107 protein-coding genes and 1 tRNA gene (2 of these 108 running past the window's edge) are annotated in these 112,987 nt (G+C 64.6%); 39 read left to right on the forward strand and 69 right to left on the reverse strand.

What is annotated here, in order from left to right; all coding sequences use genetic code 11:
- The 3 genes in view from GPA25_RS01465 to GPA25_RS01475 are tightly spaced (at most 46 nt apart) and all read right to left on the reverse strand, a layout consistent with a single transcriptional unit that may run on beyond the window.
- Positions 1-200, reverse strand: partial view of an aromatic/alkene monooxygenase hydroxylase subunit beta gene (locus GPA25_RS01465; protein ID WP_169258575.1) — the 5' portion only. 793 nt of this gene lie to the left of the window's left edge; only the first 200 of its 993 coding nucleotides appear in the window; the start codon lies at positions 198-200; its stop codon lies off the left edge, out of view.
- Between the two features lie 46 nt (positions 201-246).
- A complete protein-coding gene (locus tag GPA25_RS01470; protein ID WP_169258576.1) occupies positions 247-540 on the reverse strand; it encodes a phenol hydroxylase subunit in 294 nt (97 codons plus the stop codon).
- A gap of 14 nt (positions 541-554) precedes the next feature.
- Positions 555-1,487: a catechol 2,3-dioxygenase gene (locus tag GPA25_RS01475; RefSeq protein ID WP_169258577.1), complete on the reverse strand. Its 933-nt coding sequence runs from the start codon at positions 1,485-1,487 to the stop codon at positions 555-557.
- Between the two features lie 400 nt (positions 1,488-1,887).
- Between GPA25_RS01475 and GPA25_RS01480 the strand changes: the two genes are divergently transcribed.
- The 8 genes from GPA25_RS01480 (at position 1,888) to GPA25_RS01515 (ending at position 11,924) form a co-directional block, all read left to right on the forward strand.
- Complete coding sequence (locus GPA25_RS01480) at positions 1,888-2,121, forward strand: TA system antitoxin ParD family protein (RefSeq protein WP_169258578.1); 234 nt, start codon at positions 1,888-1,890, stop codon at positions 2,119-2,121.
- Positions 2,121-2,948, forward strand: a complete 828-nt coding sequence (map, locus tag GPA25_RS01485) for a type I methionyl aminopeptidase (protein ID WP_169258579.1) — start codon at positions 2,121-2,123, stop codon at positions 2,946-2,948. The genes GPA25_RS01480 and map overlap by 1 nt, the downstream gene beginning before the upstream one ends.
- Before the next feature lie 489 nt (positions 2,949-3,437).
- Positions 3,438-6,923, forward strand: a complete 3,486-nt coding sequence (hsdR, locus tag GPA25_RS01490) for a type I restriction-modification system endonuclease (RefSeq protein ID WP_169258580.1) — start codon at positions 3,438-3,440, stop codon at positions 6,921-6,923.
- Positions 6,924-6,991: 68 nt separating this feature from the next.
- Positions 6,992-7,345, forward strand: coding sequence for a type II toxin-antitoxin system RelE/ParE family toxin (locus GPA25_RS01495; protein ID WP_169258581.1), 354 nt, complete (start codon positions 6,992-6,994; stop codon positions 7,343-7,345).
- The gene (locus GPA25_RS01500) at positions 7,342-7,665 is read left to right on the forward strand and encodes a helix-turn-helix domain-containing transcriptional regulator (RefSeq protein WP_169258582.1); all 324 of its coding nucleotides are present in this window, start codon (positions 7,342-7,344) and stop codon (positions 7,663-7,665) included. The genes GPA25_RS01495 and GPA25_RS01500 overlap by 4 nt, the downstream gene beginning before the upstream one ends.
- Positions 7,666-7,780: 115 nt before the next feature.
- A complete protein-coding gene (locus GPA25_RS01505; protein ID WP_169258583.1) occupies positions 7,781-9,235 on the forward strand; it encodes a class I SAM-dependent DNA methyltransferase in 1,455 nt (484 codons plus the stop codon).
- A complete protein-coding gene (locus GPA25_RS01510) occupies positions 9,235-10,617 on the forward strand; it encodes a restriction endonuclease subunit S (protein WP_281357673.1) in 1,383 nt (460 codons plus the stop codon). Before GPA25_RS01505 ends, GPA25_RS01510 begins: the two co-directional genes overlap by 1 nt.
- 302 nt (positions 10,618-10,919) lie before the next feature.
- On the forward strand, positions 10,920-11,924 hold the full coding sequence (locus tag GPA25_RS01515) for a DUF6236 family protein (protein WP_169258585.1): 1,005 nt from the start codon (positions 10,920-10,922) through the stop codon (positions 11,922-11,924).
- A 98-nt stretch (positions 11,925-12,022) separates the two neighbouring features.
- On the opposite strand, the gene GPA25_RS01520 is transcribed toward GPA25_RS01515, so the two are convergent.
- Complete coding sequence (locus tag GPA25_RS01520; protein WP_343034795.1) at positions 12,023-12,691, reverse strand: exopolysaccharide biosynthesis protein; 669 nt, start codon at positions 12,689-12,691, stop codon at positions 12,023-12,025.
- A 220-nt stretch (positions 12,692-12,911) separates the two neighbouring features.
- Between GPA25_RS01520 and GPA25_RS01525 the strand changes: the two genes are divergently transcribed.
- From GPA25_RS01525 to GPA25_RS01535, 3 genes are all read left to right on the forward strand, one after another.
- A complete protein-coding gene (locus GPA25_RS01525) occupies positions 12,912-14,000 on the forward strand; it encodes a DUF3616 domain-containing protein (RefSeq protein WP_169258586.1) in 1,089 nt (362 codons plus the stop codon).
- A gap of 91 nt (positions 14,001-14,091) precedes the next feature.
- A complete protein-coding gene (locus GPA25_RS01530) occupies positions 14,092-15,033 on the forward strand; it encodes a diacylglycerol/lipid kinase family protein (RefSeq protein WP_343034796.1) in 942 nt (313 codons plus the stop codon).
- On the forward strand, positions 15,030-15,821 hold the full coding sequence (locus GPA25_RS01535) for a metallophosphoesterase family protein (protein WP_169258587.1): 792 nt from the start codon (positions 15,030-15,032) through the stop codon (positions 15,819-15,821). Before GPA25_RS01530 ends, GPA25_RS01535 begins: the two co-directional genes overlap by 4 nt.
- 42 nt (positions 15,822-15,863) lie before the next feature.
- Here the strand turns inward: GPA25_RS01535 and GPA25_RS01540 are convergent, their stop codons facing one another.
- The 6 genes from GPA25_RS01540 to GPA25_RS01565 form a co-directional block, all read right to left on the reverse strand.
- Positions 15,864-17,546, reverse strand: coding sequence for a sigma-54-dependent Fis family transcriptional regulator (locus GPA25_RS01540; protein WP_169258588.1), 1,683 nt, complete (start codon positions 17,544-17,546; stop codon positions 15,864-15,866).
- A 73-nt stretch (positions 17,547-17,619) separates the two neighbouring features.
- On the reverse strand, positions 17,620-18,651 hold the full coding sequence (locus GPA25_RS01545; protein ID WP_169258589.1) for a universal stress protein: 1,032 nt from the start codon (positions 18,649-18,651) through the stop codon (positions 17,620-17,622).
- Between the two features lie 24 nt (positions 18,652-18,675).
- Positions 18,676-21,075, reverse strand: a complete 2,400-nt coding sequence (locus tag GPA25_RS01550) for an efflux RND transporter permease subunit (protein ID WP_169258590.1) — start codon at positions 21,073-21,075, stop codon at positions 18,676-18,678.
- A complete protein-coding gene (locus GPA25_RS01555; protein ID WP_169258591.1) occupies positions 21,072-22,217 on the reverse strand; it encodes a WD40/YVTN/BNR-like repeat-containing protein in 1,146 nt (381 codons plus the stop codon). Before GPA25_RS01555 ends, GPA25_RS01550 begins: the two co-directional genes overlap by 4 nt.
- Positions 22,218-22,397: 180 nt before the next feature.
- On the reverse strand, positions 22,398-23,750 hold the full coding sequence (locus GPA25_RS01560) for a DUF1329 domain-containing protein (protein WP_169258592.1): 1,353 nt from the start codon (positions 23,748-23,750) through the stop codon (positions 22,398-22,400).
- Between the two features lie 31 nt (positions 23,751-23,781).
- A complete protein-coding gene (locus GPA25_RS01565) occupies positions 23,782-25,473 on the reverse strand; it encodes a DUF1302 domain-containing protein (RefSeq protein WP_246265194.1) in 1,692 nt (563 codons plus the stop codon).
- Between the two features lie 186 nt (positions 25,474-25,659).
- On the opposite strand from GPA25_RS01565, the gene GPA25_RS01570 reads away from it, so the two are divergent.
- The 3 genes from GPA25_RS01570 to GPA25_RS01580 all read left to right on the forward strand — a co-directional run bounded on the left by GPA25_RS01570 (position 25,660) and on the right by GPA25_RS01580 (position 28,729).
- The gene (locus GPA25_RS01570; RefSeq protein ID WP_169258593.1) at positions 25,660-26,610 is read left to right on the forward strand and encodes a LysR family transcriptional regulator; all 951 of its coding nucleotides are present in this window, start codon (positions 25,660-25,662) and stop codon (positions 26,608-26,610) included.
- Between the two features lie 184 nt (positions 26,611-26,794).
- A complete protein-coding gene (locus tag GPA25_RS01575) occupies positions 26,795-27,892 on the forward strand; it encodes an ADP-ribosylglycohydrolase family protein (RefSeq protein WP_169258594.1) in 1,098 nt (365 codons plus the stop codon).
- A 66-nt stretch (positions 27,893-27,958) separates the two neighbouring features.
- Entirely contained in the window at positions 27,959-28,729 is a 771-nt protein-coding gene (locus GPA25_RS01580) for a TIGR01458 family HAD-type hydrolase (RefSeq protein WP_169258595.1), read from the forward strand.
- Positions 28,730-28,820: 91 nt separating this feature from the next.
- Here GPA25_RS01580 and GPA25_RS01585 read toward each other — a convergent pair whose 3' ends face one another.
- The 4 genes from GPA25_RS01585 to GPA25_RS01600 all read right to left on the reverse strand — a co-directional run bounded on the left by GPA25_RS01585 (position 28,821) and on the right by GPA25_RS01600 (position 34,862).
- The gene (locus tag GPA25_RS01585) at positions 28,821-29,999 is read right to left on the reverse strand and encodes an alpha-hydroxy acid oxidase (protein WP_211162891.1); all 1,179 of its coding nucleotides are present in this window, start codon (positions 29,997-29,999) and stop codon (positions 28,821-28,823) included.
- Positions 30,000-30,166: 167 nt separating this feature from the next.
- The gene (locus GPA25_RS01590) at positions 30,167-31,222 is read right to left on the reverse strand and encodes a 2-oxoacid:ferredoxin oxidoreductase subunit beta (RefSeq protein ID WP_169258596.1); all 1,056 of its coding nucleotides are present in this window, start codon (positions 31,220-31,222) and stop codon (positions 30,167-30,169) included.
- Positions 31,219-33,078, reverse strand: coding sequence for a 2-oxoacid:acceptor oxidoreductase subunit alpha (locus GPA25_RS01595; protein ID WP_169258597.1), 1,860 nt, complete (start codon positions 33,076-33,078; stop codon positions 31,219-31,221). The genes GPA25_RS01590 and GPA25_RS01595 overlap by 4 nt, the downstream gene beginning before the upstream one ends.
- Positions 33,075-34,862: an FAD-dependent oxidoreductase gene (locus GPA25_RS01600; protein ID WP_169258598.1), complete on the reverse strand. Its 1,788-nt coding sequence runs from the start codon at positions 34,860-34,862 to the stop codon at positions 33,075-33,077. The genes GPA25_RS01595 and GPA25_RS01600 overlap by 4 nt, the downstream gene beginning before the upstream one ends.
- 332 nt (positions 34,863-35,194) lie before the next feature.
- On the opposite strand from GPA25_RS01600, the gene GPA25_RS01605 reads away from it, so the two are divergent.
- Positions 35,195-35,476, forward strand: a complete 282-nt coding sequence (locus GPA25_RS01605; RefSeq protein ID WP_169258599.1) for a PepSY domain-containing protein — start codon at positions 35,195-35,197, stop codon at positions 35,474-35,476.
- A 62-nt stretch (positions 35,477-35,538) separates the two neighbouring features.
- On the opposite strand, the gene GPA25_RS01610 is transcribed toward GPA25_RS01605, so the two are convergent.
- Entirely contained in the window at positions 35,539-36,612 is a 1,074-nt protein-coding gene (locus GPA25_RS01610) for a rhodanese-like domain-containing protein (protein WP_211162892.1), read from the reverse strand.
- A 98-nt stretch (positions 36,613-36,710) separates the two neighbouring features.
- A complete protein-coding gene (locus GPA25_RS01615; protein ID WP_211162893.1) occupies positions 36,711-37,208 on the reverse strand; it encodes a hypothetical protein in 498 nt (165 codons plus the stop codon).
- 375 nt (positions 37,209-37,583) lie between these two features.
- On the opposite strand from GPA25_RS01615, the gene GPA25_RS01620 reads away from it, so the two are divergent.
- Entirely contained in the window at positions 37,584-37,958 is a 375-nt protein-coding gene (locus GPA25_RS01620) for a CBS domain-containing protein (protein ID WP_246265204.1), read from the forward strand.
- 80 nt (positions 37,959-38,038) lie between these two features.
- Here GPA25_RS01620 and GPA25_RS01625 read toward each other — a convergent pair whose 3' ends face one another.
- The 11 genes from GPA25_RS01625 to GPA25_RS01675 form a co-directional block, all read right to left on the reverse strand.
- Positions 38,039-38,482 (reverse strand): CBS domain-containing protein, encoded by a 444-nt coding sequence (locus GPA25_RS01625; RefSeq protein WP_169258601.1) that lies wholly within the window; start codon positions 38,480-38,482, stop codon positions 38,039-38,041.
- Between the two features lie 108 nt (positions 38,483-38,590).
- Positions 38,591-39,175 carry a hemerythrin domain-containing protein gene (locus GPA25_RS01630; protein WP_169258602.1) on the reverse strand — a complete coding sequence of 195 codons (585 nt, stop codon included), beginning with the start codon at positions 39,173-39,175 and terminating at the stop codon, positions 38,591-38,593.
- Positions 39,176-39,190: 15 nt separating this feature from the next.
- Positions 39,191-39,910, reverse strand: a complete 720-nt coding sequence (locus GPA25_RS01635; RefSeq protein ID WP_169258603.1) for an ATP-binding cassette domain-containing protein — start codon at positions 39,908-39,910, stop codon at positions 39,191-39,193.
- Entirely contained in the window at positions 39,903-40,655 is a 753-nt protein-coding gene (locus tag GPA25_RS01640) for an ABC transporter ATP-binding protein (protein WP_169258604.1), read from the reverse strand. The genes GPA25_RS01635 and GPA25_RS01640 overlap by 8 nt, the downstream gene beginning before the upstream one ends.
- A complete protein-coding gene (locus tag GPA25_RS01645) occupies positions 40,655-41,653 on the reverse strand; it encodes a branched-chain amino acid ABC transporter permease (protein WP_169258605.1) in 999 nt (332 codons plus the stop codon). The genes GPA25_RS01640 and GPA25_RS01645 overlap by 1 nt, the downstream gene beginning before the upstream one ends.
- Before the next feature lie 9 nt (positions 41,654-41,662).
- A complete protein-coding gene (locus tag GPA25_RS01650; protein WP_169258606.1) occupies positions 41,663-42,520 on the reverse strand; it encodes a branched-chain amino acid ABC transporter permease in 858 nt (285 codons plus the stop codon).
- A gap of 72 nt (positions 42,521-42,592) precedes the next feature.
- Positions 42,593-43,771: an ABC transporter substrate-binding protein gene (locus GPA25_RS01655; protein WP_246265205.1), complete on the reverse strand. Its 1,179-nt coding sequence runs from the start codon at positions 43,769-43,771 to the stop codon at positions 42,593-42,595.
- 84 nt (positions 43,772-43,855) lie between these two features.
- Entirely contained in the window at positions 43,856-44,500 is a 645-nt protein-coding gene (maiA, locus tag GPA25_RS01660) for a maleylacetoacetate isomerase (protein ID WP_169258608.1), read from the reverse strand.
- A gap of 15 nt (positions 44,501-44,515) precedes the next feature.
- Complete coding sequence (locus GPA25_RS01665; RefSeq protein WP_169258609.1) at positions 44,516-45,709, reverse strand: 3-hydroxybenzoate 6-monooxygenase; 1,194 nt, start codon at positions 45,707-45,709, stop codon at positions 44,516-44,518.
- A 60-nt stretch (positions 45,710-45,769) separates the two neighbouring features.
- A complete protein-coding gene (locus GPA25_RS01670) occupies positions 45,770-46,480 on the reverse strand; it encodes a fumarylacetoacetate hydrolase family protein (protein ID WP_169258610.1) in 711 nt (236 codons plus the stop codon).
- Positions 46,481-46,511: 31 nt separating this feature from the next.
- A complete protein-coding gene (locus GPA25_RS01675) occupies positions 46,512-47,549 on the reverse strand; it encodes a cupin domain-containing protein (RefSeq protein WP_169258611.1) in 1,038 nt (345 codons plus the stop codon).
- A 173-nt stretch (positions 47,550-47,722) separates the two neighbouring features.
- Here GPA25_RS01675 and GPA25_RS01680 point away from each other — a divergent pair, with 173 nt between their 5' ends.
- The 5 genes from GPA25_RS01680 to GPA25_RS01700 all read left to right on the forward strand — a co-directional run bounded on the left by GPA25_RS01680 (position 47,723) and on the right by GPA25_RS01700 (position 53,835).
- Entirely contained in the window at positions 47,723-48,640 is a 918-nt protein-coding gene (locus tag GPA25_RS01680) for a LysR family transcriptional regulator (protein ID WP_169258612.1), read from the forward strand.
- A gap of 99 nt (positions 48,641-48,739) precedes the next feature.
- Positions 48,740-49,984: a cystathionine gamma-synthase family protein gene (locus GPA25_RS01685; RefSeq protein ID WP_169258613.1), complete on the forward strand. Its 1,245-nt coding sequence runs from the start codon at positions 48,740-48,742 to the stop codon at positions 49,982-49,984.
- Positions 49,985-50,052: 68 nt separating this feature from the next.
- Positions 50,053-50,688: a thiopurine S-methyltransferase gene (gene tmpT, locus GPA25_RS01690; RefSeq protein ID WP_169258614.1), complete on the forward strand. Its 636-nt coding sequence runs from the start codon at positions 50,053-50,055 to the stop codon at positions 50,686-50,688.
- A gap of 88 nt (positions 50,689-50,776) precedes the next feature.
- Positions 50,777-51,262: an adenosine-specific kinase gene (locus tag GPA25_RS01695; protein WP_169258615.1), complete on the forward strand. Its 486-nt coding sequence runs from the start codon at positions 50,777-50,779 to the stop codon at positions 51,260-51,262.
- A 122-nt stretch (positions 51,263-51,384) separates the two neighbouring features.
- The gene (locus GPA25_RS01700) at positions 51,385-53,835 is read left to right on the forward strand and encodes a bifunctional diguanylate cyclase/phosphodiesterase (RefSeq protein ID WP_169258616.1); all 2,451 of its coding nucleotides are present in this window, start codon (positions 51,385-51,387) and stop codon (positions 53,833-53,835) included.
- Positions 53,836-53,879: 44 nt separating this feature from the next.
- On the opposite strand, the gene GPA25_RS24165 is transcribed toward GPA25_RS01700, so the two are convergent.
- On the reverse strand, positions 53,880-54,011 hold the full coding sequence (locus GPA25_RS24165; RefSeq protein ID WP_281357674.1) for a hypothetical protein: 132 nt from the start codon (positions 54,009-54,011) through the stop codon (positions 53,880-53,882).
- Positions 54,012-54,139: 128 nt separating this feature from the next.
- Here GPA25_RS24165 and GPA25_RS01705 point away from each other — a divergent pair, with 128 nt between their 5' ends.
- The gene (locus GPA25_RS01705) at positions 54,140-55,669 is read left to right on the forward strand and encodes a diguanylate cyclase domain-containing protein (protein ID WP_169258617.1); all 1,530 of its coding nucleotides are present in this window, start codon (positions 54,140-54,142) and stop codon (positions 55,667-55,669) included.
- Positions 55,670-55,732: 63 nt separating this feature from the next.
- On the opposite strand, the gene GPA25_RS01710 is transcribed toward GPA25_RS01705, so the two are convergent.
- The 3 genes from GPA25_RS01710 to GPA25_RS01720 form a co-directional block, all read right to left on the reverse strand.
- Positions 55,733-56,488, reverse strand: a complete 756-nt coding sequence (locus GPA25_RS01710) for a cytochrome c family protein (RefSeq protein ID WP_169258618.1) — start codon at positions 56,486-56,488, stop codon at positions 55,733-55,735.
- Positions 56,489-56,697: 209 nt separating this feature from the next.
- Positions 56,698-57,249 (reverse strand): hypothetical protein, encoded by a 552-nt coding sequence (locus GPA25_RS01715; protein WP_169258619.1) that lies wholly within the window; start codon positions 57,247-57,249, stop codon positions 56,698-56,700.
- 325 nt (positions 57,250-57,574) lie between these two features.
- On the reverse strand, positions 57,575-59,278 hold the full coding sequence (locus GPA25_RS01720) for a PAS domain S-box protein (protein ID WP_246265208.1): 1,704 nt from the start codon (positions 59,276-59,278) through the stop codon (positions 57,575-57,577).
- A gap of 411 nt (positions 59,279-59,689) precedes the next feature.
- On the opposite strand from GPA25_RS01720, the gene GPA25_RS01725 reads away from it, so the two are divergent.
- On the forward strand, positions 59,690-60,106 hold the full coding sequence (locus GPA25_RS01725; RefSeq protein ID WP_169258620.1) for a CopG family transcriptional regulator: 417 nt from the start codon (positions 59,690-59,692) through the stop codon (positions 60,104-60,106).
- Positions 60,107-60,137: 31 nt separating this feature from the next.
- Complete coding sequence (locus tag GPA25_RS01730; RefSeq protein WP_169258621.1) at positions 60,138-61,469, forward strand: extracellular catalytic domain type 1 short-chain-length polyhydroxyalkanoate depolymerase; 1,332 nt, start codon at positions 60,138-60,140, stop codon at positions 61,467-61,469.
- A gap of 53 nt (positions 61,470-61,522) precedes the next feature.
- Here GPA25_RS01730 and GPA25_RS01735 read toward each other — a convergent pair whose 3' ends face one another.
- From GPA25_RS01735 to GPA25_RS01750, 4 genes are all read right to left on the reverse strand, one after another.
- Positions 61,523-62,011 (reverse strand): RES family NAD+ phosphorylase, encoded by a 489-nt coding sequence (locus tag GPA25_RS01735; protein ID WP_169258622.1) that lies wholly within the window; start codon positions 62,009-62,011, stop codon positions 61,523-61,525.
- On the reverse strand, positions 62,011-62,466 hold the full coding sequence (parS, locus tag GPA25_RS01740; RefSeq protein WP_169258623.1) for a type II RES/Xre toxin-antitoxin system antitoxin: 456 nt from the start codon (positions 62,464-62,466) through the stop codon (positions 62,011-62,013). The genes GPA25_RS01735 and parS overlap by 1 nt, the downstream gene beginning before the upstream one ends.
- A 121-nt stretch (positions 62,467-62,587) precedes the next feature.
- The gene (locus GPA25_RS01745) at positions 62,588-63,493 is read right to left on the reverse strand and encodes a YihY/virulence factor BrkB family protein (RefSeq protein ID WP_169258624.1); all 906 of its coding nucleotides are present in this window, start codon (positions 63,491-63,493) and stop codon (positions 62,588-62,590) included.
- Positions 63,494-63,649: 156 nt separating this feature from the next.
- Positions 63,650-64,162 carry an inorganic diphosphatase gene (locus GPA25_RS01750; RefSeq protein WP_169258625.1) on the reverse strand — a complete coding sequence of 171 codons (513 nt, stop codon included), beginning with the start codon at positions 64,160-64,162 and terminating at the stop codon, positions 63,650-63,652.
- Between the two features lie 100 nt (positions 64,163-64,262).
- On the opposite strand from GPA25_RS01750, the gene GPA25_RS01755 reads away from it, so the two are divergent.
- The gene (locus GPA25_RS01755) at positions 64,263-65,654 is read left to right on the forward strand and encodes an ethanolamine ammonia-lyase subunit EutB (protein WP_169258626.1); all 1,392 of its coding nucleotides are present in this window, start codon (positions 64,263-64,265) and stop codon (positions 65,652-65,654) included.
- A gap of 86 nt (positions 65,655-65,740) precedes the next feature.
- On the forward strand, positions 65,741-66,496 hold the full coding sequence (eutC, locus tag GPA25_RS01760; RefSeq protein WP_169258627.1) for an ethanolamine ammonia-lyase subunit EutC: 756 nt from the start codon (positions 65,741-65,743) through the stop codon (positions 66,494-66,496).
- Between the two features lie 15 nt (positions 66,497-66,511).
- Here eutC and GPA25_RS01765 read toward each other — a convergent pair whose 3' ends face one another.
- The 16 genes from GPA25_RS01765 to GPA25_RS01840 all read right to left on the reverse strand — a co-directional run bounded on the left by GPA25_RS01765 (position 66,512) and on the right by GPA25_RS01840 (position 83,117).
- Complete coding sequence (locus GPA25_RS01765) at positions 66,512-67,519, reverse strand: nucleoid-associated protein (RefSeq protein ID WP_169258628.1); 1,008 nt, start codon at positions 67,517-67,519, stop codon at positions 66,512-66,514.
- A 55-nt stretch (positions 67,520-67,574) separates the two neighbouring features.
- Entirely contained in the window at positions 67,575-68,891 is a 1,317-nt protein-coding gene (locus GPA25_RS01770) for an OprD family outer membrane porin (RefSeq protein ID WP_169258629.1), read from the reverse strand.
- Positions 68,892-69,139: 248 nt separating this feature from the next.
- Positions 69,140-70,237, reverse strand: a complete 1,098-nt coding sequence (locus tag GPA25_RS01775; protein WP_169258630.1) for a 4-oxalomesaconate tautomerase — start codon at positions 70,235-70,237, stop codon at positions 69,140-69,142.
- A 102-nt stretch (positions 70,238-70,339) separates the two neighbouring features.
- Complete coding sequence (locus GPA25_RS01780; protein ID WP_246265212.1) at positions 70,340-70,570, reverse strand: NAD(P)-dependent oxidoreductase; 231 nt, start codon at positions 70,568-70,570, stop codon at positions 70,340-70,342.
- A gap of 99 nt (positions 70,571-70,669) precedes the next feature.
- Positions 70,670-71,833 carry a tricarballylate utilization 4Fe-4S protein TcuB gene (gene tcuB / locus GPA25_RS01785; protein ID WP_169258631.1) on the reverse strand — a complete coding sequence of 388 codons (1,164 nt, stop codon included), beginning with the start codon at positions 71,831-71,833 and terminating at the stop codon, positions 70,670-70,672.
- Positions 71,820-73,247 (reverse strand): FAD-dependent tricarballylate dehydrogenase TcuA, encoded by a 1,428-nt coding sequence (gene tcuA / locus GPA25_RS01790; protein ID WP_169258632.1) that lies wholly within the window; start codon positions 73,245-73,247, stop codon positions 71,820-71,822. Before tcuA ends, tcuB begins: the two co-directional genes overlap by 14 nt.
- A gap of 126 nt (positions 73,248-73,373) precedes the next feature.
- On the reverse strand, positions 73,374-74,303 hold the full coding sequence (locus GPA25_RS01795; protein ID WP_169258633.1) for a LysR family transcriptional regulator: 930 nt from the start codon (positions 74,301-74,303) through the stop codon (positions 73,374-73,376).
- Between the two features lie 61 nt (positions 74,304-74,364).
- Positions 74,365-74,505: a hypothetical protein gene (locus GPA25_RS01800; protein ID WP_169258634.1), complete on the reverse strand. Its 141-nt coding sequence runs from the start codon at positions 74,503-74,505 to the stop codon at positions 74,365-74,367.
- A complete protein-coding gene (locus GPA25_RS01805) occupies positions 74,502-75,860 on the reverse strand; it encodes a class-II fumarase/aspartase family protein (RefSeq protein WP_169258635.1) in 1,359 nt (452 codons plus the stop codon). The genes GPA25_RS01800 and GPA25_RS01805 overlap by 4 nt, the downstream gene beginning before the upstream one ends.
- 59 nt (positions 75,861-75,919) lie before the next feature.
- On the reverse strand, positions 75,920-76,738 hold the full coding sequence (locus GPA25_RS01810) for an HpcH/HpaI aldolase/citrate lyase family protein (protein WP_169258636.1): 819 nt from the start codon (positions 76,736-76,738) through the stop codon (positions 75,920-75,922).
- A gap of 22 nt (positions 76,739-76,760) precedes the next feature.
- On the reverse strand, positions 76,761-77,942 hold the full coding sequence (locus tag GPA25_RS01815) for a CaiB/BaiF CoA transferase family protein (protein WP_169258637.1): 1,182 nt from the start codon (positions 77,940-77,942) through the stop codon (positions 76,761-76,763).
- A 10-nt stretch (positions 77,943-77,952) separates the two neighbouring features.
- Positions 77,953-78,798 carry an HTD2 family dehydratase gene (locus GPA25_RS01820; RefSeq protein ID WP_169258638.1) on the reverse strand — a complete coding sequence of 282 codons (846 nt, stop codon included), beginning with the start codon at positions 78,796-78,798 and terminating at the stop codon, positions 77,953-77,955.
- Positions 78,799-78,872: 74 nt separating this feature from the next.
- Positions 78,873-80,156 (reverse strand): TRAP transporter large permease, encoded by a 1,284-nt coding sequence (locus GPA25_RS01825; protein WP_169258639.1) that lies wholly within the window; start codon positions 80,154-80,156, stop codon positions 78,873-78,875.
- Positions 80,153-80,860 carry a TRAP transporter small permease gene (locus GPA25_RS01830; protein WP_169258640.1) on the reverse strand — a complete coding sequence of 236 codons (708 nt, stop codon included), beginning with the start codon at positions 80,858-80,860 and terminating at the stop codon, positions 80,153-80,155. Before GPA25_RS01830 ends, GPA25_RS01825 begins: the two co-directional genes overlap by 4 nt.
- A gap of 88 nt (positions 80,861-80,948) precedes the next feature.
- Complete coding sequence (locus tag GPA25_RS01835) at positions 80,949-81,950, reverse strand: DctP family TRAP transporter solute-binding subunit (protein ID WP_169258641.1); 1,002 nt, start codon at positions 81,948-81,950, stop codon at positions 80,949-80,951.
- An 87-nt stretch (positions 81,951-82,037) separates the two neighbouring features.
- Positions 82,038-83,117, reverse strand: a complete 1,080-nt coding sequence (locus GPA25_RS01840) for a 4-oxalomesaconate tautomerase (protein ID WP_169258642.1) — start codon at positions 83,115-83,117, stop codon at positions 82,038-82,040.
- Between the two features lie 150 nt (positions 83,118-83,267).
- Between GPA25_RS01840 and GPA25_RS01845 the strand changes: the two genes are divergently transcribed.
- The gene (locus tag GPA25_RS01845; protein ID WP_169258643.1) at positions 83,268-84,173 is read left to right on the forward strand and encodes a LysR family transcriptional regulator; all 906 of its coding nucleotides are present in this window, start codon (positions 83,268-83,270) and stop codon (positions 84,171-84,173) included.
- 46 nt (positions 84,174-84,219) lie between these two features.
- Here the strand turns inward: GPA25_RS01845 and GPA25_RS01850 are convergent, their stop codons facing one another.
- Positions 84,220-86,844, reverse strand: coding sequence for a chemotaxis protein CheB (locus GPA25_RS01850; RefSeq protein WP_211162894.1), 2,625 nt, complete (start codon positions 86,842-86,844; stop codon positions 84,220-84,222).
- A 335-nt stretch (positions 86,845-87,179) separates the two neighbouring features.
- Here GPA25_RS01850 and GPA25_RS01855 point away from each other — a divergent pair, with 335 nt between their 5' ends.
- The gene (locus GPA25_RS01855; protein ID WP_169258645.1) at positions 87,180-87,908 is read left to right on the forward strand and encodes an alpha/beta fold hydrolase; all 729 of its coding nucleotides are present in this window, start codon (positions 87,180-87,182) and stop codon (positions 87,906-87,908) included.
- A 21-nt stretch (positions 87,909-87,929) separates the two neighbouring features.
- A complete protein-coding gene (locus tag GPA25_RS01860; RefSeq protein ID WP_169258646.1) occupies positions 87,930-88,484 on the forward strand; it encodes an NADPH-dependent FMN reductase in 555 nt (184 codons plus the stop codon).
- A 58-nt stretch (positions 88,485-88,542) separates the two neighbouring features.
- Here the strand turns inward: GPA25_RS01860 and GPA25_RS01865 are convergent, their stop codons facing one another.
- The 5 genes from GPA25_RS01865 to GPA25_RS01885 all read right to left on the reverse strand — a co-directional run bounded on the left by GPA25_RS01865 (position 88,543) and on the right by GPA25_RS01885 (position 92,463).
- A complete protein-coding gene (locus GPA25_RS01865) occupies positions 88,543-89,244 on the reverse strand; it encodes a VIT1/CCC1 transporter family protein (protein WP_169258647.1) in 702 nt (233 codons plus the stop codon).
- Between the two features lie 54 nt (positions 89,245-89,298).
- A complete protein-coding gene (locus GPA25_RS01870; RefSeq protein WP_169258648.1) occupies positions 89,299-90,633 on the reverse strand; it encodes a helix-turn-helix domain-containing protein in 1,335 nt (444 codons plus the stop codon).
- 121 nt (positions 90,634-90,754) lie between these two features.
- Complete coding sequence (locus GPA25_RS01875) at positions 90,755-90,904, reverse strand: lmo0937 family membrane protein (RefSeq protein WP_169258649.1); 150 nt, start codon at positions 90,902-90,904, stop codon at positions 90,755-90,757.
- A gap of 386 nt (positions 90,905-91,290) precedes the next feature.
- Positions 91,291-91,367, reverse strand: a tRNA-Met gene (locus tag GPA25_RS01880).
- Between the two features lie 178 nt (positions 91,368-91,545).
- Positions 91,546-92,463: a LysR substrate-binding domain-containing protein gene (locus tag GPA25_RS01885; RefSeq protein ID WP_169258650.1), complete on the reverse strand. Its 918-nt coding sequence runs from the start codon at positions 92,461-92,463 to the stop codon at positions 91,546-91,548.
- 248 nt (positions 92,464-92,711) lie between these two features.
- Between GPA25_RS01885 and GPA25_RS01890 the strand changes: the two genes are divergently transcribed.
- Positions 92,712-93,875 (forward strand): MFS transporter, encoded by a 1,164-nt coding sequence (locus tag GPA25_RS01890; protein ID WP_169258719.1) that lies wholly within the window; start codon positions 92,712-92,714, stop codon positions 93,873-93,875.
- A 73-nt stretch (positions 93,876-93,948) separates the two neighbouring features.
- On the opposite strand, the gene GPA25_RS01895 is transcribed toward GPA25_RS01890, so the two are convergent.
- Complete coding sequence (locus GPA25_RS01895; RefSeq protein WP_343034797.1) at positions 93,949-95,088, reverse strand: HPP family protein; 1,140 nt, start codon at positions 95,086-95,088, stop codon at positions 93,949-93,951.
- Between the two features lie 327 nt (positions 95,089-95,415).
- Entirely contained in the window at positions 95,416-95,853 is a 438-nt protein-coding gene (locus GPA25_RS01900; protein WP_169258652.1) for an Rrf2 family transcriptional regulator, read from the reverse strand.
- 199 nt (positions 95,854-96,052) lie between these two features.
- Between GPA25_RS01900 and GPA25_RS01905 the strand changes: the two genes are divergently transcribed.
- Genes GPA25_RS01905 through GPA25_RS01915 form a run of 3 tightly spaced genes read left to right on the forward strand, consistent with a single transcriptional unit; the run spans position 96,053 to position 98,302 of the window.
- Positions 96,053-96,292 carry a hypothetical protein gene (locus GPA25_RS01905; protein WP_169258653.1) on the forward strand — a complete coding sequence of 80 codons (240 nt, stop codon included), beginning with the start codon at positions 96,053-96,055 and terminating at the stop codon, positions 96,290-96,292.
- Between the two features lie 6 nt (positions 96,293-96,298).
- A complete protein-coding gene (locus GPA25_RS01910) occupies positions 96,299-97,498 on the forward strand; it encodes an NnrS family protein (protein ID WP_169258654.1) in 1,200 nt (399 codons plus the stop codon).
- A gap of 27 nt (positions 97,499-97,525) precedes the next feature.
- Positions 97,526-98,302, forward strand: a complete 777-nt coding sequence (locus GPA25_RS01915) for a ferredoxin--NADP reductase (protein ID WP_169258655.1) — start codon at positions 97,526-97,528, stop codon at positions 98,300-98,302.
- Between the two features lie 59 nt (positions 98,303-98,361).
- On the opposite strand, the gene lptG is transcribed toward GPA25_RS01915, so the two are convergent.
- Both lptG and lptF read right to left on the reverse strand, forming a co-directional pair.
- The gene (gene lptG, locus GPA25_RS01920; RefSeq protein ID WP_169258656.1) at positions 98,362-99,441 is read right to left on the reverse strand and encodes an LPS export ABC transporter permease LptG; all 1,080 of its coding nucleotides are present in this window, start codon (positions 99,439-99,441) and stop codon (positions 98,362-98,364) included.
- On the reverse strand, positions 99,438-100,517 hold the full coding sequence (gene lptF / locus GPA25_RS01925; protein WP_169258657.1) for an LPS export ABC transporter permease LptF: 1,080 nt from the start codon (positions 100,515-100,517) through the stop codon (positions 99,438-99,440). The genes lptG and lptF overlap by 4 nt, the downstream gene beginning before the upstream one ends.
- A gap of 109 nt (positions 100,518-100,626) precedes the next feature.
- Between lptF and GPA25_RS01930 the strand changes: the two genes are divergently transcribed.
- The 4 genes from GPA25_RS01930 (at position 100,627) to GPA25_RS01945 (ending at position 106,034) form a co-directional block, all read left to right on the forward strand.
- Positions 100,627-102,126, forward strand: a complete 1,500-nt coding sequence (locus tag GPA25_RS01930; protein WP_169258658.1) for a leucyl aminopeptidase — start codon at positions 100,627-100,629, stop codon at positions 102,124-102,126.
- 17 nt (positions 102,127-102,143) lie between these two features.
- Positions 102,144-102,581 carry a DNA polymerase III subunit chi gene (locus GPA25_RS01935; RefSeq protein ID WP_169258659.1) on the forward strand — a complete coding sequence of 146 codons (438 nt, stop codon included), beginning with the start codon at positions 102,144-102,146 and terminating at the stop codon, positions 102,579-102,581.
- The gene (locus GPA25_RS01940) at positions 102,578-103,072 is read left to right on the forward strand and encodes a hypothetical protein (RefSeq protein WP_169258660.1); all 495 of its coding nucleotides are present in this window, start codon (positions 102,578-102,580) and stop codon (positions 103,070-103,072) included. Before GPA25_RS01935 ends, GPA25_RS01940 begins: the two co-directional genes overlap by 4 nt.
- Positions 103,073-103,187: 115 nt before the next feature.
- Entirely contained in the window at positions 103,188-106,034 is a 2,847-nt protein-coding gene (locus GPA25_RS01945; protein ID WP_169258661.1) for a valine--tRNA ligase, read from the forward strand.
- A gap of 75 nt (positions 106,035-106,109) precedes the next feature.
- Here the strand turns inward: GPA25_RS01945 and GPA25_RS01950 are convergent, their stop codons facing one another.
- Positions 106,110-106,340 (reverse strand): sulfurtransferase TusA family protein, encoded by a 231-nt coding sequence (locus GPA25_RS01950; protein WP_169258720.1) that lies wholly within the window; start codon positions 106,338-106,340, stop codon positions 106,110-106,112.
- A 73-nt stretch (positions 106,341-106,413) separates the two neighbouring features.
- Positions 106,414-107,862, reverse strand: a complete 1,449-nt coding sequence (locus GPA25_RS01955) for a beta-barrel assembly-enhancing protease (RefSeq protein WP_169258662.1) — start codon at positions 107,860-107,862, stop codon at positions 106,414-106,416.
- 80 nt (positions 107,863-107,942) lie between these two features.
- Between GPA25_RS01955 and moaC the strand changes: the two genes are divergently transcribed.
- Positions 107,943-108,440, forward strand: coding sequence for a cyclic pyranopterin monophosphate synthase MoaC (gene moaC / locus GPA25_RS01960; protein ID WP_169258663.1), 498 nt, complete (start codon positions 107,943-107,945; stop codon positions 108,438-108,440).
- A gap of 126 nt (positions 108,441-108,566) precedes the next feature.
- On the opposite strand, the gene GPA25_RS01965 is transcribed toward moaC, so the two are convergent.
- From GPA25_RS01965 to GPA25_RS01990, 6 genes are all read right to left on the reverse strand, one after another.
- Positions 108,567-109,016, reverse strand: coding sequence for a hypothetical protein (locus tag GPA25_RS01965; protein ID WP_169258664.1), 450 nt, complete (start codon positions 109,014-109,016; stop codon positions 108,567-108,569).
- A gap of 507 nt (positions 109,017-109,523) precedes the next feature.
- On the reverse strand, positions 109,524-109,769 hold the full coding sequence (locus tag GPA25_RS01970; RefSeq protein WP_169258665.1) for a CDGSH iron-sulfur domain-containing protein: 246 nt from the start codon (positions 109,767-109,769) through the stop codon (positions 109,524-109,526).
- Between the two features lie 91 nt (positions 109,770-109,860).
- Positions 109,861-110,442 carry a YceI family protein gene (locus tag GPA25_RS01975; protein ID WP_169258666.1) on the reverse strand — a complete coding sequence of 194 codons (582 nt, stop codon included), beginning with the start codon at positions 110,440-110,442 and terminating at the stop codon, positions 109,861-109,863.
- A 56-nt stretch (positions 110,443-110,498) separates the two neighbouring features.
- A complete protein-coding gene (locus GPA25_RS01980) occupies positions 110,499-111,095 on the reverse strand; it encodes a YceI family protein (protein WP_169258667.1) in 597 nt (198 codons plus the stop codon).
- Between the two features lie 19 nt (positions 111,096-111,114).
- A complete protein-coding gene (locus tag GPA25_RS01985; RefSeq protein ID WP_169258668.1) occupies positions 111,115-111,663 on the reverse strand; it encodes a cytochrome b in 549 nt (182 codons plus the stop codon).
- Between the two features lie 33 nt (positions 111,664-111,696).
- On the reverse strand, positions 111,697-112,569 hold the full coding sequence (locus GPA25_RS01990; protein WP_169258669.1) for an SDR family oxidoreductase: 873 nt from the start codon (positions 112,567-112,569) through the stop codon (positions 111,697-111,699).
- Between the two features lie 105 nt (positions 112,570-112,674).
- On the opposite strand from GPA25_RS01990, the gene GPA25_RS01995 reads away from it, so the two are divergent.
- Positions 112,675-112,987: the 5' end (the start) of a LysR family transcriptional regulator gene (locus GPA25_RS01995; protein WP_169258670.1), read on the forward strand. The gene runs 605 nt beyond the window's last position; the window shows 313 of its 918 coding nt (coding positions 1-313); it begins with the start codon at positions 112,675-112,677; its stop codon lies beyond the right edge, outside the window.

The raw sequence follows: 112,987 nt of genomic DNA on the forward strand, positions 1-112,987 counted from the left end.
ATCACGATCTTGGTGATCTTGGCGTCGTAGAGCTCCTGGTCGGGATCCCAGGTCGGCTTGTAGTGCAGGTTCTCGGCGGCCTGGATGTCGTAGCTGCCTTCCTGGTAGCGCGACGCCGGCTTGTCGCCGAAGCGGCGGGCCAGGTGGTCGAAAGTCTGGCGCAGCGGCTGGATGCTCACCGTGCGGAGGTCGATCTGCATGTATGTCTCCTGAAGCGCGCTCCACGGCGGGAGCGCGGTTGTCCGTTTATCTGAAGCGGGTGCGGGTTGCGTCGGCGAGCCGCCAGTCCCAGTCGCTCGGCTCTTTCGAGTCGTCGGTCGAGGCGTCCGTCGAGTCGGCTTCGGCCACCGGGGGAAGGATCTCGACCGCGTTGCGTTCGCAGAACTCGGCGAAGGCCTCGCGGGGCAGGATCATTTCGACGGCGAGCTCGGGCTCGCCGACAGCGAAATCGAATTCGACGAAGCCGCTGGACCGTTCTCCGGTGACGCGCACGAAGCGGCGCGTGGTATCGAAGCCGGCGGGAGCCCTAAGGTCGCTCATCGCTCGCACTCCGCTCAGGTCACGACGGTGAGGAAGGTTTCGTGGAGCTTGCGCTGCGGGTAGTCGAGACCCTGGCCGAAGTTGTCGAAGGTCCAGGTCAGCGGCTCGGTGTTGTCCGGATAGGGCTGGTAGCCGCCCATGAAGGTCTCGAAGCGGTTGCCGGACGGATCCCACGCGTAGATCGTGCATCCCCGCGTAACGCCGTGACGGGTCGGGCCGATGTCCACCGCGACCTTGTTCATCGACATGATGTCGCCCGCGCGCAGCACCTGCTCCCACGTCTCCATCAGGAAGGAGCAGTGGTGCAGCTTGCCCTTCTCCGGATACTCGGCGAAAGCGATGTCATGCACCTTGTGCGAGCACGACAGCCAGATCGCCGCGTTGTTTTCGCCGTCCGGCGTCAGCACGCGCTCGACGAGGTAGAAGCCCAACACCTCGGTGAAGATCTTCTGCACCTCGGCCACGTTCGGACCGTACAGCAGCGCATGGTCGAGGCGCACCGGACCGATGCCGTGCTCGCGCTGGGGGCCCCACGGCGCCGGATTGACGACGCCCAGCCCGTTGCCGACGGCGGTCTTTTCCGCGTACAGCTCCATCACGTGACCCGACGGCAGCTCGAAGCGCACGCGCTCGCCCGTCGCCAGCATCTCACCCGCGGGGATGCGCTCGGTCTTCAGGCCGTACGCCTGCAGGTCGGCGTCGAGCTTGTCCAGCGTGGCCTTGTCGAGCACCTTGAAGGCGAAGAAGTCGAGGCCGGCACTATCGGCCTCGCGGATCACATAGCTGGCGTGATCGCGCTCGTCCCAGCATTTGAAATACACCCGACCCTGCACGTCACGGCCAGTCTCGACCAGCCCGAGCACGTCGCGGTAGAAACGTACGCTCTCTTCCAGATTCAGTACCCGAACCTGCGCGTGACCGGGGCGAAGTACACCTGTCATTGCCATGTCTCTTGTCTCCTTTATGGGTGGGACTCTGACTCGCCTGCCCTTGCGTCTCGGGGTCGTTTCTCGCCACTGGACGGGGGCTGACGTTTTCGTCACTTGGGGCGATCAATCAAACTCTTTTATGCCGCCCTCAGGCCTACTAATGCACCCGCCGTGCCATACGCCGTAAGTCGTTGTTTTTGTGGCGTTGGGTAAAATTTCGCACCAATTGGGTGAAATTCCCCACTGACACTTTTGTCCATCGACGGGTTTCGCCTTACAAAAGCGTCACGGTGCGGTGCACAAATTTTCATGACCGCGAATCACTTCACGCGTCCTGACCGGCGGGGAAAGGGTCTGGAGCCAGCCCCAGGCGGTGTTAATATACGGACCGTATACAAACCGTACATAGGGCAGCGTTGTGGGAATCGTCAAAATCTCTGAACAGATGCATGAAGCACTGCGGCATACCAGCGGGGCGCTGAGCCGGTCCATCAACGCCCAGGCCGAACATTGGCTTCGGGTCGGCATGCTCGCCGAACTGAATCCAAGCCTCAGCTACAGCCAGATCTGCCACCTGCTGATCCAGGATGAGGGCATTCAGGCCGCCATCGGCACCCCGGCTCCGGTTACCAGTTTGAGCAAGGTGGCCTGATGGGAAAGAAAGATCAGGTCGCGATCCGGTCACAGGCCGAGATCGCCATGGCCCGGCGTGCCGGCGGCTTGGCGGCCGATGTGCTCCACATGATTGCGGAACACGTCCGGCCGGGCGTGACGACAGACGAGCTGGACCGGCTCTGCCACGACTACATCGTCAACGTGCAGCAGGCGATTCCCGCCAACATCGGCTATCACGGTTACCCGAAGACGATTTGCGCCTCGGCCAACCACGTCGTCTGCCATGGCATCCCTTCCTCGAAGCGGCTGAACAGCGGAGACATCCTCAACATCGACGTCGCAGTGATCAAGGATGGCTGGTTCGGCGACAGTAGCCGCATGTACTTCGTCGGCAAGCCGGGCATCCTCGCGAAGCGACTCGTCCGCACGACCTACGAAGCGATGCGCGCCGGCATCCTGGCCGTCCGGCCCGGGGCGACACTCGGTGACGTCGGCTACGCCATCCAGACCGTAGCCCAGCGGGAAGGCTTCGGCGTCGTGCGCGAATATTGCGGCCATGGAATCGGCGACGTGTACCACGACGCGCCGCAGGTGCTTCACTACGGCCGCCCCGGGGCCGGGCTCACCCTCGAGCCGGGCATGGTCTTCACCATCGAGCCCATGATCAACGCGGGGCGACCGGAAACCAGGGAACTGCCCGATGGCTGGACCGTGGTCACCAAAGATCGTTCGCTGTCAGCTCAGTGGGAGCACATGGTGGTAGTGACCGAGGACGGATTCGAGATTCTTACCCCTTGGCCGGATGGTTACGGGGAATATCCACCTATCCAGGCAAGCAGCTCCCAGCCCGCGCTCGCGCTGTGAGCGGCCTCTAGCAGCAGAAGCAGTTCTTTGGCTTTGGGACATCCGAGCGTACCGAGTTCGGATGTCACCTGCGGGAACGGGCGCAGAGGCGAACTCCAGCGGCACGAACGCGGGCGATGACTTTTCCGGCGACGCCGGCGCCGGTGATGCGATCACCGCTTGACCGGTGCCCTCGTACTCGACCACCCAGCGACGAACGAGATTGGCGTTCAGTCCGTTGGCCTATGCCACCGGGGCGATCGACACGCCAGGCTGTCCGCACACCGTCGCAATCTGTGCCTTGAATTCCGCGCTATGGCGTCGCCGCGTGCGCCCGACGGGAAAACCGAGCCTGGCCCCTTTTATTGATTCGCGGCCTTGGCACGGCGACAACCGGGCACCAGAAATCTGCCGCAAAGATTGTTATGTGACGCCGCTCCAGGGCTTCTTTTGGGTTACATTCCGATCGATGCCATAAGCAAGTCGTGCATCGAAAACACGACCCCCAGAATGCATTCGTCGAGCAACTTCTCCTTCCTTGCCGAGCACGATCCCGTCTTCCTGCAATTGGCCAACACGGCTGAGCAGGTCTTTGCTGCTGACCCGAATACAACCCTGATCAAACTGCGGCAGCTGGGCGAGGCCATCGCTCAGGACATTGCGGCCCGCATCGGCATCGAGCTCACCGTCGAAACCAAGCAGGCCGACCTGCTCTTCAAGCTCGGCCGCGAAATCAACCTCGACCCGACCATCCGCGGGCTCTTCCATACCCTGCGCATTCAGGGCAACAAGGCCACGCACCAGTTCCGCACCCTGCACAAGGAAGCCATGGACGGCCTCCGGGTGGCCCGTGCGCTGGCGATCTGGTTTCATCAAAGCTTTGGCAGGGCGGGCAACAGCTTCAAACCCGGCCCTTTCGTGCCGCCGGCAGACCCTAGCGTCCACCTGCGAGCACTTCAGGCCGAGATCGCTTGCCTGCGCGCCGACCTCGCAGGCAAGAGCCAGTCGCTCGACAGCAACCAGCAGCTCGCCGAACTGATGCGGCAGGAGACCGCGCAGTACGCGGCGCTGGCGAAGCAGATGGAGGCCGACGTGGCCGCCTCGCTTGCCCTGGCTGAAGAGCAAAGCGCCCTGGTCGACACGCTCAGGGCAGGATTCGAAGCACGCATCAAGGAACTGCAAGCGCAACTGGAAGACAGTCAAAAAGCCGCCCAGCAGATCGCCCAAAGCACCCAGAGCGCGGCCAGGAAGCTCGTACTCTCCGAAGAACTCACCCGCATCCTGATCGATCAGCAGCTGATCGATGCCGCTTGGGAGGCCGATACTCAGCGCCTCGCATACGCCAAGGGCGCGCGCCCCGCCAAAGGCAAGAACCGCGCGATCGCCGAATGGCCAACAGCGGGCAAACAAGCCGCCGATTACGTACTTTTTGCCGGCCTGGTGCCGATTGCCGTGGTTGAAGCCAAGCGCGAAAACGAAAACGTCGCCGGCAAGATTCCGCAGGCCGAGCGTTATGCCGCCGGATTCAGGCAACTCGCCGACTTCGAGCCGGCCTGGAAGCTGGAAGGCCGCGCTGCCGGCTGGCCCGATGCGCAAGGCCAGACCTTCGAAGTCCCCTTCGTGTATTCCGGCAACAGCCGCCCCTACCTGCCCCAGCTCGCGGAGCAGAGCGGCATCTGGTTCCGCGACGTGCGCAGCCCGGCCAACCTCGCCCGCCCGCTGATGGACTTCCACACCCCGGCCGGACTGCTCGACCAGCTCACGCGCAGCAAGACCGCCGCCGAAGCCTTGCTCAAGGAAGAAGGCTTCGCCTACCTGGGTTTGCGCAAGTATCAGGAGCTCGCCATCCAGGCCGTCGAAAGTGCGCTGGCCGCCGGGCAATCGCGCTGCCTGATTGCCATGGCCACCGGCACCGGCAAGACGCGCGTCGTGATCGGTCTGATGTACCGCCTGCTCAAGGCCGAGCGCTTCCGCCGCATTCTCTTTCTGGTCGACCGAACCGCGCTGGGGGACCAGGCGCTGGAAAACTTCGACGAGGCCTTGCTGGAACAGAATCAGCCGCTCTCGAAAATCTACAACGTCGCCACGCTCGGCGACATGGCCGTCGAAGCCGAGACCCGCGTGCAGGTGGCGACCGTGCAGGCCATGGTCAAGCGCATTTTTCAGTCTGATGAATTGACCCAGCGGGCGCCCGGCATCGACGACTTCGACTGCATCATCATCGACGAAGCGCACCGGGGCTACACCCTCGATCAGGACATGACCGAAGGCGAGATGGTCGTGCGCGATCAGGCGCAGTACCTCTCCACCTACCGCCGCGTGCTGGACTACTTCGACGCCGTGAAAATCGGCCTCACCGCGACCCCGGCCAAGCAGACCACCGAGATCTTCGGCAAACCGGTCTACACCTACTCCTACCGCGAAGCCGTGGCCGACGACTGGCTGATCGACCACGAGCCGCCGATTCGTTATGAAACCCTGCTCACGCAAAAGGGCATCAGGTTCGAAAAAGGCGAAACGGTCAGCGCGATCAACCTCGGCACCGGCGAAATCGAACAGTCCGAACTCGACGACGAACTCAACTTCGAGGTCGAAGCCTTCAACCGCCGCGTCATCAACGAAGACTTCAACCGCGTCATCTGCGAACAGCTGGCACAGGAGCTCGACCCTTTCGGCGAAGAAAAGACCATGATCTTCTGCGCCACCGACCTCCACGCCGACATGGTCAAGCGCCTGCTCGACACCGCCTTCAAGGCGCTGCATGGCGACAGCTACGCCGAGGCGGCGGTACGCAAGATCACCGGCAAGTCGGACAAGGTCCGCGATCTGATCAAGCGCTACAAGAACGAGCGTTATCCGAACATCGCCATCACCGTCGATCTGCTGACCACCGGCATCGATGTGCCGAAAATCGGCCACCTCGTTTTCCTGCGCAAGGTCCGCTCGCGCATCCTCTACGAGCAGATGATCGGCCGCGCCACGCGCCGCTGCGACGAGATCGGCAAGACCGTGTTCAGGATCTACGACCCGGTCGACCTCTACAAGGATCTGCAGGACGTCAGCAGCATGAAGCCGCTGGTGAAAGATCCGAATGTCACGCTGCAACAACTGGTCGGGGAGCTCGCCGACCCGGCCAGCTTCGAAGCCCAAGGCACCCGCATGGGCACCAGCCACGCCCACGACGTGCTCGACGCCATCAGCCAGAAACTCATGCGCGTGCTGCGCGATGCCACGCACCAGGCCGAAAAGAAGCCGGCCCTGAAAACCCGCCTCGCCGAGCTCGAACAACACTGGAACGTTCCCCCGGCCGAGTTGCACCGGCACCTGCGGCAGCTCGGCCCCCAGGCCGCCGCTGAATTCATTCGCCAGCAGGCGGGACTGCTGCAGCAAATCGACGAAGTGAAGGCGCTCGTCGGCAGCGCCTACATGCCGGTAATCTCGACGCACAAAGACGAATTCAAGGTGCGCGAGCAGAACTACGGCAACTACAACAAACCCGAGGACTACCTCGACAGCTTCAACCGATTCATCCGCGAGCAGCTTAACCAGTCGGTCGCGCTCGGCGTGGTGGTCAATCGCCCGCGCGACCTCTCGCGCCAGCAGCTCAAGGAAGTGCGCCTGCTGCTCGACCAGCACGGCTACGCCGAAGCCAGGCTGCAAACGGCGTGGCGCAACAAGACCAACCACGAAATCGCCGCCAGCATCGTCGGCTATATCCGCCAGGCCGCGCTCGGCGAAGCGCTCATCCCCTTCGAGCAGCGCGTCGCCCAGGCCATGGAGCGCATTTATGCGCTGACCCCGTGGACGCCCATGCAGCGCAAGTGGCTGGATCGCCTCGCCAAACAGCTCGGCCACGAAGTCGTGATCGACACCGATTTCGTCAACCGCGCCTTCGCCCCCGACGGCGGCGCCAAACAGCTCGACGTGCGCCTTGGCGGCAAGCTCGACGCGGTACTCGACACGCTGGCCGAGGCCTTGTGGCCGCAAGCGGCCTGAAGGTGGCATTTGGCACCCGAGCAACATCCGGCGCTTGCCAATAAGTAACCTATACGTTACCTTTCAACATGAGCATCAAGCTTCAGGAATACATTCGCGAAGACGGCAGCAATCCGTACCAGAAGTGGTTCGACAGCCTCGATGCCCAAGCCGCCGCCAAGATCACCGTCGCCAAGGTACGGCTGGAGCTGGGCAACACCTCAAGTATCAAGTGGTTTCGCGGCATCGGCGAATGCGTCATCGACTGGGGTCCGGGCTATCGCATCTATCTGGCAAATGACGGCGACGCATTGATCATCCTGTTTGGCGGCAGCACCAAACGCGACCAGCAGAAAGCCATCGAGCAGTCGATCGCGCTGCATGAAGAATACAAGGCGAGGAAGAAAGCCCTTGCCGCCGGCCGGAAAGGAAAGAAGCCATGACGCTGACCCGCAACTTCAAACAAACCGTGGTCGATCGCGTCCATCGCGATCCGGAGTTTGCCAAGGCCCTGCTCGACGAAGCGGCGACGCTGTTTCTGAGCGGCGAACCCGACGCCGCCCGGCTCGTCCTGCGCGATCTGGTCAACGCCACCATCGGCTTCGAGGAACTCGCCCAACTCACGCACAAACCCAGCAAGAGCCTGCATCGCATGCTGTCGCCGAAGGGCAATCCGAGCATGGACAACCTCGCCGCCATTTTTTCGGCGGTCCGCAACGGGCTCAAGGTCAGCTTCGACGTGCGCGTTGTCGAAACCGCCTGAGCCGTAAAGCGCAGGTTCCACCCCGACTTATAACCAACCGTATCGATGTATAGCGGTGTCTAGCGAGTTTTCGATAGACATGGATATGCATGGGTAGAAATCGAAAGACACCCCCATGAGCAACAACGAAATCGTCCAGAAACTCTGGAACCTCTGCGACGTGCTGCGCGACGACGGCATCAACTATTCCGACTACGTTACCGAACTGGTCCTGCTGCTGTTCATCAAGATGGAGCACGAAAACGCCCAGAGCGGTGTCATGTCCGGTCACAAACTGCCCGAGGGCGCGCGCTGGCCGGACATCGCCCGACTCAGCGGCATCAACCTGCTCAACCACTACCGCAGCACGCTACTCGAACTCTCCAAGAGCACCGACCCGCTGCTCGCCGCGATCTATGCCGACGCGCAGACCCGGCTCAAGGAACCGCGCCACCTCGAACAGCTAATCAAGAGCATCGACGGTATCGACTGGTTTTCGGCACAGCGCGACGGCCTCGGCGACCTCTACGAAGGCCTGCTCGAAAAGAACGCCACTGAAACCAAGTCCGGCGCCGGCCAGTACTTCACCCCGCGTCCGCTAATCGACAGCATCGTCACGCTGATCCAGCCCCAACCCGGCGAAACCGTGCAGGACCCGGCGGCCGGCACAGCCGGCTTTCTGATCGCCGCCGACGCCTACATCAAGGCGCGCACCGACAATCTCTACGACCTCAAGGAAAAGCAACGCAGATTCCAGCGCAACCACGCCTTCCTCGGTATGGAGCTGGTGCCGGGCACGCGCCGGCTGGCGCTGATGAACTGCCTGCTGCACGGCATGGAGGGTGACGATGCCGGCGTCGTGCATCTCGGCAACACGCTCGGCAGCGCCGGCAGCAGCCTGCCGAAGAGCGACATCATCCTCAGCAATCCGCCCTTCGGCACCGCCAAGGGCGGCGGCGGGCCAACCCGCGACGACCTCACGCACAGCACCAGCAACAAGCAGCTCGCCTTCCTGCAGCATATCGTCCGCCACCTCAAGGACGGCGGCCGCGCCGCCGTGGTGCTGCCCGACAACGTGCTGTTCGAAGCCGGCGTGGGCGCCGACATCCGCCGCGCGCTGATGGACAAATGCAAGCTGCACACCCTGCTGCGCCTGCCGACCGGCATCTTCTATGCGCAGGGCGTCAAGACCAACGTCCTCTTCCTGCAAAAAATTTCCGAGAACGCCACCGCCAGCACCCGGAACGTCTGGGTCTACGACCTGCGCGCCAACATGCCGCGCTTCGGCAAACGCACGCCCTTCACCCGCGCCCACTTCGCCGACTTCGAAGCCGCCTACGGCAGCGACCCGCTCGGCCAGTCGCCGCGCACCGATATGGGCGAAGCCGGCCGCTTCCGCTGCTTCAGCCGCGACTGGATTCGCGAACGCGCCGACAGCCTGGACATCGCCTGGCTCAAGGACGATAGCGCCGAAGACGCCGCCGACCTGCCCGAACCGGCGGTGCTGGCGCAGGAAGCGATGGGCGAACTGGAAGGCGCGCTGGCGGAATTGCAGGCGATTTTGAAGGAGTTGGGAGAGGTGGCCGCCTAATGTCTGCTGTGCATGGATGGAGTTTTCTTAAATTGCGCGACATCGCCTCGCTAAAGACAGGGCCTTTTGGTAGCGCGTTGCATAAATCTGATTACATCGTCGGCGGCATACCACTCATCAATCCCACGCACATCAAAGGCGGACGGCTCGTTCCATCGACCGACGTCAGCGTACCGCACTCAATTGCTGCCGGTCTTGCCGAATACCGGCTAAATGAAGGCGATATTGTCATGGGGCGCCGAGGCGAGATGGGCCGATGTGCGGTTGTTCCGGGCCACGCTCAAGATTGGATATGTGGTACTGGCTCCGTAGTCGTGAAATGCTCGCCGGCTGCAATGCCTGCCTACCTGCAACGCTTTTTGACAGCACCTGCAACCGTGGCAGCGTTGATCGGTGACTCTGTCGGTTCGACCATGATTAACCTCAACCAAGGTGTTTTACTTGACCTTGATATTCCGCTGGCGCCACTCCCCGAACAAAAACGCATCGCCGACAAACTCGACAGCGTGCTGGCGCGGGTGGATGCCTGCCGCGACCGCCTCGACCGCCTCCCGGCCCTACTCAAACGCTTCCGCCGATCCGTTCTTGCGGCCGCAACGTCTGGGCGGTTGACTAAAGACTGGAGAGAGGCGACATCGAATTGCATGCCCTCTTGCGACGAGCCCATCGGTTGGACCGTCTGCAAAATAAAGGACGCAGGAAAAGTGCAGCTTGGGAGGCAGCGCTCACCGAAGTTTCACTCCGGCGAGAGCATGCGCCCATACTTGCGGGTCCAGAACGTCTTTGAGGACCGCCTCGACTTTTCAGACGTAATGACCATGGATTTCCCCGGCGAAGACTTTGAACGGTATCAACTCCACCCCGGTGACATTCTGCTAAACGAGGGGCAAAGCCCTGAGTATCTCGGGCGCCCAGCTATGTATCGTGGAGAGCTACCCGGGGCATGTTTCACAAACACACTAATCAGGTTTCAGGCGTATTCGCACGTGAAGCCCGATTACGCCTTGATGGTTTTTCGGAATCACATGCACTCGGGTCGTTACATAACAGAGGGCACTATTACTACTAACATCGCCCATCTGGGTGCAGGAAGATTTAGCGAAGTGGAATTTCCCTTGCCTCCCATGCAAGAACAACACGAAATCGTCCGCCGCGTCGACGTCCTGTTCGCTTTCGCCGACCGCCTTGAAGCGCGCCTCGCCACCGCCCGCAAGCAGGTCGAGCAACTGACCCCGGCTCTGCTCGCCAAGGCCTTCCGCGGCGAACTGGTGCCGCAGGACCCCGCCGACGAACCCGCAGCCGAACTGCTCAAACGCCTCGCGACCAAGCGCGCCACCGCCCCGCAGACCAGACGGGGCAGGAAAGCAGTGCCATCAAACTGATCAGTCTGGCGTTAATCGGCGAATACAAGGGCCTGCGAAGCCAGACTTTCGACTTCTCCGACTCGAACGACGGCGTCATTGCACTGATCGGCCTCAATGGTTCGGGTAAGTCACAGCTACTTGAACTACTGGCCGAAGCCTTTGCCTACATTGAGCGCACGGCTCGCAAAGGACGAGAAAACCGAGCCCGGCCCCTTTTTCTTCCTTTTCTTCGATGAACCTGCCGGTAACATCCTCAGGTGCTATGTGCGACTAGTCGTTGTTTTGCTGTCGCAACTCAACCTCCTCCCAGAGGCGCGAACATGCAGCCAATAGACTCACGATTCGCGTTGCCGCCAGGGCAGCGCGGGCTGGTAATCAGCACCCCTGCGCGGCAACAAGAGAACGGATCATGGCGGATCGGCAAATACCTTGATCCGCAAAATTTGCGATGTGCGTTGCTGTTTTGGGACCGGCTCGCGTGGCCAAGCCCACATGTGATGACACAAATGAATGAAGAGGAATCCACGACGGTTGACTACTTGGAGTCGAGCGGCGTTTTGGTAAGGCCCGGCTACCCCGGCGCGGTGCGAGTTCAACCGGAACCACGCCCCTTTTCAGGCCCTCAAGGTTCTGGCATCTACTCCGATCTTGCCACGGAAGGTTTGCGCCAGAGAGTAAACGCCCTGGGAGGACGTATCCCGGAGAAAAACGGTCTTCCTTCTCCCTTGCTTGGTATCGCCATCAGGCACTTGCTGACATACATGGAAGCTGATGCGGTAGAGCCAGGCGCATGGGCGCTTGCCAATGATGTGTCATCGATGCTTGAGGGGACCGCAGAAAGCGATACGACCGCTCGCGGCCTGCTCGTCAGCCTTTTCAATTGCATTCCGATTCCAGAAGTCAGTGTCCCCTTAGCGGAAATCCTGAAATTCAAGTGCCGAAGATACGACGAGCTAATCGCCCTGCGTACTGAAATCGAACAGTTGTACCTGCGGGCGCAGGGCGACACAGATCTGGCGTTACGCAGCGCTAAAGAGCGGATCGATCGTGCCTGCGCCGATGCGATCAAAGTAGCCCGCGAGGCACACTTTCCGTTTCGGCTATCCGGAATCAAAGCCGGCTTCGCGTTGCCCGTTGGCACGATCATCGGAGAGGCGCTTATCGGAGGATGGATGGACAAGCCCTTCGCTATGCCTACGACAGAAGCGTTACTGGTAGGCGCCTTCAGCACGCTGGCGCTGGCCTGGGACATCGTTCCCCGTGTGGTCCAGCCGAGCAACATGCCATATCGATACATTACAGGGTTGCACAGTGAAATGCTGTGACCGTTGGAGAAAACCGAACCTGGCCCTGAGCCTGGCCCCTTTTCTCACTCCCGGTTGATGACTTTCCGACGACGCCGGAGCGGCTAAAGTACCTGCAATTACCGACTGGAAGTGAGTCCCGCCAGCGAGAGTAATTCGGTAGCGGCAAGGGTGCCTCCCCACCAGAGCAACATGACCGACGCGACAGCCGCCAGAGTGACCAGATAGCCGACCAACAGCATCAGGCCGTCTCGGAGACGCAGACCCCAGGAGATCAAGACGATGGCCAGCGCAGGCAGTACATTGTCAAAGCTGATGATGGGGACCGGAATCATCATCGACAGTCCTGCGGCGGAAAGCATTAACCCGTTCAGCACTCGGGCCGGCTTGTTGCTCAAGGGGAGCATGCGGGGTCGTCCCAACGACGCGATGATATTGATGCCCCGGTTAATCATGCCTTTCAGCAGCATCCTGGCGCGACCATTCACCTCCCGGTTGGCGAGCCAACCCGGCAAGGGCACCGGCTGACCGATACACAGCCCGGAAGCGATCAACAGGCAAAAAGCACCAACCACGGAGGCCATGCCGGGTAGTGCGATCGGAAAAAGCAGCGGCATTGCCAGTAAACCCAACCAGACCAGCCGTTGCCGATTGCTCTGGCCAACGGCGTCAGCCATCGTACCGCCCATCGACGCCAGGCGCGCCGCGGCAATCCGTTCCACGGTAGCCCGTCGTTTGTCCTTCAGGAATTCTGACTTGGTCAGTGCTTGGGGGTTCTTGTTTGCCACGATTGTCCAGAGAAACGAGTTACTAAAATTAGACCAAATGGCGGAATTTTGATCTGTTGGGACGCACTGAAAAAACAGCGGTTTGAGAACGCCTACATCTGAAAAAACTGAACACACGACAAGGCATCGGTCGCAAACTTCCGTTCTTTGCGGCTGCGGCTCGCATACTCTCCAATCCGCAGACCTCCTAGAGCGCTGCATCTTCCGGAGAACATATTCTATGCCCAACACCCGAAACCCAAACGCCGTTCGTCTGGAGTTCGCGCCCGGGTCCCTGATTCAAAACAACTTATCGGGTGCGGCCTTCACCGGCGACTGGCTCTGGGTGGCAGGCGACGAAGCCTGTGGCCTGGACCGCCTGCGCCGGCTCGACGCCGTGGGCCGCGAGGCCTTGCGTTTTGGCGAAGCCCGCGACTTCCCGCTGGCCGACCTGCTGGACCTGCCCGGTGCGGCCGACGAAGAGGCCGACCTGGAAGGCATGGCGGTGGCCGATGGTTACCTGTGGGTGGTCGGTTCGCATGGCCTCAAGCGCAAGAACGCCAAACCGGACCGGGACCACGCCGACAACGCCAAGCGGCTGGCGAAGGTGGCGCTCGACAGTAACCGCCGCCTGCTGGCGTGTCTGCCCATCGAACCCGACGCCCAGGGCGAGCCCTGCCTGGTGCACCAGGCTCAGGACGGCCGGCGGGCATTGCGGCTGAAGGGCGATTCGCAGGCGAACCTGCTCACCCGCGCGTTAGCCGACGACCCCCACTTCGGGCCCTACATGGCGATCCCGGGCAAGGACAACGGCTTCGACATCGAAGGCCTGGCGGTGGATGGACGCCGGCTGCTGCTCGGCCTGCGTGGCCCGGTGCTGCGCGGCTGGTCGGCGTTGCTCGAGATCGAGGTCGAGGCGCGCGACGATCAACTGCGCCTGGTACCCCTGGACGACAGCGGCACGCTGCTGCGCAAGCATTTCCTGCAACTCGACGGCCTAGGCGTCCGCGACCTGCACTTCTCTGGCGATGATCTCTATATCCTCGCCGGTCCGACGATGGTGCTCAACGGCGATATCCGTGTCTTCAAGTGGCCGCTCGCCCGACCCACAATGAAAGCCAACCGGGAACCGGTGCGTTTCGAAACGGCGCTGACAGAGTCGGTTTCGCTGCCCCATGGGCGCGGCACGAACCGCGCCGAGGCGATCTGTGACCTGCCGCCCGAAATCGCCGGTGGCAAGCCCCGCTGGCTGGTGCTCTACGACGCGCCTGGCGCCGATCGCCGGGACGGCGAGCACATTGTCTTCGGCGATCTGCTGCATCATGAATGATGGTTCCCAGCCTGAGTCGTCAGGGACCGACAGCGCGCAGCGCTCCGCGATGTCGGTCCCGCGCCTCGATCCTGCGTCGGCTCTCCTATTCGTGATCAACGACGCTGCGGGAGCCCTCGACGTTGATGCCAAGCGTGCCGTGATCCAATCGGCCCTCGCGGCGAAAGGGCGCAAGGGCGAACTGTTGACTTGCCGGCCTGCCGAGCTGGCGTGTGTGGCCACCGAGGCCGCAGCGGCGGCGGTGGCGCGCGGTACGGCTGTGGTCGCCGTCGGCGGCGATGGCAGCCTCAACACGGTGGCCCAGGCCGCACACGCAGCCGGTTGCGCAATGGGCGTCATCCCGTACGGCACCTTCAATTACTTTGCCAGGACGCACGGCATACCCACCGAACCAGCCGCTGCGGCGCAGCAGCTGTTGGAAGCGCGCCCGATGCCGGTGCAGGTGGGGGCCATCAACGACCGGGTCTTTCTGGTCAACGCCAGCCTGGGCGTCTACCCCGAACTGTTGCAGGACCGCGAGGCCTACAAGGCCCGCTTTGGCCGCAGCCGCTGGGTGGCGTTCGTAGCGGCCTGTGCAACGCTGCTGCGCGCGCAGCGCCGGCTGCGCCTGCACATCGAGACGGGTTCCACGGTTCGCGACGTGCAGACCTTGACGCTCTTCGTGGGCAACAACCGGCTGCAGCTGCAACAGTTCGGTGCGGAGCCGGAAGACACCCTGCCCGGTACGCCCGGCGACGGCAGCATGGCCGCGCTGATGCTACGGCCCATCGGCACGCTGTCGATGATCGGGCTGATGCTGCACGGGGCGATGGGCAGGCTGGGGGAAGCCGCCGGCGTGGAAGGCTTCGAGTTCCACCACATGGTGGTGAAGCCCACGCTGGCACCCGGCCGCAAGAAGGTCATGGTGGCGTTCGACGGTGAGGTGGCACGCATGCGCGCGCCCATCGACATTCGTGTGCTGGACAAGCCCTTGTACCTGCTCCAGGCCACTGGCGCAGCAGGCACGGCAAACGCGCCACAGGCTGCGGCATGAGTGTCCTGCTGCAGATCTCCGACACCCATTTCGGCACCGAACAGCCGCGCGTGGTCGAGGCCCTGATCGCCCTGGCAGCTCAGCAGCGGCCGGATGTGGTGGTGCTGTCGGGTGACATCACGCAGCGTGCGCGGCCCGCCCAGTTTCGCGCGGCGAAGGCCTTCGTGGACCGACTGGGGGCACCGGTTCTGGCCGTGCCGGGCAACCACGACATCGCGCTGTTCGACCTGTGGGCGCGGCTGACCCGCCCGTACGCGCGCTACGCAAAGGTGTTCGGAGCTGATCTCGAGCCCGTGCACGCGTCGCAGGATCTGCTGGTCATTGGCGTCAACACCACGCGCGCATGGCGGCACAAGAACGGGGAGGTGTCCACGGAGCAGATCGATCGCGTGGCAAACCTGCTGACCGCCGCCAGCCCGCAGCAGTTGCGCGTGGTGGTGGTGCACCAGCCGGCGGCCGTGACCCAGCCTGAGGACCGCTGCAACCTGTTGCGCGGCCACCATGCCGCCCTGCGGGCCTGGTCGGCCGCCGGGGCCGACCTCGTGTTGGGCGGGCACATTCATCTGCCCTACACGCTGGCGCCGCACGGTTTGGCGCGGCGACTGTGGGTGCTCCAAGCCGGAACCGCCGTCTCGTCGCGCATACGCCACGAAGCGCCCAATTCGGTGAACATCCTGCGATGGGGCGACGCGGGGGACTACTGCCTGATCGAGCAGTGGGACTTTGCGCGCCACGATCAAGCCTTCGTACGCACGGCGGTCACACCCGTACAGCCGGAACGCGCCTGATCGCAGGACCGGCAGCCCACTTTCCGTCAGAACGGTGGAGAACTATTCAGACGCGTTGGCGTCCTGTTTCAGGCGGTAGGCAAGCTGACGTCGCGTAACGCCGAGCAGCCGCGCCGCGTGGGTCAGATTGCCCTTCGCGCGGCGCACTGCCAGTTCCACAAGCCGGCGCTCGTGGGCCTCGAGATCGAAGCCTTCGTTGAGCAGCGCGTCGTAGAGCCTGCCGCGGTTCGCTTCCACGGCATCACCAATGAAGCCCTCGCGGCCGATCTCGACGCCGTTCTGCGGTTCGGGAGCACCGGCCGCGAACAGGTGTTCCAGCTCGATCTGACCGCCCGGTTGCGCGAGCAGCACGCCGCGTTCGATGAGGTTTTCCAGTTCGCGCACGTTGCCGGGCCAGTCTTGCGCGAGCAGCGCCTGCATCGCGCGGTCGGTGATGCCGTCGACCTTCTTGTGATAGGTCGGTGCGTATTTCTCGACCAGGGCCGCGGCCAGCAGGGGGATGTCGGCCTTGCGCTCGCGTAGCGGCGGGATCGTGACGGGATAGGTTGCGAGCCGGTAATAGAGGTCGGCGCGGAACCGTCCTTCGGCGATGGCCTGTTGCAGGTTCACGTTGGTCGCGGCGACGAGGCGCACATTCACCTTGCGCGTCTGGTCGTCGCCCAGCCGTTCGATCTCGCCGGTCTGCAGCACGCGCAGCAGCTTCACCTGTGCGGCGGGCGACAGGTCGCCCACTTCGTCGAGGAACAATGTGCCGCCGTTGGCGCGCTCGAATCGCCCTTGGCGCGAATGCTGCGCGCCCGTGTAGGCGCCCTTCTGCACGCCGAAGAGTTCCGATTCGATGAGGTCGTGCGGGATCGCGGCGCAGTTGATCGCGACGAAGGGCTGGTCCGCGCGGTCGCTGTGCTCGTGCAGCCAGCGCGCGAACATCTCCTTGCCGACGCCGGTCTCCCCGAGCAACAGCACGCTGATCGGGCTCTTCGCGGCCTTGCTGACGAGATCGAACGCGGTGCGGAATCCCGGCGCGCTGCCGACGAGCCGGCCGGTAGGGGCCTGCTGCGCGGACAGGGTGGCCTTCAGCTGCTTGACGTCGTCCTGCAACTGGCGGAGCTTGCATTCGACGTTGTCGGGCTGGAAGTAGTCGAGATAATCGTCGTCGAACTTCCACGCCTCGGCGGGCTTGCCGACGATGAAACAACGCGGGTCGCCGCGCCCGGTGCATTCCATCTCGCGAAACACGATGAAGCGCTTGAGGAAATAGCTGGTGTAGCCGGAGGCATAGCCGACGAGGCTCCAGCACGCGACGTCTTCGCCGACGCCGAAGTGCTGGACGTGCGACTCGGCTTCCCACGAGTTCTGCCATTCGACCTCGCCGAAGAAGGTGCCGGCCTCCCAGTCGATCTTCGCGTCGACGATGGTCGCTTTCACCAGACCTTCAAAGGCGTGGAGCTCCGGGCCGATCTGGAACGCCTCGTAGGGGTTGAGCTGATTCGAGAGCTTGTAGGCGAGCTCCGCGTCATGGCGGCCGGAGGCGAAGCCCATGCGCAGCAGCACGCCCTTCGCCCGCTTGGCGCCGAGCGAGTCGAACAGTTCCTTGCGCAGCGCACCGAAGGCCTGCGCGTGGAACATCAGCATGCGGTTCTCGCCAAGCCAGATGTGCCCGCTCTCGAGGTTGAAGCGCAGCCGCGAGCGCAGGTTGAACTGCTCGATCAGCTTCTCGTGTTGCATCCGGACGTCTCTCCTCGCCGTGTGGGGGCGTCGTTCAAGCGCTGCCCTCTCGTTGGTATTGATCATTTTCAAGCTACTGCCAATTATCCCCCGCTGCAGTGACATTCATCAGCTTCGCGAAGCGCTTTTTGAAACCTTCGTCGTATTCGCCGCCGACGCGGGAGTCGCCGTTTTCACGGAAGGCCTGCTCCACTTCCCGCCAGTCCTCGTCGCTGAGGTGCTCCAGCGCCGCAGGCAGGATGATCTCTTCCTCGGTGTTGAGGTGGCGCCACTGCGATTCGATGAAGGCATCGACCGCCAGGGCGAGCGTGGCAAGGCCGGAACGATCGCTGCGGCAGCGCTCCACGGCGGCCTCGACATCGGCGACGATCGCGCCGCCCTCCTCGTGCTCGCGGCGCAGCACCGCGAGGGTCTCGTCCGCGTCGCGGGTGCGTGCCGCGAGCTTGCTGAACAGAAACCGCTCTTCCTTCGGATGGTGCAGCACCTCGGGAAAAACCTTGATGTAGTGCAGCAGGGCGGCGATGAAATCGAGGTCCGGCAGGGTGTCGCGCTCGCGCGCCTCGCGCATCGCTGCGCGCAGCCCGGCGAGCACGGACGCGATCGAGCGATGCTCGTCCTGGATGATGCCGATTGCCGCCCGCGCCGCGCCCGCAGGCGCGTTGCGCTCGACGGTCGCGACCAGCACCGGCAGGCGCGCGTGGGCCAGCACTTTCTGCGTCTGCGAACCGGGAACGAACGCCTGCAGCCCGCGCCGGCCATGCGAGGCCATGAAGATCAGGTCGCAGCCGCGCTCTTCCGCGACCTGCAGGATCAGCTCCCACGGCCGCGCCCCGGTACGCACGACGGTGTCGCACCGCAGTTCCACCTGCCCCGCGGCGGCCTTGGCCTTGGCGAGGATGGCGTAGGCGTCGCCCGCGGCCTCATCAATATAGTCCTGCGGCGCCAGCGTGCGCTGCAACGCGCCCTCGCCGCTCGCGCCGAAATCCTCGCGGGCGGTAAAGAAGGTGATGCGCGCGCCCAGCGTCCGGGCGAACTCGACCGACTGGGTGACGAGATTCGTTGCCAGCTCGGAACCATCGAGCGGCACCAGCAAATGACGGTACATGTTCAGTCTCCCTGGGGCTCAGTGTCAGATGGCGACGGTTTTCTTCGGACGCAGCAGGAAATGGCCCAGTGCCGGCAGCAGGATCAGGGCGCCGAGCATGTTCCACACGAACATGAAGGCGAGCAGGATGCCCATGTCGGCCTGGAACTTGATCGGCGAGAACGTCCAGGTCGCGACCGCGATGCCCAGCGTGATTCCGGTCAGCACGACGACCTTGCCGGTGAAGAGCAGCGCCTTGTAGTACGCCTCCGACAGGCTCATGCCGTGCTTGAGTTGCGCGAGCGTGACCGTCATGACATACAGCGCGTAGTCGACGCCGATGCCGACGCCGAGTGCGATCACCGGCAGGGTCGCGACCTTGACGCCGATGTTGAGCCACACCATCAGCGCCTCGCACAGCACCGAGGTCAGCATCAGCGGCAGCACGGCGCAGATCACCGCGCGCCACGAACGGAAGGTGATGAACGCGAGGATGATCACGGCCGCATAGACGAGGAACAGCATCTCGACGTTGGCCTTGCGCACGACGATGTTGGTCGCGGCCTCGATGCCGGCGTTGCCGGCAGCATTGAGGAAGCGGATCTCGTCGCTGCCGTGCTGCGCGGCGAAGGCCTCGACCGTGTTCACGACGCTCGTCAGCGTGTCGGCCTTGTGATCCTTCAGGTAGACATACACCGTCGTCAGGTCGCAGTTCTGGTTGAAGAGTTCGCGCGGGGCGCGGGTGATGATCGCGTTCAGCATGTCCTGCGAGCGCGGGATCTCGAACCACTTCAGGCTGCCTTCGTTCATGCCGGCGTGCGACACCTTCGCGAGGCCGGCGAGCGAGCTTGTCGCCTCGACGCCCGGCAGCTGCTGCAGCTCGCGTTCGAGCGCGTCGACCGACATCAGCGTGTCGTAATGCGCGCAGGCGTACTGCGGCGTCTTCACCATGACGATGTACACGTCGCTGCTCGCCGCATAGTTGGCCACCATGAAGGCGTTGTCGCGGTTGTAGCGCGAATCGGCGCGCAGTTCGGGGGCGCCCGGGTCGGTGTCGCCGATCTTGAGCTGGAAGCTGGTGGCCAGGCCCACGACGCCCATCACGACACCCGCAGCGACGGCGATGGTCGCCCATTTGCGCTGGGTGAAAAGGTCGAGGAAGGCCCAGAACGCGTGCTTGCCGTGCCCCGAGTCGTTCGCTTCCATCGTCTCGGCACGCAGGCTGCGCTCGGCGGCGACCGGACTCACGCCGGTGTAGGACAGCAGGATCGGCAGCAGCACGAGGTTGGTGAAGATCAGCACCGCGACGCCGATGCTCGCGGTGACGGCCAGATCCTGGATGACCTGGATGTCGATCACCATCAGCACCGCGAAACCCACCGCGTCGGCGAGCAGCGCGGTCATCCCGGCGAGGAACAGCCGCCGGAAGGTGTAGCGCGCGGCGACGAGCTTGTGCGTGCCGCGGCCGATGTCCTGCATGATGCCATTCATCTTCTGCGCGCCGTGACTCATGCCGATCGCGAAGACCAGGAAGGGCACCAGCACCGAATAGGGATCGAGCTCGTAGCCCAGCGTGGGCAGCAGCCCGAGCAGCCACACCACCGCGATCATCGAACACAGCACCACGAGCAGCGTGCTGCGCAGGCAGCGCGTGTACCAGTACAGCACCGCGGTGCAGATGGCGATGGCGATCGCGAAGAAGACCATCACCTGCTGCAGGCCGGCAAGGAGATCGCCGACGACCTTGGCGAAGCCGGTGACATGAATGCTGACGCGGTCGTTCTCATACTTCGCGCGCAGTTCCTCGATGCGCTCGGAGAGCTGCGCGTAGTCGATGCGCGCCCCGGTTTCGGCGATCTTTTCCTGCAGCGGCACGAGCACGATGCTGGACTTGTAGTTGGCGGCGACGAGCTGGCCGATCTCGCCCGAGCGTTCGACGTTGAGTCGCACCTGCTCGAGGCTGTCGGGCGAGCCGTCGTAGTCATCCGGCACCACCGGGCCGCCGTCGAGGCCGTCCTCGGTCACGCCGGTCCAGCGCACCGCCGGCGTCCACAGCGATTTCATGTAGGGGCGATCGACGCCAGGCAGCAGGAAGAGCTCGTCGTTGATCTTGCGCACCGTGTCGAGATAGTCGGCGTCGAAGATCGTCCCTTCCTTCGCTTCCACCGCGATGCGCAGCGTGTTGCCCATCCCGGCGAGCTGGCTGCGGTTCTCGAGGAAGTTCGCGATGTACGGATGCCCGGTGGGGATCATCTTCTCGAACGCCGCGTTCAGCGACAGCCCGAGCGATTGATAGCCGAGCGCGAGCGTCGTGATCAGGCACAGCACGACGATCACGAGGCGGTTGTTGAACAGCAGCCGTTCGCCGAGCGAACCGGAGCGTGAGTCGAAGGCCGCGAGGTCGCCGATGACGACGCCTGCGGGCATGGCGTGAGCGTGGCTCATTTTTTTACTTCCGCAACGAGGAATTCCGGCTCGATGCGCGTGAGTCCGCGCGGTCCGGAAAGAATCAGGGCGCCGTCGGCGGCCTGCACGAGACCGGTGAGACCGGAGGTGGGTGCAACGGTCAGCGCGACGAGGCTGCGTCCGCCGTCCGTGCTGCGCAGCAGACGCCCGCTCGCGTCACCGAGGATGATCGAGTCGTCGGCCAGCGTGCGGCCCGCGGCGAGCGTCACCGGCTGTCCGGCGTCGATGCGCTCCCAGCTCGCCCCGCCGTCGGCACTGCGCCAGGCGTTGCCACGCAGGCCGAATGCGAGGAGCGTGTCGCTGCGCGTGCGCAGCGCGCCGAACCAGGTGCCGGCATACGGGGTCGCGAGCGCGCTGAAGGCGCTGCCGCCATCGGTCGAGCGGAACAGCGCGCCCTGCTCGCCCGCGACGAGGAGCGCATTCGCATCGCCACGCACCTGATACAGGTGCTTGCCGCGCGGATTGGGGATCGTCCCCATCAACGAGGTCCAGCTCTTGCCGCCATCCTTCGTGGCCAGCGCGAGGCCGTAGGCACCGACCACCCAGCCGCGCTCGGCGTCCGCGAAATGTACGCCGAGGAAAGGCTTGTCCGGGCCGTCGGCGACCAGTCCCTCGGCCTCGCGCAGCCGGCGCGCGGCGGCATCGCGATTGCCGGCGTCGAGATTGCCGCCCTCGCTCTCGCCGGCGCGCTTCCGCGCATCCTCCACAACCACCTGGGCCGCGAGCTTGCCGTCGAGCTGACGCGCCCAGGTTTCACCGCCGTCCGCGCTGTGCAGCACGACCCCGCTGTGCCCCACCGCCCACCCGAGTTGCGCGGTGGGGAAATGCACGTCGGTCAGCGCGACGCTCACCGGCACGCGGCGCGCTTGGCGCCAGTTGCGGCCATGGTCGTCGGACAACAGCACGTTGCCATGCTCGCCGACCGCGACCAGGCGATCACCGGCACGCGTGACCGCGAGCTGGAGCGAGCGCACTGCACGCGCATTGACCGGGGCAGGCAGGTCGAGGAGATCGGAAATGGGGGCCGCCAGCGCGCCGCCGACACCGCCCAGGCAGGCGATGGCCAGGATTGCGGCGGTGAGCGCGGTGCGTCGGGTGCTGGGAAGATTTGGGCGCATCATCGGTACTCGGTTCGACAACGATCCCGCGCGTCGCCATACGGCGACGGGCGAAGGATCGGACATGCAGGAGAGCGGAATCCGGCCCCGGGAGGAAAAAAGGGGACGAAATCAGGGCCGGATCCGCAAGCGGGAGAGGACGTAACAGCGTGGCGTAACAGCGTGGCGTAACAGCGAGGCGTATCAGCGCACGCCTTCGGCAGCGACGGCATCACCGGTGAAGAAGGTTTCCTGCTTGCGCGGCACGACCTTGAAGTCCTCGCCGTTGAGCGCCTGGATCACACTCATCGTGCCGGCCTGCAGGTTGAACACGGTCGCGGTCTTCATCAGCGTCGCCGGGATCGAGGGGACGAGGAAAGGCGTGACCTGGGTGGTGCGCCACAGCTTGCCTTCGGCGTCATAACCATCGACCAGCGCGATCAGCCAGGTGTCCTCGTCGATGTAGTAGCGACGCTTCGGCACCGCATGACGCTTGCCCGACGCGACGCTCGCCTCGACCACCCAGACGCGGTGGCGCTCCCAGCGCACATGGTCCGGATTGAGGTGGAACTTGGCAAGCGCGTCGTCCAGCTTCGCACCGATCAGCCCGTTGTTGTTGTACGGGATCAGCATTTCCTGCTTGCCGATCAGCTTCCACTGGAAGCGGTCGAGCGAGCCGAAGAAGCCCTGCACCTCGTCGAAGTAGTTCGCCCCGGAGGCAACAAAGTCCGGCGTGTCGTACGAGACGGTCGGCGCACGACGCACACGACGCTGGCCGACCAGGTACTGCCACGCCTGGCGCGCGTTCTTCTGGTCGACGCTGTCGCGGATCACCAGCGACTCGCCGGCCTTGAACGGGGGCTCCAGCGTGTTGAAGCGGAACATGGCGTACTCGCCCGACCAGCTCTCCGGGGTCGCATCCTCGTAGTACTGCGGGTACTGGAACGAGATCTCGTTGCGCGTCGCCAGGGTATGTGAGCCATCCGCGTTGCCGACGATGTTCTTGAAGCGGTACTCGATCGACGGCGCCTCGACGCGCATCAGGTAGTTCCACATCACCTCGACGCCTTCCTTCGGGATCGGGAAAGGCGTGCCGCCGATACAACCCTCGATCGAGTAGCCGCCGTCCTTCAGCTTGCAGCGGGTCGCGTTCTTCGCGACGCTGTCATAGACCTTCTGGGGCGCGGCAGCGGTGCGGTGGGTCGGGTAGACGTCAAGCCGGAACGACTCGGGATACTTCTGCAGCAGCGCCTTGGTCCCTTCCGACAACAGCGCGTCGTACTGCGCGATGTTCTTGGCGTTGACCTGGAGCACGGGTTTTTCGTTGGCGAAGATCTCGGTCGGGATGTCGCCCATCTTCTTGCCGGGCAGCGGCTTGGTGACACCGCCGTCCCATGCCGGGATGCTGTTGTCCTTGTTGCCGGCTTTCTCGCCACCCAGGGGGGTCAGCGTCGTCTTGAGCTTGGCGGCCTCGTCGGCGCCGACCGCGGCGTGCGCGACCTGCGCGCCGCTCAACATGGCGGCAATCGCCGCCGACAGAATCAGATGCTTGTGCATTCTCGTCTCCTCGATTTATGGATGTCTGAAATCAGAACGTGCGCTGGACCGACAGCGAGATGAAGTCGCGGTCGCCGTGGAAGTTGTCGTACGAGAGTTGCGGCACCGCGGTGTTGTAGCGGATGACCGAACCGGGCGAGCCGATGTAGTGGGTGTAGGTGATGCCGGCCTGCCAGGTTTTCTGGTACTCGGCCTTCACGCCCACGCTGAGGTTGCCGCCATGCTCCGACGGGAACAGCGCGCCGTTCACCGACGACCGACCGGTGAGGCCGTAGCTCACGCCGATCGGCACCTGCAGGTCGAGGCCGGGCAGCACCTGGAAGTACTCGGGCTGGAAGATGAACTGGATCGCGCTCGCATCGCGCGTCGCGCGCGGGTCGAGCTGTTTGGCGTTGTCGGTGATCTTCAGGCGGCGGTTGTAGGCAAATTCGCCAATGAAGGAGGCACCTTCCCACAGTTCGTTCGCGGACAGCACACTGATCGCCGACAGGTTGAGGTGCAGCGTGCGACCGACCGGGAAGGCGGCATTGCTGTCGCCGTCGGCCGTCGTGTTGCCCGGCAGGATCACGGTGTTGCCGCTCGCCACCAGCGGCATGTTGTCGCGGAAGGAGATCTCGCCGCCGACGTTGGTCTCGCCGATCAGCGTGCTGAAGCTCGCGCCGACGGTACGGATGTTTTCCGCGAAGACCTGGACGTAGTCGCCGATGCTGCCGTTGCCCGGGTTCACGCCGGGACGCAGGTAGAACTGCGGCATCTTGTCGTGGTATTGCGCGGCATACACGCCGTATTCGGTATCGCCCGCCTTGAATTTCAGCTGCAGGCCGCCCTGCCCCGAATCCTTCGCCTCGATGTCCTTGCCGCGGTGCACGAAGGCGCCCGGCCCGAGGATGACGGTCTCGCCGCCCTCGTCGACGAAGTCCGCGAAGCTGAAGTACGAACCCGCGGCCGGCAGGCGCGTCTTGCGCCATTCGGCCTGATAGTACGCGCCGATCGAGAAGGTCGGGCTGACCTGCAGTTGCGCCGACACCTGCCCCACCGGGCGCAGGATCTCCTTGAACTGCGAGTTCGGCACCGACAGCGCCTTGATCAGGTCGAGCGAGGTCTGGGCGGCGGCGATACCGTTGCTGCCGAAGAACAGGCTCTCACCATAAATCTGCGTAAAGCGGCCGGCCTTCAGGTTGACGTTCATGTCGCCCGGCGCGAGGTTCGTCCACACGAAGGCATCCAGGAACTCCGCCTTGCGCCCGTGCAGGTCGCGGGTGTCGTCGGTGAATTCGTTGTAAGCAGCCGAACGCGAATTCACCAGCGCGCCACCGAGCGCGCCCGGATTGTCGTTGCGACGGTTGTACACGTCGTCGTACCACGCCGCGCCGCTGACGCGGAAGCCGAAGTTGCGCTTGTAGCGGAAATCGAATTCCGACAGGAGATCGAGGCGATTCGAGATGAGCCCCCGGTCGAAGTTCAGGTCGCCGTCGTTGGTGTTTGCCTGCACGCCGATCGAATTGTCCGCGACATTCGAATCGGCACTGCGGGTGCGCCACGCGGCGCTGTACTTGACGGTGTTGTCCCACGTCATCCGGATGTCCGGATTGCCCGCGTCGATCTGGAACGCGAACGCGGCCGGCGCGGCGGAAAGCGCTGCCAGCGCGCCCAGCACCGCATTCACGGCCTTCCTCCGACGAATCTGCGGCGTAGCGCGATACGCCAACTTCCTGGTCCCCATGTCTTCCTCCTGGAGCAATGACTTTGTGGTTCTTGTGGCGGCGCCTTGCGGATGAGCGATGGGCCGTCTGTGCAGGGAGGAAGTTATCGGGGTCGAGGATTACCGTCCAATACCATTAATTGGCAACGTCAATACCTTCAGGGTATGGTGTCGGACACACGCTCCCTCATCGCATCCGGGCAAGATATGGACCTCAGACACCTTCGTTACTTCATCGCCGTGGCCGAGGAAGAGAACATCGGCCGTGCCGCCGCGCGCCTGCATATCTCGCAACCGCCGCTCACGCGCCAGATCCAGCAACTGGAGGACGAACTGGGCGTGCGCCTGTTCACGCGCACGCCGAAGGGTATGGAACTGACCCAGGCCGGCGAGCTGTTCCTCGCCGAGGCGCGCAACATTCGGGCGGTCGTCGAACAGGCCACCGAGCGGGCGCAGCGCGCCGGCCAGGGCAAGCTTGGACGCCTGGATGTCGCGATTTTCGGCTCGGCCATCCTCGACGCCATCCCCAAGCTGCTCCTGACCTTCCGCAAGGCCTATCCGGACGTCAAGATCGTGCTGCACACGATGACGAAAGCCGAGCAGATCGAGGCCTTGCGCCAGCGGCGCATTACCGTCGGCTTCAACCGCATGCTCGCGCCGCAGCCCGATCTCGCCACCGAGCTCGTCGCGACCGAACCCCTGCTGCTTGCGATCAACGAGAATCATCCGCTGGCACGCGAGACGAACATCCCTTTCCGGATGCTCGCCGAGCATCCGATGGTGCTGTTTCCGACCGGAGCACGGCCGAGCTTCATCGACAAGGTCATGGGCCTGTGCCAGGAAGCGGGCTTTGTGCCGAAGGTCTCGCAAGAAGTCGGCGATGCCGTGACCGGCGTCGCGCTCGTCGCCAGCGGCTTCGGCATCTGTCTCGTGCCGGAGTCGGTGACCACGCTGACCCTGCCAGGCGTCGTTTTCCGCCCGCTTCAGGACGCCCCCGCCCAAGCGTGGGTCGATCTCAGCTGCATCTACCGCGCCGACGATCAGTCTCCGATCCTTGCCGCATTTCTCGAAACCGCGCGCCTATTCCGTCAGCACAAGCAAAACGAAGACGGTGCAATCATCGCGACTGGCACCGAGAGCTGGGTGGCCGACATTTGAAGCGCTCCGCAACGGCCCTCGGCAATTCTCAGATTCCTCCCGCCAGTTTGGCGTTGCGCATGAGCGCCTGCTACAACGCATAGGCACGGTCACCTCCCGATGTGCCCGGCCCTGACTCGCGGCGCAGCCGCGACATGATCGCTTCGCGCGCTTGCATCGAGCCCCATCAACGACCGAGACCCACATGCCCACGTCCTTCGAAGATCGCGCCGCCGGAGCGCTGCTGGGTGCCTTCATTGGCGACGCCCTCGGCCTCGGCCCCCACTGGTATTACAAACTCGCGGACTTGCGCCGCGACTACGGGCCGTGGATCACCGACTACACGGATCCCAAACCCGGCCGATACCACGCGGGGCTCAAGGCAGGGCAGCTTTCCCAGGCCGGCCTGATCCTGCAGCTCCTGCTCCGCTCCGTCGTGGATTGCGGTGGCTATGACGAAGCGGACTTCTGTCGCCGTCTGGACGACGATCTCTTTCCGCAACTCGACGGCACCCCGATGCACGGCCCGGGCGGCTACACCAGCCAGTCGATCCGCGAGGCGTGGCGCCGCCGGGTGCAGCAAGGCCTGCCGTGGTCGCAAGCGGGCGGACACGCGGACACCACTGAAGCCATCGAGCGCACCCTGGCGCTGGCGGTCCGCTATGCGCTCCAGCCGCATCGACTCGCCGACGCGGTCGCCGGCAACACCCGCCTCACCCAGACCGACGACACCGTGGTCGCGATGACTGTCGCCTACGCTGCGGTCCTCGGGCTGCTGGTGCAGGGAGAAAGGCTCGACACCGGCCTGTCGGGCAAGCTCGTCGCCCTCTCGAAGTCCGGCGCGCTGCCCTTCCACACGGTGACGAGCGGTCAGCTGGATGTCCCGCACTCCGGCGAAGCCGAACCCTCGCGCGCTGGCAAGTTCGCCTCGCCCGACGCGCTGCTCACGCCGTCCTATATGGCCGCGGCGGCCGCCGATCCGGACATTCGCATCGAGCCGGCGTGGAAGGTATCCATCGTCTACGGCATGCCATGCGCCATCTACCACCTGCTGCCGGCCGTCTATTACCTCGCCGCGCGCTTCCATGACGATTTCGAGTCGGCCGTACTTCACGCGATCAATGGCGGCGGGCAGAATCAGGCACGCGCCATCCTCACCGGCGCGCTCGTCGGCGCGCAATGCGGCCTTGCAGGCATACCCCGGCGCTTCGTCGATGGGCTGGAGAATTCCGCGCAACTGGAGGCCCTCGCGATCAAGCTCGCGTCACAGATCGGTGAGAGCAAACCGCTCCGCGAGGCTTGAGCGGCTTCCTGGCGCGACAGGTCGGCCAGGATAAAATCCGGCGGCCCACTCGATTGGAGGTCAACCATGCAGCTACCGGCAGCACCAGGGGCGGTTCTCATTGATCTCGCGGGCGTTCTGCACGTCGGCAGTGATGCGGTTCCGGGCGCGGTCGAGGCCCTGACGCGGCTGCGCGCAACCGGCGTGCCGCTGCGCTTCCTGACCAACACCACGCGCTCGCCGCGTCAGGCGATCGTCGCCCTGCTCCACGAACTCGGCTTCGAAATCGCCGCGGCCGAAATCCATACCGCGGTGCACGCGACGCGGCAGCTCGTGGACGAGCGCGGCCTGCGGCCGCATTACCTGATCCATCCGGACATCGCCGACGAGATGGGGCCGAGCCACACCGAGCCGAGCGCGGTGGTGATCGGCGACGCCGGTCCGCATTTCACCTTCGACGGGCTCAACCAGGCGTTCCGGCTGCTGATGCAGGGCCTGCCGCTGATCGCAATGGCGCGCAACCGCTACTTCAAGGAAACGGACGGGCTGAGCCTCGATCTCGGCGCCTTCGTGGCCGCGCTGGAATACGCCGCAGGTATCGAAGCGGAAGTGGTCGGCAAACCAGCGCTGCCCTTCTTCCACGGCGCGCTGCACGAGCTCGGCGTCGAGCCGGCCGCCGCAGTGCTGATCGGGGACGACCTGCACGACGACATCGGCGGCGCGCAGCGCGCGGGCATTGCGGGCATCCTCGTGCGTACCGGCAAGTTCCGCGCGGCGGACGAAAGCGACGAGGAAGTCCATCCCGTGCTTGTCGTCGACGACTTCGCGGCCGCGGTGAGAGCGATTCTCGGCGGCTGAGGGCTCACCGGACACGCCAGCTCCGGGGCCGTCGGATTTCGCTGCGGGCCGTGATGATGAACGGCGATGCCTCGCGAAACCGTCGCTGCATTCACCCCTTCGGAATGCGAACATGCTCCCGGTTGAGTTCGGCCAGCACCGGACACCCGAGCAAGCCCAGGGTGCGGTCGATTTCCGTGCGGAGGATCTCGAGAGCACGAGCGGCACCGGGTTTTCCACCGGCGGCCAGGCCATACAGGGTGGCGCGTCCGGACATTGCTGCGTCGGCGCCGAGCGCGCGCGCCTTGACGAAGTCGCTGCCGCGACGCAATCCGCTATCCACGATCAGCGTCATTTCCGGCCCCACCGCGTCGCGAATGTCGGGCAGGACTTCGATCGGCGCGGTGCAGCCATCCAGTTGCCGCCCGCCATGGTTGGTGATGACCAGCCCATCGACGCCCAGGGACTTTGCGCGAAGCGCGTCTTCGGCCGACAGGATGCCCTTGATGATCAGCTTGCGCGGCCACAAGTCGCGCAGCCATTGAACATCGCGCCAGTTCAGCGACGGGTCCATCTGCGTCGATAGAAAGGTGGCGGCATTCCGCGCGCTGTCCTGCCCCGGCGGCAGAAAACCGCCCAGATTCTTGAAGCGCGGCATGCCATGCGGGACGAGCACATCCCACACCCACCGCGGACGCATGGCAACGTCGATCAGGCTGTCGAGGTTGAGCTTCATCGGCGCACGGTAGTTGCGCCGGTCCCATTCGCGGTTGCCGAACAGCGGAACATCGGTGGTCAGGACGATGGCTTCTGAACCCGCCTGCTCGGCGCGCCTGACCACGCCGGCAAGATTGTCGCGGTCCTTGAACGGGTAGATCTGCATCCAGTGGCGCACCCCGGTTGCGGTGATCTGTTCCAGCGAAACCGTCGACACCATGCTCTGGCACATCGGAATGCCGGCATCGCGGGCCGCTTCGGCGAGCATCAGGTCGCCCTGGTGCGACAACAGGCCGTTGAAACCCGTCGGTGCGATGACGACCGGCATGTCGACGCGCGAGCCGAACAGCGGGCAACTCAGGTCGCGCACGGACACGTCGATCAGCGTGCGCGGCAGGAAGCTGATCGCGTCGTAACTGCTGCGGTTGCGTTGCAGGCTCAGTTCGTCGTCGGCCCCGCCCTCGAGGTACTCGAAGCAGAAGTTCGGCACCCGCGCCGCCGCCATGGCGCGCAATTCAGCAATGTTCTGGGCGCGACGCAGGTCGCGGCCACGGTAGAGTCTGCGCCTGGTCATTCCCGCTGCCGAGTCCGTGTCTGGTACGTCAGCCGTTTCAAGGCACGGCAGACATGGGTTGATAGCCGGACATCATTACATGGCGGAAACCGTTTGCACAGGACGGCGCGCCCTTGCCGCCGCGGGCCGCCCTGTGCGCGCGGAACGCCGCGCCGTCCCCGCGCTAACTAGCGCAGCAAGGCATTGAGCGCATCGAGCGCCTTGCTGCCGGGGCACAGGTAGGCGTCGCCGAGCTGATTGAGCGGCTTCTCGACGGTGTTCAGGTGGGCGTGCATGTCCTGCACACTGCTGTTGACGTACAGCAGGCCGGTGACGATCTCGCCCAGCGCCTGACGCTCCTGCAGGTGATTGATCGCGCCGATGCGGTCGGACGGGTCGTAGTCCACGCCCAGCTTGCGCAAATGCAGGATCGAGCCGTCGTGCTGCACGACGCGGCGCAGCGAGCCCGGCGGGTAGGAGGTTTCGATCTGCGCTTTCGGCAGGATCACGTCGACGCGGTTGACCGCGGCATTGTGCTCGCGCACGTAGTCGTAGCTCTTGGTCGAGCCGCTGTGGTTGTTGAAGGTCACACAGGGGCTGATGACGTCGATGAAGGCCGGGCCACCGTGGCACAGCGCGCCCTTGATCAGCGGGATGAGCTGTTCCTTGTCGCCCGAAAAACTGCGCGCGACGTAGGTCGCCCCGAGTTGCAGCGCGAGTGCGGCAAGGTCGATCGGGCTGTCGCTGTTGATGACGCCCTTCTTGCTCTTCGAGCCCTTGTCGGCGGTCGCCGAGAACTGCCCCTTGGTGAGGCCGTACACGCCGTTGTTCTCGACAATGTAGGTCATATTCACGCCGCGGCGCATCGCGTGCGCAAACTGGCCGATGCCGATCGACGCGGAATCGCCGTCGCCGGACACCCCCAGGTAGGTCAGGTTGCGGTTGGCGAGTGCGGCACCGGTCAGCACCGACGGCATGCGCCCATGCACGCTGTTGAAGCCGTGCGAGTTGCCGAGGAAGTAATCGGGGGTCTTCGACGAGCAGCCGATGCCCGAGAGCTTGGCGACCTTGTGCGGTTCGATGTCGAGGTCGAAGCAGGCTTGCACCACCGCGGCGCTGATCGAGTCGTGGCCACAGCCGGCGCACAGCGTCGAGATCGCACCTTCATAGTCGCGGCGCGTGTAGCCGAGCGCGTTCCTCGGAGCATCGGCGCTGAGGAGTTTGGGTTTGGCGAGATAGGTCATGGCGCCACCTTGCGCAGCGGGGTTGTGATCGGGCTGACTTTGCGGTCCGACAATGCATTGGCAATCTTGCCGGCAATGAAGCGCGCAGTGATCGGCGAGCCGTCGTAGTGCAGCACACGCACCAGTTTCTTCGGATCGATCTCGCCTTCGTTGATCAGCAGCGAGCGCAACTGCCCGCTCTCGTTCTGTTCCACGACGAAGACGCATTCGTGCTCTGCGATGAAGCGCATGACCTCGTCGCTGAACGGGAAGGCACGCACCCGCAGGGTGTCGACATGCACGTCGTCGGCTTCGAGCAGCACGCTGGCTTCGGCCATCGCCGGCCCCGTCGAGCCGAAGTGGATCGCGCCGTAACGCGTGGGCTGCGCTGCATTGCGCAGGACCGGTGCCGGGACGAGCGTCTTCGCGGTGTCGAACTTGCGCCGCAGCCGCTCCATGTTATAGACGTAGTCGGCGCCGAGCTCGCTGTACTTGGCGTAGGCGTTGCGCGTGGTGCCGCGCGTGAAGTACGCCCCGCGCGTCGGATGGGTGCCGGGGATCGTGCGGTAGGGAATGCCGTCGCCATCGACGTCGAGATAGCGGCCGAAGGTCTTGCCGGCTTCGAGTTCGTCGTACGTCATCAGCTTGCCGCGGTCGTAGCGGCGGCTGTCATCCCAGTCGAAGGGCGCACACAGGCGTTCGTTCATGCCGATGTCGAGATCGGAGAGCACGAACACCGGAGTTTGCAGGCGGTCGGCGAGATCGAAGGCCTGCGCGCCCAAGGTGAAGCATTCGTGCGGATCTTCGGGGAACAGCAGCACGTGCCGGGTGTCGCCGTGCGAGGCGTAGGCGCAGGAAATCAGGTCGGATTGCTGCGTGCGCGTGGGCATGCCGGTGGAGGGGCTGCCGCGCTGCACGTCGAAGATCACCGCCGGCACTTCGGCGAAATACGCGAGACCGAAGAATTCCTGCATCAGCGAAATGCCCGGCCCGGAGGTCGCGGTGAAGGCGCGCGCGCCGTTCCACGCCGCGCCGAGAACCATGCCAATCGACGCCAGTTCGTCCTCGGCCTGCACGATCGCATAGCGCGCGCGGCCGTTGTCGGGGTCGGTGCGGTACTTGCGGCAGTAGCTCGAGAAGGCTTCGATCACCGAGGTCGACGGGGTGATCGGGTACCAGCCGGCGACCGTTGCGCCACCATACACGGCACCCAGGCCGCAGGCACTGTTGCCGTCGATCAGGATGCGGTCGCCGACCGCGTCCGCGCGCTTGACGCGCAAGCCGATCGGGCATGGCAGGTTGGCCTTCGCGTGGTCGTAGCCGAGCCGCAATGCATTGACGTTGGCCTTGATCAACTGGTCCTTGCCGCGATAGCGGTCGACGATCAGCTTCTCGGCCGCGGCGAATTCCATGTCGAGCAGCGCGAGCAGTGCGCCGACGTACATGATGTTCTTGAACAGCTGGCGCTGGCGCGGGTCTTCGTATTCGCGATTGCAGATGTCCGTCAGCGGCACCCCCAGCACGGTAATGTCGTCGCGGAACTTTGACTGCGGCAACGGCTTCGTCGAGTCGTAGAGCAAGTAGCCGCCGGGGTCGATCGCAGCAACGTCACGGTCCCAGGTCTGCGGGTTCATCGCGACCATCATGTCGCAGCCACCGCGCGCGCCGAGCCAGCCGGCTTCGGACACGCGCACCTCGTACCAGGTCGGCAGCCCCTGGATGTTGGACGGAAAGATGTTGCGTGGCGCGACCGGCACGCCCATGCGAATGACCGCGCGCGCGAACAGTTCGTTGGCCGAGGAGGAACCCGAGCCGTTGACGTTGGCGAACTTGATGACGAAGTCGTTGCAGTTCTGGATGGCTTGTACGCGTGTCATGATCTTTGCGCCTCCGCGCCGGCATGGGCGATGTTCAACAGGAATTTCTGCATGTCCCAGGCGCCGGTTGGACAGCGCTCGGCGCACATGCCGCAGTGCAGACAGACGTTCTCGTCCTTGACCATCACACGCCCGGTCTTGAGCCCTTCTGCCAGGTACAGCGCCTGATCGGGGTTATGCGCCGGCACCTTCAGCCGGGCGCGCAACTCGCCCTCTTCACCGTTCGCGGTAAAGGTGATGCACTCGGTCGGGCAGATGTCGACGCAGGCATCGCATTCGATGCACAGCTTGGGCTTGAATACGGTGGCGACGTCGCAGTTCAGGCAGCGCTCGGTCTCGGCGCACGCGAGCGCCAGGTCGAAACCCAGTTCGAACTCGAGCTTGATGTCCTTCAGGGTGTCTTCAAGCTTCTTCACCGGCACCTTGCGGCGCGCCTCTTCCGAGATCCGGTTGTCGTAGCTCCACTCGTGGATGCCCATCTTCTGGCTGATGAACCTGCCCGTAGAGGGCGGGCGCTGCGTCAGCGCCACGCCGCGGCAGAACAGGTCGATCGAAATTGCGGCCTCGTGGCCCTGTGCGACCGCGGTGATGATGTTCTTCGGCCCGAGCGCCGCATCGCCGCCGAAGAACACGCGCGGCAGCGTCGATTGCAGTGTCTGTGCATCGAGCACCGGCATGCCGTGGCGGTCGAAATCGAGGCCGATGTCGCGCTCGATCCACGGGAAGGCGTTTTCCTGCCCGATCGCGAGCAGCACCTCGTCGCATTCCATATGCACGTCCGGCTCGCCCGTCGGCACCAGCGAACGGCGGCCGGTGTCGTCGTATTCGGCGCGCACCTTTTCGAACATCACGCCGGTGAGGCGCCCGTTGTCATGCGTGAAGGCCTTCTGCACGAGGTAGTTGTGGATGGGGATGCCTTCATGGATCGCATCCTCCTTTTCCCACGGCGATGCCTTCATCTCGTCGAAGCCGCTACGCACGACGACATGCACTTCTTCGCCGCCGAGGCGCCGCGCCGAGCGACAGCAGTCCATGGCGGTGTTGCCGCCCCCGAGCACGATCACGCGTCGGGCGATCTTCGTGATGTGACCGAAGGCGACGCTCGACAGCCAGTCGATACCGACGTGGATGTGCGCCGCGGCCTCCTTGCGTCCCGGCAGATCGGTGTCGCGGCCGCGCGGTGCGCCGGTGCCGACGAAGACGGCGTCCCAGCTGTCGGCCAGCACCTCGCGCAGGCTGCCGATCCACTGATCCTGGCGCAACTCGACATCGAGCCCGGCGATGTAGCCGCATTCCTCGTCGATGACGCTGTCGGGCAGGCGGAACTTCGGGATCTGGCTGCGCATCATGCCGCCGGCGGACTTTCCGCCGTCGAACACGGTGATCTGGTAACCCAGCACGGCGAGATCGCGCGCCACCGTCAGCGACGCGGGACCGGCCCCGACGCAGGCGATGCGCTTGCCGTTCTTCTGCGTCGGCGGCTGCGGCAACTGGTCGTGGATATCGTCCTTGAAGTCGGCCGCCACGCGTTTCAGGCGACAGATCGCGACCGGCTCCTTGTCGACGCGCCCGCGCCGGCACGCCGGCTCACAGGGGCGGTCGCACACGCGACCGAGAATCCCGGGGAATACGTTCGAGCGCCAGTTGGTCATGTAGGCGCCGGCGAAATCTCCGGCGGCAATCTGGCGAATGTATTCGGGAACGTTGGTATGGGCCGGGCAGGCCCACTGGCAATCCACGACCTTGTGAAGATAGTCGGGGGCGTTGATATCAGTCGGTTTCACGTGCGTCCTTCCTGTCTCGGAAAACTCAAACGTCCGAACATCTGCTACGGCTTCATGCATCATTGTGCACTAAATGCATTAAAACGCACGCCGCACTGCAGCAAATCGTCAACAACGGCTGTCGTTCGCCCACCGAACGCAGCTGCAAGGGTGTCGGCAACTTGCTCGACGCGACCACCTGCACGTCACGTGATGCCCGGCCACAGGCTCCACACGCGAATTGCAGCATCTTAATACCGACTTGGGCGCGTTCAGCATTGATTCAGATTAAGGCGCAGACAATGTGTTCCATGCCACCCCGGCATAGATACAAGAAAGAAAGGAGAGCAGCCATGAACATCCGTCACCTCACCGTCGCCGCCGTCGCTTTGCTGATCGGTACCAGTGCCTTCGCGGACGACCCGAAGTGCACCGCCGCGGCGCCGCAGAACACCCAGCCCGCAGCGTCCTCGCTGCGCACACTGGTCGACGCCGGCTTCATGTTCGAACGCGCCAAGGTCACCAAGGGCAATTGCTACGAGCTGAAAGGTACCGACAAGGTCGGGAACAAGGTCGAGATCTACCTTAACCCGCTCGACGGCACCAACGTGAAAACGGAAACGAAGAAGATCTGATGGGTTCGGGGTTGCGGCCGTGCTCGAAGAGCGAGCGCGGCCGGGCGCCCGGCGCAGCAGCGTCACGCGGCGCCGCCTTCGACCGAACAGCCCTCGGCACGCCAGCGCAGCATCCCGCCGGCCAGATTGGCGAGATCCTGAAAACCGTCTTTCTGCAGCATCACCACCGCCTGCGCCGAACGCGCGCCCGATCGGCAGACAGTCACCACCGGCCTGGTCCGGTCGATTTCTTCCACGCGTCGATGCAACTGATCGAGCGGAATGAGCTTCGCTCCACGGATGTGGCCGAGCGCTCCGGAGAATTCGTCCGGCTGGCGGACGTCGATGATCTGCACCCTCTCCCCCGCTTCTTCCAGTGCCTGCGGCTGGAGTTCCCAGATACCGCCAAAAGTGAAGGTCAGACGCGCCCACTGCGGGTCGCCCGCGGTCGCCTGGCCGACGTCGGGCTGGCCGCACTTCAGATTGGCCGGCACTGCGACATCGAGTTTCTTCGGATGCGGCAAGCCGAGGTTGTTCATGTATCCGGTGAAATCCTCGACGCTGATGTCACCGCCAAGGCGCGGGTTATAGCTGCGTTCCTCGTCGACGCTGGTCACGGTCAGACCGTGGTAGTCGTGGGCCGGGTACAAGAGGCAGGTCGTCGGTAGCGTGAAGATCCGCTCGTGCACCGAGCGATACATCGCGGCGGGATTTCCCTGCTGGAAATCCGTTCTGCCGCTACCCCGGATCAGCAGGCAGTCGCCGGTGAAAGCCATCGACTCGTCGTCGAGCACGTAAGTCAAGCAGCCGCTGGTGTGGCCGGGCGTGGCCCGCGCTTCGATGTAACGCTTGCCGAAGGAAATCCGGTCGCCATGCTCGAGGAGGCGGTCTGCACCGCTCGCGCCACTGGCCGCCGACAGCGCAATGGCGCTTCCGGCGCGCTGTTTCAGCAGCCAGGCGCCGGTGACATGGTCGGCGTGGACATGGGTATCAAGCGTCCACAGCAAGCGCAAGCGCAGTTCATGCACGAGCGCGGCATCGCGGCGTACCTGTTCGAACACCGGGTCGATCAGTACCGCGTCGCCGCTGTGGCGATCGCCGAGCAGATAGGTGTAGGTCGAGGACGACGAATCGAACAATTGGCGGAATACCAGCATGTTTGGCCTCCTCGCCAATCATGCCACTGCGCGCGCCAGCCGTCAGCACCCGTGCCGCGCCACGGCTGCCCGGCGGCGCGCACGCGTGGCCTCTATCCTCAGTGCTTCGGACTGACCGGCTTCCAGCCGGGGTGGTCAAAATAGCTGCCGTAGTTGTTCAGCCCATTGACCATGTGCACGACGCCATTGCTCCGCTCTCCCGCGGCTTTCTTGCCGGTGACCACCTCGACACCGTCCGACATTTCGGCGATCACGCCATGCAGCACGGCATCTGCCGCGGGCTCGAGCTTGCAATTGCCAACGATATAGGCAAGTTGCGCCTCCACCGCCTTGCCGAGCGCAGCGTACTGAGCGTCGGCGAACTTGCCGGCATGGATCGCAGGCAGCTTCTGCTCGACATCTGCCCGAATCTTCAGCATTCCTTCCCGCAGGGGCGCATCCGTGCGCCACTTGCTACCCGCATTGAGCTTCAACACCGGGGTCGCGGCACCGTGGTCATGCGCGTCCGCCGCAAGCGCATGGTGCGTGCCGGCAAGTCCCGCCATGGCGGCGAGGGTGTACGCGATGAGTAATCCTCTTGCAGATTTTCCGTTCATTCAATTGTCCTCAGTGACTTTCAATGGAAAGAACCGCACTCGACAAGTGCTTCCATGTGTATGTCGATACGGCTCGGTCTCGCGGCGTTCAGCGTGCCGACAATTCGGCGCCATTCGCCGCGCTTCGCCATGTGCCGCCCGCCTCATCAGATCGGGGCAAGGTCGGCCATCTCGATGAGCGCTTACGCTACGCCCCCGTTGATGAACCCAAACTGAACGGAATGAATGCTCCCAACAGCGTCACGGCGACAGTCGACCGAATATTTCTTCCAGCACCTGCTAGATTGAAATTGAACCGTCTTTCCATCGCAAACGCGGGGGTGTGCCATGACCAATCGTTGCATTTCAGCCATCGTCAAGGGGCAGGAACCTCTGATGCTCACGGCCGACACGTCGGTGCAGGTCGCTTGCCAGCACATGTACGAGCGACATGTCGGCGCGGTGCTGGTCGTCGATCACGCAAAGCATCTGAAGGGCATTTTCACCGGCCGCGACGCCGTACACACGTTGGGAGAAGGCCGCGATCCGGCGCGAACCCGGCTGGACGCGGTAATGACACGTGCTCCGGCCACGATTTCGCCCGATCAGCACGCTATCGACGCCTTGCGCGCGATGAATGACGGCGGTTACCGCCACCTGCCGGTCGTCGAGGGCAAGAAGGTCGTCGCCATCGTGGCGCGCGCGGACTTCGAGGGCCTGGAGCTCGATCGTCTGGAAGAAGAAACGTCGCTGTGGGAGCGCGTCGGCTGAAAGTCGCGAGGCAGCGCCGACATTCCGGCGGCAGGTCGGGATCCTGTGCCTGCCGCATCCGTGCGAGGGATGGCAGCCCTTCAGACGCCGCGATCCCCGGCGATGTAATGCTCGAGCTGCTCGATGATGAATTCCTGCTCGGAGACGATGCTCTTCACCAGGTCGCCGATCGAGATCAGGCCAACGAGCTTGCCGCGGTCCATGACCGGAAGGTGACGCAAGTGCCTTTCGGTCATCAAGGTCATGCATTCTTCGTCGGTCTGATCGAGGCGTACGTGCGCAACCGGCGACGACATGACCATGCGCACCGGCGTCTCCCTCGATGAGCGTGCCATCAGGACGACTTTCCGCGCGTAGTCGCGTTCGGTAATGATGCCGACAACACGCTCGCCTTCCATGACCAGCAACGCGCCGATATTGCACTCTGCCATCAGCTTGACGGCATCGAACACCGAGGCATCGGGACCGATGCCATGAACGGTCGGGTCGGACTTCGACTTCAGAACGCGGGCAACGGTTTTCACGATCTTCTCTCCGGTGACACGATCACTTTTGATCGTAGTCCCGGACGGTTCGGACTGCCAGTCGCGCGGGCCGCTGCGAGTCGTTCGCAGACGGCCCGGCGACCGTTCTCAGGCGCCGGGTACGCCGGCGTCGCCAACCCCATAGGGCGCAGGCACCATGTTCACGATGCGCGAGAACAGCGCGCGGAACTCGCCGGTCGGGCCTGACCAGGGATCCTTGTTGGCCTCGAAGGCGGCGTCGATGCCGGCCCAGTCTTCGGGCGTCAGCGATTGCCGGGCGAGCGGCAGGAGTTCCGTTTCCTCCTTGGTGACATGCTTCCACGAGGCGTCGAGGTAGGTGCCGGCGATCGCGTCGAACCCGGCGAAACCCGACGCGCCCATGCCCTGGTAATGCACCAGCGCGCCGCGCAAGGCCGCCGTGCGGCGTGCTCCTTCGGCGTGATCGGCTTCGAGCTGGTCGAGGAGCCCCGCCGCGGCCGGAATGCGCGCGCGCATCCTGACGAACAGGTAGTCGTCCTCCTTCGGGTGATGCAGCTTGTCCGGCACCTGCGTGATGTACTCGATCATCGCGGCCAGCAGCTGGAAATCCGGTTCGAAGCGACCATCGCGGATGCCGTCGAGCACGAAACGGAAGGCCTGCAGCACGGCGCCGAGCGCGCGATGTTCGGCGTGGATGATGTCGATTGCTTTCATGCTTTTTTCCTTCGTTCAGTGCGCCGCCGGTGTCGTGCCGCATGCGAGCCAGCTGTCGAGCAGTTCGCGGTCGTCGCGCAGGGTGGCGCTCTCGCCCAGATAGACGGCACGCCCGCGTTCGAGAACGAGCGCCTGGCGCGTCAGCGGCAGAATCTGGCGCGCGTGCTGTTCGACGAGGATCACGGCCATGCCGCTTTCCTCGGTGAGCTGCTGGATGATAGCCAGCAGTTCCTGCACGATCAGCGGCGCGAGGCCTTCGAGCGGCTCGTCGAGCAGCAGCAGCTTCGGGTTGAGCATCAGCGCGCGGCCCATCGCCAGCATCTGCTGCTCGCCGCCGGAGAGCTGGTTGCCCATGTTGGCGCGGCGTTCGTTGAGGCGCGGGAACATCTCGTACACGCGCTGCAGGTTCCAGTGCCCGGGGCGCGACACCACCGTGAGGTTTTCCTCGACCGTCAGCGACGGGAAGATGTCGCGCTCCTGCGGCACCCAGCCGAGCCCGAGGTGGGCGCGCCCATGCGCCGGCACCACGGCGAGATCCTGGCCGCTGAAGTGCAGCGCGCCGGAGTGGTGGCGCGCGGCTCCCATCAGGGTGGAGAGCAGCGTCGTCTTGCCCATGCCGTTGCGGCCCAGCAGCGCGAGGCTGTCGCCCTCCTCCATGCTGAAGGAAATCCCTTCCAACACCACCGCTTCGCCATATCCGGCGAACACGTTTTCGAGTCGCAGTAGTTCAGACACTGATCGCCTCTCCCAGATAGACTTCCTTGACCTTCGGATTGTTGGCGATGAACTCGGGCGTGCCCTCGGTGAGCACCGCCCCGCTCACCAGCACCGAAATCTGGTCGGCAAAACGGAACACCAGATCCATGTCGTGCTCGATCAGCAGGATCGTCACGTCGCGCGGCAGGTTCGCGATGCTCTCGAACAGCTCGCGGCTCTCGCTGGTCGGCACGCCGGCCGCCGGTTCGTCGAGCAGCAGCACACTCGGCTTGGCCGCCAGTGCCAGCGCGATTTCGATCAGGCGCTGCTTGCCGTAGGCGAGGTTGCGCGTCTTTTCGTGCGCGACGTCGAGCAGGCGCAGGGTCGCGAGCAGGTGTGCGGCCTCGTCGACCGCTTCGGCGTAGGATGCGACCGGCTTCCAGAAACGCGCGCCGAGACCGAGGCGCTCATTCACCGCCATCGTCACCGAGTCGAGCACGGTGAGGTCGGCGAACAGCCGGTTGATCTGGAAAGTGCGCGCCAGCCCGCGCTTGACTCGCTGGTGCTGCGCGAGCTGCGTGACATTCGTGCCGTTGAGGATCACCTCACCGCTGGTGGGCTCGAGAAAGCCCGTCAGCAGGTTGATCAGCGTCGTCTTGCCGGCGCCGTTCGGGCCGATCAGCGCGTGACGCGCGCCGGCTTCGACGTTGAGGCTGACGTCATTGGTGGCGACGAAACCGCCGAATTTCTTGACCAGATTGCGGGTCTGCAGTGCGTAGTTCATCACTTGGTCCCCCCGTTGGCGCCGAAGCGTGCCCCGATGCGGCGCAGCCCGCCCATGACGCCGTCGCGCGCGAACAGCACGATGACGACGAGCAGCGCGCCGAGCCAGAATTGCCAGTACTGCGGGTTCAACTCCGAAAGCAGGTGGTGCGCGGACATGAAAACGATGGTGCCGATCAGCGCGCCGTACAGCGATCCCGAACCGCCGAGCACCAGGATCAGCAGCAGCTCGGCGGAGCGGTTGAACGACAGCACGTCGAGCGCGACGAACTGGGTCGTCTGCGCGAGCAGCGCACCGGCGATGCCGGCATACGCGGCGCCGAGCGTATAGACGGCGGCAAGGCGCGCATTGACCGGCGTGCCCAGCGCCGGCATGCGGCCGACGTTGAGGCGGATGCCCTTCAGGCTCAGGCCGAAGGGGCTATGCACGATGCGCCGCGCGACCCAGAACAGCACGAACAGCACCGCGAGCGCGTACCAGAAGGCGGTCTTGCCATAGAGGTCGAACTCGAAGGGGCCGAGCAGCGGCAGCACTTCGATGCCCTGCAGGCCATCGACGCCGCCGGTGATCGGGGTCAGCTTGTTCGCGAGCTCGTACAGCATCATCGCGACGCCCAGCGTGACCATCAGCCGCGTGAGGTCCGCGCCGCGCAGCACCAGCAGGCTGGTGACGAAGCCGAGCGCGGCGGCGACGACTGCAGCGACGCCGAGCCCGAGCAACGGATCGCCGAAACCATGCGCCGCGAGGAGGCCCGCCGCGTACGCGCCGAGGCCGAAGAACGCGGCGTGGCCCAGCGACACGATGCCGGCGTAGCCGAGGATCAGGTCGAGCGACAGGCAGAACAGCGCGGTGATCGCGATCTGCGTCAGCAGCACGAGGTTGTCGGGGAAAATGAAATACGCCGCGACCGGCAGCAGCCAGAACACGAGTTCGGCCGGACGCCAGTGGTCGGCGCGGCGGACGGGCGCGAGGCCCGCTTGAAGTGCCAGAGTAGTCATGGGGAATCCTTAACGGGACGCGGCGCGGCCGAACAGGCCTTGCGGGCGGAAGATCAGCATCGCCACCATCACCGCGTAGATGACGAAGGCACCGATTTCGGGCACGTAATACTTGCCGGCGACATCGAAGATGCCGAGGATCAGCGAGGCGACGAGCGAGCCCTTGATGTTGCCGCTGCCACCGACCGCGACGACGATCAGGAAGTACACGATGTACTTCACCGCGAAGGTCGGATCGAGGCCCAGCATTTCGACGCCGAGAGCGCCACCGAGGCCGGCGAGCGCGGTGCCGAGCGCGAAGGTCAGGGTGAAGATGCGCTCGACGTTGATGCCCATGCCGCGCGCGGCGCGGGGGTTATCGACCGATGCGCGCAGCTGCGCGCCGAAACGCGTGCCGCTGACCATGCGCTGCAGGCCGATCGCGATCGCAAGGCCGAGGATCACCAGGAACAGCCGATAGATGCCGATGTCGAGCCCGGGCAGATTGATCTGGCCTTGCAGGAAGTCCGGCAGCGTCAGCGGCTGTTGCTGCGCGCCGAAGAAGTAATGCGCCGTCGAGATCGACATGAACACGAGGCCGATCGAGAACAGCACCTGGTCGAGATGGGTCGCGCCGTAGAGGCGGCGGTACAGCGTGCGCTCGAACAGCACGCCGACCAGCGCCGTCGCGACCGCCGCCAACGGCAGCGCCGCGAGGAAAGGCACGCCGGCGTGGTTCAGCAGCGTCACGCCGATATAGCCACCCAGCATCGCGAACGCGCCGTGCGCGAGATTGACGAAATTCATCAGGCCGAGCGTGACGGACAGGCCGACGCTGATGAGGAACAGCAGCATCCCCGAGGCGATGCCGTCGAAAATGACAGTCATGGAAGTCTCCAGTTGCGGGGTCGAGAGTCCGGCCGGCCGGGCGGCACGGGGGCGCTGCCCGGCCCCTGCGGCTTACTGCTTGCCCGGATCCTTGAAGTTCGCAATCTGGTCGAACTCGACGTTCTGCAGCTTGCCGCCGACCTTTTCGACCTTGCGGACGTAGATCGTCTGGACGATGTCGCGCGTTTCTGCATCGATGCTGATCGCACCGCGCGGGCTCACCCAGGCCATGCCCTTCGCCGCCGCCATGAACTTCGCGCCGTTGGCGTCGCCGCCGGTCTTCTCCAGCGTCTTCGCGATCAGCTGCATGCCGTCATAGCCACTGACCGACATGTAGTTCGGCCGGTCCTTCGGGTAGGCCTTGTAGTACGCCGCGGTGTAAGCCTTGTTCTCCGGCGAATTGTGCACCTCGGAGTACTGCAGCGAATTGATGATGCCCAAGGCGTTGTCGCCCATCGCGTCGAGTTGATCCTCTTCGGTCAGGTCGCCGGTGGCGATGATGCGGATGCCGGCCTTGGCCAGGCCGCGCTCGGCGAAGCCCTTGATGAAGCCCACCGTCTGCTCGCCCGGCGGCAGGAACAGAAAGACCGCGTCCGGTTTCACGTCCTTGATCTTCTGCAGGAACGGCGCCAGATCGGGACTCTTCACCGGCGTGCGAACCTCGCCGACGATCTCTCCGCCACCCGCGGTGAAGGTCTTCTTGAACTGCGTTTCGGCGTCGTGGCCGGGACCGTAGTCCGCGACCAGCGTAAAGACCTTCTTGATATTGTTCTTGAGCGCCCAGCTCGCGATCGGCGCGGTGATCTGCGGCAGCGTGTGCGATACGCGCAGCACGTAGTCCGACTTCGTGGTGATCGACGAACTCGCCGCATTCATCACGACCATCGGCGTCTTCGCCTGCGTCGCCAGCGGCGCGACCGCGAACGCGGACGGCGTCAGGCCGAAGCCGGCAAGGATCTCCACCTTGTCCTTGACCACCAGTTCCTGTGCGGCGCGCTTGCTGATCTCGGGCGCGACGCCGGTGTCGTCCTTGACGATCAGCTCGACCTTGCGACCGGCGAAGGTGTTGTTGTGCTCCTGGAGGTAGAGGCGCGCACCGTGTTCGATCTGCTTGCCGTAGGACGCGAACGGCCCGGACATCGGCAGGATCATGCCGATCTTGAGCGGCTCGACGGCAGCCACCGACAACGACACGACCGACGCGCCGAGCGCCACCGCCAGCAAGGCGAAATGCTTTCTGAATTCCATCATGTGTCTCCTCATCTCTCTCATCAGGGTTCGGGGGGCGAACTGGATGGCAACCCAGCCCCCCGATTTCTTGTAAATGCTTGTGCGTTACTTGCCCGGTGCGTCTGGCTGCATGGCCGGTGCCGCGCGTCGGAAGGCGTCGAGTTCGCCGCAGGCGCGGTCCACCTCAACGATGTTCGGATAGGCACTCAGATCGACGTTGAAGCGGCGCGCACTCTCGACCTGCGGCACCAGATACACGTCGGCGAGCGTCGGCCCATCGCCGAAGCAGAACGCACCGCGGTTCTTGTCCGCAGCCAGCAAGGCTTCCAGCGCGTCGAACCCGGCGGTGATCCAGGTTGCGCACCACGCCAGCACCGCGTCCTCGTTGCACCCGAGGGTCTTCCTCAGGTATTCGAGGACACGGCGGTTGTTGATCGGGTGGATGTCGCAGCCGACGATCGCCGCCAGCGCGCGTACCCGCGCGCGCTCGTCCGCGTCGGCCGGCAGCAGCGCCGGCGCCGGGTAGCGCTCTTCCAGCCACTCGATGATCGCCGGCGACTGGATCAGCGTCAGGTCGCCCGACACCAGCGCCGGCACCAGCGCCTGCGGATTCACCGCCTTGAACGCGGCACCGAGGTGCTCCTCGGTGCGCAGGTCGACCGGCACGTAGTCGTACGCAATCGCCTTCAGGTTCAGCGCGATGCGCAGGCGGTGCGAAGTGCCGCTGCGGAAGAAGTTGTGCAGCTTCATCGGCGCGCCCACGGTTCAGCCCTTCGCCAGGCAGTTATCGACGTTCCAGCCGTACAGCCACTCCATCGCGTCATAGAAACGCTCGGGCGTGCGGCCCTTCCACAGGTCGTTGCGCACCAGGCGCTCGACACCCTTGGCGTGGTAGATGCGTCCCATCTCGCGCGAGGACAGCACGATGCGTGCGGTGCGGGCGACGCGCGAACGCTGATACAGGTCGAAGGCCTTCGCGAAGTCGTTGCCATTGACGCGCAGCGCCTCGCCCAGCGTCACCGCATCTTCGAGGGCCATGCACGCGCCCTGCGCCATGTATTGCGTCGTCGGATGCGCGGCATCGCCCAGCAGCGTGACACGGCCGAAAGACCACTGGCCGATCGGCTCGCGGTCGGCGGTCGCCCAGCGCTTCCAGCTCTTCGGCAGGTCGATCAGCTGGCGCGCCTTCGGGCAGATGCCCTGGAAGTAGCTCTGCACCTCCTCCGCGCTGCCCTCGGTGACGCCCCACTCTTCCTTGTTGCGGCTGTGGAAGGTCACGACGACGTTGTACTGCTCGCCGCCGCGCAGCGGGTAATGCACCAGATGGCAGTTCGGGCCGACCCAGATGCTCGCGGCGTTCCACTGCAAGTCCTCGGGAAAGTCCTTCTTGTCGATCACGGCGCGATAGACGACGTGGCCGGTGACGCGCGCCGGGTCATTGACGTACTGCGCCCGCACCACCGACTTCACGCCGTCGGCGCCGATCAGCGCGATGCCGCGATGGGCCGTGCCGTGCTGGTCATATACGGTGACGCTGTCGGCGTCCTGCTCGACGCGATCGACGCGGGTCGAGGTCAGGAATTCGACGCGGCCGGTTTCCTGCGCGCCTTCGAGCAGAGACAGATGCACGTCGACCCGGTGAATCACCGCATATGGGTTGCCGAAGCGCTTGCGGAAGGCTTCGTCGGTCGGGATGCGGCCGACCAGCGCGCCGTCGATCGCGTCGTGCATCACCATCTCGTCGGTAAACACCGAACGGGCACGCGCCTTGTCGCCGACGCCGAGCGCGTCGAAAGCGTGGAAAGCGTTGGGGCCGAGCTGGATGCCGGCGCCGATTTCACCGATCTCGGGCGCCTGTTCCAGCACCTTCACCGAAAAACCCTGACGCACCAGCGCCAGCGCGGCTGCCAGACCACCAATACCGCCCCCTGCGACGATTACCGGAAGTTGCTGAGTCATGTTGTCTCCTCCAAAGCATTCAATCGGCTGCGGTCAGTAACCTGCCGCTGCCGTCGGGGTTCACTCGGCGGCGCCGATGGTCAGTTCGATGTCGCCAACGTTGTCGATGTGGCCGACGAGTTTGTCGCCGGACTTCACCGCGCCGACGCCTTCCGGCGTGCCGGTGTAGATCAGGTCGCCCGGCTGCAGGTGGTAGAACTTAGACAGGTCGGCGATCAGTTCCGGAATGCTCCAGATCAGCTGCGACAGGTCGGCCGACTGGCGCGTCTGGCCATTCACGGCGAGGTTGATCGCGCCCTTCTCCAGCACACCCAGGTTGCCGACCGGCACGATCTCGGCGCAGATCGCCGACAGCTCGAAGTCCTTGCCCAGATCCCACGGACGGCCCTGTTCGCGGGCAACCAGCTGCAGATCGCGGCGCGTCATGTCGAGGCCGGCGGCGTAGCCATAGATCAGGCTTGCAGCGTCGGCTTCGGCGACACGGAAGCCCGGTGCGCCGATCGCGACGACGAGTTCCATCTCGTAGTGGTAGTTCGAGGTGCCGGTCGGATACGGCACGGTGGCACCGGATTCGACCAGCGTCGCAACGCCCTTGGTGAAATAGAAGGGCTGCGCATTGGCCTTGTCGACCGGCACGCCCATCTCCACCGCATGCGCGTGGTAGTTGCGGCCGACACAGAAGATGCGGTTGACCGGGTAACGAGCCTCGATGCCGCGCACCGGCAGTGAATACACGGGCGGCGGGTTCCACAGATAATTGGCTTGAGTCATGTGCTTTCTCTCTTGATCGTTGAAGTTGGGGTCAGGCGCGGACTTCATAAACGCCGAGCTTCTTGTGCAGCGGCGTTTCGTCGGCGATGAACACGAATGCCGGCTTGTCGGCGGAACGATTCTTCAGCGTCACCGGCGTGTAGCCGGGCGCGCAGCAGGTGTCGGCTTCGGCCAGCGTGAACACGCTGTCGTCGACGCTGATCTCGCTGCCGCCTTCGATCTGGTGGAACACCATCGCCGGCGAACGCGCGGGCAGCCGCAGCGTCTCGCCCGGACGCAGCATCAGCGCCGAGAAGCCGAGGATGGCCTGGCAATCGGCACCGTTTTCCGGATTGACGTAGGCGACCTGCACCGCCTCGATGCCGGGCTGGGCCGCAGCCAGCGCCAGCAGCGCGGCACGCACATCGGCCCACGGATAACGCAGCATCGGGAAGCGCTTGTCGGCGCGCGCAAAGATCGGCGAAGGCACCACACCGCCGCGCTGGTAGGCGCGCTCGGTGGCCTCGGCGATGACCGTCTGGGCCTTGCCCTCGGTAACGTAGGACGCTTCCATGTAATACACGAGCGGCAGATCGAGCACGTCGAGCCACACTACCGGCTGCGTGCCGTCATGACCATGTTCGTGCCACAGGCCGGTCGGCGTCAGGATCAGGTCGCCGCGGCTCATCGGGCACTTCTCGCCATCGACCGTCGTGTAGGCGCCCTCACCTTCGACGATCATGCGCACCGCGTTCGGCGTGTGCTTGTGCGCCGGCGCCCATTCGCCCGGCAGCAACAGCTGCATGCCGAGGTAGATCGACGAACTCGCCTGCATCTTCTCCAGACCGTGGCCCGGGTTCGCCAGCACCAGCACGCGACGCTCGGCCTTTTCGATCGGGGTCAGCTCACCCGCCTGGATCAGCAGCGGACGCAGGCCTTCGTACGACCAGTGAATGGGGCGCGTGCGTTGGGCGGGCTTTCCGGGCGGCAGCACCGAGCGCAGGCTGGGCCACAGCGGCACGAGATTCCGTGCGGTGAGTGCTTCCCGGTACGCTACGGGTAAGTCGTCGAGTCGACCTAGTTCCTGCATTTTGTCTATTCCTCCATCCGGTGCATCGCCGCCCCGCTTAAGCACTGAAACCTTGTTCCAGATCAAAGCAAGCGGCGATTTGTTGTGGTGGACGCAATTTATCGATCGATAAGTATTCCGTCGAGACGATGCATGAAATACTATTTATTCGAATTTCGAATAGAGAGATCGCGATGAGCACACCCGACCTGCGCCTGCTGATGGTGTTCGACGCGATCTACAAGACACGCAGCGTCAGCCGCGCCGCCGAAGCGCTGGACCTCGGCCAGCCGGCCGTCAGCATTGCGCTGGCGAAGCTGCGCGAACACTTCTCCGATCCGCTGTTCGTGCGCACCTCGGCCGGCATGGACCCGACCGCCCTCGCCGAGGAACTCGTCAGCCCGATCCGGCATGCGCTCGATTCCATCAACGAAGTGCTCGGCCACCGCAGCGTCTTCGACCCCGCCTCGTCGGACCGCACTTTCCGCGTGTGCATGACCGACATCACGCACCTGGTGCTGCTACCGAAGCTGTGGCGGCAACTGCGCGCCACCGCACCCGGCATCCGCATCGCGATCGAGCCACTTTCCGCCGACACCGGGCGGATGCTCGAATCGGGCGAAGCGGATCTCGCGGTCGGCTTCATCCCCGACCTCGAAGCCGGCTTCTACCAGCAGGCCCTTTTCCGCCAGCATTACGTCTGCCTCGCCAGTGCGGACCATCCCCGCATCCACAACGGCCTCAGCCTCGAGCAGTTCGAAGCCGAAGATCACGCCGTCTTCAGCACTTCGGGAACCGGGCACCAGGTCATCAATCACGAAATCGCCCGCCAGGGCATCAAGCGGCGGATCGTCCTGAACATCCCGAACTTCCTCGGCGCCGCCTTCGTCGTCGAACACACCGACCTGCTGATGACAATCCCGCGCCGCCTCGGCGAACTCCTGCGAGGGCGCGGCGAATTCAGCATCTTCCCGGTCCCGTTCCCGCTACCGGACTACACCATCAAGCAACACTGGCACGCGCGCTTTCACCACGATCCGGCCAATCGCTGGCTGCGCGGGGTGATTGCGGGATTGATGTCGGAGATGGGCTCCGATACGGTGGCACCGTGAGCGGGACGGGCACGGGCATACCGATACCAACGCACGTATTGCCCTGCCCTGCTAACTGATCTGGGCGCCGATCGGGTCAAGCTGATATATCCTTCAAAGATGCATTTATCAGCCGACAATCGTGCGCTCAGCACAGACAATGTCCATTCTGATCGCCGCTTCGGTGTCGAACACGGAGGGATCCACAAGCCGATTCACACCTCGGTGCAGTACGGTTTCGACCGCGTCGAGGACCTGATCGGCGCTTTTCAGGGCACCTACAAGGGTGGCTACCAATACGCGCGTCAAGGCACGCCGACCACGGCCGCCCTCGAAGCCAAGATCACCGCGCTGGAGGACGGCGTGGGAACGGTGTGCTTCGCGACCGGCATGGGCGCGATCGCGGCGACTTTGCTCACGCTCCTGCGTGCAGGCGACCACCTTGTCGCAAGCCGGTACGTCTTCGGCAACACGAACAGCCTCTTCGGCACCGTTGAGGGCCTGGGGATCGCCGTCGACAAGGTCGACGCCTGTTCCGTCGAGGCCGTCGCCGCGGCGATCCGCCCGGAAACGCGCATGGTCTTCGTCGAGACCATCGCCAATCCGCGAACGCAGGTCGCGGATCTCGCGGGCATCGGCCAGTTGTGTCGCGAGCGCGGGCTCATCTACGTGGTCGACAACACGATCACCTCGCCGGCACTGTTCCGGCCGCGCGCAGTCGGTGCGAGCCTGGTGATCAACTCGCTGACCAAGACGATCGCCGGCCACGGCGAGGCGCTGGGTGGGGCCGTGACGGACACCGGGCTGTTCGACTGGCCCCCCTACCCGAACATCTTCCCGTCCTATCGCAACGGTGACCCCATCGGCTGGGGGCTGCTGCAGATCCGCAAGAAAGGCCTGCGCGACATGGGCGGCACGCTGTCGTCGGACCAGGCCCATCGCATCAGCATCGGCAGCGAGACCCTGGCGCTGCGCGTGAAGCAGAGCAGCAGCACGGCGCTCGCGCTGGCGCGGTGGCTCGAACGACATCCGAAAGTCGATGCGGTCCACTACCCATTTCTGCCGTCACACGCCGAACACGAGCGCGCCACGAATCTCTTTGCTGCCGGTTCTTGGTTGCTGAGCTTCGAACTGCGCGACCCGTCGTCGATGGTCGACGTCCTCAACCGCCTCACCCTGCCGATCAAGGCCACAGGCCTCGGCGACACGCGCACCTTGATCATTCCGGTCGCGCCCACCATCTTCTGGGAAGCGGGTCCGGAGGCACGCGCAGCGATGGGGATTGCCGAGGGCCTGATCCGCGTCTCCGTGGGTCTCGAAGACGAAGCCGACCTGATCGCCGACTTCGACCGCGCCCTCCAGTAAAACCGCTCGCCCCACCATCGCTTCGGGCTCGTCGAGATCTTCAACACCTTTCTTCATGGTCAAAGAACATGGACGCAGATTTCTGGCATCGCAAGTGGGCGAACAACGAGATCGGCTTTCACGGGGACGCGGTCAATCCGATGCTCGTGAAGCATTTACCGGCACTCGCGCTTGAAAAGGGCCGGCGCTTGTTTCTCCCCTTGTGTGGCAAGACGCTGGATATCCACTGGCTGCTGTCGAATGATTACCGCGTCGCGGGAGCGGAGCTGAGCAGGCTTGCAGTCGAACAGCTCTTCGCCGAACTCGGTGTCGAACCCACGCTATCGACCTGTGGCCCCATCCAGCGCTTCAGCGCAGACAATGTCGACGTCTTCGTCGGCGACATCTTCGATCTGTCGGCCGAGCTCCTCGGCCCGGTCGACGCCATCTACGATCGCGCCGCCCTGGTCGCCCTCCCCGACGCGATGCGTGCCCGATACACGCCCCACCTGATGCAGATCACGGTCCAAGCTCCGCAACTGGTTCTCTGCTTCGAATACGACCAGAGCTTGATGGCAGGCCCGCCGTTTTCGATTTCAGGCGAGGAGGTGAGCCGACACTATCGTGGAACGTACGGGGTGACGCTCCTCGACAGGATCGACGTTCCCGGCGGGTTCAAAGGCAAGATTGCTGCGACGGAGAGTGTCTGGCTGCTCGAGCGGTGAGTGGGCTGTGGTCAGACCGTCCGAGGCAGCACGCGTGCCGTGGGGGGTGCTATGGTGAAAGCGGTAGGCGTGCGAGGAGCGAGCTCTCATGAACCTGATTGCCGTAAGGATCGACAAGCCGGAGCCGATCAACTTCATTCTCGGCCAGACGCATTTCATCAAGTCAGTCGAAGACATACATGAAGCGTTGTTCACTACAGTACCGGGCATACGCTTCGGACTCGCGTTCTGCGAGGCGTCGGGCGACCGCCTGATACGCTGGTCGGGCACTGACCCGGCGATGATCGCGCTTGCGCAGCGCAACGCGGAGGCGATCGGCGCCGGACACAGCTTCATCGTCTTCCTTTGTGAAGGCTACTATCCGGTGAATGTCCTGAGTGCGATCAAGCAGGTGCCCGAGGTGTGCGGCATCTTTTGCGCGACGGCCAACCCTGTCGAAGTGGTGATCGCCGAGACGGAGCTGGGGCGCGCAATCATCGGGGTGGTCGACGGCTTCCCGCCCCTCGGTATCGAGGACGAGGCGAAGATCAGCGCCCGCAAGGAGTTGCTGAGGCACATCGGTTACAAGCTTTGAGCGCCCGCGGCGCGCGCGAAAAGCCCCGTGGGGTTCAACCTTGAGGCAACCGGGCGGTCTAATTTTCGTGCTGCCGGCGTGGTGCCATGGCCGGACCAGCGACGCATGAGAGGCTTGCCATCATGAACGCGAAACTGTCGGCTAAGGGCGGGCCACCCGCGGTGCCCCTTCTGGAAGGTCGGTCGGCGAACAGGGCCCTGGTCGCACTGCGTGTGGTCCACGCCACGCTGCGGGCCGTGACCGACGAGGCGCGTCTGCTGCAGGACATCTGTAAAGCGGTGATTGCGACCGCCGGATACCGGTTCGCGGCGATCCATTACGCCGACGCCGAGTGCCGTACGCTGCGGAGCGTCGCGTCCAGCGGCCTGGCGCCGGACAACCGTGCCGAGCGGGGACTGCTGGAACTCGGTAGCGAACCGGAAGCGGAACCGTTACGGGATGCGATTCGCGCAGGACGGCCGTTCGTCGTGCCGGGTGCTGCCGACGCCGGCGATCCCGATGCGGCGGACAGTGCCGATCGGCCCACCGGGGGCCCGCCGTTCGTTGCCGTGTTGCCGCTGGCGAGCCGCATCAAGGTGCCTGGCGTGCTGCTGATCGCCACGGACTGCGCCGACGGTTTCAGCCCCGAGGCGATAGACCTGCTGCAGGAAGCGGCGGATGGCCTTGCCTACGGCATCGCCGCGCTGCGGCGCGCGCTGCGCCATGCAGAAGCCGAAAAAGCCTTGCAACGCGTCAACCGCGCGCGCAAGACGCTCAGTGCTGTCAACCGTTCGCTGGTCCGCGCGACCGAGGAGCGCGCGCTGCTCGAGGATATCTGCCGCATCATCGTTGAAGAGGGTGGCTATCGCCTGGCGTGGGTCGGCTACGTGCAGCACGACGAAGCGAAAAGCATCGCGGTGATGGCCCATTGCGGCATCGACCGCGAGTTTCTGGATGCGCAGGGCCTCACCTGGGGCGAAGGCGAGCGCGGGCGCGGTGCCACCGGCGTGGCAATCCGCACCGGGCATCCGAACATCGGCCGCATTGCCCGTGACGATCCGGATTTCGCCCCGTGGCGGAAGGAGGATCTGCGACGGGGACTTCTTGCGTTCAGCGCTTTTCCGCTGCGTCTCGGCGACGAGATCCTGGGCAATCTGACGATCGCGGCCGGCGAACCGGACGCCTTCGATGAAGCCGAAGCCGATCTGCTGGGCGAGCTCGCCGACGATCTCGCCTTCGGCATCGCCACGCTGCGCCTGCACCAGAAGAGCCGCGAAGCGCAGGAAACGATCAAGCGGATGGCGGAGCAGGACTCTCTGACCGGCCTGCCGAATCGCTGGCGGCTGCGCATGCGACTGGCAGCGGAAATCGACGCCGCGAAGTCGTGCAGCGGCCCCCTTGCCTTGCTTATCCTCGGTGTCGACCATTTCCAGGAGATCAACGAGACCCTCGGCTACCAGCAGGGCGACGCAATGCTGTGCGAGATCACCGCGCGTATCGGCAAGGTGATTCCGGACTCCGCGAACATCGCGCGCGTCGGCGAATCGGAGTTCGCGATCATGCTGCCGCACGCCGACGCGGCCGCCGCCTCGCGCACGGCGCAACGCCTGCTGCTCGAACTGCTCGAACCGGTGGCGATCGGCGAGATCATGCTCGACGCCGGCGGAAGCATCGGCATCGCGGTGTTCCCCGGCCACGGCAACGAGCCCGACGTCCTGATCCGCCGCGCGAACGTCGCGATGCACCAGGCACGCCACCAAGGACACGGCCACGCGATCTACACCGGCGGCCGCGACCGCGAGTGCGCCCAGCGACTGGCCCTTATCGGAGACCTGCATCGCGCCATCGATCAAGGCCAGATGCGGCTCTATTGCCAGCCCAAGGTGCGCTTCTCGAACGGTGCCGTGTGCGGTGTCGAAGCCCTGGTGCGGTGGGAACATCCGCAGCGGGGCACGCTCTGGCCGAGCGACTTCATCGGCCTTGCCGAGCATAGCGGACTGATCAGCCCGCTGACCGACTGGGTGATGCAGGCTGCCTTCCGGCAAAGCTACGTCTGGCGCGAATCGGGCCTCATCATGCCGGTGGCGGTCAATCTGTCGGCGCGTGACCTGCGCGATCCCAAGCTGATCGAGCGAGTGCGCAACCACTTTGCCACTTGGGGGGTAGACCCCGAGTCGGTGCAGTTCGAACTCACCGAAAGCGCGCTGATGCAGGACCCGCAAGGCAGCTACGACAGCCTGCGCCGCCTGAAGGATCTCGGCAGCGACCTCTTCATCGACGACTTCGGCACCGGCTACTCGTCGCTCGCCTACCTGCAGAAGCTGCCCGTCGACGCGATCAAGATCGACAAATCCTTCGTCGAGGACATGCTGTCGAACAGCGATTCCGCGGTGATCGTGCGCTCGACGATAGACCTCGCGCACGATCTCGACCTCGAAGTCGTTGCGGAGGGCGTCGAGAATCGCGCCGGATGGGAGCACCTGTCGGCGCAGGGCTGCGACGTGGCACAGGGCTACATCATCAGCGAACCGCTCCTCGCGGAATCATTCGCGAAATGGAAGTGGGTGGGCACGGCGGATCCGGGCGTGCATTGATCTCGGCGCAATTCGACAGCGAGAGCCGGGGTGCAATGTCCCGCTCAGGGGCAGAGAGGATCGCCGTTCGAATCACTGTTTCGCGCGCCCATGAGTTCGCGGCAGATTCGGCGTATCGTCGTCTGCACCGGCCCGATCGCCAGCTTATCCAGCTCCTCAAAGTTGAAATATTCCATGTCGGCCGGCGCTTTGGCGGTCTAAAAAGAATTCATGTCTTGATCGTTGTGAATTGCGCGGTTCGGCATCAGGCGAATGGCGTTCAAGTGGGTCAATATCCGTTTGTTTCAGCTCTGAACGGGGCAAAATGAAACACGCTGGCATCGAAAATCGCCATTCCGACCCGTTATACGCAGAGCAGGTAAGGCTGCTCTACGAGGGTGCGCCACTCGCCTATACCGTAACGCTGATCAACGGAGCGATCCTCGCTTATATTCAGAGTGCATTGATTCCCATTACCGTCGTGCTTGCGTGGTATGGCTGCCTGTTGTTCGCAACAGTGCTCCGGGCCCTGGTCACATGGCGTTACAGCAGGGTCAAACCGGGCCGGGATCAAGTCCGTTTCTGGAACATTGCCTATGTGATTGGCGCAGCGGTCGCCGGCAGCGTTTGGGGCGCGGCGGGCTTGGTGCTGTTTCCATTCGATTCGATCGCGCATCAGGTGTTTGTCGCGTTTGTTCTGGCCGGCATGGCCGCGGGGGGTATCAGCGTACTGGCGCCGCGAATGGAAGCCTGCGTGGCCTTCCTGTTGCCTGCCCTGCTGCCGCTTGCCGTTCAATACCTGACACTGCGCACCCCGTTGCAGACGGCGATGGGCGTCATGACGCTGATCTTCCTCGCAGCCCTGTCGTTTTCTGCGTGGAACTTCCATCGCGTGATCCGCACCTCCCTGCATCTCCGGTTCGACAAACTGGAACTGGAAGCCGAAATCGCGCGACGCGAGCGCGCCGAGGAGCGGCTTTTTCAGGAAAAGGACAGGCTGCAGACGACCGTGAGTTCCATCGGCGAAGGCGTCGCCTTGATCGACGCCGACGGTCGCATCGAATACATCAATCCTGTCGCGGAACAACTTTTCGGCCAGCGTAGTCAGCATGCCTTGCACCGCCCGCCGAATGAAGTGTTCGACTGCTTCGACGATCAAGGCGAGCGCATTAGCACCGCGCTGGAAGACTGCCTGCTTTCGGGCACGCCGCAAAAGAAGCAATGTGTCTTGTATGACAAGGACAAAGTGAAGTATGTCGTCGAAGAAATCGCCACGCCGCTGCTGGACCGCCTTGGCACACTGGTAGGTGCCGTCTCGGTATTTCGTGACGTGACGGAGGCGCAGCAACTGACCGAACAACTGATGCACGCCGCCGATCATGACGTGCTTACGGGGCTGCCAAACCGCAACTTGTTAATGGATCGGACCAGGCAGGCGATTGCGCGGGCGCACCGCAAACATGGAAGCTTTGCCCTGCTGTTCGTGGACCTGGACGAGTTCAAGGAGGTCAACGACACCATGGGACACGCCAGCGGCGACGCGCTCTTGGTGGATGTCGCCAAGCGTCTTAGCGACTGCGTGCGCGACGAAGACACCGTCGCCAGGTTCGGCGGGGACGAATTCGTCGTCCTGCTCGACAATCTGACGCACCAAAACCAGGTCGAAGCCATCGCCAACAAGATTCTGCGCACCTTGCGCGAGCCTTTCCAGCTCAGCGCGAAGTCCGCCACCGTTGGCGCCAGCATCGGCTCCAGCCTGTACCCCCGTGACGGCCTGGATGCAGAAAGCCTGCTCTGCCACGCCGACACGGCGATGTACCGCGCTAAGCGAATGGGGCGCAATCAGATCGCGTAAAGAGCAAAAACTCCCCTGGCGTTTTGCACACGCCCATCGGATCGCCCAGCTCGCTGCCGGCCGCTATTTCTCCGGCAAGGTTTGCGTCAATGCCAGGAGATCGGCGATCGTTGCATCGGGCAGGGTGATCAGCGAGATCATCGGGATTCCCGGCTGACCGAAGCGCGCCTTGTGCATGAACTCCCACGGGTTTTCGCGGGCCACCGTGCCAACGTACTCCGGGGTCTCCTGCGTGCCGAAATTCAGGGTCTTGCCATCGAAGCCGTGACATACGGCGCAGATCGTCTGGAAATACGGCGCGCCACGACCGGGCTCGCCGCGCGACTTGCGCGTGGTTCGATCAATGTGCAGGTCCATGTCGATCTGCCCCAGGCTGACGAAGAGCGCCAGCTTTTCCATCTCGCCGCGCGCGATCATCGCCTCGCTGTAGCCGTGGGTGCCGTCGGTGAGGACTTTCAGGATCGCCTTCGGATCGGCGCCGACCATGGCCCGCAGCCCCTTGATGCCGGTCTGGTGAGACCCCTTTGCGTAGGCGCCGTCGGCGCCTTTGTAGTCCCAGCCGTGACACTCCTTGCAGCGCCAGGTCGCAGCGCCCTTCTGCTTGCTGGCGGCCGGATATGCCGGGTGCGTCTCGTTGGGCAGCTCCTTGCCGAGGACCTTGGCCCAATTATCGTAAAGCTGCCCGCCGCGCGCGATATCCCAGACCTGGCTACGGGTGCCGGCGTCATCGGCGGCGGCGGAGATCGGAAATCCTGCGGTCGCGGCCAAGGCCAGGCCGCTCAGGATCACCCCGAAAAATTGCTGAGCATGGTGAGCCATGATCTCCCTCCCCGCATTGACATTGAAAATGCAATCGGCACCTACCTTCTATGTGTTTAGCACCGGGTGGAGTGAAAGGATAGGCAGCCGCTCCAACCGACGGGCGCAAAAAAAAGTGCCGCCGGCTGAACGCGGACGTTTCAGCCGGCGGCACGAAGCTTGGTGAACGGCGGAAGCGGACTTAATGAGCGAGCATCACGCCCGTGTCGTCACGCCGCGGCGCGTCGGTCCGGAAAATCGATCATCATTTCGTGCTGACGACGGTCGGCAAAGAACCAGGGCTCGTGGGCGGCACGCTGCGTCCCGCCGGTGCGGGCACTCACCGAGGGGAAACCCGGTATGGCCGACAGGTTCGCCCGGGCGGCAGTCAGCAACGCGAAGCAGGACGCTGCGAGTGCATCGATGCGCTGGAGGTGCTCCGGGCTCAGCGGGGAAAATGCGTCCTCGGGATTCAGTGCCACGGAGGTCGAGGCCTGACGCAGCGACATCTCACCGATGGCCACATTCGCGGCCTCGATCTGAATCTGTTGCAGCCGTTCCCCCAAGGCCACGAGGACAGTGTTCATCCTGGTGATGGTCCGCATCGTCGGCAGATGGCGTTCAGAGCCCGACCGGGCGTCCGCCGCAGTCGTCTGCGAATCGGCCGATTCTTCGACGTTGCCGCCGGCCTCTTGCCACGCCAGCGTCGCACTCACCTGCTGTTCCCAGGAAACGCCATGGGTTTCCGGCAGGTCGAGCGGCGGGATGAACTCGCGCTCCAAATCTTCGGTCCGGATGCTTTTGGTCGTTACATTTTCCATTTCAAGTCTCCTCCAGTGATTTTCCGTTTACGGTCTGATGCCGACTGCGGTTCAGTCGCGACAGGAACGCGCCCAAGAAAACAATTTTGAACCACATTGACCGCATAACCGATACCGCCGTTCCAGTATTGTTGCGATCGATTGTTACAAGAGACGTACTCGACTTGGGGGCTGGCGAAATCGATACCGCAATCCCGCTTGCAGGGCGGATGGGCCGAATGCGCCATGCGCGGCGGGCACGCAGGCCTTAGCCTAGCCGCCAATCGCCGGAAAGCTTGGGCGGGCCTTACGCGTCCAGGGTGTCGCGCACCGTCTGCGCGAGATCCTCGATCGCGTAGGGTTTGCTGATCAAGCGGACCTCGGAGCCCAGCGCTTCGAGCTGCTGGATCGCGTTGCCGGTGTAGCCGGAGGTGTAGAGCACCTTCAGCCCGGGGCGTCGCAGCTGTGCCTGGCGGGCGATCTCCGGGCCGTTCATGCCGCCGGGCAGGACGACGTCGGTGAAGAGGAGATCGACGTCGGGTTCCGCGTCGAGGATCGTGATGGCTGCCTTGCCGTGGGACGCCTCGAGGATGCGGTAGCCGAGTGCCGTGAGGAGACGGCAGACAAGATGCCGGACGTCCTCCTCGTCCTCGACGACGAGAATGGTCTCCCGGCCGGTAGGCTGCGGTACGGGCGCCTCGGCGGTCGTCGCCGTAAAATCGATCGGGCTGGTGAGCTCCGGCAGGAACAGCTTCACCGTCGTGCCCATGCCCGGCTCGCTGTAGATCTTCACGTGCCCGCCCGACTGCTTGACGAAGCCATACACCATCGCGAGGCCCAATCCGCTGCCCTTGCCGGTGTCCTTAGTGGTGAAGAAAGGTTCGAAGGCCCGCGCCGCGACTTCCGGCGGCATGCCGGTGCCTGTATCGGACACGGCGAGCATCACATAGGGTCCGGGATTCACGTCGCTTTCGAGCGCGGCATAGTGTTCGTCAAGCCGCACCGCGGCGGTTTCGATCGTCAGCGTGCCACCCTGCGGCATCGCGTCGCGTGAATTGACGGCCAGGTTGAGTAGCGCCGATTCAAGTTGCGTCACATCGGCCATCGCGCGCGGCAGATCCGCAGACTCGGCCACCATGATCTGCACCTGCTCGCCCAGACTGCGCCGCAGCAGGCTCGCCATGCCGGCGATCATCTCGTTGAAATCCACCGGTACCGGCGCGAGCCGTTGCTTGCGCGAAAAGGCGAGGAGCGTCCGGTTCAGGTCGGCGCCGCGCTTCGCGGCCTTCAGCGCGCCCTTGATCAACTCGTCGGCCGCGGCGTCGCCCTGGACACGCCGCGCAAGGAGCTGCAGATTGCCCATGACGACCGTCAGCAGGTTGTTGAAGTCGTGCGCCACCCCGCCGGTGAGCTGGCCCACTGCTTCCATCTTCTGAGCCTGGTGCAGCGCCAGCTCGGCGGCGTGACGATCGGCCATCTCGGCCTGCAGCGCCGCGTTGGCCTGCTCAAGCTCGGCGGTCCGCTCGCGCACCCGCAATTCGAGTTCGTTGCGCGCTTCGTGCAGCGCCTGCTGGGCTTCGCGGCGCTCGGTGATGTCGCGGATGGACGCCGAAACGAGCACCCCTGCGTCGGTGTGCAGCGGGCTGAGGCTGATTTCGATGGGTACTTCGGTGCCGTCCTTGCGCCGGCCGGCGAGGTCGAGCCCGGTGCCCATCGGTCGCACCGAAGGATGTCCGATGAAGCGGTCGCGCTTTTCGACGTGGCCCGCTCGCGCCGATTCCGGCACCAGCATCTCGATCGCCATGCCGAGAAGTTCCTCACGCGGATAGCCGAAGAGATCCTCGGTCTGCGCATTCACCAGCACGATCCGGCCGGCCCGGTCGACCACCACGATCGCATCCGGCGCCGCTTCGATCAGCTCGCGGGAACGCCGTTCGAGAGCCTTCTGGGCCAGGCTGACCCTGAGTCGGGCAATCTGAACGGCAGATGATTTCTTGGCGTTTTTCATCATTTACACCTCACGGGTGCCGAATCACGCCTCGCGGCGGGGCAGATTTCGATTCGTGACATCGTAGTCCGGTTCGCCTCGCGGTCCGGCGTTAATCGATCACATTGGCGGGCGACTATAAAACCCCTTCCGCGGAGCCGGGCCGCAGCTTCGATGTCAGTGGTCGGGCAGGAAAGAAATCAGAACGTGATTGTGCACAGGATAGGAGGATCGCAACGTACGCGTACAGCTAAACCACACCACGTCGGATATCGCCACAAGCGGCGGTGGCAGCAGACCACACAGCAATCGCCGGCCTGCCAAACCCCGTGCCATTCGGCCCCAAGCCTGGCGTCCGGCTCGACAATTTCGGCTACTTGACTTTTGGGACTTACGGGCCACAATACCATCCATACAGATGGCAAGGGGATGGTGATGAGTGTTCACGAGCTTCGCCCGAAGGCTGGAGAAACGACCGAGAAAATCACGATCAACCTCGGGGTCGTCGACCTCGGGCAGATCGACCTGCTGGTCCAGGAAGGTTTCTATTCGAATCGCACCGATCTCATCCGCACGGCGATCCGCAATCAGTTGGCCACCCATGCCGACGTGATCCGGGACACGGTCGCCCGCAAGACTTTCGTCCTCGGCCTGCAGCACTACACCCGCCGCGATCTGGAGGCGGTGCAAGCGGCCGGACAGACCTTGCAGATCCAGGTGCTGGGCCTCGCCAGCATTGCCGACGATGTACCTCCCGAACTCGCGCTGGCCACGATCGATTCGATCGTCGTGCTCGGCGCGCTACATGCCAGTGCAGCAGTCAAGGCTGCGTTGGCAGACCGAATCAGGTGACGCAGTTGCGCCACGCCAGGAGATTCACCACATGAATGCACGACTCAACTCCGATTTACTCGAGGCCACACGCCTGACGCGGGCGGGCCAGTTGTTCGAAGCGACGGCGCTCATTCAACGCGCGCTTCGCGGCGCCGCGGCGCCCGATGTTGCGGCCGACACCGGGGCCGCAAGCCGCACCGCGGAACCGCCGATCGAGGGGCACTGCCGCGTCATCGACACCGGCCCCTTCGTGGCGGGCACCGAACCGCCGGACGCCCCCCCCGATCACCTGCACGGTCCCGGTGCGCCAACCGGTGAGCACACCTTCGCGCCCCCGCCGCCACGCTTCGGCGCAGCCCTGCGCGAGAAATTGTTCAAATTCCGCAGCCCCGCGCCGGCGTTCGAACCGATCGTTCCCGAGCGCGTGCCCGACGCCGTGCCGGACGGTGCCCGCTTCATCACCGGCTCGTACACGAACCCGGCGGGTACGCGCAGCTACAAGTTGTACGTACCGAGCGCTTATCGCGGGCAAGCGCTACCCTTGATCGTCATGCTGCACGGCTGTACGCAGAATCCCGATGATTTTGCCGCTGGCACCCGCATGAACGAGCAGGCCGAGAAGCAGCCCTGCCTCGTTCTCTATCCCGCCCAATCGGCCCACGCGAACGGGTCGAAATGCTGGAACTGGTTCAAGCCTTCGGACCAGCGAGCCGACGCGGGCGAACCGTCGCTGATCGCCGGCATGACCCGCGAGGTTGCAGCCAGCTTCAACGTCGATCCGCGGCGCATCTACGTCGCAGGCCTGTCGGCCGGTGGCGCGATGGCGACGACGATGGCGATGACCTACGCCGATATCTATGCCGCCGCCGGCATCCATTCCGGATTGCCTCACGCCACCGCGCACGATCTGCCGTCGGCGCTCGCCGCGATGCAGGGAAACGCGGCGCCCGCCCGCCGCGGGACGACCCGCGCTGACACGGGCCGACCGGCTGTGCGCGCGATCCCGATCATTGTTTTCCACGGCGACCGGGATGCGACGGTACATCCCCGCAACGGGGAGCAGGTGATCGTGCAGTTTGCGTCGTCCGAGGCCCGCGCTTGCGAGCGGCCCGAGACAGATGCGAACCCGCGCGTGAACGTGGAACGGGGCCAGGTGCCGAATGGCCGCGCCTACACGCGGACCACCTATCACCACGCGAGCGGCTCACCACACGTCGAGCAATGGACGATTCACGGTGCCGGTCACGCATGGTCCGGCGGCAGCACGCGGGGCACCTACACCGACCCTCGGGGACCGGACGCGACGGCGGAAATGCTGCGCTTCTTCTTCGCGCATTCTTTGGACGAGATTTCTGCACGGAACACAGCGTCGCCCGAGTGATCGAGTGCTACGTGCTCTCGCGCCGGCGATTGCAGTGACGGGTCGCCGGCAGCTTATTCGGCCAAATTGAAACCGGAATCCTGTTTCCCGAAAAGGCGCAGATCGGTGATGAATTCCTGCGGCTGCCCGATCGCGATTTTTGCAAACGACGGGTGTAACGGGTTCAGCAGGTAGTTGGTTTCCGAGGGAATCACGGCGCTCGGCACGGCCAGCACGGCGGCCGACTTGCGTTTACCCCATTCGCTGCCGATGGCCTGCAACTGCTCGCGCGCGGCGAGACTGCGCCAGTCGTCGGGGAGCTCTTCGGCAACGATGCGCTCGATCTTCAGGTTTTTGGGCAGCGTGGCCGGGATCATGACGTAGCGGGCGCGCAGCGGTTCGTCCTGCACGAGCATTTCGAGCATCGCCAGCGACTGGCTCCCGGCGGTGTACACCATCGGCGTGCCCTTGCGGTTCCAGCGTCCGCCGTACAGGCGGGCCCCCTCGCCCGAGAATGCGGTCTCGGCGAAGCGGGCCGTCAGCAGCCGCCACACCGTGAGCATCAGGCGAAAACGCCGTGCTCGATGCGCCCCAGTGTATCCAGCACGCTTTCCGCGCCGATGTCGGTGTCCATCAGGGACAGCGGGATGACCCCGGCGAGCGCCGCGTTGGGCGATTTCAGCCAGTTCAGGGCCGCGTCCAGATCCTCGAAGACCGCGTCGGCGCGCTCCACCACACGCGCCAGGCGCACCAGTCTGGCCGACTCCTCGCTGTTGAGCGTGCCCTCCTTCTTGCGCCGGGCCAGGGTACGCTCGGGGATGCCGAGTGCAACGGCAAGCTCGGCCTGGGTTACGCGCAGGGTTTTCGTCACCGCATCGACGGCTGCCGAGGAAATTCCCCGGCGAATGACCGACACCCAATCCAGCGCGGTACGCGGCTTCGCGTGCAGCACGCCGATGCCGCCGAGCAGCGATTCGATGGAGTGACCGACAGGGATGGTTGCTGCGTGTGATGTCATGCTTGCACCCACTTATTGCCAACTGGCATCCAGTATAGGCAATTTTGGCGCAACCAGCCAATTCGACCGCACGCTGATCGGCCGCAGTCCGGGCACGTTACGCCCGGGATCCGTTGTGCCATCAGGGGTCCTGCATCAACTCCCGGTGCATGCGCACGGCGGTCACCCGCGGGCGCACGACGAGGCCACGCGCCTGCACGTTGGCACGCGTGAAGGCGGCGCCCAGCAGGAGGATCAGCGACGAATAATTGACCCACATCAGCAGCAGCACCAGCGAGCCGGCCGCGCCATAGGTCGATGCGGTGGCCGTCGTCGACAGATAGAGCGCGATCAGTGCCCGGCCAAACGCGAACAGCAATGCTGTCACGAAGGCCCCCAGCCACACGTCGCGCCAGTCCAGCACGACATCCGGCAGCACGCGGAAGATCGTCGCGAACAGCAGCGTCACGACGAACAGCGACACCACGCTGTCGAGCCCGAGCAGCAGCGGCGCCGGAACCGGCACCCGGTCCTGCGCGAACACCACCAGCGCCTGCACCAGCACACTGAGCAGCAGCGACACCAGCAACACGAAACCGATCCCGAGTACCACGGTCAGGGACAGCAACCGCCCCTTCAGGTAGATGGAGACACTGCTGCGCGTCGGCCGCGGGGCCACGCCCCAGATCGCATTCAGCGCGTTCTGCATCTGCGCGAACACCGTGGTCGCACCGAACAACATCGCCCCGATCCCGGCGAGCGTCGGCAGGATGCCGCTGCGTTCGATGCGACTGCCCTCCACCGCCGTCTGCACGGCTGCCGCCGCCTCCGGCCCGATCGCAGCCTCCAGTTGCTGCGCGATCTGGCCCTGCGCCGCCTCATCGCCCAGCACCAGTCCGACGATGGTCACGGCGACGATCACCACTGGTGCAATGGAAAACACGGTGAAGAAAGCCAGGGCCGCGGCATGCACGAACACCTGCGCCTCCAGCCACAAATGCACTGTCGCCTTCATCACTCCGAACCAGTAGCGCAGCCAGTCCCTCATCGTCCGTCACCCGCTCGTCGTTCAGATTCCTCTTTTATCCGATGCATGCCGCATCGGGCAAGCGTTGCGCACGCGACATCCCTTCGCGGCGTCGCCAACAGGCGCGGACGATCGCGACGGTCCGTCGCCACGCCCGGCCGCCCGGACTCGATTGGCTCAGAACGTAACGGGCGGTCCCGCCCACGCTTCGTCTCGCGGGCGCGCGCGCGCCAGCGCATCCGCGGCATCGCACCAACCCTCGCAGGCATTGCGCCCGCCGTAGCGGCGCCAGAAGTTCAGCAAGCCCTTGCACTTCGCATAAAAGCGGAAGAACCGCAGCACCGCACTGCGTTCGCTCGGGCTCGGGCGATGATCGCTGCACACGAGTTTGTCGTCCACCATGCCGCGGTCGACCAGGATCACGGCGCCCCAGGCGCTGGTCTTGAGGCGGGTTCCGCGCGGCAATCGGGGGCCGAGCACCAGTGCGTCGAGCAGATCGCCCTCCTGCCCGAGGTAATCGGGTACGGAGCCGTAGTTGAACGGGCACGGCAGCGGCGAGATGAAGTCGATGTGACCGGTGGAGCCGCGTTTTAGAAAACTTCCGCGCGGAATCTCGATCACTACCTCCAGCTCGAGCGCTGCGGGCACTGCCTCGTCGCTCCGGCGGCGATTGAAGTTTGCGTCGTTCATGCTGCAAGCCTACGCCTGTCCGCCCCGAACCACTATCGCGGGACGGAATCTCGGAGCAGTATTCCGAGCAGGCCGCGCAACGGCCAATCGGGGGATGGAAATGGCCTACGCGTGCGCCATCGGCACCCGCAACCACCGCTTCGCCGACCTTCGCGAGCTGCTCGCCAAGGCGTCGCCGCCACGCTCCGGCGATCAACTCGCGGGGATCGCCGCGGCCAGCGCCGTCGAGCGCATGGCGGCGCGCATGTGCCTGGCCGATGTGCCGCTCGCCACCTTCCTCGGCGAGCCGCTGATTCCATATGAGACGGACGAAGTCACCCGCCTGATCCTCGACAGTCACGACGCGGCGGCCTTCGCCGAAATCTCGGCGCTCACCGTCGGTGACTTCCGCGACTGGCTGCTCGCCGACACGACCGATAGCGCCACGCTCGCCCGCGTCGCACCGGGCATCACGCCGGAAATGGCGGCCGCGGTCAGCAAGCTGATGCGCAACCAGGATCTGATCCTCGTCGCCAGCAAGTGCCGCGTCGTCACGCGCTTTCGCAACACCATCGGCCTGCCGGGGCATCTGGCGGTGCGCCTGCAGCCGAACCACCCCACCGACGATCCGAAGGGCATCGCCGCGTCGATGCTCGACGGTCTGCTATACGGGTGCGGCGATGCGGTGGTCGGTGTCAATCCGGCGGGCGACAACCTGCAGGCCATCATCAGCCTGCTGCACATGCTCGACGAGGTGCGCAGCCGCTTCGACATTCCCACCCAGACCTGCGTGCTGACGCACGTCACCAGCACGCTGCAGGCGATCGAACAGGGCGCGCCGGTGGACCTCGTGTTCCAGTCGATCGCCGGCACGGAAAAAGCGAATGCGGCGTTCGGCGTCAGCCTCGCGCTGTTGCGCGAGGCGCGCGACGCGGCCTTGTCGCTCGCACGCGGCACGCTCGGCGACAACGTGATGTATTTCGAAACCGGCCAAGGCAGCGCGTTGTCGGCCGATGCGAACTTCGGCGTCGATCAGCAGACCTGCGAGGCGCGCGCGTATGCGGTGGCGCGCGAGTTCAAGCCGCTGCTCACCAATACCGTGGTCGGCTTCATCGGCCCCGAATACCTGTACGACGGCAAGCAGATCATCCGCGCCGGGCTCGAGGATCATTTCTGCGGCAAATTGCTCGGCGTGCCGCTCGGCTGCGACGTCTGCTACACGAACCACGCCGAAGCCGACCAGGACGACATGGACACGCTGCTGACGCTGCTCGGCACGGCCGGCGTCACTTTCATCATGGGCGTGCCGGGCGCCGACGACATCATGCTCAACTACCAGAGCACCTCATTCCACGACGCGCTCTACCTGCGCGCCCTGCTCGGCTTGCGGCGTGCGCCCGAATTCGAAGCCTGGCTGGAGAAGATGCAGGTCACGGACGCCGCCGGCCGGCTGCTGCGCGGCCCCTCGCCGCCCTTGCTGGCTGCCGTCGGCGCTCTCGGAATCGGTGACTAGGATGAAACACCCCCCCACGCTCACTGCGTCCGAGAAGGGCCGGCTTTGCACAGCCGACCCGTTCGGCAGGCCCGGCGCGTACTGACATGACCGACATGAAATCCGCCGATCCCTGGCAGGCCCTGCGCCGCTTCACCTCCGCGCGCATCGGGCTCGGCCGCGCCGGTGCGAGCCTGCCGACCGCAGAGATCCTGCGTTTCGGCCTCGCCCACGCCGAGGCGCGCGACGCCGTGCATCTGGCGCTGGATGTCACGGCGCTCGAAGCGGCGCTGCGCACCCGGCACGGCCCCGGCCTTGTCGTGCATAGCCGTGCGCCGAACCGCGCGAGCTATCTGCTGCGCCCCGATCTCGGCCGGCGCCTCGACGACGCTTCCGCTGCGCTGATCTCGCAGGCGGCCGGACAGCCCCCACAAGGCCACGACCTCGCTTTCGCCATCGCCGACGGCCTCTCGGCACTCGCCGTACAGCGCCACGCGCCGGCCTTGCTCGACGCCCTCCGGCCGCTGCTGCCGCCGGACTGGACCCTCGCCCCGCCGGTGATCGCGGTGCAAGGGCGGGTCGCGCTCGGCGACGAGATCGGCGAACGGCTCTGCGCCCGCATGCTGGTGATGCTGATCGGCGAACGCCCGGGCCTGAGTTCGCCTGACAGCCTCGGTGCCTACCTGACCTGGGATCCCCGCGTCGGACGCAGCGACGCGCAGCGCAACTGCGTCTCGAACATCCGGCCGGAAGGCCTGGATTACCCCGCCGCGGCAAAAAAGATCGCGTGGCTGCTGACCGAAAACCGGCGCCTGCAGCTGAGCGGCGTCGGACTCAAGGAACGCAGCGACCTGCTCGCCTGATCCTTCCGTCAGCGCTCAGTCTTCGAGCAACATCCGCTTCAGATGGTCCGGGATGTTCGACAGCACCAGCGTCTCCGAGTCCTTGTCGTAATGCACCGCCCCGGAACGCAGGCTGCTGCGGTCGAATTCGAGTTTCCATTGCTGCGCGTTGGCCCTGAAGCGGATCAGCGGCCGCAGCGCGCGGCGGTCCGGCACGAAACCGCTCGCCAGTTCCAGCGCCTCGTCATGCAGCGTCTCGCGCAGGCGTTCGGGGGCGCTCGGCCACACCTCGCGGGCGATCGAGTCGAGACTCAGCGGCGCGCTGGTTTCGCCCAGTTCGTCGAGGTACACGTGGGCGCGCTCGAGCAGCGCGTCGCGCACCGGCGCCTCCAGCTGCTGCGTTTCGGCGAAGTGGCCGAGGGTCTGCACCAGCTTCTGCGTTTCCTTCAAGGCGATGACCACATCGTTGCAGCCGAGGAACAGCTTGAAGTATTGGGCGACGTCGCCACGTCCCTTCAGGAAGCTGATGTAGCGCTCGGCGCCCTGCTGCCAGGCGCTGAGGTCGATGCGGCCGGCCACGCGCAGGGCGGCCAGATCGAGCTGCGGACTGTCGATGATCTCCAGCCGGCCGCCGATCGCGGTGCCGACCGTCTCGGTGAGGATCGCCACCCACAGGCAGTCGGCCCCCAGTTCGCGCACCCGCGCGATCAGCACGAAACCGCCGCCGCCCAGATCCTCGCCTTCGGCGCGCTGCCGCAGGTGCTCCATCATCCGCTGCGACAGCGTCGTGAAATCGATGCTCTGATCCACGACGTGCTGGCGAACGAGGCCCGGCATCGGAAAGTTCGCCTCGTCATCCTCGAACTTGCCATAACCCTTGCCCGGCCGCGCCGCGTAATGCCGGCAGAGTCGCTCGACGAGCCGCGCGGCGGATTCGGTGACGGGGTTGGTGCCCGCGCGCACTTCGATACTCGTTGCGCCCTGCGGCTCCTGGATCAAGCGGTGAATGACGAGGTCGGAGATCGTGTTTTGCAGTTCGGTCATGCGGAGAATTCTGGAAGCCGGGGGCGGCGATTCTCTCACGCCGCGCCCGCATTACTCAGAAGAACCGATACGTGTAGTCGAGATAGACACGATGGTCGGTGTTGTCCTCGAGGACGCCATCGACGCGGCCGGTCTTGTCCGACGTGTATTTCAGGTAGCGATAGCGGAAGTTGAGGCCCTTGAGCAGCGGAATCTGGTAGCGGACATCGAGCTCCAGTTCGCTTTCGTCCGCTTCGCCGAGCGACGAGACATGACTGTTCCTGGCGTCCGTGCCGTACTTGTATTTGACGGTGGTCTTCAGGCCTTTGACGTAGTCCTTCCAGTCGTATCCGGCACGGACCATCCACACCGTTTCGTCGTTATTCGTCATGTCGGCCAGCACCCCGCCGGTCGGGAACGGGTTCATGCCATGATCGCCGGTGAAGTTGTCCTCGATCCAGGAACCGTCGAACTTCGCGACCGCGGCCCCGAGCGAGACATTTCCGTAGCTCCAGTCGGCATCGAGGTAGACACCGCGACCATCGTTGTCGCTGCGCGTCACACCAGCGCGTGCTCCGGGCACATCCTCGTCGTCGAGTTCCGAGTTTTCCGACGACGTGACGAACAGCTTGCCCGCATCGCGCGCGGTATGCAGGCCGGCGGTCAGTTTGAGCTTGTTCTTGTCGGCCAGCGCGAAGGTGTATGAGCCGACCAGCCCGACCTTGGTGAGGAAGTCCTTGGAATTCAGATACTCGAGGTTGAGGTCGTAAGGCCCTTTCGAGTAGGCCGCGCCGATCACGCCGACATAGTCGATATCGCCTTCGTCGGAGCGGTCGGTGGCGAATTTCTCGAAACTCGCATCCGCCCGCCGCGACCATTCATCGAACATCGCGCCGTAGAGCTTGAGTCCCGCCACCGGCGTCAGCTGGCCGCTCGCGCCGGAATAGGTGTTCGGAATGGCGCGGCTCGTCGAGCTGATCAGCAGCATGCTGTCGTACAGCTGCCTGCCGAGCTTGAGCTGCGCCTTGTCGCGGTACTTCAGCTTGACGAAGGCCTGCCCGACCTTGCCGAACGAATCATGCAGGTCGCCATGGTTGTCGACGGAGAGAACATCCGTGGTCGCCAGGCCGCTTGCGTCGAGCTTGGTGACGCTGTAGCCGGACACGCCGAATCTGATGATGTCGCCGAAATACGGCGAGTCGTAGTTCAGCTGCAGTCCGAGGGCCGTCTGCGTGCGATCCTTCGACGACGTTTCGAATTCGCGATCGAAATGGACGCCGCGTAGCTTCAGTTCCAGCTTGTGCCCGTCCTCGTCGGCCGCCACCGAGATCGCGGGGACGAGAACGCTGGCGACCAGCATGGGCAGGATGCCCCGGTTCATCTTGTTTTTCATGCTTCCTCCTTGGTTGATTCCGTTGTTGCCCTTGCAGGGCACGACTGACTGGTGTGGTCGCGAAGCCCCGTCCCGGTGGGAGATCCCGCCTTTGGTGGTCAAGCGCGGACCGAGTATGGCGCGCGTCGTTAATTGCGTTAAATGCAAAGCTCAGCTCTATTCATGCTGTTTCGGCATATTTCAGGCAACGCCATCCTGTGTCGTCCTCAGGTAGCCGGACGCTGATCGCGTGTTCGTTGTGTGTGCGTCTAGGCGGCCTGACCGGGTTCGCACAGCGGAACGTGAACGGTTCCGCGGAACAGTCGCCGGGCGGTTCGGATCAGCCCTGCGGAGAGAATTACGGGCTCGGCCCCCGCTGCATCGGTCGCAACTTTCAGGCGGATATCCAGCGATCCGGCCGGCTGCTCGATGGTCACCAGATGCGGGTCGCTCGCCTTCGGGCGCGCCAGTCGATGAACCACGGAACCGGGAATGATGCTGGCGGCAGCGAGACATAGCGCACCGGTCACGGCATAAGCGGAATGGCAGTTCCACGGCGTGAAGTAGCGCGAGGCGATGACGCCCTCGCCCTGCGGCGGCGCAACCAGTGCGATCTTCGGCAGGACCTTGTCGCGGACGTCGCCGAGCCCAGCCATCAGTGCGACCTGAAGCCGGACGGATTCCAGCCGGCTTTTCAGTTTGCGATCAGCATCGAGTTCGGCCTTCGATTCGTACCCGGTCTTCCCCATCGCCGCGGCCGGAACGAAAACCAGCGGCGTCGAGAAATCGACGCAGGACACTTCCACGCCGTCGACGACGTCAAGGGGCTTGCCGGTCGGCAACAGGCGGCCGGTCTTTGCGCCGGCGGCGTCGCGGAAGTTCAGCTGAATCGGTGCGCCGTTACCGGGCACGCCATCGATCCGCGCGAGGCCGTCGTAACTGACCACTCCGCCCGGCGTCTGGATCACGGCCTCGACCACCTTGCCAGTATTCACGTTGAGGATGCGCAGGGTTGTGACCGGGTCCGTGGCGCGCACCAGTCCGTTTTCGATCGCAAAGGGTCCGACCCCCGCGAGCATGTTCCCGCAATTCGGCGTGGTGTCGACCGTGGCGGTTTCCACCGACACCTGGGCGAAGAGATAGTCGACATCGATGTCGGCCCTGCTCGCGGGGCTGACGATCACGACCTTGCTCGTGAGCGTGTCCCCGCCGCCAATGCCGTCGATCTGACGCGCATGCGGCGAGCCCATTGCCGCCAGCAGTACGCGGTCACGCTCGGCCGGGTCCGCGGGAAGATCCTTGGCGTAAAAATAGGGGCCCTTCGAGGTGCCGCCACGTATCAGCGTGCAGGGAATGCTCAGCAACATGGTCATGTCCTTCCGTCGTCAACGATGGGGCGATTCTGGGCCCGTGACGGAATAACCTGAAATGCAATAATTGATTAGATTATTGCGATTATTGCACTGCGATCACCCGTCGCCTTCGGGGTGCCGGGCCGCCTGCCGGCCGTCGACAAATCGCCGCACATGAGCGAACGCCTCGTGGAAGTAGGCCTCGTAGGTGTCCTGTTCGACGAAGCCGAGATGCGGCATGCACAGGATCGACGGGTGATTCAGGTAGGGCCCCGCGCCTGCGGGTTCATCCTCGAAGACATCCAGCGCGGCGGCGCCCGGCCGCCCCCGCTCCAGCGCCTCGCGCAAGGCGCCGGGGCCGATGGCGAAGTGCGCGCCAGGACCGTCCCGTCGTCCGCGGCGCCGATCGCGCGGCCGCAGAAGTGGTCCGACCCGGGCGCAATTTCGTCACTCGCTGCCGACGCCGACCGGATTGGGCCTGCGCTTCTCGATCGCCCATTTCAGCAGCGCGGCGGTGCGATAGATGCCATGCGCGAACTTGCCGTAGGGCATGGTCAGGAACAGCGCCATCACCGCGCCGAGATGCGCCGCGAGGAGCAGTGCCATTGCTGCGGTGTCGCGGCCGGCAAGCAGCGCGAGCCCCGTCGCGCTGGTGAGCAAGAGTAGCGCGATGAAGCCGCGGTCCATCGGTTTCTGCGCCGCGTCACCGTGCTGCGGGTGGCGCCGCAGGTTGAGCCACAACAATCCGGCCGGGCCGATGAGCAGGCCGATGCCGCCCAGCGTGCCGAGCACAACCGGCAAGCTCGTCAGCGCGTACGGGGCTTCCCAGCCGAGGACATAGTGGTAAAGCGTGGCCACGCTCGTGGCCGCGAAACACAGCATGAAGCCGTAGAAGGTCAGATGATGGAAGCGCCGCCGCAAGAGCGTGTTGGCGTCGTCCTCGTTCGGACAGCCCTGTCCGTGCCCGCCATCGAGATACTTGAGTTTGAGCACGTCGTGCGCGGTCTCGGCGATCGCCGCGGTGTTGGGATCGCCCGCGGAGATCCCGCGCCAGAAGCGGGTCACGCCGACCCCGAGCGCCAGCGCGACGAACAGGAAGACCGGACCGAACATGGACACCAGCAGGTTGTGCGGGAAGATCGCGTAGAAGTCGCCCGCCAGCGGGGCATGCAAGAGCGTGCCGCTCTTCGCGAGCGCCAGCACCAGGAATAGTGCCAGACCCGCTGCGAGGGCCAGCGCCACGGTGAGGCCGTTGTTGCGGTACAGCGCACCGAGTCCGGCCGGCCATGCGAAGTCCGCGTAGGTCTGCCCGCGCACCTTCGCCATCGCCTGCGGGATATTGACCGCGAATTCGTGCGGTGGCGCGTACTGGCAGGCGTGCAGGCAGGCGCCGCAGTTGTGACACAGGTTCGCGAGGTAATGAATGTCCGCCTGGCCGAATTCGAGCCGGCGTGTCATCGCCGGGAACACCGCGCAGAAGCCTTCGCAGTAACGGCAAGCGTTGCAGATCTTCATCACCCGTTCGACTTCGGCTTCCGCCGCGCTGGGCACCACCGCGGCACCTTGGGCGAGATCGCTCGCCTCGCGGAGCAGGGCTTCAAGCTGCTGCATGTTCGACTCCTTCCTTCATGACCGCCGCGGCCGCCGAAGCGCCCGCAATGCGGCCGAATACCGTGCCGATCGTCATGCCGACGCCGGCGGTGTAGCCCTGCCCCAGCACGTTGCCGGCCATCATTTCGCCGGCGACGAAGAGGTTGCGGCTCGGCTCGCCGGAAAAATGCGCGGCGGCCCGCTCGTCGACCTTCACGCCGAGGTAGGTGAAGGTGATGCCGGGCTTCAGCGCGTAGCCGTAGAAGGGCGGCATGTCCAGCGGCAAAGCCCAGTGCGTCTTGGCGGGACTCACGCCCTCGGTGTGGCAGTCGTCGAGCACGGTGTGATCGAAGCTGCCGCCGCGGCAGGCCGCGTTGTACTCGCGCACGGTGCACACGAAGGCGAGCTCGTCGAGACCGAGCTGGCGCGCAAGGCCTTCGAGCGTGTCGGCCTTCGTGCCGGGGAACACCGGCGGCATGAAACGCCCGACCGCCTTCGCGTCGATCACCGAGAAGCCGACCTGGCCGGGCTGCTGCGCGACCAGGCGGCCCCAGATCGCATAGCGCTTGGGCCAGAAGTCCTCGCCCTCGTCGTAGAAGCGCTGCGCATGTTTGTTCACGACGATGCCGAGCGACACGCAGTCGATGCGCGTGCAGATTCCGCCGTCGTAGAGCGGCGCCCGCGCATCGACCGCAACGCAGTGCGATTGCGACGGGTCGCCGATGGTGTCCGCGCCCGCCTCCATCATCGCCTTCAGCAGCACGCCGCGATTGAAGCGCGTGCCGCGGATCGCGAAGTTGTCGGCCGGCCACTCGCCGTCGGCGTTCTGGCCCCACGCCTCGCGCAGCCACTCGCGGTTCGACTCGAAGCCGCCGGCCGCGAGCACGCAGGCGCGTGCCTCGATGCGCTCCTGGCCGACCCACGCGGCGCGGAATTCTCCATCGACGAGTTCCAGCCGATCGACCGGCGCGTCGTAACGGATGCGCACGCCGAGCGCCTCGGCACTGCGATAGTAGGCGTTGACCAGCGCCTTGCCGCCGCCCATGAAGAAGGCGTTGGTGCGCGACAGGTGCAGCGTGCCGGACAGCGAGGGCTGAAAATGCACGCCGTGCTTGCGCATCCAGTCGCGACAGCGCGAGGACTCGCGGATCGCGAGGCGCGCCAGCCGCTCGTTGGTCCGGCCGCCGGTGACCTTCTTCAGGTCCTGCCAGAATTCTTCCTCGGGGTAGGCGTCGGTGAGCACATCCTGCGGGGCGTCGTGCATACAGCGCAGATTGCGCGTGTGGCTGGAATTGCCGCCGCGCCACTCGCGTGGTGCGGCTTCCAGTAAAAGCACCGAGGCGCCAGCCTCGCGTGCCGTCAGCGCTGCGCACAAGGCCGCATTGCCGCCGCCGATGACGAGCACGTCGGGCGTACCCAGGTTTGTTTGTTTCATGTCCTGAACTCCTATTGGCGCAGTTTTTTCTTCGCGCTTGGCCACCGGGACCGGGTCTTGCTACGCGTCGACGCCTCCACTATCGCGTCCGGCGCACCTGGCGCCCTAAGCCGGTCCGATATCGCCTCATCTCGATTCGAGATGGCTGCTCGTGACCCCGCGCCAACGCCCTTCCTCGATGAGCTGCCGCACCACCCGCGTCACCGTGCTGCGTGTCGCCAGCGCGGCCGGCGACAATTCGTCGTCCGAAAGACTGCACAGCAGATTGCGGCGCGACGTTCCTTCGTCGGCGATCTCGCTCCAACACAGGCGCGACTCGGTCTGGCGTGCGAGGGCAGACCACGGCTGGAGCGTCGCCGCCATGCCGCGCGCGACCATGTCCATCAGCACATAGAGGGAATCGACCTCGGCGATGACCGAAGGCCGGACATCGAGCGCCGCAAACGCGGTGTCGATGACCCGCCGCAAGCCATGGCGCGGCGTCGGCACGACAAGCGGCACGTTGACGATCTCGGCCAGCCGTGTCGGCAGGACCGCGGGCCGGGCGCCGCTGCCGCAGATGAAGAACAGCCGCTCCTCCAGCAGCGGCTGGACGCTGCAACGGCGGGCATGCCCGTTGTCGAACAGCACTGCAAGATCGAGCTCGCGCCCGTTCAGCATCTGCCCGAGATGCCCGGACATACCCTCGACGAGATGGATGCGGATGTCCGGATACTGCTCGCGCATCGCCTCGATCAGCGGGAAGCCGAGCACCCCGGACGTCGATGGCGCAAGCCCGATGCTGACGACGCCCGACAGCCGTGATTGCTGGGCGGCCGATGCGGCCTCGTCGGCGTGGCGCAAGGCGAGTTGCGCATGCGACAGGAACGCGATGCCGGCATCGGTCGGCACCACACCTGTCGCCGTGCGCTGCAGCAGACGCGTGGCAAGTTCACCTTCGAGACGCTGAATCTGCAAACTGACCGCAGACTGTGCGATCCCAAGGTCGAGGGCCGCCTGACTGATGCTGCCGAGTTCGATCGTGCGCACCAGGTAGCGCAGCTGTCTTAATTCCATGTCGTGCCCCTCCCGTTCGGGTCGCCCGGCCGCCCCGACGAGCAAGTCGTCGGGGACTGGCTCAGTTGGTGCTCAGCACTGCGACATCGGCGAGCTCGTCGGATTCATCCCCCCGGCAACTCGACAGCTCCTTCACCGGCACCGCAGGCGCAGCGATCGGCGCTCGCGGCAGATCGGGCGTTGCCAATTGCGTGGTGCTCATTGCCCTGCTCCCGCCGCACGCTGCAGCACCTTGTCGACCATCACGCCGGCCTGGCCAAGGTAGTTCGCCGGATCGCACAGGCGCGCGAGCGCCGCACGGTCGAGATGGACGTTGATTTCGGGATGCTCGGCGAGAATGTCGAGCAACGGCCGATTCGTGCGGATCGCTTCGCGGCACAAGTCATAGACCAGATCGTGCGCGTACTCGCGGCCGATGTAGGGGCCGAGTCCCATCATCACGGCCTCCGACATCACCAGTCCGTTCGTGAGGTCGATGTTGGCGCGCATCTTCGCCGCATCGACCTCGAGCCCTTCGAGCACGAAGCGCGTCTGCTTGAGCGCCCCGGCGAGCAGGCAGAAGGCCTCCGGCAGCGCGATCCACTCGATCTCCCACGGCCCGGTGGAGCGCTCGTGATCGGCGATCATCGCGTCCATCAGGGCCGCCGCGTGCTGGCGCACGACCGAGACGGCGGCGTGGATGTAGCAGCTCGAGATCGGATTGCGCTTCTGTGGCATCGTGCTGCTGGAGCCGCGGCCGGGGTGGAAGGGTTCATACACCTCGGCGACCTCGTGCTGCATCATCAGCTTGACGTCCATCGCGATCTTGCCGAGCGAACCGCCAACGATCCCGAGAAATGCCCCCACTTCGGCGATCGTGTCGCGCACCGTGTGCCAGGCGATATCCGGCTGCGCGAGCCCCAGTTCTTCCATGAGGCCAGCCTGGGTTTCCATCGCGCCCGTTTCGATCGACGCGAGCGTGCCGCAGGCGCCGCCGAACTCGCCCATCAGCACGCGCGGCTTGAGTTGTGCGAGCCGCTCGCGATGGCGCTCGATGCCGGCGAGGATCGCGGCGGTCTTGAAGCCGAAGGTGACCGGAATCGCCTGCTGCAGGTTGCTGCGGCCGATCACCGGCGTATCGCGGTAGCGGCGCGACAACCCGGCCAGCGCATCCGAGATGGCCTTCAGTTCGCCGTCGATGATCGCCAGGCCTTCGCGCATCTGCATCACGGTGGCCGTATCGGTGATGTCCTGCGTGGTGGCGCCCCAGTGGCAATACTCGCCGAGCTTGTCGCGGCACAGCGCGTTGAGCTGGGAAACGACGCCGAGCACGGGATAGCCGATGCGCTCGGTCTGCTCACGCAGCTTGTCCATGTCGATCTTGTCGATGTCGCAGTTCTTCACGATCTCCTCGGCGGCTTCCGGCGGGATGATGCCCAGCCGGCCCTGCACCACGGCGAGCGCACGCTCGATGTCGAGATACTTTTCGGTGCGGTTGCGGTCGGACCACACCTGACGCATCGCGTCGGTGCTGAATATGTTGCCGAAGATGCTTGAGTCGATGATGCTCGCGCCCATGGCGGATTCTCCTGGAGTTGTGAAAGCGGTAATTCGTTTGAATGCTCGCGGATTCTGGGCTAGGCGCTGTCGGTGCATCGCGCGAGGATGGCCTGCGCCTTGAGCACCACCGGGCGGTCGATCATCTTGCCGTCGAGCTGCACCGCACCGTCGGATGCCGCGGCAGCCGCAAGCACGCGCTCGGCCCAGTCCTTCTCCGCGGCCGACGGACGACAGGCGGCGTGGATCACCGCGACCTGCCTCGGATGGATGCACAGCTTGGCGCCGAAGCCGAAGGCCCGCGCGAAGGCGAAGTCGGCCGCGATGCGGGCCTCGTCGTCGATGCCCGGCGTAACCCCGGCGACCGGCGCGGCAAGCTCCGCGCAGCGCGACGCGATCGCGATGCGACCGGACGGGTAGATCAGCCCGGTCTCGTCGCCCGACAGGTCGAGGTCCACGGCGTAATCGAGCGTGCCGAAGACCAGGCGCTGCACGCCCTCGGCGGCGGCGATCTCATCCACGTTGCGCACCCCGCGCGCGGTTTCGATCAAGGGCAACACCCGTGGTGGCGAGGCCATCGCACCGATGACGCGCGCAATCTGTGCCGGCCACTCGGTCTTCGGCAGCATCACCTGGGTGACACCGACTTCCTTCAGCAACGCGAGATCGTCGCCAAACCAGGCGGACTGGGTGTCGTTGGTGCGTACCACGACCCGTTCCGCGTATTCGGCTCGCGCGGGAAACCAGTCGGCGATCGCATCGCGCGCGCGCGCCTTGTCGGCGGGCACGACGGCATCCTCGAGGTCGAGGACGATCGCCCCGGCGCCGGCCGCGAAGGCCTTGTCGAAACGTTCGGGCCGGTTGCCCGGCACGAACAGATAGGTGATCGGCAGCTGCATGACGGTTCTCCCGGTGCGTCGTTCAGATCACGCCGGCGCTGCGCAGCGCGGCGATGCGATCGGAGGAGTACCCGAGCCCGGCAAGGATGGCGTCGCTGTGCTCGCCCAACGCCGGCACCGGATCCATGCGCGGCTCGCCCTCCTCCCACGAGCCCGGCGGCAACAGTGCAGGGACGGTACCGACCGAAGTGCCGACTTCGCGCCAGCGATTGCGCGCCTGGAGCTGGGGGTGCGCCCACACCGCGTGCATGTCGTTGACGTGCGCGTTGGCGATCTGCGCATCCTCGAGGCGCGCGATCACCTGCTCGGCGGTGAGACCGGCGAAGGCCTCGACGATGATCCCGCGCAGCGCATCACGGGCGGCGCTGCGCTTCGAATTGCTGGAGAAGCGCTCCTCGCGGGCCAGCCCCGGCTGCAGCAGCACCTTGCCGCAGAACGCGGCCCATTCGCGCTCGTTCTGCAGGCCGAGCATGACGACCTTGCCGTCGCCCGCCGGGAAGGGGCCGTAGGGGTAGATCGTGGCGTGGCTCGCCCCGGTGCGGCGCGGCGGCGCGGCGCCGTCGAAGGCGTAGTACAGCGGATAGGTCGTCCACTCGACCAGGCTCTCGAGCATCGAGATGTCCAGGTGCTGGCCGCGACCGGTCTTCTTGCGCTGCAGCAGCGCCGCCAGGATATTGCTGTACGCATACATACCGGCCGATATGTCGGCGATCGACGGTCCCGCCTTGGATGGCTCCTCCTCGGTGCCGGTCACCGACAGGAAGCCGGATTCGCTCTGGATCAGCAGGTCGTAGGCCTTCTTGTCGCGATACGGACCGTCACTGCCGTAGCCGGAGATGTCGCAGACGATGATCTCCGGCTTCAAGGCGGAGAGCTCCGCGTACGACAAGCCCAGCCGTGCGGCGGCGCCCGGCGCGAGGTTCTGCACCACGATGTCGGCCTCCTCGACGATCAGGCGCTTGAGGATCGTCTGCGCCTCCGGATCCTTGACGTCGAGCGTCAGGCTTTCCTTCGAGCGATTGGTCCACACGAAGTGCGACGCCAGCCCGCGCACGCGCTCGTCGTAGCCGCGGGCGAAGTCGCCGACACCGGGGCGTTCGACCTTGATGACGCGAGCACCCAGATCCGCGAGCTGGCGCGTCGCGAACGGCGCGGCGATCGCATGTTCGAGGGTGATGACGGTGATGCCTTCCAGGGGTCTCATTGCATGCTCCTCACTTGATCACCGCGGTGGCTTCCATCGTCAGCCAGCCTTCGTGGTCCTTCGCCCACAGGCGGATCGTCTTGCCGTCCGCCTGCGGCTCGCCGCAGACGAAGAAATGGTTGATGTCGAACACCGGCCGCACCGCGCGGAACTCGTAGCGCACGACCTCGGCATCGGGCATCCGATGGCGCAGCAGATCGAGCAGCAGCGTCGCGACCATCGGCCCGTGCACGATCAGGCCGGGATAGCCCTCGACCTCGGTCACATACTTGCGGTCGTAGTGGATGCGATGGCCGTTGAAGGTCAGCGCCGAGTAGCGGAACAGCAGCACGTCGTCCGGCACCCACTTCTTCTCCCACGTCGCAGTCGCGGGCGCGGCCTTGGGCGGCGGCGCCACGTCGTCCGGCCTGGCCGCCTCGCGATAGACGATGTCGTGGTACTCGGTCAGTGCCACGTCCGTCTCGCCGGGACGGCGGATCTCGTGGCGCACCTTCACGAACACCAGCGGGCCGGTGCGTCCGGACTTCTCGCTGACGTCGTGGATCGTCGAGGTGCGCGTCATCGCGTCGCCGATACGCAGCGGCTGGTGGAACTCGAACTGGCTGCCGGCCCACATGCGACGCGGCAACGGCACCGGCGGCAGGAAACCGCCCCGCTTGGCGTGCCCATCGGGGCCGATTTCGGACTGCCGATGCAGCGGCAGGAAGTACAGCCAGTGCCACAGCGCCGGCAGCGCGGTGCCGACCGCCGGACGTTCGGCAGGACGGTCGAAGGTCGCCGACAGCGCGGCGTAGGGAGTAGCGGTCGCGACGTCGGAAACTTCCTCCGCGCGGCCGATCCAGTCTTTGAGATTCATGTTTCGTTCTCCGTGGGGTACGACGAGACCTGAGGGCGGCCCGGCGGCCCCGATCCGGGGGGCCGGGCGGCGCATCACATCATTCCGAGGGTTCTGGGCAGCCAGATGGACAGGCCTGGCCAGTAGGTGACGACAACCAGGAAGCCGAGCATCGACAGCAACCACGGCCAGACGGCGACGGTCAGCTCGGTGATGCCCATCTTGGTGATGCCGGAGGCCACGTAGAGGTTGAGCCCCACCGGCGGGTGGCACATGCCGACTTCCATGTTCACCACCATGATGATGCCGAAATGCACCGGGTCGATCCCGAGCTTGACCGCCACCGGGAACAGGATCGGCGCGAAGATCAGCACGATCGACGACGGTTCCATGAAGTTGCCGGCCAGCAGCAGGATCACGTTGACCGCGAGCAGGAAGGCCACCATGCCCAGCCCGTGCCCCAGCATCCATTCCGAGAGCGCCTGCGGGATGTTCTCGCTCGTCATGATGAAGGAGAACAGCACCGCGTTCGTGATGATGTACAGCAGCATCGCCGACATGTTGGCCGAATTGAGCAGCACCTTCGGCACGTCCTTCAGCGACATGTCCTTGTACACAAAGACGGCAACGATGAATGCATAGACCGCGCTCATCGCCGCTGCTTCGGTCGGGGTGAAGATGCCCGTGTAGATGCCGCCCATGATCAGTACGATCAGGAACAGGCCCCAAACCGACTCCCGGAATGAGCGGATGCGCTCGCCGAACGTGGCCTTGGGCTGGCGCGGATAGTTGTTCTTCTTCGCGCGCCACCAGGTCACCCCGCCGAGCACGCCCGCCAGGGCAATCCCGGGGATCACGCCCGCCATGAACAGCGCGCCGACCGAGGTGTTGGTCGCGACCGAATACATGACCATGCAGATCGACGGCGGAATCAGGATGCCGAGCGCGCCCGACGTGGTGATGACGCCGGCGCCGAACTTGTTCGGGAAACCCGCCTTCACCATCGCCGGCAACAGGATGGCGCCGATCGCGACGACGGTCGCCGGGGACGAACCCGACACCGCGGCGAAGAGTGCACACGCCAACACCCCCGCCAGCCCGAGCCCACCGTGCCAGTGACCAACCATCGCCGACGCAAAGTTGATCATGCGGCGCGCGACTCCCCCGTGCGTCAGGAAGTTGCCGGCCACGATGAAGAAGGGAATGGCCATGATTTCGAACTTCTCGATGCCGGTGAATAGCTTCAGCGCGACCGACTCCAGCGGCACCTGCGTCATCGTGAACAGGAAGGACAAGACAGTCAGGCCGAGCGAGATCGAGATCGGCATGCCGGTCAGCATAAGGGCCAGCAAGAGCCCGAAAATTACGGCAGCGTTCATTTCGTCTTTCCTCCGCCCTCACCGCGCACGCTCTTCTGCGCTTCGCCTGCGTCCTTCAAATCGTGCGGATGCAGGTTGTCTTCGAGCGCAAACCCGTCGAATTCAGCGCCTGGTCCGGCCTCCTCCAAGCCCTCGACATGGCCGTGGTCGTGATGCGGCAACTCGCCGGTGCGCCAGAAACTGAAGGCGACCTGCAGGAAGCGAAAGCACATCAGACTCGAGCCCAGCGGAATGGCGCTATACACGATCCATGTCGGCCACTCGAGATCGGGCGTGGTCGGTCCTTCCACCACATCGTCAAGCGCCAGGCCGGCCATGTCGAAAAAGGCGTAATGGGCACCGTTTTCCCACACGAACCCGCCACCAAGAGTCGCGACGATCCCGGTAAACAGCGCCCCGGCTAACAGGCCGAAGAGGATGAATTTCGACCGCAGCTGCGGCTGCAGCTGGTTGATCAGCACGTCGACGCCGACATGGATGCCGGTGCGAACGCCGTAGGCCGCCCCGAACTTCGCCATCCATACGAACAGAATGATGGTCAGTTCCTGCGCCCAGCTCAGATTGATCGAAAGCAGCCAATCCTGGAGCCCAGGAATGGAAAAACCCGAGGCATAGCGATGCATCACGGCGGCGAAGGTCACGAGCGTCGCCGTGCCGATCAACAGCGTGATGAGCCATTCCTCGAGGTAGTCTAGGAATTTCATCGGAATCTCCCGAAGGTAGTGGGCGGGCAGCCGTACGCCGCAGGCAGGCCCTGCAAGGCCCTGCCCGCCCGAGATCTGTGCTGCGCCCTTACTTGCTCGCGACTGCTGCGGTTTCCTTGCGTACCGCGTCGATGACGTCCTTGCCGATACGGCTTGCCATCTCATCCTGCACAGGCGCCATCGCCTTGATCCAGGCTGCCCTTTCCTCCGGCGTCGGCGTGTGCACCTCCGTCTTGCCGGTCGCACGGATCCCCGCGAGCGCCTTCGCGTCGTCCTCGGCGGCGACTTTGGCGTTGTACGCGGTGGCGTCCTTCATCGCCCCCTCGAGCTCTTGCCGGATATCCACGGGGAGCTTCTCCCAGAAGGACTTGTTCACGACCACGACGTAGCCGCTGTAGGTGTGATACGTCAGCGTCACGTGCTTCTGCACCTCATGCTGCTTCTGGGTGTAGAGGTTCGACAGGTTGCCGTCCGCGCCATCGACGACACCGGTCTGCAGCGCCTGATAGACCTCGGAAAACGCCATCGTCTGGGGGATGGCGCCGATCGATTTCATGATCGCCTGATTGACCTTTGACGAATTGATCCGGATCTTCTGTCCCTTGGTCTGGTCCGGCGTGTGTACCGGCTTGTTGGAACTCAGGACGCGGAACCCCGCGTCCCAGTACGACAGACCAACGAATCCGCGGGACTCCAGCTTCTTCAGCAACGATGTGCCGACGGGTCCCTGCGTCACCCGGTGCAGGGCTGCCTCGTTCGGGAAGATGTAGGGCAGGTCGAACACCTCGAACTCCTTGATGCCCGCCGGACCGAACTTGCCCGCCACCGGGGCGAGCATGTGGACCGAGCCCATCTGCAACGCCTCGAGTTCCTCCTTGTCCTTGTAGAGCGTGCTGTTGGCATAGACCTCGATCTTCACCCTGCCCTTCGTGCGCTCTTCGGCGGCCTTCTTGAAATATTCGGCCGCCTGGCCCTTCGGCGTGTCGGCTGCCGCGACATGCGAGAACTTGATGACAATCGGGGCCTGTGCGCCGGCCAGGCCCGAAAACGCAATGCCGACGGCGGCGGTGATGGCGAAGAGGGTTTTCATGTTTCGTCTCCTTGGTGTGTTGAGTCTGTTTCGGTTCCAGCCCGACGGACTGTCTGGCCAGAACGCTTTGCTATATGCGATGCGCGTTCAGGGCGGCGAGCGCACGAACACCTCGCCGCTCAGCAGGGGTCTGGCCGAGGTCACGAGGGATGCCGCACTGATGACGGGGACTCCGCTGTCGGAATCGGCTGCAAGATGAAGCTCGCAGGCCATCTGCCCGCTCGGGTGTTCGATGACGATGCGATTTGGCGAATTCTCGTCAAGCTCGGCCAGCTCTTCGGCCACCGTGTCGGGCGTGTGGCAGGCAGCGGCGAGCGCCAGTGCGCCGGTGGCGGCGTGCACCGGATGGCAGCTCGACGGCACGAAATAGCGCGATGCGATGCTGCCACCTTGGCGCGGCGCCGCGATCATCGCGATCTTCGGCACCCCCCGATCAGGCGACACGGCAAGCCCCATGAGCTTCGCCGCGGCAATGCGAATCTCCTCGAGCCGCTCGAGGAAGGCCGGGTCGCCATCCAGTTCCTGCTTGCTTTCGTGGCCACTCTTGCCAAGCGAAGCGGCTTTGACGAAGACGATCGGAATCGCGAAATCGATGCAGGTGACGGGCAAGCCCGCGATCAGATCCTGCGCGTTACCCGTCGGCAGCAGCCGCCCGGTTTTCGTCCCGGCCGGATCGAGGAAATTGAGTGTGATCGGTGCGCTCGTACCCGGAACACCATCGAGGTGAAAGGTCCCGCTGTAGGTGACTTTCCCGCCCGGCGTCTGAACAAGCGCCTCGACATGCTTGCCGCTGTTGATGTTGAGGATGCGCACCTTCGTGACCGGACTCGACGCCCTGACGAGCCCGCGCTCGATCGCAAAGGGCCCCACCGCCGCCAGCATGTTGCCGCTGTTGGGCAGCACATCGACCAGATCGCGGGCCACGGAAACCTGCGCGAAGAGATACTCCACATCGGCGTCCGGCCTGCGCGACGGAGCCACAATCACGACCTTGCTGCTCAGGTCATTGCCGCCGCCCATGCCGTCGATCTGCCTCAGGTCGGGTGAGCCCATCGCCGCAAGCAGCAGGCAATCGCGAGCCGAACGGTCTTCGGGCAGGTTCTCGGCCAGGAAGAACAATCCCTTCGAGGATCCGCCACGCATCAGCACGCAGGGAATGTGATCCACTTGCCTGTCTCCTTATTGCACGTTCTGCTGTTTTGTGAGGCAATATTAGACAAGCGCGCTGATTTGCAGAAATGCAATAAATTCCTGTTTTATTGCGTTCCTAGCATAGATAGACAACTCTCCTTTTGCATCCCATTCTGGAAAGCTGCCATGAAGATCGATTTCGACGGAATTCAGGCCTTCGTGGTGATTGCCGAGCTGGGCGGATTCAGCAAGGCCGCCGAACATCTGCATGTGACACAGACGGCACTCACCCGCCGCGTGCAGAAGCTCGAGTCCTACCTCGGATTGCGGCTCCTCGACCGCACGACGCGCTACGTCGAACTCACCGCGGTTGGGCGCGAGTTCCTGCCCCAGGCGAAAGCGATCGTCGGCGAAATGACGCTCGCGGTCGGGCGCATGAAGGACATGTCGAAGCACGCCCGCGGCAGCTTCACGCTCGCCTGCGTGCCGACGATGGCCTCGCATGTGCTGCCGGCGGTAATCCGTCGCTATGCAGAAGCCCATCCGGGCAACCGCGTCCGCCTCATCGACACGAGTGCGTTCGAGGTCCGCGACGCAGTGCTGCACGGGCAGGCGGAGATCGGCATCGGCATCCCGACGGACCGTCATCCGGATCTGATCGAAACCCTGCTGCTGGAAGAGCCGCTGATGTTCTTCTGCCGCGAGGAGCACCCACTGAGCAAAATGAAGTCGGTGACCTGGTCCGACATGCGCGAAACCGAGCTCGTCGTCGTCAGCAGCATGACGGCGACGCGGGTCTTCATGGACTACCAGCTCGCAAAACGGGGCATCAGCCTCAGCGGCGCCTACGAGGTACAGCACCACGCGACGGCAATCAGTCTCGTCGCGGCCGGTGTCGGCACGGCGATTCTTCCTGCATCGACCCTCGAGGAAGGTGCCCGCCCCGGCGTATGCCGGATTCCTCTCGTCAGCCCGGTCGTGAAAAGGAAGATCACGCTCCTGCGCCGCAAGAACAGCACGCTGTCGCCTGCGGCAAACGCGTTCTTCGAATTATTGAAGGACCAGGCGCAAAACAGCTCGGGGCAGCGCTAGCGACCGGAATACGCGCAGGCGCGCAGGGCGTGCGTCGCGGGTTCGCTCACATCGACTCGCCCTGCACGGGCACCGTCTTGCCGCCGGTCACCGCCGCACGCAGTTCCGCTTCCAGGCGCTTGGCCACGCTGATGTCGATGAAGGTGATGACGACGCCCTCGATCACGTTATCCGTGGTGCGGTACGGCATGATGCGCACGGTAAACCAGCGGCCGTCGCGCGTGGCGATCTGCTTTTCCGAGAACATCAGGGTACGCAGAACCTCGCGGGCATCGTCTTCCAGTGCCGGGTAATCGAGATCGGTTGCGAGGTCCGACAACGGCCGCCCGGCATCGGCGGCGATGAGCTTGATGACGCGCGTGGCCAGCGGCGTAAAGCGCCGGACATGGAGCCGGCTGTCGAGGAAGATGGTGGCGATTTCGGTGCTGTTGAGCAGGTTCTGCATGTCGTTGTTGGCGCACGACAAGTCGTCGACCTTCGATTGCAGCTCGACGTTCACCGTCTGCAACTCCTCGTTCAGCGACTGCATCTCTTCCTTCGACGTGGTGAGTTCCTCGTTGGTCGATTGCAGCTCTTCGTTGGTCGATTGCAGCTCCTCGTTGGCCGACTTGAGTTCTTCCTGCGAGACCTGCATCTCCTCGCGCAGCGTGCGGATTTCGTCGCGCGCCTGCTGCAGTTCGCGCTCCAGCTCGACCTGCCGTGCGCCGCGCGGTGCCCGGCCACCACCCTTCCTGGTTTCGGGCAGCGGCGGAAGCTCGCTAAACGCGATCATCACCATGCCGCGCAAAGGCTCGGGTTCCTCGATCAGCTGCACGACGAGGCCGACCCTGCGCGTTGTGCCGTCGACGCTCACGCTGATGTCGGCTCGCTCGATGCGGCCACCATTGCGCGTGACCTGGTGCAGGGCGCTGCCGATTTCCGCGCGCAGGCCCTCGCGCGCCATCGCATGAATGTTCCAGTTGGCCTTGCCGGCGGCGGGCTCCAGGTAGCGGCCGGTACGACCGTTGATATAGATGATGTCGCCGCGCTCATTGACCAGCACCGCCGCCGGCGCGAACTGCCGCAGCAGCAACTGGTCGGCAAGGCTTTGCAGGTTGGCGGGGGGTGGCGGGCCCTTGACCTCGCCCTCCCCGACGGAAAGGCTGCGGAAGTGTGCGGGGAAGTCGATCTCGATGGCCTGTGTCGGAATGTCGATACGGCGAAAAAGACGCGCCTTGGCGTCGAGCGGGGCAAACAGATCGGTCGCACTGCCGAGCGCCTCGGAATTGCCCAGGAACAGCACACCGCCCGGCGTGAGACTGTAATGGAACAAGGGCAGCAGCTTCTTTTGCAATTCGGCGCTGAAGTAGATCAGCAAGTTGCGGCAGAGTAGCAGATCGAGCTTGGTGAAAGGCGGGTCCTGGATCAGGTTCTGCGGCGCGAACACGACCATCTCGCGGATTTCCTTGCAGACCTGATAGCCGTCGTCGGTGGCGACGAAGAAGCGCGCCAAGCGCTCGGGCGAAACGTCGGCGACGATGTTGGACGGGTAGCGGCCCTGACGCGCCCGGTCGATGGCGTCGCCGTCGAGGTCGGTGGCGAAGATCTGCAGCGAAAAACGACCCGCGGGCTTGTGCCTTTCGATCGCCTCCTTGAAGGTGATGGCCAGCGAATACGCCTCTTCGCCGGTCGAACATCCGGGCACCCAGGCGCGCAGCACACGTCCCGCATGGCTGCGCGCGAACAATGGCGGCAAGGCCTCGTCGCGCAGGCGGTCCCAGGCCGCGGGGTCGCGGAAGAAGTTGGTCACGCCGATCAGGAACTCCCTGAACAGCAGCTCGAGCTCCTGCGGGTTCTCCTGCAGGAAGCGCACGTAGGTCGCGATGCGGTCGATCTGGTGAATGCCCATGCGCCGCTCGATGCGGCGGTAGAGCGTGGTCTTCTTGTAGAGCGAGAAGTCCTGGCCGTTGTGCGCCCGCAGGAGAATCAGCACCTTCTCCAGGCCGCTTTGCAGCTGGCCGTCGACGACGGGTTCGGCTGCGGCCGCGTTCGTACCGTGCCGGAGGCTGGCAAGGATGCGGGCGGGCAGTTCCGCGGCGGAGGCGACGATGTCAACCACGCCGGCATCGATCGCGCTGCGCGGCATCGCGGAAAAGGCGGCCGAGGCTGGATCCTGCGCCAGGGTGAGACCTGCGTTTTCCTTGATGGCACGCATTCCGGCGCTGCCATCCGACCCCATGCCGGAGAGAATCACACCGACGGCCAGCTGGTGACGATCGTCCCCCAGCGAGCGCAGGAAAAAGTCGATCGGCAGGCGCAGGCCGCGCGGCGCGGCGGGCTCGAACAGGTAGAGCGCACCGCGCAGGATCGACATGTCCCGATTCGGCGGGATCACATAGACATGGTCCGGTTTGACCTTGAGGCGATTCTTCGCCTGCACCACCGGCATCGCCGTGGTGCGTTGCAGCAGCTCGGGCATCATGCCCTTGTGGGTCGGATCGAGGTGCTGAACGATCACATACGCCATGCCGCTACCCGCCGGGATCTTGGCGAGGAACTGTTCCAGCGCCTCAAGACCGCCCGCCGATGCGCCGATGCCGACGATCGGAAACGCTTCGCCACGGGTCGCCTTGGGCGATGCGGTGGGCGCGGGGAGATCGGGTTCCTGCTTGGCGGGTTCCTGCTTGGCCATGGCCATTTCCTTTCAGCGCCGGTAAATCTCCGGCCACCATGCCTGGACGGCACTGCCGTGCCTGAAAATCCGAATGTGCCACGAAGCCCGCTGCCCCATTTTAACAGCCATGGTTTGAGCGTCGTGCCACATATCCGGCTTGGCCCGGCAAGGATGTGCGCAGGACGACTCGGGGTCTGTACGGCAGCACACATGAATAAGGCGGCCTTTTGCCCCCGGTGAACATATGTGCGACACCGTACAGACCCGGCCAGCCTGAGCGACTAGGCTCTTTTCATGTTTTCCGGAAGCGGGCGCACCGACACCTTGCCGACGGATCAAGGAGAGAGATCAGCATGGAAAAAATGAACCTGCTTTTGTTGCCGGGGCTACTCAATGACGCAAGCCTGTTCGAGCACCAGGCGGACGCCCTGGCGGACCTCGTCGGCATCACGGTCGCCGACCTGACCGGTTCGGATTCGATTTCTGCGCTTGCCGCGGACGTCCTGGGGCAAGCCCCCGCGGGGCCCTTCATGCTCGTCGGAATGTCGATGGGGGGCTACGTCGCATTCGAGATCATGCGCCAGGCAGGGGAGCGTGTGCGGGCGCTGGCGCTCCTGAGCACGAGTGCACGCCCCGATACGCCCGACGCCACCGCGGCGCGTGAGGAGCTGATCGCACTGGCCGAAACCAATTTCCCCGCGGTCATCGAAAAGCTGCTCGCGCGCATGGCGCACCCCGAGCATGCGAATACGCCCGAGGTCGGCGGCGTGTTTCAGTCGATGGCGACCGGACTGGGGCAAGAGGTGTTCGTGCGCCAGCAGCGCGCCATTATCGGACGCGCGGACAGCCGCCCTAGCCTGGCCAGCATCAGATGCCCGACGCTCGTCCTGTGCGGGCGCGAGGACCTGGTCACGCCGCCGGAGGTCCATGAGGAACTGGTCGCGGGGATTGCCGGGGCGCAGCTCGCGATGATCGAGGAATGCGGCCATCTCCTGCCGCTGGAGCAGCCCGAACAAGTCACCACGATCCTGCGCGACTGGCTATCGGAACTCGTCAGCCCGCCGCGTTCAAATCCGAACTGACCCAATCAACCGGACAAGAAAATGAGCCAATACCAGATCGGCGTAATCGTCGGCAGCCTTCGCAAGGGTTCGCTCAACCGCAAGCTGGCTGACGCCATCGTAAAATTGGCCCCGTCGGCATTCAGCTTCAAGCAGCTCGAGATCGGCGACCTGCCGCTCTATAACCAGGACGACGACGCAAACCAGGCACCCGCGGTGCAGCGATTCAAGGGCGAAATCGTCGCAGCCACGGGCCTGATATTTGTCACTCCCGAATACAACCGCGGGGTCCCCGGCGTGTTGAAGAACGCCATCGACCACGCGTCACGCCCCTATGGCCAGAGTGCCTGGACAAACAAGCCGGCCGGCGTACTGGGTGCCTCGGTCGGAGTCATCGGTACGGCCATCGCGCAGCAGCAGTTACGCACCATTCTCGCCTGTCTGGACGTTCACACGATGGGACTGCCGGAGGCGTTCATGCATGCCAAGTCGGGTTTCTTCGACGAGGCCGGCAACATTGCCAACCCCGACACCACGAAGTTCCTGCAGAGCTGGATGGACCGCTATGTTGCCTGGGTGAAACAACACGCCGCCTGATGCATGGGCAGGCAAACCGGTGGTGGTTTCCACCCCGGTGATTCGAGATGACGGGCGCTCACACGACCGCCCCGAACAGCGCCCCCACGCCCGCGGTGATGGCCATCGCGAGCGCGCCCCAGAAGGTGACCCGCCACGCGCCCGTCAGCACGGAAGCCCCGCCCGCTCGGGCCGCAACGGCGCCCAGCAGGGCAAGAAACGCGAGCGAGGTTCCCGAGACCCACGGAATCAGGTTCTGCGCGGGCGCCAGCGCCGTCACCGCGAGTGGCAGCGCCGCGCCGACCGCGAAGCTCGCGGCCGACGACAGCGCGGCTTGAACGGGCCGCGCGCTGAGTGTTTCGGAGATTCCGAGCTCGTCGCGCGCGTGGGCGCCAAGCGCGTCGTGCGCCATCAATTGCTCGGCAACCTGCTGCGCGAGGCCCGGCTCGAGTCCCCGGCTGACATAAATGGCCGCTAATTCGCGGTGTTCCGCCACCGGGTGCGTCTCGAGTTCGACGCGCTCGCGCGACAGGTCGGCGTTTTCGGTATCGGCCTGCGAATGCACCGAGACGTATTCCCCTGCGGCCATCGACATCGCCCCGGCCACCATTCCGGCAACGCCAGCCACCAGGGCAGCCCCCTCGGCCGGACTAGCCGCCGCGACGCCGACCACGAGGCTGGCGGTCGAAACGATGCCGTCGTTGGCACCAAGCACGGCGGCACGCATCCAGCCGATGCGGTCGCTGCGGTGACGTTCGGGGTGGCGCCGCGCGAACTTCATGATTAGCCAATCCTTGCGGGTCGATCGGGACAGCACGGCTGCGGCACGTCGGCCTCAAGCCCGGGACGCATCCTCGAGCAGCGCGCGGCGGGATTCCTCACGGGCCTGCAAAGCCTTTTCGGCCAGTTTCTCAGCAGTGATGTCACTCACCACCATGCGGCATTCGCGACCGCTTTCATCCGCGACGGCCTCGATGCGGACGATCGCTTCGGGCCGCTGGCCCGTAGCCGTGAGGACGACCTCGCATTTCTTCTTGCATTTTGCGTCAAGCGCCTCGGCGAGGAAGCGGTTGAACACCGGCAGGAACTCGGGCGTGATCGAAGCGGCAAAACGATGACGTCCATGTTGTGAGCGCTTGATGCCGAGCAGGATCGCACCTGCAAGGTTGACATTGAGAATGACCCCGAGCGCATCCAGCGTGAAGTAACCCACCGGTGCAAAGTCATAGATATCGGCGCATTGCTTGCGCAGCGAATCCGCTTCCTCGTATGCCTCGCGAAGCTCCTCGTTATGCAGTTCCAGTTCGATCTGGTGCACCTGCAGTTCGTGCAGCAAACGCTCGGTATCCCAAGGCGCAGTCGCCATGACCGGCTGAGCCTGCCTCAGTCGGGCCTCGGCGCGCTTGCGCAGGTTTGCCGGATTCGGCCGCATCCGATGCTTGGACTGGTTAGTCGGTAACAAGTGGAACAGACGGTCGTATTCCGACTTGACCACGCCATAGCACTCGCACGCCCGCGCTTCCAGGCCGGGGCGATCGGTCACCGTGATATGCCCGCGGCGGTACTGAATCAGTCCGGCTGCCTGCAATTTTCCGGCGGCCTCGGTGACGGCTTCGCGACGCACCCCCAGCATGCGGGCAATCAGTTCCTGCGTCACATTGAGCTGATCGCCCGGCAGCAGGTCAAGACAGAGGAGGAGCCAGCGACACAATTGCTGGTCCACGGCGTGGTGTCGATTGCACACGACGCTCTGCGCCATCTGCGTCATCAGCGCCTGGGCATAGCCCAGCGACAGGCGCAGCAGGCTCCCGCCCTGATCAAGCTCCCAGCGCAGCACCTCCGCCCGCAGGCGGTAGGCACCGCCCTCGCACTGCACCGCCACCGTGTGCGTCGTGGTTTCGCCACCCAGCACCAACGGAATACCCACCAGGCCATCGTTTCCGGTCATCGCCAACTCGGTCGATGAACCGTTTTCGGTGGCAAAGATCAGCGAGACGATGCACGTTGTCGGAAAATAGACGAAATCCAGGCTGTCACCCGACTCATACAGAACTTCGCCCAGTGGAAACGTGACGAGTTCCAGATCGTCCACCAGCCGGGCGTACTCTGTCACGGGCAGGGCCGCCAGAATGCGGTTCTGCCGCGGGTTGTGGATCAGTGTATCCGGCATTGCGCTTTCCTCATGTCATCAGTCTGCGGGGTTCGGTGGGGGCGACACATGAGTTCGCCACCCGCGCCGCAACCCCCGCGGAGTTGCCTGCACATGAGGTGACTCGCGGGCGGGAGCACCGCTACAGCACTTTGCGTCCGCTGATCACTCTGAGCAGCACGACCACGATCGCGATTACCAGCAGAATGTGGATGAAGCCACCCAGGGTGGTCGACGTGACCAGTCCGAGTAGCCACAGGATCAACAGTACGACTGCAATGGTATAGAGCATGAAATCCTCCTTGTCCGTCGGATTGAGATGTCTCGGGCGCCACACCCCGTCATCCGCATCCACCTGATCGAGTCAGGTGGATTAACGAGGTTCCGGCGTCCTGCGGCTCACTTCGACTCAGCAAGCTGCCCGGCAGTCGTGCAGGACTCACCGTGCCGATAGCAATATTCCATTTCACCGCGAGCGTCTGTCTGCCAGCGCACATAGCCGGCAAGGACGGACTCGCGACGCGTCTCGTGGCGGAAAGCGGCTGCGGATCGGCAAAGGCGCGCACGAGGCGAATGCTCAAGGACTCAATGCGGGAACAAGGTGGGCACAAACCTGATCCGGGGCCTAAAAGCAAAAAACCCAACCACCGTTAAGTGATTGGGTTTTCTGTACATATTTGGTTGCGGGGGCAGGATTTGAACCTGCGACCTTCGGGTTATGAGCCCGACGAGCTGCCAGACTGCTCCACCCCGCGTCGGAGAAACAGAACTATAGTCTATCGATTGGACCTGGTCAATAGATATCCGAAATTATCTTGCCCACCACCTCATGGCCTGTACGCCTGTCGGGCTCTTGCGGTATCTGCGCGCTCGCCGGGCACGACACCGGATGCAGTGATTTCCGGTGTCGTGTGTGCGAGCGAGGGCGCCGAGCTAAACCGCATCCCCCTTCCCGTTCGGCGAGCCGGCAATGCGACCGAGCACACCCAGGAAGGTCTGCAGCAGCGGGCTCGGCGCACGGTCGGGATAGGCGACGGCGAGCGACAGATAAGCGCCTGCGTCGCTGATCGCGAGGTAGCGCACACGGGGCAGCTGCACGCACTCGAGCGGCGCGGGCAGCAATGCCACGCCCAGGCCGGACGCCACCAGTCCGATCTGCGTCGTGGCCTCGCGGGCACGCTGGACGATACGCGGCTCGAAGCCGGCGTTACGACACAGATCGCTGAAAATCGCCGGCAGTCCGGTGCCGACATCCGGCGCATAGGCGATGAAGCCCTCGTCGCGGAATTCGGCAAGCGACACTTCCGCGCGTGACGCCAGCGGGTGCGCCACATTGACCACCAGGCGCAGGTCATCGCGTCCGATTTCCCGTGTGACGATGCCCGCGGGCACCTCCAGGCCGCGGTAGCGCACGAAACCGACATCGATCGTGCCGCGCAGGATCGCCGTGAACTGGTCCGCGGAAAACATCTCGCGCAACTGCAGGCTGACCTGCGGATAGTGCTGACGGTAGGTGTACAGCACATCCGACAGGGTCGTCGTGTAGGGCAGCGAAGAGGTGAAACCGATGCGCAGCTCGCCGAGCTCGCCCCGCCCGGCACGACGCGCATCCTCTGTGGCCTCGAGCGAGCGCGCGAGGATCTCCCGCGCATGATCGAAAAAGCGGTTGCCCGCCTCGGTCAGTGCGACGCGGCGCTTGCTGCGTTCGAATAGCGGGGTGCCAATTTCTTCTTCCAGGTCGCGGATCTGCATCGACAGCGGCGGCTGTCCGATGTGCAGGCGCTCTGCGGCGCGGGTGAAATTGAGCTCCTCGGCGACCGCGACGAAGTAGCGTAAATGGCGTAGTTCCATTGGTTGCTTTTACAGATATATCGATACGATTAAATATATTGGACGTATACATCCAACGCAACCTAGGATTCACTCACACAACACGGCATCGCCAGCAGCCGTGCCGGGCGCGCGACGAAGGCAGCTCCCGGACGAACTTCCGAACGGACCCACGCACCATGCACAGCTCCTGCGCGACGCCCGCCTCCACCCCCGACACGGCACTGATCGAAGCCGGCACTCCTGCCTTCCGGCGGGCGAATCTGGCGATGTTCCTCGGCGGCTTTGCGACCTTCGCCATGCTCTATGCGACGCAGCCGATTCTGCCACGCCTGGCTGCGGACTTCGCTGTCGCGCCGAGCACAGCCAGTCTCTCGGTATCCTTGGGCACGGCCGGTCTCGCGGCGATGCTGATTCCCGCCAGCGTGCTGTCCGACCGTTTTGGACGGCAGCGCATGATGAAGGCTGCCCTGGTGCTGGCCACCCTCATCGCCTTTGCCTCAGCCATCGCCGCGGATTTCACGCAAATGCTGGTGCTAAGGGTGCTGCTCGGCGCTGCGCTCGCCGGGCTGCCCGCGGCGGCGATGGCCTATCTCGGCGAGGAAGTCGCCCCCCAAGCCCAGGGCCGCGCGATGGGACTGTACATCGCCGGCAACGCGCTTGGCGGCATGAGCGGACGCTTTCTGGTCGCGTTGTTGACGGACTGGAGTTCGTGGCGGATTGCCCTCGCGGGGCTCGGCGCGCTCGGCCTCATTGCCACCCTGGTGTTCCGCTACTGCCTGCCGCGCTCGCGACATTTCCGCGCGCGCGACATCCGCCCCGCACGGGTGTTTGCCGACAGCCGCGCCCTGCTCGCCGATACCGGACTCCGCAAGCTGTTTGCGATCGCGTTCCTGATGATGGGCGTCTTTACCAGCGTGTACAACTACCTCGGATTCCGCCTGCACCTGCCGCCGTTTTCGCTCGGGCAGACGGCCATCGGTGCGGTATTCCTGCTTTATCTGGTCGGCACCTGCTCGTCGGCCTGGACCGGTCAACTCGTCGACCGTATCGGTCGCCGCAAGCTGTTGTGGGTGATGATCCTCGCCAGCGGCGCCGGCCTCGCGCTTACGCTCGCCAACCATCTCGCGGCCGTGCTCATCGGCGTCGCGACGTTCACTTTCGGCTACTTCGGCGCCCACACCACGGCCAGCGGTTGGGTCAGCCGGCGCGCCGGCGAGCGGCGCGCACTGGCTGCAGCGCTCTACCTGTGCAGCTATTACCTCGGCGCCAGCGTCATCGGCACACTGTCGGGCCTCGCCTGGGAGCATGACGCCTGGCCCGGCGTGACCGCAGCGCTGTCGCTGTGCGTAATCCTCGCGCTGATCACTGCCTGGCGGCTGCGCCATCTGCAGGCGCTTGCCGGCCAGCCGGCGCTCACCCCCGCAACCTAACCGCCGCAAGTCACCGCACGCAAGGCAAAGCGGCGCGTCGGGGACCGTCTCCGCATCGTCGTGATGCTGCGGCTCACGCCGCCAAAGCCATCTCCGGCTCCTCGAGACGCATGCGGACCAGTGCCGCCACCAGGTCGGATTGCGTCACCATGCCAATCACCGCGCCGCGCATATCGACGACCGGCACATGATGCAGCCCGACGTCCGCGAACAGATGCACGAGTTCGACGATCGGCTGCTCCGGGCGCGCAGTCACCACCTCCGGCGACATCAGATCCTGCACCGTGCGATGCACGTCGATGCCGTTGAAGAAACGCAGTTTGTACGGCGCGTCGCGGTGCACGAAAAAATCGTGCAGGGACACGATTCCCACCAATATCCGCTCCGCCGACACCACCGGCATCGCCTTGACGCGGTGCCGCGACAGCAGCGCCCACGCCTCGCCGATCGACGCCTGCGGCGACACCGACACAACATCTCCGGACATGATGTCCGCGCAGCGGATTTCGCCGAACCGGCGCCGGGAAGCGCGAAGCTCCGCCGCTACCAGGATTTCCTCGAGATCCTCGCTACTGACATCAAGCAACTCCCCGCGCGCCGCCAACACCTCGTTCAGATCATCGAGCGTGACGCCCAATCGGGCGCTCGGCACGGGGTCCGCAGTCAGGTGCGGATGTGCGTGCTCGTGTGCACGCTGCGGGTAGCGGCGCCCCAGCGCCATGTTGAATGCCAGGGCGGCTGCCAGCAGACACAGCGAGTCGATCGCAACCGGCCACACCGCGAAGCCGTAGCCCAGCTCAGTGACGGAGCTTCCCCCGAGCACGCTGGTCAGCGCCACCGCGCCGCCCGGCGGGTGCAGGCATCGAAGCTGGAACATCGCCCCGATCGACACGGCAACGGCCAGCGCCGCCGCCAGCCCGGGATGGCCGATGAACTTGGCGCACGTCACCCCGACCAGGGCCGAAATCACGTTGCCACCGACAATTGACCACGGCTGCGCCAGCGGACTCGACGGCACCGCGAACAGCAGCACCGCAGACGCGCCCATCGGCGCGATGAACCACGGATGGGACTCGCCCAGCGCCAGCCGGCTGATCCACTCCGCACAGAACAGTCCGAGCAATGCGCCGGCACAACTCAGGACGCGCTCGCGGCGGCTCACCGCATGCGCCACCGGCACGAACGAACGCAGCCACGACAACGCCCCGCTCACTCTGCGCTCCCCTCCGGCATCCCATCGACTTGAGCCGACGCAGCGTCGCATGCGGCCCCGTGGACCGCGACACGCACCCACTGTTCAGCGTTCGCTCCGGTGGGCGCGACCGGTTGTGCTTCGGCACCGGACAAGGTTTGCTTGTGAGACTTAAGGAACAACGCAATTCTCCAGCCGGGCGACAGGTTAATAGTCGAGTAGTTTACTCAGCTATAAATCCGCACCCTTGACGCAACTCAATTCGAACTTCCCGAGAATCCCGGGCCATCCTTGCCCACTGCAGGGCCACGCGGCTGCCGCGCAGCACGGCGACCGCCCTGACTACGCTTATCCGGTGCGCGGAACGTACTGCAGCACCTTGCGCTGTGGCGAATCAATCAGATCAGCCAGGGAGACCTGATCGAGCGTCTTCAGGAAAGCCTCCAGCGCCTTGCCGAGCACGCCCTTCAGCCGGCAGTTCGGCGTCAGCAGGCAATGGCTATCGCTGCCGAAGCACTCGACCAGCTGCATTCCGCGCTCCATGCAGCGCACGACGTCACCGACATTGATATCCGCCGGCGCACGCGCCAGCCGCAAACCGCCCCCCTTGCCGCGCAGCCCGTCGACGAAGCCCTCGCGCACGAGCTGGTTGGCCACCTTCATCAGATGACTGCGCGAAACGTCGAATCGCTCGGACACCTCGGCAATCGTAACCAGCCGATCCTCGTTCGCGCCAAGGTAGATCAGCACGCGCAAGGCGTAGTCGGTGTGCTGCGTGAGGTACATGAAAGCTCCCGGTCGCGGCAGGGCACTTACCCTGCCGAAGAGATTATAGAGAATTGCCCTTAAAGATTCATCCAAGTTGACTCTTTTAAAGAGTCATTTTATATTCATCTTCAAGAAAGCCGCGCGGCGAACGCACTGCCCGATGCGGCGCGACGACCACTGCGGCACCTTTATCCCCCGACAATCCAAGGAGTCGACCATGCGCCCGACCGGATTCACTGCCCGACAAACGCTCACCCTCGGAAGATTGACAATGGTACTGTCCGCAGTCGGGATGATTGGCGCCACGCTGGTGGCCTATCCATTTGCCGAGCGCTTCAGTCTGCCCATGCAGATCGCCGGTCACCTGGTGCTGCCGGTATCGGCGGCATTCTTCAAACTTGGCTACGTGGCGCGCCTTGCCGCCCACCACGCTCTTGGCAACCTGCGCGCGGGGTAAGACAACATGGTCGCGGTCATTCGTATCGAAGAGCCCTTCAAGCGCCCGAGTGGCCCGCAACGCCCCGGCTGGAAAGCATTCCTGTCGATGGCCTTCCGCCCCTTCTACCTGCTCGCCGCCATCCAGGGCGCGGTCGCAATCCTTTTCTGGGCCTTCGGCTTCGGCGGCACCAGCGCCCTGCCCGCTTACCTTTGGCACGGACACGAAATGATCTGGGGCTACGCCGGCGCGGTGATCGTCGGCTTCCTGCTCACCGCCGCCGCCACCTGGACCGGTCAGGCGCCGCTCCGCGGACTCCCCCTCGCCGCTCTTGTCGCATTGTGGCTTGGCGCACGCGTCATGCTGCTGGCGACGCCCGATTCGAATCTCTGGGGCGGCATGCTTTCGGTGCTGTTCTTTGTCGCCGCGGCCATCTGTCTCGCGGTACCCGTCGTGCGCAGCCGCAATCGGCGCAACTACGGCGTACCGCCCTTGCTGCTCGCCTTCGGCGCGGGCAACCTCGCATTCCACCTGGCAGCGGCCGGCATCATCGATCTCGACCCGCGGCACATGCTGCACGTCGGCCTCCTGATCGTCGCAACGGTGATCTTCTTCATGGGCCTGCGCGTGATCGCGTTCTTTACCAGCCGCGCGCTGAACATTCCGCAGGTGACAAACGCGCCATCGATCGGCGTCATTGCGATCGGCGCGCCGCTGCTGATGGCGCTCACGGTCGCCGTCGGCGGCCCCGTCATCCTGACCGCGGCGCTCGGCCTGATCGGCGGATTCGCCAACTTACGCCAACTGGTGCGCTGGTGGCATCCACAGGTGCTTCAGCGTCCCCTGCTGTGGGTCCTGTTTGCAGGCTACCTGTGCGCCGCGCTCGGTGTCGGACTTTATGGCGTCGCCGCCCTCGCCGCACCGGCGCTTACGAGTGCCGCGCTGCACAGCATCGCGGTCGGCGGCATTGGTCTATTGACGCTGGGGATGATGAGTCGCACCGCACTCGGGCATACCGGACGGCCACTGGAACTGCCATCCCCCATGCCCATAGCCTATGGCTGTCTGCTCGCCGCGACCGTCCTGCGCCTTGCTGCGGCACTTGCAATTCCGTATGCGCCGCTCGTGCTGATCGCCAGCGCGTTGTGCTTTGCCGCGGGTTTCGGCCTTTTCGTGTTTCGCTTCGGCCCGTGGCTGATCCGCCCGCGTGCCGACGGCCGTTCTTGAGAGCGCCGGGGAGAAAGGAGACGACCGATGATGCTGCTCGACGACAAGGCCACCACCGCACGCGTGCTGTGGAAACGGCAATGGACCCCGAAGCTGCTGTCCTTCCGGATCGCGCGTGATGCCGCCTACCGCTTCGTGCCGGGACAGTTCGCGCGCCTGGGATTGCGCAAGCCGAATGGCAGCCTGGTCTGGCGGGCCTACTCAATCGTGTCCGCAAGCTGGGATGATCATCTCGAGTTCTACTCGATCATCGTTCCGGGCGGACAATTCACGTCCCTGCTGAACAGCGTCGCCACAGGGGACGAAATCCTGATCGAAAGGCAGGCCTATGGCTTTCTCACCACCAACCGCTTCACCGACGGTCGCGACCTGTGGATGCTCGCGACCGGCACCGGTCTCGCCCCCTTTCTGTCGATCCTGCAGGACGAGGAGACTTGGCGGCGTTTCGAGCGTCTGATCCTGGTTCACGGGGTCCGCGAAACGGCCGAATTGGCCTATAGGGAAGAAATCGTTGCGCTACGCAAGCACCCATTGTGGGCCGAGCACGGCGAACGCTTGATCTACCAGCCGGTACTCAGTCGAGATACGCACGGGGACGCCCTGCGCGGGCGCATTCCGGCGTTACTCGCCAGTCAGGCGCTCGAAGAACGAACCGGCATCGCACTTACGCCCGAACATTCGCGCGTGATGGTGTGCGGCAGCCCGGCGATGGTTGAAGACACGCATCGCGCGCTGATCGCGAAGGGTTGCCGCCTGAGCCGCCTGTCCGCGCCGGCACAAATCGCGGTCGAGAATGGCTGGTGAGTTGCACGCGATGAACTGAAGAACCGAAGGCCTTGCGCTGCGGACCAGAGCCCTTCCGGTCAGCGCCGCTCGACCCAGACCAGCATCCCCGCCGCCGCAATCAGGAACAGCAGGCTCGGCGTCAGCGCCGCGAGCGCCGGATTCCAGCTGTTGATGACGCCGAGGTTGGAAAACAAGCCGTTGAGCAAGTGGAAACCGACACCAAGCATCACGCCCAGGAACACCTTGACGCTGACGCCGCCCATGCGTTCATGGGTCAGGGCGAAGGGCAGCGCAAGGGCGATCATCACCAGCGCGGCAAACGGATAGACCAGCTTCTTCCACAGCGCGATCTCGTAGCGGTCGGCGTTCTGCTGGTTCTCGCGCAGGTGACTGACGTACGCAAATAGCGTCGTCACCGACATCCGCTCCGGCACCACCATCAGCACACTGAGCACCTCGGGCGTCAGATCGGAATGCCACTCCAGTTCAGGCAACTCCACCACTTCGGTGCGATCGCCGAGAAAACGCGTCTGCCGCACCCCGCTCAAGCGCCAGGCCTTCTGCCCCGCCTGATACCGCCCGCTCGCCGCATCGCTCACCGAGAGCAGGGCATGGCGATCGTCGAACTCGTAGATCCGCACCTTTTCCATGCTGCGGTCCGGCTGCACGGTCTGCACATTGACGAAGCGCGGACCATCCTTGACCCACAAGCCGGAACGCAGCTGGCTGGAAACTGTCGATTTCGTCGCCGTCAGACGCCACTGTTGCGCCGCCCGCTCGGCCGGGGGCGCAATGTATTCGCCGAACACGAAGGTCGCAACAACGAAGATCACCCCGATCCCGGACAAGGTCCAGAGCATCTTGAGGGTCGACAGGCCCGCCGCCCGCATCACCGTGATCTCGGAATGCCGGGCAAGCGTGGTCAGCGCATATAGCGTGCCGATCAATACCGCAACCGGCAGCAATTCATACACCCGCCCCGGCAGGATCATCGCGACATAGAGCAGCGCGTGGGGCAACTCGTAGCCGTCCTTGCCAACCGAATCGAGTTCGTTGATGAAATCGAAAAAGGCGAACAGGCCGAGAAAGGCGACTAAAACCATGATGGTCGAACTCACGATCTCGCGCGCGAGATAGCGCGTCAGCACCCGCATCATGCCCGTGCCCGCCAGAAAGGAGAGATCGCGAGGCGCGTGTAGAACATCAACGCCAGCAGCATGAGCACCACCACATGCGGCAGCCACACCGCGAGTTCAAAACGCAGGCGCCCCTGCGACACCCAGGCCTGGAACACGCTGATCGCATTGCTATATACAAGGTAGGTCAGGATCGCGAAGATCAGGTTGTTGGCCCGCCCTGCGCGTGGATTGACGAAGGACAGCGGAATCGCCATCAGCGCCAGCAACAGCGCGGCCACCGGCACACCGATTCGCCCGAGCAGTTCGCCAAGATTTCGCGCTGTTGGCGCCTTCAACAGATCGACGGTCGGGATGACGCGGGTGCGCGCCGACGGACTGGCCACCTGGCGCTCCTCGATCAACACCGAATAGCGCTCGAACTCCATCACGCGGTACTCGGGCGACCCGGGCTCGCCCTCATAGCGCCGCCCCTTTTCCAGCACCACGAAGCGGTCGCCGTTGCTATCGGTGTGCAAGGAGCCTTCCGCCGCGACGATCACACCGAGGCGACCGTTCTGTTCCGAGCTGACGAACACGTTGCGGACCTTGCCGTCCTCGCCCGCGCCCATCTCGACAAAAAACACCCGTTGCGCCCCGGCGGATTCGCGGAACACGCCGGGCGCCACGCGCGAAGCATCGTCGCGCGAATCCAGCCGCGCCTGAAACTCGGAACTTTTCAGATGCGCCCACGGCGCGAGGAACAATGTCACCGCCGCAATCGCCAGCACCATCGGCAGGGCAAATTGCAGCACCGGGCGGATGAAGGCCGTCAGGGGCAGGCCGGAGGCGAACCACACCACCATCTCGGAATCGCGATACGAGCGCGACAAGGACAGCAGCACCGCGACGAACAGGGTCAGAGACAGCACGATCGGCAATTCGGTCAGGGCGCCGAAGCCGATCAGCGCGAGCACTGCATCCGACGGCACGCGGCCGCCCGCAGCCTGGCCAAGCAGGCGGATCAGCACTGTGGTGATCAGAATGGCAAACAGCGCAACGAACACGCCGGCGGCCGACTGGGAGAATTCACGCCGGAGGGCGCGGCTGAAGATCATCGCGCGAAAGATTCGATATACGTTGGGGGAAGTGGTTTTTGACGCATTTGCCGCGAACGGGCCATAATCAGCGGCAATCGAAACGAGGCGTCTTATAAAGGAACTGCGCGTGGAATTTACCATAAAGACCGGGGCCCCGGAAAAACTCAAGACCGGCAGCCTGGTTGTCGGCGCCTTCGCCGACGGCAAGCTCACCGAAGCCGCCGCCGCGCTCGACAAGGCTTCCAAAGGCAAACTCGCCGCCATCCTCGGTCGCGGCGACCTCGACGACAAGGCCGGTGCGCTGCTCACGCTGCACGACCTCCCCGGCTGCGCCAGCGAGCGGATCATTGTCGTCAGCCTCGGCAAAGAGGACGAATTCGGCGACCGCGCCTGGCGCGACGCCCTCGCGGCCACCGGCAAGGCGCTCGCTGCGGCCCCCTCGCACGACGCGGCGGTGTGTCTCGCCGACGTCGAAGTTCCCGGACACGACATCGATTGGGCGCTGCAACAACTGACCCGCGCGATCGCGGACGGCGCCTACCGTTTCGACGCAACAAAATCGAAGAACAAGGACGAGAAGCGCCGCGGTGCACGCAAGGTCGTGCTGCTTACGCGCCACAAAGTCGCCGCGAACATGGAAACCTCGGTCAAGCGCGGCCAGGCGATTGCCGAAGGCATGGCGCTGGCGAAGGATCTCGGCAACCTTCCGGGTAACATCTGCACCCCGACTCACCTTGCGGAAACCGCGCAGGAACTCGGCAAGCAGTTCAAGCTCAAGGTCGAGGTCCTGGAGCGCGACGAGATGGAGAAGCTCGGCATGGGCTCGCTCCTCTCGGTCGCGCGCGGCTCGCATCAGCCACCCAAGTTCATCGTCATGCACTACAAAGGCGCCAAGGCCAAGGACAAGCCGGTCGTGCTGGTCGGCAAGGGCATCACCTTCGATACCGGCGGCATTTCGCTGAAGCCCGGCGCCGAAATGGACGAGATGAAGTTCGACATGTGCGGCGCGGCCAGCGTGCTCGGCACCTTCAAGGCGCTCGCGCGCATGGCGCTGCCGATCAACGTCGTCGGCATCGTCCCGACCACCGAGAACATGCCCGGCGGCGGCGCCACCAAGCCGGGTGACGTGGTCACCTCGATGAGCGGCCAGACCATCGAAATCCTCAACACCGATGCCGAAGGCCGCCTGATCCTGTGCGATGCGCTGACCTATGCCGAGCGCTTCAAGCCGGCCTGCGTCGTTGACATCGCGACGCTGACCGGCGCCTGCGTTGTCGCGCTGGGCAAGATTCCCAGCGGGTTGCTCGCCAATGACGATGCGCTCGCACGCGAACTCATCGACTGCGGCACCACCTCCGGCGACCGCGCGTGGCAACTGCCGCTGTGGGACGAATACCAGGAACTGCTCAAGAGCAATTTCGCCGACATGGGCAACATCGGCGGCCGCTACGCCGGCACCATCACCGCGGCCTGCTTCCTCGCGCGATTCACCAAGGCCTACAAGTGGGCGCACCTGGACATCGCCGGCACCGCATGGCTGTCGGGTGACGCCAAGGGCGCCACCGGCCGGCCGGTTCCGCTACTCAGCGAATTCCTGATCGCCCGCAGTCAGGAGGCGCAAAGCTGAACGCGAGGTCGAGCACCGTGCCGCGGGTGCAGTTCTATCACAACGCCGAAAACCCGCTTGCGCTGGCCTGTGAATTCGCGACGCGGGCCTTCGCCAGCGGCCGCAAGGTCGCGCTGCGGGTGCCCGACGCGGCCTCGGCACGTCAGCTCGACCAGATGCTGTGGAGCTTCGAGCAGCAGGCCTTTGTCCCCCACGTGATGGCGGGCTCCCCGCTGGCGGCGGAAACGCCCGTCATCATCGGCCGCGCCGACGCCCCGGCCGACTGGCCGCATGCGGAAATCCTGCTCAACCTGGCCGACGACATCCCCGCGGGCTTCGAACGCTTCCGCATGCTGATCGAAATCATCGGCCAGAGCGAAGCACAGAAACTGCCTGCGCGCGCACGCTGGAAACACTACAAACAGCAGGATCTGCCCTTGCAGGCTTTTGACGCGGTACGCCGGGAGGCACTATGAGCAACTGGTCACTGCCGCCACGTCTCGACCCCGACGACGAACTCAGGGCCGCCGATCTGCTGCTCGGCAAGGCGGACGCGCTGCTGCGGCGGCACCGGGCGGCGGAGCCGCAGGCCCCCCTTCTGCCCGAACCGGAAGAATTCGTATCCCTCGAGGATGACGATCTGCCCGTACTGACCGAAGTCGTCGATCCATCCGAATGGGAGACTTCGTCCCAAGTCGCACAGATACCGCCGGCGCCGGCCGCCCCCACGACGCCGGTGCAGGTCAGCCAGCTCGCCGAGCAGCTCATCAGCCTGGACACCGAGATTTCCCGCGCGGTCGAAGCGTGGTTCGCAACCGAGTTGCCGCAACTGCTCTCGCGTGAAATGGACAAGCTTTCGTCGCGCCTGCAGGAAGAGGCCATCGCCCACCTGCGCGCCACGCTCCTGCCGACGCTGTCCGAACACATCTCGCGCAGCCTCGAAAAGCACGCCGACCTGCCACGCTGAGTCCCGCCTGCCGGGATGCGGCGCTCGCGGCCGCGTGAGCGCAACCGAGCGGCACCGGGCAGCGGCCGTGCATCCGTTATAATCCGCCCTTTGCCTTCACGCCCCCGAGCACACCATGGAACTGGCCAAGAGTTTTGAGCCGGCGGAGATCGAATCCCGCTGGTATCCGGAATGGGAATCCCGCGGTCGCTTCGACGCCGGACTGGACAAGTCCAACCCTGACGCGTTCTGCATCCTGCTGCCGCCGCCCAATGTCACCGGCACGCTGCACATGGGCCACGGTTTCAACCAGACGATCATGGACGCGCTCACCCGCTACCACCGCATGCGCGGCTTCAACACGCTGTGGCAGCCGGGCACGGACCACGCCGGCATCGCCACGCAGATCGTGGTCGAACGCCAGCTCGACGCCAAGGGCATCTCGCGCCACGACCTCGGACGCGAGAAGTTTCTCGAGAAAGTCTGGGAGTGGAAGGAATACTCGGGCGGCACGATCACGCGCCAGATGCGCCGCATGGGCACCTCGCCGGACTGGAAGCGCGAGCGCTTCACGATGGACGCCGGGCTGTCCAAGACGGTCACCGAAACCTTCGTGCGCCTGTACAACGAAGGCCTGATCTACCGCGGCAAGCGCCTCGTGAACTGGGATCCCAAGCTCGGCACCGCGGTGTCCGACCTCGAAGTGGTGTCTGAAGAGGAAGACGGTTTCCTGTGGCACATCACCTACCCGTTCTCCGACGGCCCGATTGGCGATCTCATGGGCCTCACCGTCGCGACGACGCGTCCCGAGACCATGCTCGGCGACGTCGCGGTGATGGTGCATCCGGAAGACGAACGCTACGCGCACGTGATCGGCAAGACTGTCCGCCTGCCGCTGTGCGACCGCGACATCCCGATCATCGCCGACGACTATGTCGATCGCGAGTTCGGCACCGGCTGCGTCAAGGTCACTCCCGCGCATGACTTCAACGACTACGCGGTGGGCCTGCGCCATGGTCTGCCGATGATCAGCATCCTGCGCCTCGACGCCCACGTCAGCGACGATGCGCCGGAAAAATACCGCGGCATGGACCGCTTCGCCGCGCGTGAAGTCATCGTGCAGGACCTCGAGGCGCTCGGACTGCTCGCCGGCATCAAGCCGCACAAGCTGATGGTGCCGCGCGGTGACCGGACCAGTGCGGTCATCGAGCCGATGCTCACCGACCAGTGGTTTGTCGCCATGACCAAATCCGGTGCGGACGGCAAGAGCATCACCGCGAAGGCGCTCGAATGCGTCGCGTCGGGTGAGATCCGCTTCTACCCGGAAAACTGGGTCAACACCTACAACCAGTGGCTCAACAACATCCAGGACTGGTGCATCTCGCGCCAGCTGTGGTGGGGCCACCAGATTCCGGCGTGGTACGCGGACGAAGGCACCGAGCAGCGCGTGTGGGTCGCGCACGACGAAACGGAGGCGCAGGCACTCGCCACGAAGGACGGCTACACGGGCAAGCTGCGCCGGGACGAGGACGTGCTCGACACCTGGTATTCGTCGGCGCTGTGGCCGTTCTCGACGCTCGACTGGACGCCGGAATGGCCGGAGAAGTCGAACGACGCGCTCGACCTCTACCTGCCCTCCAGCGTGCTCGTCACCGGCTTCGACATCATTTTCTTCTGGGTCGCGCGCATGGTGATGATGACCAAGCACATCACCGGCAAGATCCCGTTCCGCGACGTCTACGTGCATGGCCTGATCCGCGACGCGGAAGGCCAGAAGATGTCGAAGTCGAAGGGCAACGTGCTCGACCCGATCGACCTGATCGACGGCATCTCGGTCGAAGAACTCGTCAAGAAGCGCACTTTCGGGCTGATGAACCCAAAGCAGGCGCAGAGCATCGAGAAGAAGACCCGCAAGGAATTCCCTGAAGGCATCGCCGCATTCGGCACCGACGCGCTGCGCTTCACCTTTGCGTCGCTGGCGACGCCGGGGCGTGACATCAAGTTCGATCTGTCGCGTTGCGAAGGCTACCGCAACTTCTGCAACAAGCTGTGGAACGCCACCCGCTTCGTACTGATGAACTGCGAAGGTCACGATTGCGGCATCGACGTCACCGCCGGCAGCGCCGCGTGCAACAGCGCGAATCTCGACTTCTCGTTCGCCGACCGCTGGATCGTCTCGCAACTGCAGCGCACCGAGGCCGACGTCGCCGGGCACTTCAAGGAATATCGCTTCGACCTCGTCGCGAAATCGATCTACGAATTCGTCTGGGACGAATATTGCGACTGGTATCTGGAACTCGCGAAGGTGCAGATCCAGAACGGTAGCGCAGCCCAGCAGCGCGCCACGCGCCGCACGCTGCTGCGCGTCCTGGAAACGGTACTGCGCCTCGCGCATCCACTGATCCCGTTCATCACCGAAGAGCTGTGGCAGACCGTCGCCCCGCTCGCCGGTCGCAAGGACGCCGACAGTCTCATGCTGGCCCGCTATCCGCAGGCCGACCTCGGCCGCATCGACGCTGCGAGCGAAGCGAAGATCGCCGAACTGAAGGCCATCGTCGGTACCTGCCGCAACCTGCGCAGCGAAATGAACATCTCGCCGGCGCAACGCATGCCGCTTGTCGCCTGCGGCGATTCGGCCACGCTCAACGTCTACGCGCCGTATCTGGCCGGTCTGGCGCGTCTGTCCGGCGTCGAGATCGTCGATGAGATCGGCACCGACGAACTGGCACCGGTCGCCATCGCCGGTTCGTTCAAAGTGATGCTGCGGGTTGAAATCGACATCGCCGCGGAGCGCGAACGGGTATCGAAGGAAATCGCGCGCCTCGAAGGCGAGATCACCAAAGCCGAAAGCAAGCTGGGTAACGCGAGCTTCGTCGAGCGTGCCCCGGCCGCAGTTGTGCAACAGGAGCGCGAGCGCCTTGCCGGCTTCGCTGCGACGCTGGACAAGCTGCGCCCGCAGCTGGAGAAATTCTCCGGTCGCTGATCTGCATCGCCAGCTGAAAAGGGGCCGCCCGCTTCGTCGGGTGGCCCCTTTTTTCATGTACTGAACGTCCCGGTCCTACTTGCGGCGCAGGAAGAACTCGAATGCCTTGTCGACCGTCTCGCCCTGCCCGATCAGATCATTGCCGGTCTGTCTCGCAAACGCCTGAAAATCCTTCACCGACCCCGGATCCGTCGCCAGCACCCGCAGCACCTGGCCCACGCTCATTTCGGCGAGCATCTTCTTCGCACGCAGAATGGGCAACGGACAGTTGAGCCCGCGCGCATCGACTTCCTTGTCAAACTCCATCACCCACAACCCCCGCTAACAGTTCGCGCAATTCTACCCTACAGCCATATTGAACCTGTGCGCGGAACTGGCGTTACTCCTCCCGCCCGGTGCGGCGTTGCTCCGCCCGACGCTCGCGCTCCCTTTCCTTGAGTTCGCGCATGCGTGCATCCACGGCCGACAGATCGTAGAAATCACCGTCACCAGCGCGACGCGCAAGTTCCAGTTGCTCAATGGCAGCCGGCACCGCCCCGCGCAGCACATAGACTTCTGCCTGCGCACGGTGCTCCGCGGTACGCCGCCCCTGCGCCGCCTCCGAACGTGCGACAAAGGCCCACAAGCGCGGATCCTCGCTGCGACCCTGCAACGCGGCGCGCGCCAGCCCGGCCGCCTCGCGTGCGCGCCCGGCCTGCAGCATCGCATCGATCAGGGCATAACGCACGGCACGACTATCCGCAAAGCGCTTCTCGGCGGCCTCGAGAACCTTCACCGCGCCCGCCGGATCGCGGGCAGCCAAGCGCAGTTCCGCCGCCACGATTTCGAGGAAGGTCGACGGCGGTGTGTCACGCCGCAGCAACGTCAGCGTCTTTTCCGCGTCATCGAGCCGTCCCGCCGCCAGCAGCGCCCGCACCAGGCCATAACGCACCGCAGTATCGGCTCCTGCCTTCGCGACCGACGCCTCGAAGTCCCGCACCGCATCGAGCGGCTGCGCCGCCGACACGCGGAGCTTCGCACGCACGAATCCGAAATCGGGCGAATCCGGAACCTGACGGTACCGCATCTGCCCCACCCGGTTCTCCATGTCGGCGATCCGCTCGCCCGTCAGCGGGTGAGTACGCAAGTAACTTGGCGCGTTGTTCTCGTACAGGCGGCTCGCACGCTGCAGACGCTCGAAGAATCCGGGCATGCCACGCACGTCGAATCCGGCACCCTCAAGTTTTTGCAGCCCTATGCGATCCGCCTCGCGCTCGAAGTCGCGCGTATAGCCCAACTGTGCCTGAATTGCCCCGGCTTGCCCCGCCGCCAGCGCCGCCTCGCTGATCTGGGAGTTACTGCGCGCCGCCAGCACCGCTACCAGCAGCGACGCGAGCATGACCATGCTGGTCTGGCTTTGCTTGCCGAACATCTGTGCGATGTGCCGCTGCGTGACGTGCGCGATCTCGTGACCCAGCACCGACGCCAGTTCGGATTCCGATTCGGCCGCCAGAATCAGGCCGGTATGCAAGCCGATATACCCGCCGGGCAGGGCGAACGCATTCAGCGTGCCATCACGAATCACGAAGAAATTGAAATCCTGTGGCGGCGCATTACCGGCGGTGACCAGGCGCTGTCCCAGACGATTGACGTAATCCTCGATTTCGGGATCGTCAAAATACGCCGGGTCGCGCCAGCGAATGTCGCGCATGATCGATTCGCCCAGGCGGCGCTCGGCCAGCGGGGACAATTCCGACGCTGCCACGTCGCCCAGGTCCGGCAGGTCCGCCGCATTGAGGCGCGGCACCAGCGCAACGCACAGCAGCAGGATAAAAAGTCGTTTCATCATCGGGTGCTATGATACCGGTCCAATCGCAAGCGTTCCGCACGGAATGTATCGCTGTGTAGCCTGATCGCGTCCACAAGCCCATGACCCAGCCCACCAACGCCCAATCACTCACCCACTTCGACGCTCACGGCCAGGCCCATATGGTCGATGTCGGCGACAAGAGCGAAACCCGGCGCGTTGCCGTCGCAGGGGGCCGCATCTCGATGAAGCCCGAGACCTTCGCCATGGTCAGGGCCGGCAATGCCAAGAAAGGTGATGTGCTCGGCATCGCACGCATCGCGGCAATCCAGGCAGCCAAGCGCACCAGCGACCTTATTCCCCTGTGCCATCCGATCCCGCTGACCCGGGTCGCCGTCGAATTTTCGCTCGACGAAGCGCAGAGCAGCATCACCTGCACTGTCACCGCCGAAACGGTCGGTCGCACCGGCGTCGAAATGGAAGCCCTGACCGCCGTCAACGTCGCCCTGCTCACCATCTACGACATGTGCAAAGCCGTGGACCGCGGCATGCGCATGGATGGCATCCAGCTGATGGAAAAGCTTGGCGGGAAGTCGGGACACTGGGTCGCGGGACAATAGCCCGCACTTCGGCAGACGTTGCCGGAAAATGTGAAAGTCGCGCGTCGCGGTCGAGATTCGCGATGACGCCGTTCCACTGAAGGGGTTTTTCTTGCGGCGAAGCGCCCGCCGGAACGATGCCCCGGCTTATTCGAGCACTTTGAGTGCGGACCCCAGGCTAAGCTTTTTTCCCGAAACCTTGTCCTTGACCGTTGCAATCACCTTGTACTGGCCAACGGGGTCGTTCACGTCAAAACTGACCCCCATGCTGGCGTTGCCAAGGTGCAGCCGCCCGGGCATCGGTTCGTCTGACCACAGCAGCCCGGTGCCACCGGGAATGAGTGTTCCATCGGGAGCAAGCAGGGAAAAATTTGCAACGACGTCGCATTTGCCGGAAACGTCCGGTGTGCAGCCTTGAAAGACCAGCATTGCAGTAACCGATGAGCCACGGCGTACGGAAGCGGTCGCGGGAAGACTCGAAGGTGCGCCGGATGCGCTCCATGCCCTGACGAACTGCGCTTCATCCGGCGTCAAGACAAGCTGGACACCGAAATGCTCCACATTGCGCACATAGTCATCATGCGGCGGCCGGGTCATGCCCCGGTCGTTCCAGGCAGCCTGTGCGAGGAGAGGAAGGCACGCGACAATCAGGGCGGCAAGTGGTCTCACGATGCGACAGCCTCAAGGATTCGAAGGCAAATCTTGCTTGCTTCAGCGGATGCGTGCCGCCGCTCGGTGGCCCGTGTCCCGCGCGCTACAGAAGATATGAAAAGTAATTATCGCCCAAGAATCCGGTGCGATTGCGTGTGTTTTACATATCCATACACATCGAATGGGAATTGGAGCGCAGGCCGCGCGATACGCAGCATCGGGAGTCCGGGCGCGCGTCGGCCCTGTGCGGCTGGCCGGCTGATTCCGCTGCGAACGGGATTCACGCAGGACGATGGGTCCGCTCGCCTGCATCACGTTGGTGAGCACCGCGCAAGTTCGGGGAATTCAGCCGCCCTGACACGTTCCGGCGGGGGGTCAGACGGAGCAGTTGGAAATATTGCTGCCCACTCGGGAGAGCGGGCAGACAGGGCGCGGGGATGCGCCCCGGCGGACTTACAGCTTCTGATGGGAACCGTCGCACATCACGCCGTTGTTGCCGTTCTTACAGCCGCAGAAGTAGGCCGTCTTGCTCTCTTCTGCCTTGTATTCCACAGGGCTGAAGCTGCTGCCCTTGTGGCTGCCGTCGCAGAAGGGCTGGCTGGCGCTCTTGCCACAGGAACACCACCAGTAGCTCTTGCCGGCTTCGACATCGACGGCATACGGGGACTTCTGGGCGATTTTTGCGGTTTCTTGGGACATGCTTCGATTCCTCGGGCTTGAATGGGAAACCACCCCACATTGGGTGGCGAAAACGGCCCCGGCGACTGACCAGGACCGGGAGAGACGTGGCTTACTGCTTGATCGCTTCGACGGCAATGACGAGCTTCACGTCGTCGCCGACGTAGGGGGCAAACTTGCCCGCGCCGAATTCGGAGCGCTTGATGACGGTGCTGGCGTTGGCGCCGCAGGCTTCCTTCTTGGCCATCGGATGTTCCATGCAGTGGAACGAGCTGACTGCGAGCGTGACCGGCTTGGTGACGCCCTTGATGGTGAGGTTGCCATCGACCGAGGCCAGCTTGTCGCCGTCGAAGGACACTTTGGTCGACTTGAAGGTGATGGTGGGGTACCTCTCGGTGTGGAAGAAGTCCTCGCCCTGGATGTGACCGTCGAACATCGGGAAGCCGGTGTCGACCGACTTGGTGTCGATGGTCACGTCAACCGAGCCGGTCTTGGCGGCGCGGTCCAGGGTGATGGTGCCGGTGGTCTTGTTGAACCGGCTTTGCTGCGTCGAGTACCCGAAGTGGCCGTATTCGAAGCGCGGGAAGGTGTGCGAACCATCGATACCGAAAGTTTCCGGCGCGGCCAATGCGGGTGCGGCGAACGAGGCCGCGAGCGTGGAGACGAGGGCGAGTCGCTTGAGTTGCTTGATCATTGTGAATCTCCTTTGAAACGGAACGGTTCTGGATAAATCGGGGTTGGGGTGTGTCGTTATTTGCCTGCGGCACGGCGATCGGCTTCGACGTGGAAGCTGACCTTGACCTCGTCGGCAACAACCGAGGTATCGGACCAGCTGCCATCGCCAATGGCGAACTCCAGACGCTTGAGGGTGAAGCCGCCGTCGAACACCGCGGTGTTGCCCTTTTGGGTGACGGTGATCGGCGTCGTGACATCGCGGGTTTTGCCCTTGATGCTGAGCTTGCCGGTCATTTCGTAGCGGTTGCCGCCGAGCGGCTTGACGGCCGACGAGACGAAAGTCGCGCTCGGGAAGTTCTTGAGGTCGAACCAGGGCTTGCCGACCACTTCCTGGTTCGCGTCGGAGGAGCCTGCGTCGATGCTGCCGAGGTCGAGATCGAGCTTTACGGTGGATTTGGTCGGCGTCGCGGCGTCGAATACCAGATCGACCTTGGCCTTGCCAAAGCGGCCATTGACCGGCACACCCATCTGCGTAAAGACGAAGTCGATGCGGTTCTTGGCTGCCTGGACCTGATCGAATACGCCAGCCGGTTCGGCGGCGTGGAGCATCCCGATACTGGTCGGAAGAGCGGTCGCAACCAGCACGGTGGCGAGCAGGCGAGAGAGTTTCATCGGTGAAATTCCTTTGGAATCAATTTGAACGCTTGAGAACAGGCACCATGCGCACCAGGGTTTCGTCGCGGTCGATCACGTGATGCTTGAGTGCGGCGGCGACATGCAGACCGACCAGCGTCAGCAAACCGAAAGTGAGGGCTTCGTGGGCGGCCTTGAAGAAGTCCCCAAGGGCCTGGTCCTTGCCGACGAGGTCAGGCAGCGGCAGCACACCGAGGTACACCACCGGAAAGCCCTTGGCGGAACTCATCAGCCAGCCGCTCAGCGGCACAGCGAACATCAGCGCATAGAGCAGACCATGCGTGATCGTGGCCACCTTGCGCTGCCACAGCGGGGCGCTTTCAACCGGGGACGGTACGGGTCTCGTCAGGCGGAACAACAGGCGCGGCAGGAACAGCAGCAGGACGGTCACGCCCAGCCACTTATGGTAGGAAATGAGTTGCAGCTTGGTTGGCGATAGCGGCAGGCCGCTCATGTAGAAACCCAGCGGCAAGGCGCTGAGCACCAGCAGGGCGGTGAGCCAGTGCACGAGCACAGCACGCGTCGCGTAACGGTCGGGAGCTTGCATGGAGGATCCTCGTATCCGGGCGTTCGAATGGGGTCAGGGGGCGCGGAAGAATTCGGCCACCAGACAATCGATGGATTTAGGCGGATGTCCGACCAGCGCGGCGAAGTCGTTGGTGCTGCGGGCGAAGCGGTTTTGCGCGGCGGCAGAATACATGTTGGCGAGTGCGCGGGCGAGCCAGGCCGGCAAACCGGCACTTTCCAGTGATTCAGCATACGCGTCTTCGCTGACGGCTTCGTAACGCAGCGTCTTGCCGGTCGCGGCGCCGACCCGTGCGACGATGTCGTAGTAGTCGTGCGCGGTCTGCCCGGTGAGTTCATAAACCTGCTTCTCAAGGCGCGGAGCAACCGCGGCCGCCGCGATGGCTTCGGCGAGTTCATTGCGTGACAGGTAGCTGACCTTGCCCTCCCCGGCCGGCAGATGCAGCACGCCGGTCTGCAGTGCGCCGGCGAAGGTCATCGGCAGGAAGTCCGCATACATGCCATTGCGCAGCAACGTACAGGTGATGCCGGAGGTAGCGAGGTCAGCCTCGGTGGCAGCATGCACCTGGGCGAATTCCGAAGGTGAAGTGGAGTCCGCGTCGAGGAAGCTGGTGTAGAAAATGTGTTTCACGCCGGCGACGCGGGCCGCCTCGATGGCGTTGCGATGCTGCGCGATGCGCACGGCCTTGGGGCCATCCGTGGAAATCAGCACGAGGCGGTCGACACCCGCAAACGTCACGGGCAGGGTTTCCGGCTGGTCGAAGTTGCCCTGGCGAACTTCGATGCCGCGCGCCGCGAGGTTTTCGGCGCGCGCCGGGTCACGCACGCTGACCGCCAGCTGGCCGGCGCCGGCACGTGGCAGACGGGCGGCAAGGTGCTGGACGATGCGCTGACCCAATTGGCCAGTGGCTCCGGTTACCAAAATCATGCCAGTCTCCTGATTCGTGCGACATTGCGATGTGCGCACTTTAGGGCAATGATTGGCCCTAAAATAGGTGCCATAAGCAAACTCTTTGTTGCATCGAGGGGAACAATGGACCGTCTGCAGGCAATGGAAGTGTTTCTCCGCGTCGCCGAGGCTGGCAGTTTCACTGCCGTGGCCGACCGGCTTAACGTCGCCCGATCCGCGATCACGCGACAGATTGCGGCGCTGGAAGCCCATCTGGGCACCAAGCTGCTGGCGCGCAGCACCCGTCGGCTGAGCCTGACCTCGTCCGGGTCGGCCTACCTGGAAAAGTGCCGCGAGATCCTGGCGATGGTCGAAGCGGCCGAAGGCGATCTGGCGGGGGAAAAGCGCGCGCCGCGCGGGCAGATCCGTGCCAGCGTGCCGATGAGCTTTGGCGTGC

The organism is Aromatoleum diolicum, from assembly GCF_012910955.1.
Taxonomy (GTDB): Bacteria; Pseudomonadota; Gammaproteobacteria; order Burkholderiales; family Rhodocyclaceae; genus Aromatoleum; species Aromatoleum diolicum.

Bases quoted from the DNA above. Each gene is read 5' to 3' on its own strand.
- moaC (WP_169258663.1), top strand. From the start codon at position 107,943: ATGACCCAGCCCACCAACGCCCAATCACTCACCCACTTCGACGCTCAC.
- GPA25_RS01860 (WP_169258646.1), top strand. From the start codon at position 87,930: ATGAGCCAATACCAGATCGGCGTAATCGTCGGCAGCCTTCGCAAGGGT.
- GPA25_RS01675 (WP_169258611.1), bottom strand. From the start codon at position 47,549: ATGCAGGAACTAGGTCGACTCGACGACTTACCCGTAGCGTACCGGGAA.
- GPA25_RS01735 (WP_169258622.1), bottom strand. From the start codon at position 62,011: ATGCTCACGGTGTGGCGGCTGCTGACGGCCCGCTTCGCCGAGACCGCA.
- GPA25_RS01850 (WP_211162894.1), bottom strand. From the start codon at position 86,844: ATGGCCAAGCAGGAACCCGCCAAGCAGGAACCCGATCTCCCCGCGCCC.
- GPA25_RS01755 (WP_169258626.1), top strand. From the start codon at position 64,263: ATGGCCTACGCGTGCGCCATCGGCACCCGCAACCACCGCTTCGCCGAC.
- eutC (WP_169258627.1), top strand. From the start codon at position 65,741: ATGACCGACATGAAATCCGCCGATCCCTGGCAGGCCCTGCGCCGCTTC.
- GPA25_RS01525 (WP_169258586.1), top strand. From the start codon at position 12,912: ATGCCCAACACCCGAAACCCAAACGCCGTTCGTCTGGAGTTCGCGCCC.
- GPA25_RS24165 (WP_281357674.1), bottom strand. From the start codon at position 54,011: ATGGAATATTTCAACTTTGAGGAGCTGGATAAGCTGGCGATCGGGCCG.
- GPA25_RS01975 (WP_169258666.1), bottom strand. From the start codon at position 110,442: ATGATCAAGCAACTCAAGCGACTCGCCCTCGTCTCCACGCTCGCGGCC.
- GPA25_RS01710 (WP_169258618.1), bottom strand. From the start codon at position 56,488: ATGGCTCACCATGCTCAGCAATTTTTCGGGGTGATCCTGAGCGGCCTG.
- GPA25_RS01770 (WP_169258629.1), bottom strand. From the start codon at position 68,891: ATGAAAAACAAGATGAACCGGGGCATCCTGCCCATGCTGGTCGCCAGC.
- GPA25_RS01670 (WP_169258610.1), bottom strand. From the start codon at position 46,480: ATGACTCAAGCCAATTATCTGTGGAACCCGCCGCCCGTGTATTCACTG.
- GPA25_RS01950 (WP_169258720.1), bottom strand. From the start codon at position 106,340: ATGGAGTTTGACAAGGAAGTCGATGCGCGCGGGCTCAACTGTCCGTTG.
- GPA25_RS01945 (WP_169258661.1), top strand. From the start codon at position 103,188: ATGGAACTGGCCAAGAGTTTTGAGCCGGCGGAGATCGAATCCCGCTGG.
- GPA25_RS01555 (WP_169258591.1), bottom strand. From the start codon at position 22,217: ATGATGCGCCCAAATCTTCCCAGCACCCGACGCACCGCGCTCACCGCC.
- GPA25_RS01990 (WP_169258669.1), bottom strand. From the start codon at position 112,569: ATGATTTTGGTAACCGGAGCCACTGGCCAATTGGGTCAGCGCATCGTC.
- GPA25_RS01470 (WP_169258576.1), bottom strand. From the start codon at position 540: ATGAGCGACCTTAGGGCTCCCGCCGGCTTCGATACCACGCGCCGCTTC.
- GPA25_RS01815 (WP_169258637.1), bottom strand. From the start codon at position 77,942: ATGAGACCCCTGGAAGGCATCACCGTCATCACCCTCGAACATGCGATC.
- parS (WP_169258623.1), bottom strand. From the start codon at position 62,466: ATGACATCACACGCAGCAACCATCCCTGTCGGTCACTCCATCGAATCG.
- GPA25_RS01495 (WP_169258581.1), top strand. From the start codon at position 6,992: ATGAGCATCAAGCTTCAGGAATACATTCGCGAAGACGGCAGCAATCCG.
- GPA25_RS01550 (WP_169258590.1), bottom strand. From the start codon at position 21,075: ATGAGCCACGCTCACGCCATGCCCGCAGGCGTCGTCATCGGCGACCTC.
- GPA25_RS01835 (WP_169258641.1), bottom strand. From the start codon at position 81,950: ATGAAAACCCTCTTCGCCATCACCGCCGCCGTCGGCATTGCGTTTTCG.
- GPA25_RS01775 (WP_169258630.1), bottom strand. From the start codon at position 70,237: ATGTTGCTGAGCATTCCCTGCACGCTGATACGTGGCGGCACCTCGAAG.
- GPA25_RS01855 (WP_169258645.1), top strand. From the start codon at position 87,180: ATGGAAAAAATGAACCTGCTTTTGTTGCCGGGGCTACTCAATGACGCA.
- GPA25_RS01885 (WP_169258650.1), bottom strand. From the start codon at position 92,463: ATGGAACTACGCCATTTACGCTACTTCGTCGCGGTCGCCGAGGAGCTC.
- GPA25_RS01685 (WP_169258613.1), top strand. From the start codon at position 48,740: ATGCATTTATCAGCCGACAATCGTGCGCTCAGCACAGACAATGTCCAT.
- GPA25_RS01570 (WP_169258593.1), top strand. From the start codon at position 25,660: ATGGACCTCAGACACCTTCGTTACTTCATCGCCGTGGCCGAGGAAGAG.
- lptF (WP_169258657.1), bottom strand. From the start codon at position 100,517: ATGATCTTCAGCCGCGCCCTCCGGCGTGAATTCTCCCAGTCGGCCGCC.
- GPA25_RS01620 (WP_246265204.1), top strand. From the start codon at position 37,584: ATGCTCACGGCCGACACGTCGGTGCAGGTCGCTTGCCAGCACATGTAC.
- tcuA (WP_169258632.1), bottom strand. From the start codon at position 73,247: ATGAAACAAACAAACCTGGGTACGCCCGACGTGCTCGTCATCGGCGGC.
- GPA25_RS01985 (WP_169258668.1), bottom strand. From the start codon at position 111,663: ATGCAAGCTCCCGACCGTTACGCGACGCGTGCTGTGCTCGTGCACTGG.
- GPA25_RS01890 (WP_169258719.1), top strand. From the start codon at position 92,712: ATGTTCCTCGGCGGCTTTGCGACCTTCGCCATGCTCTATGCGACGCAG.
- hsdR (WP_169258580.1), top strand. From the start codon at position 3,438: ATGCATTCGTCGAGCAACTTCTCCTTCCTTGCCGAGCACGATCCCGTC.
- GPA25_RS01545 (WP_169258589.1), bottom strand. From the start codon at position 18,651: ATGTACCGTCATTTGCTGGTGCCGCTCGATGGTTCCGAGCTGGCAACG.
- GPA25_RS01820 (WP_169258638.1), bottom strand. From the start codon at position 78,798: ATGAATCTCAAAGACTGGATCGGCCGCGCGGAGGAAGTTTCCGACGTC.
- GPA25_RS01725 (WP_169258620.1), top strand. From the start codon at position 59,690: ATGAGTGTTCACGAGCTTCGCCCGAAGGCTGGAGAAACGACCGAGAAA.
- GPA25_RS01605 (WP_169258599.1), top strand. From the start codon at position 35,195: ATGAACATCCGTCACCTCACCGTCGCCGCCGTCGCTTTGCTGATCGGT.
- GPA25_RS01540 (WP_169258588.1), bottom strand. From the start codon at position 17,546: ATGCAACACGAGAAGCTGATCGAGCAGTTCAACCTGCGCTCGCGGCTG.
- GPA25_RS01500 (WP_169258582.1), top strand. From the start codon at position 7,342: ATGACGCTGACCCGCAACTTCAAACAAACCGTGGTCGATCGCGTCCAT.
- GPA25_RS01475 (WP_169258577.1), bottom strand. From the start codon at position 1,487: ATGGCAATGACAGGTGTACTTCGCCCCGGTCACGCGCAGGTTCGGGTA.
- maiA (WP_169258608.1), bottom strand. From the start codon at position 44,500: ATGAAGCTGCACAACTTCTTCCGCAGCGGCACTTCGCACCGCCTGCGC.
- GPA25_RS01940 (WP_169258660.1), top strand. From the start codon at position 102,578: ATGAGCAACTGGTCACTGCCGCCACGTCTCGACCCCGACGACGAACTC.
- GPA25_RS01565 (WP_246265194.1), bottom strand. From the start codon at position 25,473: ATGGGGACCAGGAAGTTGGCGTATCGCGCTACGCCGCAGATTCGTCGG.
- GPA25_RS01585 (WP_211162891.1), bottom strand. From the start codon at position 29,999: ATGACCAGGCGCAGACTCTACCGTGGCCGCGACCTGCGTCGCGCCCAG.
- GPA25_RS01665 (WP_169258609.1), bottom strand. From the start codon at position 45,709: ATGACTCAGCAACTTCCGGTAATCGTCGCAGGGGGCGGTATTGGTGGT.
- GPA25_RS01800 (WP_169258634.1), bottom strand. From the start codon at position 74,505: ATGAGCACCACGCAATTGGCAACGCCCGATCTGCCGCGAGCGCCGATC.
- GPA25_RS01870 (WP_169258648.1), bottom strand. From the start codon at position 90,633: ATGCCGGATACACTGATCCACAACCCGCGGCAGAACCGCATTCTGGCG.
- GPA25_RS01955 (WP_169258662.1), bottom strand. From the start codon at position 107,862: ATGATGAAACGACTTTTTATCCTGCTGCTGTGCGTTGCGCTGGTGCCG.
- GPA25_RS01730 (WP_169258621.1), top strand. From the start codon at position 60,138: ATGAATGCACGACTCAACTCCGATTTACTCGAGGCCACACGCCTGACG.
- GPA25_RS01615 (WP_211162893.1), bottom strand. From the start codon at position 37,208: ATGAACGGAAAATCTGCAAGAGGATTACTCATCGCGTACACCCTCGCC.
- lptG (WP_169258656.1), bottom strand. From the start codon at position 99,441: ATGATGCGGGTGCTGACGCGCTATCTCGCGCGCGAGATCGTGAGTTCG.
- GPA25_RS01700 (WP_169258616.1), top strand. From the start codon at position 51,385: ATGAACGCGAAACTGTCGGCTAAGGGCGGGCCACCCGCGGTGCCCCTT.
- GPA25_RS01745 (WP_169258624.1), bottom strand. From the start codon at position 63,493: ATGAGGGACTGGCTGCGCTACTGGTTCGGAGTGATGAAGGCGACAGTG.
- GPA25_RS01830 (WP_169258640.1), bottom strand. From the start codon at position 80,860: ATGAAATTCCTAGACTACCTCGAGGAATGGCTCATCACGCTGTTGATC.
- GPA25_RS01965 (WP_169258664.1), bottom strand. From the start codon at position 109,016: ATGACCCGGCCGCCGCATGATGACTATGTGCGCAATGTGGAGCATTTC.
- GPA25_RS01655 (WP_246265205.1), bottom strand. From the start codon at position 43,771: ATGATGGAATTCAGAAAGCATTTCGCCTTGCTGGCGGTGGCGCTCGGC.
- tmpT (WP_169258614.1), top strand. From the start codon at position 50,053: ATGGACGCAGATTTCTGGCATCGCAAGTGGGCGAACAACGAGATCGGC.
- GPA25_RS01905 (WP_169258653.1), top strand. From the start codon at position 96,053: ATGCGCCCGACCGGATTCACTGCCCGACAAACGCTCACCCTCGGAAGA.
- GPA25_RS01595 (WP_169258597.1), bottom strand. From the start codon at position 33,078: ATGACACGCGTACAAGCCATCCAGAACTGCAACGACTTCGTCATCAAG.
- GPA25_RS01515 (WP_169258585.1), top strand. From the start codon at position 10,920: ATGCAGCCAATAGACTCACGATTCGCGTTGCCGCCAGGGCAGCGCGGG.
- GPA25_RS01980 (WP_169258667.1), bottom strand. From the start codon at position 111,095: ATGAAACTCTCTCGCCTGCTCGCCACCGTGCTGGTTGCGACCGCTCTT.
- GPA25_RS01645 (WP_169258605.1), bottom strand. From the start codon at position 41,653: ATGACTACTCTGGCACTTCAAGCGGGCCTCGCGCCCGTCCGCCGCGCC.
- GPA25_RS01865 (WP_169258647.1), bottom strand. From the start codon at position 89,244: ATGAAGTTCGCGCGGCGCCACCCCGAACGTCACCGCAGCGACCGCATC.
- GPA25_RS01875 (WP_169258649.1), bottom strand. From the start codon at position 90,904: ATGCTCTATACCATTGCAGTCGTACTGTTGATCCTGTGGCTACTCGGA.
- GPA25_RS01720 (WP_246265208.1), bottom strand. From the start codon at position 59,278: ATGATGAAAAACGCCAAGAAATCATCTGCCGTTCAGATTGCCCGACTC.
- GPA25_RS01750 (WP_169258625.1), bottom strand. From the start codon at position 64,162: ATGAACGACGCAAACTTCAATCGCCGCCGGAGCGACGAGGCAGTGCCC.
- tcuB (WP_169258631.1), bottom strand. From the start codon at position 71,833: ATGCAGCAGCTTGAAGCCCTGCTCCGCGAGGCGAGCGATCTCGCCCAA.
- GPA25_RS01580 (WP_169258595.1), top strand. From the start codon at position 27,959: ATGCAGCTACCGGCAGCACCAGGGGCGGTTCTCATTGATCTCGCGGGC.
- GPA25_RS01640 (WP_169258604.1), bottom strand. From the start codon at position 40,655: ATGAACTACGCACTGCAGACCCGCAATCTGGTCAAGAAATTCGGCGGT.
- GPA25_RS01915 (WP_169258655.1), top strand. From the start codon at position 97,526: ATGATGCTGCTCGACGACAAGGCCACCACCGCACGCGTGCTGTGGAAA.
- GPA25_RS01765 (WP_169258628.1), bottom strand. From the start codon at position 67,519: ATGACCGAACTGCAAAACACGATCTCCGACCTCGTCATTCACCGCTTG.
- GPA25_RS01805 (WP_169258635.1), bottom strand. From the start codon at position 75,860: ATGGGCGCGAGCATCATCGACTCAAGCATCTTCGGCAACATATTCAGC.
- GPA25_RS01610 (WP_211162892.1), bottom strand. From the start codon at position 36,612: ATGCTGGTATTCCGCCAATTGTTCGATTCGTCGTCCTCGACCTACACC.
- GPA25_RS01900 (WP_169258652.1), bottom strand. From the start codon at position 95,853: ATGTACCTCACGCAGCACACCGACTACGCCTTGCGCGTGCTGATCTAC.
- GPA25_RS01910 (WP_169258654.1), top strand. From the start codon at position 96,299: ATGGTCGCGGTCATTCGTATCGAAGAGCCCTTCAAGCGCCCGAGTGGC.
- GPA25_RS01705 (WP_169258617.1), top strand. From the start codon at position 54,140: ATGAAACACGCTGGCATCGAAAATCGCCATTCCGACCCGTTATACGCA.
- GPA25_RS01535 (WP_169258587.1), top strand. From the start codon at position 15,030: ATGAGTGTCCTGCTGCAGATCTCCGACACCCATTTCGGCACCGAACAG.
- GPA25_RS01560 (WP_169258592.1), bottom strand. From the start codon at position 23,750: ATGCACAAGCATCTGATTCTGTCGGCGGCGATTGCCGCCATGTTGAGC.
- GPA25_RS01590 (WP_169258596.1), bottom strand. From the start codon at position 31,222: ATGACCTATCTCGCCAAACCCAAACTCCTCAGCGCCGATGCTCCGAGG.
- GPA25_RS01680 (WP_169258612.1), top strand. From the start codon at position 47,723: ATGAGCACACCCGACCTGCGCCTGCTGATGGTGTTCGACGCGATCTAC.
- GPA25_RS01825 (WP_169258639.1), bottom strand. From the start codon at position 80,156: ATGAACGCTGCCGTAATTTTCGGGCTCTTGCTGGCCCTTATGCTGACC.
- GPA25_RS01505 (WP_169258583.1), top strand. From the start codon at position 7,781: ATGAGCAACAACGAAATCGTCCAGAAACTCTGGAACCTCTGCGACGTG.
- GPA25_RS01510 (WP_281357673.1), top strand. From the start codon at position 9,235: ATGTCTGCTGTGCATGGATGGAGTTTTCTTAAATTGCGCGACATCGCC.
- GPA25_RS01970 (WP_169258665.1), bottom strand. From the start codon at position 109,769: ATGTCCCAAGAAACCGCAAAAATCGCCCAGAAGTCCCCGTATGCCGTC.
- GPA25_RS01650 (WP_169258606.1), bottom strand. From the start codon at position 42,520: ATGACTGTCATTTTCGACGGCATCGCCTCGGGGATGCTGCTGTTCCTC.
- GPA25_RS01575 (WP_169258594.1), top strand. From the start codon at position 26,795: ATGCCCACGTCCTTCGAAGATCGCGCCGCCGGAGCGCTGCTGGGTGCC.
- GPA25_RS01810 (WP_169258636.1), bottom strand. From the start codon at position 76,738: ATGCAGCTGCCGATCACCTATCTGTTCGTGCCGGGCAACCGGCCCGAA.
- GPA25_RS01630 (WP_169258602.1), bottom strand. From the start codon at position 39,175: ATGAAAGCAATCGACATCATCCACGCCGAACATCGCGCGCTCGGCGCC.
- GPA25_RS01795 (WP_169258633.1), bottom strand. From the start codon at position 74,303: ATGGAATTAAGACAGCTGCGCTACCTGGTGCGCACGATCGAACTCGGC.
- GPA25_RS01845 (WP_169258643.1), top strand. From the start codon at position 83,268: ATGAAGATCGATTTCGACGGAATTCAGGCCTTCGTGGTGATTGCCGAG.
- GPA25_RS01695 (WP_169258615.1), top strand. From the start codon at position 50,777: ATGAACCTGATTGCCGTAAGGATCGACAAGCCGGAGCCGATCAACTTC.
- map (WP_169258579.1), top strand. From the start codon at position 2,121: ATGGGAAAGAAAGATCAGGTCGCGATCCGGTCACAGGCCGAGATCGCC.